The following is a 115343-nucleotide window of genomic DNA, read 5'->3' as shown; positions in this document are numbered from 1 at the left end:
GGCTTATCCTTCCGTGATGCGGCAACCGGGAAAATCCTTTGGGGTGTTTATGCCGGCAAGGATGTAGGCCGGGGCATGGCTGCTGATATTGACCCGCGTTATCCGGGACAGGAAGTGTGGGCGAACGGTTCTCTTTACACAGCGAAAGGGATCAAAATCGGAAGCAGGGTTCCGTCCTCGACCAACTTCGGCATTTGGTGGGACGGCGACTTGCTGCGGGAACAGCTGGACAGCAACCGAATCGATAAGTGGGATTATCAAAGCAGCGCATCAAAAAATGTGCTGACTGCATCAGGCGCAGCCTCCAACAATGGCACAAAAGCAACACCGGCGCTGCAGGCTGATCTGCTCGGGGACTGGCGTGAGGAAGTTGTGTGGCGAACGGAGGACAGCAGTGCGCTGCGCATTTACACGACGACCATTCAGACTGAGCACAGGCTGTACACGCTGATGCACGATCCTGTGTACCGGCTTGGCATCGCCTGGCAAAATGTTGCGTATAACCAGCCTCCGCACACAAGCTTCTTTTTAGGGGACGGCATGGCGGAACAGTCAAAACCGAATATGTATACGCCTTAACAGAAAGGGGGAAGGAACGGGCTGCGCACAGCCCGTTCCCATTAAAATGAAACCAAAAATGAGGCAGATGGAATACTTGACCAGAGGTTTAATTGCGGTCAAGACAGAGCAGGGCGTGTTTGTCAGCTGGCGTTTTCTCGGAACCGATCATGAGACGACGGCTTTTCACCTTTATCGGGACGGAAAGCGGATCACCCGCGAGCCGATCGCGGACAGCACGAATTTTCTTGATCAAAACGGGACGGTGGACGCTGTTTATCAGGTGGCGGCCGTCAATAAAGGACGGGAAGAAAAGCGCTCCAAAGAAGCTCCAGTCTGGATGGAAAATGTCCTAGAGGTTCCGCTTAACAAACCGGAAGGCGGTGTGACGCCGGACGGAAAGCCGTATACCTACAGCGCCAATGATGCCAGTGTCGGGGATGTGGACGGGGATGGAGAATATGAAATCATCTTGAAGTGGGACCCGTCCAATTCCAAAGACAACGCGCATGACGGATATACCGGGGACGTTCTCATAGATGCCTATAAACTGGACGGCACCTTTTTGTGGCGCATCGACCTCGGCAGAAACATTAGAGCGGGCGCGCATTATACCCAGTTTATGGTCTATGACCTGGACGGTGACGGAAAAGCAGAAATCGCCATGAAAACAGCCGACGGCACAATAGACGGGAAAGGACACATTATTGGCGATAAGCATGCCGATTTTAGGAACGAACAGGGAAGAATCCTGTCCGGTCCGGAATATTTGACGGTGTTTAAAGGAGAAACCGGTGAAGCGGTCACGACCGTGGAATATGAACCGCCCCGCGGCAAGCTGGAAGATTGGGGAGACGGGTACGGCAACCGGATGGACCGTTTTCTCGCCGGAATCGCTTATTTGGACGGGGAGCGGCCGAGCCTCGTGATGGCGCGCGGCTACTATACGAGAGCGGTGCTTGTAGCATACGATTTCAGAAACGGAAGGCTGAAAAAACGCTGGATATTTGACTCCAATCAGCCGGGCCATGAAGCGTACGCAGGGCAGGGGAACCACAGCTTGAGTGTGGCGGACGTTGACGGAGACGGGAAGGATGAAATCATTTACGGCGCCATGGCGGTTGATCATGACGGCACAGGCTTGTATACAACGGGGCTCGGACATGGAGACGCGATGCATGTAGGGGATCTGGATCCGTCCCGAAAAGGGCTTGAAGTGTTTCAGGTGCATGAGGATGCCTCGAAGCCGTACGGACTGTCGCTGCGTGATGCCGGAACCGGCGAGATTTTGTGGGGCGTTCATGCCGGGACAGATGTCGGCAGAGGCATGGCGGCCCATATTGATCCAAACTATAAAGGATCGCTTGTCTGGGGAATTGATCCGCCGGGCAATGACGGAATGTCATACGGCCTTTTTACCAGTAAAGGAGAGAAAATCAGCGACAAAGCACCCGCCTCAGCCAATTTCGCCATCTGGTGGGACGGCGACTTGGTCAGGGAATTGCTCGATCATGACTGGGATGGAACAGCCGGCAGGCCAAAGATTGAGAAATGGGATGCTGAAAACAGCTGCCTGAAGCCGATTTTTCAGCCGGAAGGCGTGCTGTCCAACAACGGGACAAAAGGAAACCCTGTTCTTCAGGCCAACCTGTTCGGCGATTGGCGGGAAGAAGTGATATGGAGAACGGAGGACAGCAGCGCGCTTTGCATCTATACAACGACACATCTCACCGGCCACCGGTTGTACACGCTCATGCATGACCCGGTTTACCGGCTCGGCATCGCCTGGCAGAATACCGCCTACAACCAGCCGCCGCACACGGGTTTTTATCTTGGAACGGAGATGAAAAAACCGCCGAAGCCCGCCCTGTACACAGCGGGAAGCAAAGCGGATGCGCCGCTATAGGAGGATACAAATCAAAGGCTGAACAGTACGGCAAGATGACTTAGTGAAGATCAGGAAGACCAATGTTCAGGCGCTGCAAACACCGGTTTTTTCAAGGGGAAAGCTGTTCGGATTAATGCCAGGATGAAACGAAAAAAAAAACGAGGGGGAATGAGGAATGGCAAATCATATTTATCTTGCCGGCGATTCGACGGTTCAAACGTATGGAGATAGCACAAATCAAGGGGGCTGGGGACAGTTTCTCGGCTCGCATCTGCCGGAGCATATTCAGGTGATCAACAGAGCGATCGGGGGAAGAAGCTCGAAAACATTTGTGGAAGAAGACAGGCTTCAGGCGATTCTGGATGTGATTGAGCCGGGTGACTGGCTGTTTGTGCAGATGGGCCATAATGACGCGTCGAAAAATAAGCCGGAGCGCTACACCGAGCCTTATACCACCTATAAACAATATTTAAAGCAGTATATCGCAGGCGCGCGGGAAAAAGGTGCCCATCCGCTTCTCATTACCCCTGTAGCCCGCTTTCATTACGAAAACGGCGTGTTTTTGAACGACTTTCCTGATTATTGCATTGCCATGAAGCAGACGGCTGCAGAGGAGGATGTCCAGCTCATTGATCTGATGGCCAAAAGCCTCGCTTTCTTTACCGAGAAGGGTGAGGAAAAGGTATACACCTATTTTATGGTATCGGAAGGAATAAACGATTACACGCACTTTACAAAAAAAGGCGCAAATGAAATGGCGAAACTTGTGGCAAAAGGCATAAAGGAGCTCGGCCTGCCATTGACAGAATCGATCATCAAAGAAGGGTGAAAAATGTGAGGGGAAAACTATATCACGGCGCTTGCTATTATCCGGAATTATGGGGTGAAGAGACGATTCAGCAGGACATTGACATTATGCGTGAAGCTGGCGTGAATGTTGTGCGGATCGGCGAATTTGCCTGGTCCGTCATGGAGCCGGAAGAAGGAAAAATTGACGTTGGTTTTTTCAAAGAGATCATCTCGCGGCTGTATGATAACGGCATCGAAACGATCATGTGCACGCCGACGCCTACACCGCCGATTTGGCTGTCGCACGGCCGGCCGGAGCGCATGCATGTAAACGAAAAAAGGGAGGTCATGGGGCACGGCTCCCGTCAGCATGCTTGTACGAACAACCCGTATTTCCGAAAAAAAGCCGCCATCATCACCACAAGCATCGCCAAGGAGCTTGGCGAGCTCCCGGGACTGATCGGCTGGCAGCTGGACAATGAGTTTAAATGCCATGTCGCAGCATGTATGTGTGAGACGTGCTTGCGCTTATGGCATGACTGGCTCAGAAACCGCTACGGCGTAATTGAGCGGTTAAACGAAGCGTGGGGAACCGATGTGTGGAGCGAAACGTACCAGACGTTTGAGCAAGTGCCGCAGCCGGGGCCGGCCCCGTTTCTGCATCACGCCTCCTTAAGCACAATGTATCAGCTGTTTTCGATGGAGATGATCGCTTTATTTGCGGATGAACAGGCCAAAATGATCCGCTGCTATTCGGATGCGCCGATCACGCATAACGGCTCTGTCATGTTCAGCGTGGACAATGAGCGGATCTTTCGGAATCTCGATTTTGCCTCCTATGATACGTACGCTTCGCAGGAAAATGCCTCCGCCTTTTTACTGAACTGTGATTTGTGGAGGAATTTGAAACAAGGTCGCCCGTTTTGGATTTTGGAAACAAGTCCGTCGTATGCCGCCTCGCTTGAAAGCTCCGCTTTTCCGCATGCCGACGGATATTTACAGGCCGAAGCCGTATCTTCCTATGCCTTAGGAAGCGAGGGTTTTTGCTATTGGCTGTGGCGCCAGCAGCGTTCAGGAAGCGAGATTTCACACGGTTCGGTTCTGAGTGCTTGGGGTGAACCGACCGTTGGCTACCAAAATGTGCTGGCGGTCGAGCGGGCAAGAAAGGAAATCGAATCAATCATTCTATCGACCGAACCTGTTCAAGCCGAGGCGGCGATGACATACTCCGACAGAGCAAAAGCCTTCATCAAAACAGAGCCACACCGGGGACTCCAGCACCGTTCGCTTGTGACGCACTTTTATGAACGCATCCTCCACAAGGGTATTCACCGTGACCTCATTCCGGAAGGCGTTCCGCTGGACGGCTACCGCCTGCTGTTTACGCCATTTGTGCCGTATCTGTCTTCCGAATTTATCAACAAAGCTTCGGCATTCGCTGAAGCGGGAGGCATCTGGATCGCCGGGCCGCTGACAGGCGGGCGCACAAGCGAGCATACGATTCATACGGATTGCGGGCTTGGAGAACTTGAGAAAACAGCCGGGATCAAAACGCTGTATACCTTTCCAATGAACGAGAACGTGAATACAGGAAAAGCGTTTGGCATCACTGCGCCGCTCGGGCTGTGGAGCGCGGTGTTTGATACAGAGAGCGGAAACACGCTTGGCACGGTTGAATCAGGACCGGGAGCAGGCCATGCGTTTCTGACAGAACAGAAACACGGCAAAGGGAAAATCGTCATGCTTGGATCGCTTCCATCCGGTCAAGAAGGGGATGCGATGCTGGAAGCGCTCGTCAGGCATTACGCGGCGGAAGCAGCCATCTCCGTTCGATCGGATGTGACACCCGGCACGATCGTTGCCCCGCGCAAAGGCGATCACGGCCTTGTGTGGATCATCGTCAATATGGATGGAAAAGGCGGAAGCGTGACATTGCCTGAAACGGGAACGGATCTGTTGACGAACCGTTCGGCGAAAGCGGGGAGGCTGGCGGTCGGACCGCATGAATACCGTGTGATTCAGTTTGACAATCACAGCTGATTCTTTGCATCGAATCAGCTTTTTTCTATGGAGGGAGAGAACTGATGAAAAAGATCAAATGGTTATCAAAACAGCCGAAGGTGACAAGCGGTGTAAGTTGGGGCGTGCCATGGAAAAAAGGAGAATTGAAAAAAGGTGACCCTCTGGCGCTTGTGAATGAAAAGGCGGAAAGCCACTTTGTGCAAAGCGAACCGTCAGCCTATTGGCCGGACGGGAGCATCAAGTGGACGAAGCACGCGGCGGTGTTCGGCGGACAGGAACATCAAAGCTTTACAGTGCAAATAGAAGAAGCCCCGCAGCCAATAGAAACCCTCAGCATCAATGAGTCAGAGCATGACATGCAAGTGGATACAGGAACGCTCGTCTGTACCATCCATAAAACAGGCTCCGATCTCATTCAATCATTGCAGATCAACGGAAAGCCGATCGCCGCAGGCGGGAGGCTCGTTGCCATAAGAGAAACGAGACGGGAGTCGGCGGCGGAAACGGTTCTTTTTCAGGAAACGTCTGTCAGCCTCATCAAACGTGCGGTGATTGAGAAGCAAGGCCCTGTCAAAGCGGTGATCAAAATAGAGGGTGTGCATATCCTTCAAAAAACAAATGAGGAATGGCTGCCGTTTGTGGTCAGATTGACGTTTTATGCCGGGCTTTCTGAGATCGGCATCGTGCACACGCAGCTGATTGACAGGAATGGCAAACAAGAATTCATTAATGGGCTCGGCATCGTGTTTGATCTTTTTCTGGAAGGGGAGCCGTACAACCGCCATTTCCGTTTTGCGGGAGAGAAAGGGATGTACAAAGAACCCGCCCAGCTGTTTGGCACACGTAAATTCAATGAACGGTATCCGCTTTATCAAAAGCAAATCAATGGCGAAACGCTGTCTCCAAGTGAAGAGCATAAAGAGTGGTTTGCTCACGGCACACAGAACGCGGTTTGGAATGATGTCAAAATCGTTCAGGATTCCAGCGATCATTACAGCCTGTCAAAACGGACCGGAAAAGACTATGCGTGGGTCGGCATGCTGCATGGCAGCCGGGCGAAGGGGCTCTTCTATGCGGGCGGCGAAAATGGCGGCATGGCTCTCGGCCTGCGGTATTTTTTTGAAAAATACCCGTCAGCACTGGAAATCAAAGGTCTCGCCAGCGGCCATCCAAAAATGACCGTCTGGCTTTGGCCCCCGGACGGAGAAGCGATGGATTTACGGCATTATACAGGAAACACCCATGTGGACAGCGCGTATGAAGGCTTTGATGAAATGCGTTCTGACCCGACCGGCATTGCCAACACAAATGAAATCAGCCTGTCGTGTTTTTCGCGCATGCCGTCTGAGGATGCCCTCAATGCGCTCGCTGACAAATGGCAGGCGCCGCCGCTGCTTGTATGCGAGCCGGACGTCTATTACGAGTCAAAAGCGCTAGGGGTTTGGAGTGTCATCGACACCTCCCATCCGCTCAAAAAAGAACTGGAAGAACAGCTCGACGCTGCCTTTCGATTTTACAAAAAGGAAGTAGAGCAGCGCAGGTGGTACGGGTTTTGGCATTATGGCGATGTCATGCATACGTATGATCCGATCCGGCATATGTGGCGCTATGATCTCGGCGGATACGCATGGCAAAACAATGAGCTCGTTCCGACCTTATGGCTGTGGCAGGCGTTTTTCCGCTCAGGCCGAGAGGACATCTTCCGCATGGCGGAAGCCATGACCCGCCACACGAGCGAAACGGACAGCTTTCACCTCGGTGAATACGCGGGTCTTGGCTCACGGCATAACGTTGTGCATTGGGGATGCGGCTGCAAGGAAGCGAGGATCAGCATGGCCGGACTTTATAAATTCTATTATTATTTGACAGGAGATGAGAGAACGGGAGATTTGTTGACAGAAGTGAAGGACGCCGATTACGCCCTCGTCAAAACCGATCCGATGCGCGCTTTTTACGAGAAAGGCAAGCATCCGACCCACGCCAGAACGGGACCTGACTGGGCGGCGTTTTGCTCGAACTGGCTGGCGGAATGGGAGCGAACCGGGAATCCAGATTATCTCAAGAAAATCCAAACGGGCATCAGCTGTCTGAAGCGGCTGCCGCTCCGCTTATTATCCGGCCCGACATTCGAATATGATCCGGCGACCTCAATGCTTCATCATATGGGCGACGGCATAGCGGGCGGATATCATATGATCATTGCCTTCGGCGCGCCGCAAGTGTGGATGGAGCTGGCTGAGCTTCTTGATGACCGGGAATGGGAGGAAATGCTGAATGAATTCGGTGAATTTTACACACTCAGTGATGAAGAAAAACGGAAACAAAGCGGCGGAGCGCTTCATGACGGGCATTTTCACTGGCCGATGTTCGCCGCTGCCATGACAGCCTATGCCGCGAGAAACAAACAGGATCAGAATCTCGCCGCCAAAGCGTGGAATCTTTTGCTTGATGATAAGCTGAGCCATACGCCGCTTCCGATCAAACCAGAGCGCATTGAGACATGGACGCAGCTGGAGGAGCTCCCGTGGGTGACTACCAACACCGTCTCTCAATGGTGTTTAAACGTCATAGCGGCGTTGGAACTGCTTGGAGATTCCCTTCCCGCAAAAAAAGATACATTCGGCAAAAAAGGATAACAGCCGGAATTTCATAGGAGAAATGATGCAAAAAATGAAGATTGCAAGTATTTATGTAAGCGCTTTATATTAAGAAGGGCAAAGGGGAACTGCAAAATGAAAAAAAGGGGGACTTACGCATCATGAAAAATAGAATGCGAAAAAAATGGCTGGCCTTGCCGCTCGCTGCCATGATGATCGCCGGATGCAGCCATTCGGAAACATCCAGTTCAGCAGGCGGTACGAAAGACACGATTAAAATCATGGCGCCGCTCTTATCACCGGAAAGCCCGAGTGAAAAGAGCCCTTCATTAAAAGCGCTCGAAAAATACACAGGCAAAGAGATTAAGGTCACATGGGTGCCTGATTCATCCTACAACGACAAGTTCAACATCGTCATGGCCTCCGGAGAGATGCCTCATGCGATTGTGATTAAAGATAAGTCAGCCGGCTTTATCAAGTCTGTCAAAGCAGGGGCATTTTGGGAGCTGTCTCCTTATATAAAAGACTACAAGAATTTAAGTCAGGCAGATGAAAAGATTTTGAAGAACAGCTCTGTGAACGGCGAGGTGTACGGAATCTACAGAACGAGGGACCTGATCAGAGCGTGTATGATCATCAGAACCGACTGGCTTGAAAATGTCGGTTTGGAAATGCCGGAAACGCTTGATGATTTCTATGAAGTGCTGAAAGCTTTTAAGGAAAAAGATCCTGACGGTAACGGCAAGGATGATACGTACGGTATGGTCGTCCCGAAATGGATGGGGCTCGGCAATGGAAGCCCGTGGGATGTTCTGCAAATCTGGTTCGGCGCACCGAACCGCTACGGCGTTGAAAATGGAAAGCTCATTCCTGATTTTACAACGAAGGAATATATGGAGGCGCTCAAGTTCTTTAAAAAGCTTTATGATGAGGGCTTGATCAATAAGGACTTTGCGGTCATGGATTCAGCGAAGTGGAATGATCCGGTTGTGAAAGGAAAAGCGGGTGTCATCGTTGATACAGGCTCCAGAGCGTCTCAAATCCAAAGCGCGATGGAGGAGGCGGATGAGTCGAACAAGGATGTGATTGACATCGTCGGCACGCTTGAGGGACCGAAAGGCAAGCGCACCTTCCCGACATCCGGCTATTCAGGGATGATCACGATACCAAAATCAAGCGTCAAAACCGAAAAAGAGCTGAAAGAGGTGCTGTCCTTCCTGGATAAAATGAATGATAAGGAAGCGCAGATTCTCACGAACAACGGAGTGGAAGGCCGCAATTATGAGCTCAAGGACGGCGTATTCACTTCGCTTGAAAAAAACAACAAATCCCTTCTTTATGAGCATGAAGGCTTGGCGCAGTTCAGCATGTCGATTCCGAAAAGCGAGTATTACATCGAAGACCAGAAAACAAAGCTCTTCCAGCATCGCAAGGACATCATCACCGAAGGAGAAAAAATAGCCGTCTTTAACCCGGCTGAGTCGCTTGTATCTGATGTCTATACCCAAAAAGGAGCCCAGCTTGACAACATCATTCTCGACGCGAGAACACAATTTATCATCGGAGAAATTGATGAAAAAGGGTTCGGGGATGCGGTGGAGCTTTGGAAAAAAAGCGGCGGCAATGAACTGATGAAGGACTTGAACAAATTGTATCAATCGACAAAATAAACCGATGCGCCTGCCGTTCGGCGGGAGCGCCGGTATCACGAAAGGAGAACAGATATGGAAACTGTGCCGAAGAAGGGAGATGCACCTGTTCTCACTGCTGGAAAAGGCATCAGCTGGATGGCTGCGTTCAAACGGGACAAATGGCTTTACCTTCTGCTTATTCCCGGCCTGCTTTATTTTTTGATATTCAAATACTTGCCGATGTGGGGTGTACTGATCGCATTTAAAGACTATTCGCCTTATCTCGGCTTCTGGAAAAGCGAATGGGTCGGCTTTGATTATTTCAAAGACTTTTTTATGAATCCGGATTTTTTTCGGCTGCTGCGCAATACTCTTATGCTGGCGAGTCTGGACCTTTTGTTTGCCTTTCCCGCGCCTCTCATTTTGGCCTTGCTTTTGAATGAGGTGAGGAAGGCCGTGTATAAAAGGTGCATCCAAACTTTTATTTACGTGCCCCATTTTGTGTCATGGACAATTGTGGTCAGCATCACCTTTGTTTTCTTTACTGTCGATACAGGTGTGATCAACAAATTGATCATGGGCCTGACAGGTGAGCAGATTTCCTTCTTATCGGATGCGGACTGGTTCCGGCCGATGATTGTGATGCAAAGCATCTGGAAGGAGACGGGCTGGGGTACGATTTTATTTCTGGCCGCGCTGGCGACAGTTGATCAGGAGCAGTATGAAGCCGCCATTATGGACGGAGCGGGCCGGTTCAGGAGAATGTGGCATATTACGCTGCCGGCGATCAGAAGCACCATTATCGTTCTGTTAATTTTAAGAATCGGCAGCTTTTTGAATCTCGGCTTTGAACAGGTATATCTGATGACGAACTCGCTCAACCGGAGCGTGGCTGACATTTTTGACACGTACGTGTACATGATGGGGATTACCCAAGGCGCGTACAGCTACAGCACGGCGGTCGGTTTGTTTAAATCGGTTGTCGGGATTATCTTGATTTTCGGCGCCAATTACATTGCGAAAAAGTTTGATCAGGAAGGATTGTTTTAGAGGAGGGAGAGGTATGGCTGACATTCACACGATGCACAACACAAAAGCCGGACGGGTGTTTGACGTCTGCAACTTTCTGTTTCTCGGCGGAGTCGGCGCGATTACCATTTTGCCGTTTTTGTATATTATCGCCGGTTCCTTTGCGACAGAAGCGGAACTCGCCCAGCGCAGCTTCTTTATTTTCCCGAAAACCTTTACGCTTGACGCTTACAAGTATGTGTTTTCGACACCGACATTCATCCGAAGCATGGGTGTATCTATCTTCATCACAGTGGTCGGAACAGCTGTGCAGCTGTTTTTCACCTTTACGATGGCGTATCCGTTGGCGAAGCGGCATGTGAAGGGGCGGAATCTGCTGTTAAATCTGGTCATTTTCTCTATGCTATTTTCCGGCGGCATGATTCCGACATACCTTGTCGTGAAATCACTTGGCCTTTTGGATACGTATTGGGCATTGATTTTGCCGATGGCGATTAATCCGTTCAACCTTATTATTATCAAAAACTTCTTTCAGCAGCTGCCGCGCGAGCTGGAGGAATCGGCAAAAATTGACGGCTGTTCAGAAATCGGCGTTTTCTGGCGGATCGCCCTGCCGCTGTCAAAGCCGGTCATTGCGACTTTTGCGCTGTTTTATGCGGTCGGGATTTGGAATGATTTCTTCCACGCCCTCTTATATATCAATGACAGTGCAAAATGGCCGCTGCAAATGGTGCTTCGCCAAGTCACAATCTTATCGGATTTAACGGCGACCAATGGCGATACGATGCAAAATACCGTCCCGCCGGAGCAGGGGATTAAACTCGCCGTCATTGTCATTGCGACACTTCCGATTTTGGCGGTCTACCCATTCTTACAAAAACACTTTGCAAAAGGAATACTGATTGGTTCGGTGAAAGGTTGAGAAAGGAAGTGTTTCCTATCAGTACGTTAGACCACATTAAAATCGCCTATATCGGCGGGGGGTCTCAAGGCTGGGCCAGAAGCCTGATGAGTGATCTGTCGATTGATGAACGGATGTCAGGCACGGTGGCGCTTTATGATCTTGATTTTGAAGCGGCTCAGAAAAACGAAATGATCGGCAATCACAGCGGAGACGGGAGATGGAGGTACGAAGCGGTTTCTACTTTGAAAAAGGCGTTATCGGGCGCGGATATCGTCATAATTTCGATTTTGCCGGGTTCACTGAATGCTATGGAAATCGATGTCCACTTGCCTGAGCGCTGCGGCATTGATCAGTCTGTCGGAGATACTGTCGGACCGGGCGGGATTATCAGAGGCTTGCGGGCTGTTCCGATGTTTGCGGAAATTGCCCGGGCAATAAGAGACTACGCGCCAGAATCATGGGTCATAAATTATACAAACCCAATGTCTGTCTGTACAAGAGTGCTGTATAAAGTGTTTCCCGGCATCAAAGCGATTGGTTGCTGCCACGAGGTATTTGGCACGCAAAAGCTGCTGGCGGAAATGGTCAAAGAAAGGCTCGGAGTAGAGGTGCTGCGGCGTGAAGATATCCGCGTCAATGTCCTGGGCATTAACCATTTCACATGGATCACGGAAGCCTCTTACCGCCATATTGACCTGCTGCCTGTATTCCATGAATTCAGCGCGCATTATGGGGAATCAGGATATGAGCTGGAGGGGGAAAGCTGGAGGGACAGCGTCTTTCGTTCGGCGCACCGTGTGGCGTTTGATTTATTTGATACGTATGGCGCCATCCCCGCTGCGGGTGACAGGCATCTGGCGGAATTTCTTCCCGGCCCTTACCTCAAACAGCCTGAGTCATGGAAATTTCATCTCACACCTGTATCATTCAGAAAACAAGACAGAGAGGAGAAACGAAAAGAAACAGAACGATTGATCGAGCAAAAACGGGGCGCTGCCGGGAAGGCCTCGGGAGAAGAAGGGGTGAACATCGTAGCGGCTCTTCTCGGATTGGGTGAACTTGTCACGAATGTAAATGCGCCGAACCAAGGCCAAGTTTCCAATCTGCCTTTACAAGCGATTGTCGAAACGAACGCCTTGATTACCCGCAACAGCGTCCAGCCGATTTTCTCTGGAGCGCTGCCAAAGGGTGTGGAAATGATTGCGACGAGGCACGTATCCAATCAGGAGGCAGTGGCGGAAGCTGGTTTAACAAGGAATCGCGCGCTTGCTTTCCAGGCCTTTCTCAATGATCCGCTTGTCACGATTGACTGCAGTGATGCAGAACAGCTTTTTGATGACATGCTGGCAAAGCACCAAATGATGTGAAAAACGGCAGCTGGCGAACGGGTTGATTTTTTTATCGAAATCAGCAGTTCCGGTTTAGAAAGATGGCACTTGACTATAATGGTAGTAGCTTTTAAGAAGTAGGTGCTATCAACAGTGGGAGATTATTTAGATGTAGCAATAGAATTAGTTTGCGGTCTCGGTATTTTATTTGTCATTTTGAAGTTTCTTGGGAAAACCCAATTCTCTCAACTCACCCCGTTTGACTTTATTTCCGCTTTAATTTTAGGGGAACTGGTCGGAAATGCCGTCTATGATCATGAAATCAAGATTAAAGAAATTATTTTTGCTTCACTCCTATGGGGCTTTCTTATCTTTTTAATTGAATTGATTACACAAAAACTAAAAGGAACCAGAAAGTTTCTGGAAGGCGAACCGAATATTGTGATTCATAAAGGAAAAGTGAAATACAAGATGCTGAAGAAAAACAAGCTCGATATTAACCAGCTGCAAAGCCTTCTGAGGCAGGAAGGCTGTTTTTCGATTCAGGAAGTGGAATATGCGATTCTGGAAACAAACGGAATGATCAGTGTACTCCCGAAAGCCGATTTCGGTAAACCGACCAGAAAAGATATGAACCTTCCGATAAAGGAAGTGTCTTTGCCGATTACGTTAATTCTTGATGGGGAGATTGTGTATGATAACCTGGCGGAAGCAGGCGTGGATGAACAATGGCTGAAGCAATCGCTGCAAAAGCAAGGAGTTGAAAAGGCTGAGGACGTCCTATACGCGGAGTGGCAAGCCGACCAGCCGCTATATGTCACCACATATAGAGAAGGCAGTTCGTCATGACCGTAAAAAAGAGCTTGCAGCTCGTGCAAGCTCTTTTCATTATTCATGAGTCCCTTGTTTAACAGCTCTTACATGATACATGCTCACTTCAGTGCTGATCAGATAATCAGGCTTTGGTTTGCCCTTGTTCGCTTTATGGCCGGCGATATGCGCATCGCTTTTTTCCCATTGCTTCCAGTGATCCTCAGATTCCCAGCGAATCATGACAACAACTTCCTCATCACCGCGGCGGACGTTTTTCTCAAGCACTGTTACATCAATTATACCTTCTTGTTTTTCAATGATTCCTTCAGCACTGAAACGTTCGATTACTTTGTCTGCATGGCCTTCTTTTACCGTCATTTTTCTCAACTGAACAAACATCTGTCTCTCTCCAATCATTCTCATATATGAATGATTGTAAATGAAATTCATTCTCAATGTCAAAGAAAGAGCACGGCCAATAGAACCACCGCCGCATTACTATTCTTTCAAGCCAATTTGCACATCGGGTGGTCCGCCGCCATATCGAAGCCAACCTTCTCCGCCAAAATTTGCTTCGCCTTCTGCGGTCTTCAACATATACAGTTGTTTGATCATAGGGAAACCTCTCATTTGAAAGATCGTTATACGATACCTGTTACTAGATGAACAACATAAAAAATCAGCCGGCAAAACCGGCTGATTTTTCGATTAATACGAGCAGCTTACAACATCTATCAAATTTGTGTCTAAGGCGAAATAAATCCAGCGCCGCCGGTAAGAATCCCAATAAAAGCCGCCGACGGATCTTCTGCCAAGGATAATCGGGTAGAACCAGAATGAGCTGCCATTTGTTAACCAAACATAGGTAAATCGGAAGAGGCATGGCTGAATGGCAACGGGCTCAACTAAATAAGTGCCTGCTTGAGCGCTCTGCGGCTTTTTCGGTTTCGCCGGCTTTTGTGAAGGCGGGGGACCCTGCGGCGCGCCGCCGATACCTGGCACAGCACCGCCGCCAATGCCGGGAACGGAGCCGCCGCCGATACCTGGCACAGCACCGCCGCCAATGCCGGGAACGGAGCCGCCGCCGATACCTGGCACAGCGCCGCCGCCAATGCCAGACCATGGATAGCCATCTGGATAACGGTATTCATATTCAAAAACAGGCCAAGGTTCATAAAAATGCCCGGCAAACATATAAGGATCAGTATAATACATGTGATAACGTCCTTTCTCATTGTAAACTGTACATCTGCAGTTTATGCATGCGGACTTAGATTGGTGCATTCGCCTATGGATAAAACTGGAGTGCGCTCTGGGAGCAGAATCATATCATTTTTCCCTAGTCCCATTCACAATTCCGATTTATACTTTTATAATAAAAGAGCTTCTACTATGAAAAAGGAGACAGACCGTGAATATCGATCAATTATTATATCAATATATCATAGACAACACTGCGGATATTACTGAGAAATGGTTCAGTTTACGATGTCAGCTGAAAGGTGAGCTATATTCCGCCGACAATTTAAGTGAAGAAATGAAAAAGCAGTTAACCGAGCAGCATACGTTTACCAACATCACAATCGCAAGCGCGTTTTTGGAGGATCAAACTGAGTTTCAAAAAAATCTGGCAAAATGGGCGCTAACCGTTGCGAAAAACAGGGTAGAGCAAGATGTTCAGGTGCATGAGGTCGTAGAAGCCATATCAAACTCTAGAGTCTCATTCTGGGGCGCAGTCGTTTCTTTTATAAAAGAGAATCGGGATATCGTCACAAATCAGGATGCCGACCGATGGAACCGGATTGTGAATCAGTCGTTTGATAAGCTGATTATTGAGTTTTCCGAGCAGTATCAAAAATTTATGCTGCTGAGGCTCACGTCTCAGCAGGAACTGATTTCTGAGCTGGGTTGTCCGGTGATTTCCATTGCAGATGGAATCGGGATATTGCCGCTTATCGGCTCCATTGATACAAAACGGGCACAGGTCATTTTAGAAACAGTGCCGGTCAGCTGTATCGAGAGAAAAATCACAAGCCTTGTTGTTGATCTTTCCGGTGTTCCGATTGTGGATACCATGGTGGCGCAGCAGCTGTACAACCTGTCAAAAACACTTTTCTTACTAGGCGTGAAAGCTGTATTTTCAGGGATTCGCCCGGATGTGGCCCAGACATCGATTCAATTGGGGCTTGATTTCAGTGAATACGAAACGTACGGCACACTGAAGCAGGCATTAGAAAACATGGGCGTCCGCTGTATTGTGGAGCAATTAGAAGAAAACAAATAGGAAGTTGTTCAGGCATATGATTGTCCGCCAACGGATGATCATATGCCTTTTGGATTTCCCAACCAACCTCAGTTTTGGCACCGTGACAGTTCTTGGTTTGCCAAAAGGTATTGAATAGAAAATCATCGTTTGTCGCTGAAAAGGAAAGAAGGGAGTCTTGGCGTAAAGGCGTTTGGTTTCTTTAAATTTTCCTTAAAACACATACATATTTCATCCAATTTTTATATAATAGACCTTTAAGATCATTTTTTAGGAGGATTTTTGACATGCAAGCTACAGTTCACGAGAGTAAACAATCGATCATGCAACGCATTTTGACAGTCTTTGTCTTCACATTGCTGATCGCGACTGTCGGCCTTTTTATCGGCCAATTTGTTCCTGCCTCTTTGATGCTGCCGCTTTCTATTCTTGAAGTGGGAATGATTATTCTGGCCTTCTGGATGCGCAGAAGAAAAGCGGTTGGGTATGCGTTTGTATATACATTCGCGTTTGTTTCCGGCATCACCTTATTTCCGATCGTCAGCCACTACGCTTCCATCGCCGGCGCCTATGTCGTGCTTGAAGCCTTTGGTTCTACATTTGTCATTTTTGCTGTTCTAGGCACAATCGGCGCGAAAATGAAGAAGGATTTATCCTTCCTGTCGTCATTTCTGCTAGTTGCCGTGCTCGCACTTGTAGCGGTCGGCATTTTCAACATTTTCAGTCCGTTAAACTCAGCGGCGATGATGGCGTATTCCGTGATCGGAACCATCGTCTTTTCCCTTTACATTTTGTATGATTTGAACCAAATTAAACACCGCCATATTACGGAAGACTTAATTCCCGTTATGGCTTTATCGCTGTACCTTGACTTTATCAACTTGTTCATCAACCTGCTTCGCTTCTTCGGCATTTTGAGCAGTGATGATTAATCAGAGAGCGCCTGTCATTGATTGGCGCTTTTCGTCATACATAAAAAGGCAGGTGATGTTGTGATGAAAAAACAAATGGGCGCTTATGTCTCCTTGGCAGCAGCCATGGCGATCGTCGGCAGCTCTGTCGTCGTCGGCAAGCTGATGGTCGAGCGCATTCCGGTCTTTCTATCCTCGGGACTGCGTTTTTTGCTGGCTGCTATTGTATTGCTGACACTGCTGTTTTGCATTGAAAAAGGGTTCCCGGCTTTGACGAAAAAAGATGTGCTTGTATTACTGGTGCAATCATTCACAGGCGTGTTTTTGTTCAGTATTTGCCTGCTGTATGGGGTTCAATATACGACTGGAACGGAAAGCGGCATTTTGACAAGCACAACACCGATGGTAATCGGTATTTTATCCTTTTTCCTGCTGAGAGAAAAAATTGAGAAAAAGACGCTGATCGGCATTTTGCTGGCGGTTTGCGGCGTAATGGCGATTAATCTGTTTGGAGCGGGGAGCCAAGACGGGACGCCGCACGCCTTATTCGGGAACATGCTGATCATTGCTGCAGTCATTGGCGAAGCGTTGTTTACATTGATGGCCAAGCTGCTTTCTCCACATATTTCGGCATTGGCGATTTCAACCTTCGTATCGCTCTTCGGCTTCCTGTTTTTTCTCCCGTTTGCTTTGTTTGAGGCCTCTTCATTTGATTTCAGCGTGCCGACTGTTTTGGATTGGTCGTATGTGCTGTATTACGCGCTTTTTGTCACTGTTTTGGCGTTTTACTTATGGTATAGCGGGGTGACGAAAGTGCCGGCTGGGGTGTCTGGCATTTTCACATCCGTTCTTCCGGTTTCCGCTGTCATTTTATCAGGTGTGATATTGAAGGAGCCGTTTGAGCTTGTGCATTTGATCGGCATTGCATGTGTCATCGGCGGCATATTTGTTACGGTTATAAAGAAAAAACAGCCGGATACGTATCCGGCTGCAGAAGAAAAGACGCTGTAGCCTGTCCTGTCCGGACGGGTTTTTTAGTCTTTAAACACGCCAGTTTTTCAAAAAGATCGCGGAAGAGTTGATTGGGGAGTGCTCTGCGGTGTTGAGGGAAGGGTATTAAATAGGAAAAGTCCAGAGTTGAATTCTGGACTTTTTATTCTTGCTCTGTTTTATTCCGTATCCGCTCAATCACCTCATGCAGCCCCTCAGGCTTATAAAACTCCACCGGCGAACTGCCCTTCTCAAACGAAATCGTCTCGGCTTCAATCAGCGCGACATAGCGCCCGTTCACTTTTGCGAGATGAATCGACTCGCCAAAATCAGCTAGCAATCCCTTAATCTCGGTATCTCCGACTTTCATTTTCAGCTGGGCTTCCGGGGTGTGCTCGATGATTTGGGCGGAGGCTTCGATGACCTGATGGGTGTCGAGGCGCTCTTGGATTTCGCGTTTCTCGCTTGCTTCCCAAATTTCGATGTCTTGTTCAAATTGCTTCAGCTCTTCGCTGTTGTCTTCAAATGTCTCGTAGACGTGCTCCTGCACCATGTTCATGACCTGGTTTTTCATGATTTCCGGCATCGATTCGCCGTACTCGACGAATTTGAGAAAGTCCTCGAAATAGCGGGCGTGCGAGGATTGGTGGATTTTCAGCTCGCCTTCCTCGATCATTCCTTCCTCAGGCATGTACGGGTATTGGATGCTTTTCATGTTTTTTGTCGTAATCGCCATTTCGACTTTTTTAATGAGAGAAGACGCGTCTGAAATGCGGGCGACTTTCGGCTCGAAATCACATTTCATAATAAAGACAAACGACTCGTCGAAGTATTTTCTCGGAACGGCCGAAGCCACAAGGAACACGCCGCCGCGGATCGCGCTCGTGTCGAGGTACGTGCGGACGAACTGCTCGCTCAGCTCGTTAAAGTCTTCTTTTGTTTCCGCCAGGCGCGCCCGGTTGAACATGTTGTAGTTCGGGTTGGAATCAAGCTCGTGGCCGGGTTCGACGATAAAATGGCCGATTTTCGTCGGCACCTGTTCAGACTGCGGATGGCGGTCGGCTTTCCGTTTGACGATTTTTTTCAGTTCTCCGTCTAGAAAGTCCTTCAGCTCGCTTTCTTCAAATTCACCCGTATCAAGGGTTTGGAAGTGCTTGAACTGCTTGTTGGCCTGCTCATCCTTGCCTTCCACCTGTATGACATAAAAGGATAAAAATCGAATTTCAAAATCCATAAATGAACTCACCTTATTTGCGTATTGTACAGCTTCTCAAGTATAGAAAAAACAATGTTCATACGTCAATCTGAGGAATGGAATAATCATCACCATGAAAGGGAAATGTAGTCAAATAGAAGGCATTTCATACGGAAAGGAATGGTTCGATGAAGGAAACAAGCCCGATTCCTCAGCCGAAGACGTTTGGGCCGCTTGGCAACCTGCCTTTAATTGATAAAGACAAACCGACGATTTCGCTGATCAAACTGGCGGAAGAGCAGGGGCCGATTTTTCAAATCCATACACCTGCGGGCACGACCATTGTGGTGTCCGGCCATGAATTGGTGAAAGAAGTTTGTGATGAAGAGCGATTTGATAAAAGCATTGAAGGCGCCTTGGAGAAGGTTCGCGCGTTTTCGGGTGACGGATTGTTTACAAGCTGGACGCATGAGCCTAACTGGAGAAAAGCGCACAACATTCTGATGCCGACGTTCAGCCAGCGGGCAATGAAGGATTATCATGAAAAAATGGTCGATATCGCTGTTCAGCTCATCCAAAAGTGGGCCAGGCTCAATCCGAATGAAGCAGTCGATGTGCCAGGGGATATGACCCGTTTGACGCTTGACACGATTGGGCTGTGCGGGTTTAACTATCGTTTTAACAGCTACTACAGAGAGACGCCCCATCCGTTTATCAACAGCATGACGCGCGCGCTTGATGAAGCGATGCACCAGATGCAGCGGCTTGATTTTCAAGATAAGCTCATGGTGAGGACAAAGCGACAATTTCATCATGATATTCAAACGATGTTTTCGTTAGTCGACAGCATTATTGCGGAGCGCAAGGCGGATGGGGATCAAGATGAAAAAGATTTGCTCGCCCGCATGCTGAAGGTGGAGGATCCTGAGACCGGAGAAAAGCTTGACGATGAAAATATCCGTTTTCAAATCATTACGTTTTTAATTGCAGGGCACGAAACAACAAGTGGCCTGCTATCCTTTGCGATCTACTTTTTATTGAATCATCCCGACAAACTGAAAAAGGCGTATGAAGAGGTCGACCGGGTGCTGACGGATGCAGCGCCGACCTACAAACAAGTGCTTGAGCTGAAATACATCCGGATGATTTTAAATGAATCCTTGCGTTTATGGCCGACAGCCCCGGCTTTCAGCCTTTATCCAAAGGAAGACACAGTCATTGGCGGAAAGTACCCGATTACGACGAAAGATAGAATTTCTGTGCTGATTCCGCAGCTTCACCGAGATCGAGACGCTTGGGGAGAGGATGCCGAGGAATTCCGTCCAGAACGGTTCGAACAGCAGGACCAAGTGCCACATCATGCGTACAAACCGTTCGGAAATGGACAGCGGGCCTGTATCGGTATGCAGTTTGCCCTTCATGAAGCCACACTTGTGCTGGGCATGATATTAAAATATTTCACGTTGATTGATCATGAGAATTATGAGCTTGATATCAAGCAAACCTTGACACTCAAGCCGGGCGATTTTCGTATCAGGGTTCAAACACGGAACCAGGAAGCCATTCATGCCGACGTCCCGGCAGCTGACAAGGCGGCGTCTGATGAGCAAGAAGAGAAAGTGGAAGCAAAGGGCGCATCGGTCATCGGTCTCAACAACCGGCCGCTTCTCGTTCTGTATGGCTCTGATACCGGCACCGCGGAAGGCGTCGCCCGGGAGCTTGCCGATACAGCCGGTCTTCACGGCGTAAGAACTGAAGTTGCGCCTCTGAACGACCAGATTGGAAAGCTGCCGAAAGATGGAGCGGTAGTCATTGTGACCTCTTCCTATAACGGAAAACCCCCAAGCAATGCGGGGCAGTTTGTGCAATGGATTCAAGAGATCAAACCGGATGAGCTTGAGGGCGTTCGTTACGCGGTATTTGGCTGCGGTGATCATAACTGGGCGAGCACGTATCAGGACGTGCCGAGATTCATCGATGAGCAGCTTGCGGAGAAAGGCGCGACTCGGTTTTCTGCACGCGGAGAAGGTGATGTAAGCGGTGATTTTGAAGGGCAGCTTGACGAGTGGAAAAAAAGCATGTGGGCGGACGCCATCAAAGCATTCGGACTGGAGCTCAATGAAAACGCCGATAAGGAACGAAGCACGCTGAGCCTCCAGTTTGTCAGAGAGCTTGGAGAGTCCCCGCTGGCCCGATCGTACGAAGCGGTTCACGCATCCATCGCCGAAAATCGTGAACTCCAGTCCGTGGACAGCGATCGTAGCACTCGCCATATCGAAATCGCATTGCCGCCGGAGGTTGAATATCGTGAGGGGGATCATCTTGGCGTATTGCCGAGGAACAGCCAAACCAATGTCAGCCGGATTCTTCACCGCTTCGGTCTGAAGGGAACCGACCAAGTGACACTGTCGGCAAGCGGGCGCAGTGCGGGGCATTTGCCTTTAGGCCGACCTGTCAGCCTGCAAGACCTTCTTAGTTACAGCGTCGAGGTGCAGGAAGCCGCCACTAGGGCGCAAATCCGGGAGCTGGCGGCATTTACAGTCTGTCCGCCTCATAAACGCGAATTGGAAGAACTGGCGGCAGAGGGTGTCTACCAGGAACACATATTGAAAAAACGGATTTCCATGCTAGATCTGCTTGAACAATATGAAGCGTGCGACATGCCGTTTGAACGATTTTTAGAGCTTTTACGGCCATTAAAACCAAGATATTACTCGATTTCTAGCTCGCCAAGGGTAAATCCGGAGCAAGCATCCATTACAGTCGGTGTTGTGCGCGGTCCTGCATGGAGCGGCCTTGGCGAGTACAGGGGCGTGGCTTCAAATGACTTAGCTGAGCGCCATACGGGTGATGATGTCGTGATGTTTATCCGCACACCGGAATCCCGGTTTCAGCTTCCGGAAGACCTGGAAACTCCGATCATTATGGTCGGTCCGGGCACAGGGGTAGCGCCATTCCGCGGTTTTCTCCAAGCGCGCGCAGCTTTAAAGCGAGAGGGAAAAACGCTCGGCGAAGCTCATCTCTATTTTGGATGCAGGAACGATCATGATTTTATTTACCGGGATGAGCTTGAGCAGTTTGAAAAAGACGGAATCGCCACTGTCCACACAGCCTTTTCCAGAAAAGAAGGCATGCCGAAAACGTATGTTCAGCATCTCATGGCTAATCATGCAGAAACATTAATTTCAATTCTTGATCGCGGAGGCAGGCTCTACGTGTGCGGCGACGGCAGCAAAATGGCCCCAGATGTGGAGGCCGCACTGCAAAAAGCGTATCAGGCTGTTCATGGCACCGGCGAACAAGAAGCGCAAAACTGGCTGAAACATCTGCAGGATACGGGCGCGTATGCTAAAGATGTCTGGTCAGGGATATAGATCACGAAGACTGGAGACATCCAGTCTTTTTTTGCCCTTGCAAAAAAATTGCGATCACGCTACAATCACCACAGCCCGTCTAAAGGGCGGGCTGTCCATAAGACCTATTTTTCGTTTTTGCTAGTTTATGTTATTCTTATACTCGGTATCTATTTTTTTAAAAAAAGGCACACATGAAAAAAGAAGTCTTTTTTATTTCCGAGAAAAAATGTGAAACGAAACGAAGGCTTCGTGCGTCCAATGGTTGGTCTGAAATAGGTGCAATAAAAATGGTATGGTGCAAAACATAAATATTCCGGGCTTACCGCGGTGTATTTATTTTGTTGTGTGATGCCTTGATTTTGTTTGGAAAGAAGGAATTGGAAGACAGGATAAAGAGCATGTAAATATGAATAAAGACTTAAAGTGTTTAAGAAAGTAGAGGTTGCTATGAAGAAACTTTTCTCTTACAAACTTAGCTTTTTTGTGCTGGCTGTTATACTGTTTTGGGCAAAAACGTATTTATCCTACAAGGCAGAGTTTAACCTAGGGGTAAAAGGCACAACCCAGGAGATCCTCCTGGTATTTAACCCGTTCTCAAGCGCTGTCTTCTTTTTAGGACTGGCTTTGCTTGCGAAAGGGCGCAAATCAGCCATTATCATGCTGATAATCGATTTTGTGATGACATTTGTGTTATACGCGAATATTTTATTCTATCGTTTCTTTGACGATTTCTTGACGTTCCCGAACATTAAACAGTCCGGCAACGTCGGAAACATGGGAGACGGGATTTTCAGCATCATGGCCGCTCATGATATTTTCTATTTCTTAGATATTATGATTTTGATTGCGGTATTGATCTGGAGACCTGAATTAAAAGAATACAAAATGAAAAAACGCTTTGCGTCTTTGGTGATCCTTTCCGGGGTCGCACTGTTTTTCATCAACCTGCACTATGCGGAAAAAGACCGACCGCAGCTGCTGACAAGAACGTTTGACCGCAATTATATCGTGAAATATTTAGGTCTTTACAATTACACCATTTATGACGGTGTGCAGACGGCTCAAACGGAATCGCAAAGAGCCTACGCGAGCAGCGATGATTTAACAAGTGTCGAGAATTACACGACGTCTCATTATGCGAAACCGAATGCCGAGTACTTCGGTTCTGCCAAAGGCAAAAACATCATTAAGATTCACCTGGAAAGCTTCCAGACATTCCTGATTGATTATAAGCTGAACGGTGAAGAGGTGACGCCTTTCTTAAATAAACTCGCACACGGCGCAGAAGATATGATGTATTTTGATAACTTTTTCCATCAGACCGGCCAGGGAAAAACATCCGATGCCGAGCTGACAATGGACAACTCCATCTTCGGCCTTCCTGAAGGCTCCGCGTTTGTGACGAAGGGCGAAAACACATACCAGTCGCTTCCGGCGATTTTAGACCAGAAGGAAGGCTACACAAGCGCTGTTATGCATGGTGACTACAAATCATTCTGGAACCGTGACCAGGTTTATAAACATATTGGATATGACGAGTTCTTCGACGCAAGCAGTTATGACATGTCTGAAGAAAACCTCGTGAATATGGGACTCAAGGATAAGCCGTTCTTTACAGAATCGATTCCTAAACTTGAATCTCTTAAACAGCCGTTTTACGCGCATTTGATTACGTTGACACACCATTATCCGTTTAACCTGGATGAAAAAGATGCAACCATTAAGAAAGCGACAACGGGTGATAAAACAGTTGATAATTACTTCCAGACAGCCCGTTACCTTGACGAGTCGCTTGAGCAATTCTTCAAGGAACTGAAGGAAGCCGGCCTTTATGACAATTCAGTCATTATGCTTTACGGTGACCACAACGGTATTTCTGAAAACCATAACCGCGCGATGAAAGAGATTCTCGGAAAAGAAATTACAGATTACCAAAACGCGCAGAACCAGCGCGTGCCTCTGATGATCCGCGTGCCTGGCAAAAAAGGCGGAGTGAACCATACGTATGGCGGCGAAATTGACGTTATGCCGACACTTCTGCACTTGCAAGGTATTGATTCGCAGAAATATATCAACTTCGGCACTGATTTATTGTCTAAAGACCACGATGATACAGTGGCGTTCAGAAACGGCGACTTCGTGACGCCGAAGTACACATCAGTCGACAATATCATTTACGATACGAAGACAGGTGAAAAACTGGAAGCGAATGAAGAAACGAAGAATCTGAAAACAAGAGTGAGCCAGCAGCTGAGTCTCTCAGACAGTGTCCTGTACAAAGACTTGCTGAGATTCCACAAACTGAGTGATTTCAAAGCCGTTGATCCCTCTGACTATCATTACGGCAAGGAAAAAGAAATCAAATAAAACGTGAAAAAGAGCCTTGAGCGGGCACATTGCCTTCGCTCAAGGCTCTTTTTTTGGTTACATAACCAACTTGAAAAAATAGATTCCATTCGGTCACCAAGGCCGGCTTTCTCTCATATCATTACAGTAGAATTTGAAACCGGTATTGAAGTGGACAAATTATCGGGGAAACGCCTTGGTAGATTGTAAAGATTACCAGGTTTCGAACTCAATATTCATAGAGATGAGGGGTAGAGATGAAAGCGGTCATTCTCTGCGGCGGAAAAGGAACGAGAATGAGTGAAATCACGAACGACATTCCTAAACCGCTCGCCATGATAGGCGGCAAACCGATTCTATGGCATATTATGAAAATCTATCAGTACTACGGAGTAAACGAGTTTATTCTGCTTTTGGGCTATAAAGGAGAAAAAATCAAAGAATACTTTCTCGATTATGAATGGAAGCACAACAGCCTGACTCTCGACAGCTCTACGGGAGAGGTGCAGATGCTGGGGCAGCCTGAAACGTGGAAAATTACGTTTTTGGAGACAGGGGAAGACACGCTGACAGCCGGAAGAATTTTGCAGGCAAAAGACTATATCGGCGATGAAACGTTTCTGCTCACCTATGGGGACGGGCTGGCCAATATCAATCTTTTCCATCTCATCAGCTATCATCAGGCAAAAGGTGCTGCCGCGACTGTCACTGGCATTGACAAAGTCTCGCAGTTCGGCACCTTGACGGTTGAAGACGGCATGGCGAAAACATTTTCTGAGAAAACATCGAGTGACGGAATCATCAACGGCGGATTCTTTGTTCTCAGTCCCAAGGTTTTCGATTATTTGCCGAAGGACGGGAACATGATGTTCGAAGATGAACCGCTGAAGAACCTTGCCAAAGATGGAGAACTTGCCGTGTACCGCCATTACGGATTTTGGACGGCCATCGATACGTATAAAAATCTCTTAGAAGTCAACAAACTGTGGGATCAAGGACAACAAGTATGGAAGGTATGGTGAACTGATTTGAGTTTCTGGAAAAATAAAAACGTATTTGTCACGGGGTGTACAGGTCTTTTAGGAAGCTATTTGGTGAAAGAACTGATCGAACAGGGCGCCAACGTGACGGGGCTTGTCAGAGATCATGTGCCGCAATCCAATCTTTATCAGGGAGAACATATCAAGAAAATGAACATCGTGCGGGGCTCTCTTGAAGACTTGCCTGTGATTGAACGCGCGCTTGGCGAGTATGAAATTGACACAGTCTTTCACCTCGCCGCACAAGCGATTGTCGGCGTGGCAAACCGCAACCCGATTTCCACCTTTGAAGCGAATATCCTCGGTACGTGGAATGTTCTTGAAGCCTGCCGGAAGCACCCATTAATCAAGCGGGTCATTGTCGCTTCAAGTGATAAAGCTTACGGCGACCAAGAGAACCTTCCGTACGATGAAAATATGCCGCTGCAAGGCAAACATCCGTACGACGTCTCGAAAAGCTGCGCAGATCTGATCAGCCACACGTATTATCACACATACGGGGTTCCGGTCTGCATCACGCGCTGCGGAAACCTGTACGGCGGCGGGGATTTGAACTTCAACCGCATCATTCCGCAAACGATTCAGCTTGTGCTGAACGGGGAAGCGCCGGAAATCCGCAGCGACGGCACATTTGTCCGCGACTACTTTTATATCGAAGATGCCGTTCAGGCTTATTTGCTTCTGGCAGAAAAAATGGAAGAAAACAATCTTGCCGGAGAGGCCTTTAACTTCAGCAATGAGATTCAGCTGACCGTACTTGAACTGGTCGAAAAAATATTGAAGAAAATGAGCAGCAGCCTGAAGCCAAAGGTGCTGAATCAGGGAAGCAATGAAATCAAACATCAATATTTATCCGCGGAAAAAGCGAGAAAACTGCTGCATTGGACACCGGCCTACACCATTGATGAGGGACTTGAAAAAACGATTGAGTGGTATATGGAATTCTTCAAAAAGTAATATGAAACGAGGTGAACATGACTGTGACCAGCGCATATTGCACCGTTTTATCAAAAGGGAGATTATATCAGGCAGTCGCCTTATTTAAGTCGTTGGAGCAAGTTGATCCAAACAGCCCTATATTTACATTATGCATGGATGAAGATACGCACCGTGTCTTACAGAAACTGAAGATGAAGCAGCTGAACCTTGTGCCGGTGGCCGCGCTCGAAAATGAACGGCTTCTGAAGCTCAAGGAAACAAGAGATCAAAGCGAGTACTGCTGGACGATGAAGCCGATCTTCCTGCAAGCTGTGCTGAACAGCAATCCCGAGCTGGAGCGTGTGACGTATATTGACGGGGATCTCTTTTTCTATGCCGATCCATCGCCGATTTTTGAAAACCAGCCGGACTGCTCGGTGCTGCTTTCACGGGGTGATATCGTCATCCCTTCCTTCGAAAAAGAGCAGATTGTCATGCTGCAGCGCCTTTTAGGCAGATATAACTCCGGCTTTATCAGCTTCAAGCGTGATGATGACGGCACGGACTGCTTGGAATGGTGGAAGGAACGCTGTCTTGAGGAGTGTAAAAATGCCCCGGGTGAAGGGAAATTCGGTGATCAAGGCTATTTGGATTATATGTCTGGGCTGTTTTCGAACGTATGTGACATCACGACACCCGGTGTCAACGTCGGCCACTGGAACTACGGGCAGCATACGTTTTCCTGGGAGGATGGACGGATCGTGCTGGAGGATGGCAGCCCGCTGATTTTTTACCATTTCAGCGGATACCGAATCGTCAGCATCAATGAAATCAAACAGATTCATGAAACAACACGCACAGATCTGCCGTTTGTGCATGAGCTGTATCAAGAAACACTGCCGCATATCATTCAGCACATCAACACGTTAGACCCTGAATTTGACGGTTTTGCTTCAAAAGATGATAACAAATAAATGATTAAATACAGGAAGTGAAAATGAAGTGAAAGCAAGCGTTATTATTCCTGCATATAATTCAAAGGAGCGTCTCTATAACAGCCTTCTGTCATTAAACCAGCAGGAGTGCGATGAAGAATTTGAAGTCATTGTAGCAGACAATGGCTCTGAGGACGGGACGCTCCCAATGCTTGAGACATTTCAAGCAGATTTTCCGCTGATCTTTACACGGATTAAAGAAAACAGGGGCATTGCGTACGGACGAAATCAAGCGCTTCGCAATGCCAGAGGTGATATCCTGATTTTTCATGACAGCGATATGCTTGCGGCAAAAGACCTTGTGGCAAAGCATATTAAAGCCCATGAGAACGAAGAGAATCTTGTGGTGTGCGGTTTGTTTTGGAAACGGATCTACAGTTTTTATTATGAACGCTTTGAAGATGAACATAAAGAACAGCTCGCAAAGCTCGTAGACGAAATGCCGAAGAAAGACAAACAAAAGCTGCTGAAAGAAGAGGACATCAAAAACGGAAGCTTTCTGGACAAAAGCTTCGACCTTGATACCGACTTTATTGACGTGCTCAAGCGGATTTTAGATGAGTACGGCGATGACCTGAAAGGCTACCATATGCCATGGCGCTTTTTTATCACGAATAATTCCTCTGTCAAACGCAAGCATGTGACTGACCTCGGTTTATTTGATGAAGGCATTGTACGGTACGGGTTTGAGGATTATGACCTCGGAATCAGGCTTCATCAGGCCGGACTGTCGTTCAGGCTGCATCGCGATATTGTCAGTGTTCATCAAGAGCACCCGAGCAATTGTAAGTCGGTAGACGATATTCGGGCAAATATTGCCTACATGTGCGATAAATACAACAACATCCGCTCCTTAGACGTTCATCTCGCTTTTAACGGGCCGTTCCCGCCTGACATGACGAACGGCATCATGGCTGATATTCAAAAGCTTTTGGAAGCTCGCAAATACGACATGCTGCTGAATCTGTTTCTTGAGCTGCTTCATGTTGTCAAAGAACGCAACATTGACCCGGATTGGCAAAAGAAAGCCCCTAGGGTGATGGCGAAAAACTTTGATTTACAAACTGTCCGCAAGCTTCTGCCAAAAGCAAAGAAAAAGCTTGGCGTAAATGATTTCGCCAACGCGCTGTATGCGCTTGTCAACGATTTGCTGCACGTGGATCTTAGATAATTGGATGTGGTATGGTGAGTACATTTCATTTTTCAACAATAGTGTCAAGGACGCATATCTTTAAGCTCATGCCGATGATTCATTCGCTCCATGAGCATTGCGATGATTTTCATTTGTATGTGCTGTGTGTCGATCAAAAAGCGTATGAGTTGCTTCAGCACGTGCCATGGGAGCATGTGACCTTTGTGCAGCTGCATGAAATGGAAGACCCGGAGCTGCTGAAAGCGAAAAGCAATCGAACGTTTCACGAATATTGCTGGACATTAAAACCCGCTTTTTTGTTCCATGTTATGAGTAAATGGAATGATGCGGAATACTTTGCCCATATGGATACCGATCTGTTTTTCTTTTCTGATCCGGCATGTATTTTTGCCGAAAACCCAGCGGCTTCTCTATATTTGACTGATCACCGGAACTCGCCGCGGTTCCTGTCCTACTATGAGCGGACCGGCCGCTTTAACACAGGCTTTGTCGGTGCCGCGAATACGAAAGAAGCATATGAAGCGGTGTGGCAGTGGAGACAGGACTGCATTGAATTTTGTACAGTAGAAATGAATACGGAACGAAAGACATACGGTGACCAAAGGTATGTGGAGAAGTGGCCGTCGCAGTATAAGGATGTGCATGTTGTCAAATCAATCGGGGCCAATACAGCGCTTTGGAATATCGAAAACTATAAGGTCGGACAAAAGGAAGGCCGCGTGTATGTCGATGAAACGCCGCTGGTGTTCTATCATTTCTCCGGGTTTACATTGGTGACGGAAAAAGAGTTTAATCTTTGCTGGTATTATCGGATTGAAGACGAAGCGGCAATTGAAATGATTTATATGCCGTATGTGTTAAACCTGAAAAGATGGATTGACGAAATACAGGCTGCGTTCCCGGACTTTGCGGACGGTTTTATTCCAAAGCACGCGGTGCCGGATACTCATTTTGTACAGCTCGATTAAAAAATCCCTGCCGCATGGCAGGGATTTTTCAGCGTGTCGACAAACCCTCGCATTCGTTGTCAGTCCTGCGCGTTGGTGCTCACTTATGCCACTCTCTCAGTTTCTGATCGCTCGGCAATAAGAAGGCAAGGATGCCGAGGACAGGTAGAAAGGCGGTGGCAATCATCGTCGGGGTCAGTCCCGCGGCGTCAATCAGAGCGCCCAGCGCTACAGCGCCAATCGCGCCCATCCCGAAGGCGAGCCCGACAGTCAAACCGGACATTGTGCCGATTTTTCCGGGAACTAGCTCCTGTGCGTAGACAACCGTTACTGAAAAGCTCGACATCAGCACTAAGCCGATCAATGCGAGCACGCCATAGGCGAGCACAGGTCCTGCAAATGGAAGAAAAATCGCCAGCGGCGCCGAGCACAGAAGCGAACAGAGGATCACGAAGCGTTTTCCGAAACGATCTGCGAGCGGGCCGCCGACAAACGTGCCGATAGCGCCGAACAGCAAAAAGACAAAAATATAACTCTGCGCCTGCTGGATGCTTACGTGATATGTCTCTATTGCGTAAAACGTGTAAAAGTTGCCGATCGCACTCGTATACCAAGAACGCGCAAAAATTAAAAATATAATCATGATAAGAGCAGAAATAACAGACTTGGTAATGGCCGTGTTTTCAGCTGTTTTCTTTTGTTTGCCGGACTTCTGGGGAAGGCTTCCGAGACGTGCGGCGTACCATTTCGCAATATAAAGCAGAAACATAACAGCAAGCGCGGCGACAAGCGTGAACCAAACGGCGCCGAATTGCCCGAGCGGCACAAGGATCAGCGCGGTGATCAGAGGTGCCATTGCCTGGCCCGAGTTTCCGCCTACCTGATAGATCGATTGGGCGAGCCCGCGTTTTGTGCCGGCGGCCATATACGCCACACGGGAGCCTTCCGGATGGAAAATGGCCGAGCCTAATCCGATGAAAAACACACAGCATAAGATCGTTATGAATGAGGGGGCAAATGCAAGGCCCAAAATGCCGAGCATGCTGGCGGTCAGGCCGATTGGCAGCGCGTAAGGCAGCGGCTGTTTATCGGTATACCAGCCGACGACAGGCTGCATCACAGATGACACCATGTTTAATGTGAAAGCGATGATGCCGAGCTGTGTAAACGTCAGGCTCATGGAACGTTCCAAAATAGGGAACATGGCCGGAATCACGGCTTGCAGCGAATCGTTGAGCATATGGCAGATTCCAATGATCACCAAAATCGGATACACCGTGGTGCCTGGTTTTTGAACGTTTTTTTCTTTTAACGGGGCGGCGATAGCCAATTGAGTCTCCTCCTTACATATATAACCAAAGCATACCACCATATTATTCATAAGGTGAAGAATTTATCAAGAGGTAAAAAGACTCTTCTAAAAAGAAAAACATCAGCCTAATGAGCAGCTGACGTTATTTTTGATATTCAAAATGTGATACAGCTCTTCAAGCTTACGAATCTCATAAGTTGGCACTGTTTCTGACTTATTCGGCTTCATGTCAGGGTTAACCCAGCAAGTATCAAGCCCGGCGAGCTGTCCGCCTTTGATATCGGCAGTCAGCGAATCACCGATAATTAATGCGTGTTCTGCTGAAAATGAGGGAATCCGTTCAAACACGTAATCGAAATATTCCTTCATTGGCTTTTGGTAGCCTGTGTCTTCAGATACGAAAATATCTTTAAAAAACGGAAATAATTCTGAATCACGGAGGCGCTTGTACTGCGTCTTAGACACGCCGTTTGTCACGATATACAAATCAAACTGATGCTGCAGGTTTGAGATGAGATCAAAGGCGCCGTCAACAAGCTGATGCCCTTCTTCAAGAAAGCTGCGGTATTTTTGCTCAAGCAAGGCGCCGTCCGCCTCATAACCGTATTCCTTGAACAAAGCGGCAAAACGGGTGTTCACGACTTCATCCCGTGTCATTTTTCCTTCTTCAAAGGCTCTCCAGAGACCTTGATTGATTGTTTTATACTGCGTCTTCATTTCATCTGTTAAAGGAATGTTCTGATCTTCAAACAGCAAACGCAGCGCTAATGCTTCTGCCGCTCTAAAATCAAGGATGGTATCATCTACATCAAATAATAAAGTGCGGTATTGTTTCATCGGTTTGTCTCCCTTTCTGCATATGTCCTTCAAAGTATAGCACATAAAAAAAGGAAAAAGCCGGCTGGTGAGGCACCGCCGGCTGAAAAGAGATTATTTGTTTAATAAGCTGTGTTTTCTCGAATACAGGAAATAAACCAGCGTTCCAATTGCGATCCAGATGGCAAATGAAAGCCATGTGACGCCGGGAAGGCTGTACATGAACCAAAGGCAGATGCCTGCGCTGATAATCGGCACAACCGGAACGAACGGCACCCTGAAGGACGCTTTAATTTCCGGATGTTTTTTTCTTAATACGATAACAGCGATGGAAATGACCGTAAACGCGGCCAGCGTTCCCATGTTCACCAGATGAGCCAGCGTTCCGAGGTTGATAAAGCCGGCGATTCCCGCCGCAACGATACCTGTCAGCCATGTGTTGCGGAACGGGGTTTTAAACGACGGATGAACCTTTGCGAACAATCCAGGCAGAAGGCCGTCTCTGCTCATGGCAAATGTCAAGCGGACCTGAGCGTACAGCAAAGCGAGCATAACCGTCGTAATCCCGATAATGGCACCGACAGAAATAATTCCTGCAACAGCATCTTGGCCGACGAATTTAAGCGCAAAGGACACCGGATCTCCGACATCCAATTTGGTATAAGGCATCATGCCTGTCAGCACAAGCGATACCGTGATGTATAGAACCGTACAGACGGCAAGAGCTGAAATAATGCCGACGGGCATGTTTTTTTGCGGGTTTTTCACTTCCTCTGAAGCGTTAGAAACCGCGTCAAATCCGAGATACGCGAAGAATACAGTTGCCGCGCTGACAATGACGCCTTTCATCCCGAACGGCATAAAAGGAGACCAGTTATCCGGTTTGACATAACCGATGCCGACAATAATGAACAATAAAATGATCCCGATTTTCATCAGCACGATGACGTTGTTAAACCGTGTGCTTTCTTTGACGCCCCGGCTGACAATCGCAGTGATGATGAGAATGATCACTGCGGCCGGAAGATTAAACACGGCGCCCGGCGTGCTCCCTGGCGCCCCTGCCAATGCGGCCGGAATATGAAGGTTGAAGCCGGCAAGCAGTGATTGAAAGTATGAAGACCAGCCGGTGGCAACAGCCGACAGCGCAATGACATATTCAAGCATGAGATCCCATCCGATCAAAAAGGCAAGCAGCTCTCCGAGTGTCACGTAGGAGTATGAGTACACGCTTCCCGAAATCGGAATCGAAGACGAAAATTCAGCATAGCAGAAGGCAGCGAGCGCGCAGGCGAGCCCCGCTAAAATAAACGATATGATGAGGGCGGGACCTGCGCCGGTCGCGGCCACTGTTCCTGTTATGACAAAAATCCCTGTACCGATGACACAACCGATACCGAGCAAGGTTAAATCAAATGCGCTTAACGTACGAGCAAGGCTTTTTGACTTGCTCTGCTCACTCAATGTTACGAGCGTTTTTTTTCTAAATAATGAACTCATCAAAAGTTCCTCCTGAAAAATTCAAAATATTCTAATCATTATAGCCAATTCTTGTTGTATTATATTGTCGAAATTTGGTGCAGTCAATAAAATATTTTTCCACTTTAGATGATAGAAGCAAAAAAGCGTTGGTGTATCACAGGATAGTAATTTTTACTAATTAGATATTCAATTTTATGCAGGCTGAACCGATAGAAACAATAGATTCGCCCATATTTTGACTTGCGGTTAAAAAGGAGATGCTGACCATGTTTCAATATGAAGAGTTGAATAAACAGTTTATCGGCGGGAAATGGCAGGAAGGCAGCAGCCCAAATGTATTGGAAAACAAAAATCCTTATACTCAAAAAACATTCACAGCCTTCAAAAAAGCGACTGCTGACGATGTAGATGAAGCGTATCGGGCAGCGGCGCTGGCGAAGAAAAAATGGGATGCGGTGAATCCGTTCGAGAAAAGAACCATTTTAGAAAAAGCCGTCACATATATTGAAGAGAACGAAGAAGCCATCATTTATTTAATTATGGAAGAGCTTGGCGGAACAAGGCTTAAAGCGGCCTTTGAAATCGGGCTTGTCAAAAACATCATGAAAGAAGCGGCAACGTTCCCTGTCCGTATGGAAGGGAAAATTCTTCCGTCAACAATAGACGGCAAGGAAAATAGATTATATCGCGTGCCGGCAGGTGTTGTCGGCGTCATCAGTCCATTTAACTTCCCATTCTTTTTATCTATGAAATCAGTGGCGCCCGCACTCGGAGCCGGCAATGGCGTCGTGTTAAAGCCGCATGAGGAAACTCCGATTTGCGGCGGTACGCTGATTGCAAAAATCTTTGAGAACGCGGGAATTCCAGAGGGGCTGCTGAATGTCGTTGTCACCGACATTGCAGAAATCGGAGACAGCTTTGTCGAACACCCCGTGCCGCGTATCATCTCATTTACAGGTTCTACGAAAGTCGGCAGCTACATCGGCCAGCTTGCGATGAAGCATTTTAAAAAGCCGCTTCTTGAACTCGGCGGCAACAGCGCCTTCATCGTGCTTGAGGATGCTGATATTGAATATGCGGTCAATGCGGCGGTGTTCAGCCGATTTACACACCAAGGACAGATTTGCATGTCAGCCAACCGGGTGCTTGTTCATTCTTCTATTTATGACAAGTTCCTAGAGCTGTATCAGGCAAAAGTGGAATCGCTGAAAGTCGGCGATCCGATGGACCCTGACACGATTATCGGACCATTAATCAACAGCAGACAGACGGACGGGCTGATGAAATCTGTGGAGCAAGCGATTGAAGAAGGCGCTGTTCCAGTGAAACTGGGCGGATTTAACGGGACGATCGTGGAGCCAACGATCTTAAAAGACGTGAAACCGTTCATGAGCATCGCCAAGGAAGAGCTGTTCGGACCTGTCGTCTCCTTTATGAAGTTTGCTTCAGAAGATGAGGCGGTGGATATCGCAAACGAAACCCCGTTTGGCTTGAGCGGTGCTGTACATACATCAAATCTTGAGCGCGGCGTGGCTTTTGCGAAGCGAGTTGAAACAGGCATGATTCATGTCAATGACACGACCATCAATGATGAACCGAATGTGGCCTTCGGCGGTGAAAAGCAATCCGGTCTCGGCCGTTTGAACGGAGAATGGAGCCTTGAAGAATTTACGACACTGAAATGGATCTCGGTCCAGCACGAAAAACGCAGCTTCCCTTATTAAGAAAAGGAGTGAATGGAATTGAGCATAAGAACGGAAAAAGAAACCGCAGACCTTCTGGACGCGTTTGTCAAAGTAGCCCCATATTTAAACAGCCTGATACAGGATGATATCACAATCGGCATTTACGATACGGAAAAACTGCTCGTGAATATACCGGCCAAAACCTTTTCTCTAAACGTAAAAGCTGGTGATCCGCTGCAGGAAGGGGATATTATCACAGACGCCATCCGCAGCAATCAGAAGAAGACGAGCATGGTTCCGAAAGAATTGTTCGGATTTCCATTGATCGCACGCGCCATCCCGCTCCACGACGAAAATGGAAGAGTGATTGGGGGCGTCGGCCTCGGAACGAGCCTTGAGGAGTCGTCTAAGCTGCATGATGTGGCGGAAAGCTTATCAGCCATTGTTGAACAAACAGCCGCAGCGATTTCCGATATTTCTGATTCAATCAACGGATTTTCATCTCAAATGACGGGGATTTCCTCCCAGGCGAAAAAGGTCAGCGAAAGCGCGGGTGAAATCGCCGATATTTCAGTAACCGTGAAAGGCATCTCTGACCAAAGCAATCTGCTCGGCTTAAACGCCGCGATCGAAGCGGCGAGAGCGGGCGAGTACGGAAAAGGCTTCTCTGTCGTCGCAGATGAAATCAGAAAGCTTGCAACGCATTCGAAAGAAAATGTCGGCCAGATTGACCAGATCACGAAAAAAATCCACAGCCTGCTGAAAGGGCTGGAGGAATCCATTGAGTCGATTAATCAGCATACAGATGGACAAGCCGCTGCCGTTGAACAAATTTCCGCCACGATGCAGGAGATTTCAGGAAGCGCGCAGCATCTCGCAAAAATGGCAGAAAACGCGCTTGAGGAAGAATAAGAGACCGGGGACAAACGTCCCCGGTCTTTTTCTATCCTGCATTTCCATGAAATTTGTCTGACGTTTTACTAGTTTTATTCCAGCGGCTGATTTAAAATGTACACATGAACTTACGTGAGGATTGATAGGAATCATGAGTATATTAAAAGCGGAAAATCTGTATAAAACATACGGAGATAAAACATTATTTGACCATATCTCCTTTCATATTGAAGAGAATGAGAGAATCGGATTGATCGGACCGAACGGAACAGGAAAATCAACGCTGCTGAAAGTGATCGCCGGCTTGGAATCTATCGAAGAGGGAGACATCACGAAATCCGGCAGCGTGCACGTCGAATTTCTTCATCAAGACCCGGAGCTGCCTGCGGGACAAACTGTGCTGGAGCATATCTATTCCGGTGAATCGGCTGTGATGAAAACCTTGCGTGAATATGAAAAAGCGCTGTATGAACTGGGCGAAGATCCGGAAAATGAACAGCGCCAGAAGCACCTGCTGGCGGCGCAGGCAAAAATGGACGCGAACAACGCGTGGGATGCGAACACCCTGGCGAAAACCGTATTGTCTAAGCTGGGCGTCAACGACGTAACAAAGCCGGTCAACGAGCTTTCAGGCGGTCAGAAAAAACGGGTGGCCATTGCCAAAAACTTAATTCAGCCCGCTGATCTGCTCATTTTAGACGAGCCGACGAACCATTTGGATAATGAAACAATTGAGTGGCTTGAAGGATATTTAAGTCAATATCCCGGCTCTGTTATGCTGGTGACGCACGACAGGTATTTCTTAAATCGTGTCACGAACCGCATTTATGAGCTCGAACGAGGCAGCCTCTACACGTACAAAGGCAACTATGAAGTGTTTTTAGAAAAACGCGCGGAACGGGAAGCGCAGGCTGAGCAAAAGGAAACGAAGCGCCAAAACCTGCTGCGCCGCGAACTGGCTTGGCTGAGACGGGGAGCGAAAGCCCGTTCCACAAAACAAAAGGCAAGAATTGACCGAGTGGAGGCGCTTAAGGAGCAGAAAGGCACTCAGTCATCGGGCTCACTCGACTTTGCGATTGGCTCCCATCGTCTTGGCAAACAGGTCATTGAAGCGGAGAATGTGATGATCGCTTATGACGGCCGCAAGCTTGTCGACCGCTTTCATGAACTGGTCATACCGGGTGAACGGATTGGGATTATCGGGCCGAACGGCATCGGAAAAACAACGCTGTTAAACACCCTTGCCGGCCGGCATACTCCTGACAGCGGCCATATTACGATCGGACAGACGGTCAGAATCGGCTACTATACGCAGGATCATAGTGAAATGAAAGGCGAGATAAAGGTCATTGAATATATAAAAGCAACGGCGGAAATCGTCAAAACAGCGGAAGGTGATATCATTACAGCTGAACAAATGCTCGAGCGTTTCCTCTTTCCGCGTTCGATGCAGCAGACGTATATCCGCAAGCTGTCCGGCGGAGAAAAACGCCGTTTATACTTGCTTCAGGTTCTCATGCAGGAGCCGAATGTCCTGTTTCTCGATGAGCCGACGAACGATTTGGATACTGAAACATTAAGCGTTCTGGAGGATTATATTGACCAGTTCCCCGGTGTCGTCATCACTGTATCCCATGATCGCTACTTCCTTGACCGTGTCGTCGATCGTTTGATTGTGTTTGAAGGAAATGGCGTCATTTCCCGCTTCCAAGGCTCCTACAGCGATTATATGGAGGAGTCAAAAACGAAAAAAACAGCTGAAAAACCGGCTGCTGAAGCAAAACCTGCTGAAGCCGAGCCGAAGAAAAAACGAAAAAAGCTTTCTTACAAAGATCAGCTTGAATGGGACGGCATCGAAGATAAAATTGCCCGGCTAGAAGAAAAGCATGAGCAGCTCGAAGTTGACATCGCCGCAGCAGGCAGCGATTTTGGAAAAATCCAAGAGCTGATGGCCGAGCAGGCAAAAACAGCGGAAGAGCTTGAGGCTGCCATGGACCGGTGGACAGAATTGTCCCTCATGATAGAAGAGCTGGAAAGCTGAAAAAAGTGCGGCCCGCAGGTGCCGCGCTTTTTTCACATAATGTACAAAAACGAACCGGCCAGCTTATGATAGGATGGAATTGTGTGTCAGCGGCACACGGAAAACCAACGGAGATGATAAAGTATGACATGGACGATCGTGATGTTAATCCTCATGAGTCTGGTAAAAATCGTATTAACCTGTCTGCCAACAGGCGTCATGGAGTGGCTGCTCAGCAAATTCGCGGTGCACGCCAAGCTGAGTGACGAAAATGCTGTTCTCTCTCTAGATGGAAAACGTCTCGAAGATGAAGAGAAACAGAAAGTGATTGATCAATTTAACGAAGCTGTCTTTTTGGAGAAATATTATATTTACCCAGGTGACGAAGAGCGTTATTTATATCCGGAAAACGGCGGCACGCCGCTGGTGATAGATACGAAAAAAGGCAAAAAAGATGTGAAACTGTTTGTATACAGCTATGACGACCATATCGACGTCGTCAAACAATACAAGAAGAAAGTCATTGCGTATCAATTGCTTTCTGAAAGCCTTCAAAAGCAGTCTCTGTCAGTGACAGGAAGTTTAGCTTAAATAGGAAGGTGAAGAACGAGTGCTTTGTGCCACTCGTTTTTTTATTGTATTTCAAACCTTTACGTTTACGTTAAGGTTCAAAAGGTGTATAATGGTAATAGAAACGGCGAAGGGGGATTTACCTTGGAATGGATGAAGATTGATCAAGTAGCCAAAAGAAGCGGGCTGACTAAGCGTACCATCCGATTTTATGAAGAAATCGGCTTGATTCCCGCGCCGAAACGGACAGACGGCGGCGTAAGGCTTTATTCAGAGGATGATATGGAGGAGCTTGAAAAAGTCATCAGCACAAAAGAGGTGCTCGGGTTTTCTCTTCAGGAGCTTCAGCATTTCATGGAAACCAGCCGCCAGTTAGAGTTAAACAAAGAGGGGTATTTGTTGTCACTGGATCCTAAGGAACGGAAAGAAAAACTGGAGGAAATTCAGGAAAGCCTGAATCACCAGCTGGATTTGATTGATGAGAAAATCCGTACATTCCAAAGCTTTAAAGAACGCCTGCAAGGCATGAAAAATAAAGCGGAACGTGCCATTCAATCAATCGAATGAAAAATTTTCCAAACGCTATTTTGTAGCGTTTCTTTTAATGGAATAAAAATGGAGGTCAAGTCAAATGGATAAGACAACACAAGTGAATCAGAAGCCGGGCTTGCTCAGTCAGCCGAAAGCGGTATGGGCTGTCGCGTTTGCCTGTGTGATTTCCTTTATGGGAATCGGGCTGGTCGATCCAATTCTTCCGGCAATTGCCGCACAATTACATGCTTCACCTAGTGAAGTATCACTCTTGTTTACAAGTTATTTGCTTGTAACTGGATTTATGATGTTTTTCTCAGGAGCCATTTCCAGCCGCATTGGCGCGAAATGGACATTAATTCTCGGACTTATTTTTATTATTGTGTTTGCGGGGCTTGGCGGCGGCTCAAGCTCAATTGCACAGCTAGTCGGCTATCGCGGCGGCTGGGGATTAGGAAACGCATTGTTTATTTCAACAGCGCTTGCGGTTATTGTCGGTGTGTCTGTCGGGGGCAGCGCTCAAGCGATTATTTTGTATGAGGCGGCGCTCGGTCTCGGGATTTCAGTCGGACCGCTTGCAGGCGGAGAACTCGGAAGCATCTCATGGCGCGCACCGTTCTTCGGCGTATCTGTCCTGATGTTTATTGCGTTAATCGCGATTTCTTTGATGCTGCCGAAATTGCCGAAACCGGCGAAACGAGTCGGTATGTTTGATGCGATGAAGGCGCTCAAATATAAAGGCCTGCTGACGATGGCGGTATCTGCGTTCTTATACAACTTTGGATTTTTTATTTTGCTTGCTTATTCTCCGTTCGTGCTGGATTTAGATGAACACGGTCTCGGATATGTCTTTTTTGGATGGGGACTGCTGTTAGCCATTACATCAGTCTTTACGGCGCCAATCTTGCATAAAGCGCTGGGCACAGTGCGTTCGCTTGTCGTTCTCTTTATCGCCTTTGCAGTCATTCTCATGATCATGGGGATCTGGACAGACCATCAGACTTTGATTATTACATGTATCGTTGTCGCCGGTGCTGTCCTCGGTATGGTGAATACGATCATGACAACCGCTGTGATGGGTTCTGCGCCGGTTGAACGTTCAATCGCGTCTTCAGCCTACAGCTCAGTCCGCTTCATCGGCGGCGCGCTCGCTCCGTGGATTGCGGGAATGCTGTCAGAACACTTCACCGCAAGCACACCGTATACGGTAGGCGGAGTTGTCGTTTTTGTCGGCATGCTTGTCCTTCTCATGGGACGTAAACATCTTGCCGGAGTTAAGGCGGGACATTAAAACGAAAGACACTGCTCGTGAGGCAGTGTCTTTTTTTAATCGTGGAATCTTCCCATTACAACCGTATTGTAGTAGTTTCCGTCAGAAAGCAATTTCTCCTTTTTTAAGATTCCTTCTGCTTCAAATCCGTATTTTTTATAAAGTGAAATGGCTCTCTCGTTTGTTTCCAGGACATTCAGTGAGATTTTTTTCATTCCGATGGTATCCGCCCAAGAGAGGGTCTGCTGTAAAAGATGCTTCCCGATGCCATAGCCCCAAAATTCTTTTAACACGCATACTCCGAACTCCGCTTTATGAGAGGATCGCTTTAAATCAGTTCCCTCACATCTGGAAAACCCCGCGAGCCTTTCCTGCAATTCAGCCACTAAAAATAAGTTTCTCTTTTTCTCAGTATCTTCCTTTATCCGTTGTTCAAAATCCGGTTCATCTATAAAATCCTCGCCCTTCTCTCGATCCATGTATTCCGTTTCACCATCAATCTTCAGCCTTAAGGCAGACAGCTTTTGTGCGTCTTCTACACGAGCTGATCGAATAGTATACTGAAGCCCATTTACATTGAATTCTTTTTTTCGATGATCATGTTATACCCCTTTACTGTCAGTATGTGTTATTCGTTATAATGGCATCATAATCGAAATGGTGCAGGAAAGGATAGCCTTTATGACACAATTTTACTATTTAACGGCTAAAACGCCTTTAGAAACCGGTTTTTTCAGGCAGCAAGAACGGCATTCGCGGAAAGGGCATCCGCTTCGGTCAGGCATAGGCGCGGCGGGGATTTATTTTGAAGAAGCTGAGAATGTATCCGTTCATTTACGATTGCCATATCAGGTGATGGTTCATGCTGAAGAGGGGACGTTTGCCATGGATAAGACACAGCCTGACGAATATGATCAGAAGTGTTTACAGGCATTGTATCAATACATACACAGCGTCATGAAAAACAGCTTTTCTGTCGAGTGGTTCACCGCATGGGCTGACGAGGAAGACTTTGAGCTATCGGCGAAAAGAGAGCTGACACTTAACGAATTCACATCGCCATTACAGCTCATTTTAAAAGAAAGAGAGCTTTTGAGAATCGTTCAGAAAAAATGGCAGTAAAAAACCCGCCCTTCAGCAGGCGGGTTTTCTACAATTTAAAGCACTTTCGTCGTCCAAGACTCGCAGTTCCACGTTTCTGTCGCGATATCCATATAAAACTCTGGTTCGTGGGAAATGAGCAGAATCGAGCCTTTGTATTCTTTGAGCGCGCGCTTGAGCTCTTCCTTCGCGTCGACATCCAAGTGGTTTGTCGGCTCATCGAGCACCAGCAGGTTTGTTTCTGAATTGATCAGCTTGCACAATCTGACTTTCGCTTTTTCGCCCCCGCTTAATACGGATACGCGGCTTTCGATATGTTTTGTCGTCAGTCCGCATTTGGCCAGAGCGGCTCGGATTTCGTACTGCGTGTAAGAAGGGAATTCGCTCCATACCTCTTCGATGCACGTATTGTTGTTTGATTCCTTGACCTCTTGCTCGAAATAGCCAGTAAAAAGGTGCTCGCCGCGTTCAACCGAGCCTTCAAGCGGCTGGATTTCGCCAAGCAGGCTTTTCAGCAAGGTCGTTTTTCCGATCCCGTTCGCGCCGTAAAGGGCGATTTTTTGGCCGCGCTCCATGCGGAGATTGAGCGGGCGTGACAGCGGGGAATCGTAACCGATCACCAGATCCTTCGTTTCAAAAATCAGCTTGCCTGACGTTCTTGCCGGCTTGAAGTGGAATTCCGGTTTTGGCTTTTCTGCCGCAAGCTCGATCATATCCATCTTATCGAGTTTCTTTTGGCGGGACATCGCCATGTTTCTCGTGCTGACACGGGCTTTGTTGCGGGCAACGAAATCCTTCAGCTCGGCGACTTCTTGCTGCTGCTTTTTGTAGGCTGCTTCAAGCTGCTGTTTCTTCACCTCGTAGACTTCCATAAACTGATGGTAGTCACCGACATAGCGTGTGAGCTCTTGATTTTCAACATGATAAATCAGGTTGATGACGCTGTTTAAGAACGGAATGTCATGGGAAATCAGGATAAACGCGTTCTCGTATTCCTGCAGGTAGCGTTTCAGCCACTCAATATGCTGCTCATCAAGATAGTTGGTCGGCTCATCGAGAAGCAGAATTTCCGGTTTTTCAAGGAGAAGCTTGGCGAGAAGAACCTTGGTGCGCTGTCCGCCGCTCAAATCGGTGACATCACGCTCCAATCCGATATCGCTCAAACCGAGTCCCCGGGCGATTTCTTCCACCTTAGAATCAATGACATAAAAATCATTATTCGTCAGCGCGTCTTGAATCACGCCGACTTCTTCAAGCAGCTTATCGAGTTCATCGGGATCAGCTTCGCCCATTTTGTTGTAAATCTCGTTCATTTCCTCTTCCATCGCAAATAAATAATGGAACGCGTCTTTTAGGACATCACGAATGGATTTTCCTTTTTCCAGCACGGTATGCTGATCCAGATAGCCGACACGGACATTTTTTGACCATTCGACTTTTCCCTCATCAGGTTCAAGCTTTCCGGTAATAATATTCATGAAGGTGGATTTTCCTTCACCGTTTGCGCCGATCAGCCCGACGTGCTCGCCTTTTAACAGGCGGAAGGAGACGTTATTAAAAATGGCCCGGTCACCGAAGCCGTGACTTAAATCCTTTACAGATAAAATACTCATATTTACACCTCTATCATTTATCAAACACGCACAATCGGCGTGTATTATTCACCCTTATGATTATAAAGGAGGAATCGGAATGTTGAAAGGTATAGGAAAGAAAAAGAAAAATTGCGTTCTGGGCGAGCTTTTGAGATACTATGGAATAGATTTCACGAATTGAGGAGAACAAAAATGACGCAAACTTGGCCATTTTTACATAATGCACAATCATTTATACAAGAGAATTGGAATGCTTCCGGCTTTCAAAAGCCAACTCCTGTTCAGGAAAAGGCGGCTCAGCTGATTATGGACGGAAAGGATGTCATCGCGGAATCGCCGACAGGCACAGGCAAGACGCTGGCGTACGCGCTTCCGGTCATGGAGCGGATCAAACCAGATCAGAAGCATCCGCAGACAGTGATCTTAGCGCCTTCGCGTGAGCTGGTGATGCAGATCTTTCAGGTGATTCAGGATTGGAAAGCGGGCTCAGAGCTGCGCGCGGCTTCCTTAATCGGCGGGGCGAATGTGAAGAAGCAGGTCGAAAAGCTGAAGAAACATCCGCATATCATTGTCGGCACGCCAGGCAGGGTGTTTGAACTGATTAAAGCGAAGAAATTAAAGATGCATGAAGTGAAAACGATCGTGCTTGATGAAACGGATCAACTTATCCTGCCGGAGCATCGCGAAACGATCAAGCAAATTATTAAAACGACATTAAGAGATCGGCAGCTTCTATGTTTTTCTGCCACGCTCAAACAGGAAACAGAGGACGTGCTCCGCGAATTGGCGCATGATCCTGAGGTGTTGAAGGTGCAGCGAAGCAAGGCGGAAGCTGGGAAAGTGAAACATCAATATCTGATTTGCGACCAGCGTGACAAAGTGAAGCTGCTGCAAAAGCTGTCAAGACTTCAGGGCATGCAGGCGCTCGTGTTTGTAAGAGATATCGGCAACCTGAGTGTGTATGCGGAAAAGCTGGAGTATCACCATGTCGATCTCGGCGTGCTGCACAGTGAAGCGAAAAAAATGGAGCGTGCGAAAATCATTGCCGCATTCGAAGACGGGGAATTCCCGCTCTTATTGGCGACTGACATTGCCGCACGCGGCTTGGACATTGAAAACCTGCCGTACGTGATTCATGCCGATATTCCTGACGAAGACGGCTACGTTCACAGATCAGGCCGAACAGGCCGGGCTGGGAAAGAAGGGAACGTACTGAGCCTCGTCACAAAACTGGAAGAGTCAAAGCTGAAGAAAATGGCGAAGAAGCTTGGTGTGGAGCTGAGTGAAGCTGTGTATGCAGGCGGAAAACTGAAAACGAAATAAAAAGGAGGGCGAAAAGCCCTTCTTTTTTGTTGTAAAATAATAGAAAAGGTTATGCGCGGGGGTGGGGAGATGGCTTCAATAGACAGATTTCAAATAGTGAAGGAGCCTGAGCTGAAAATCATTGAACACTGGTTCCGAAATGAGGATACCAGGCGGAGAATGGATGGGATGTTGCCATTAGATGTGTGGTATGCACGAGTGAATGAAGATGAAAACGATTCTGTCATCATGGCATATGACGGGCAGCTGCCGGCGGGAATGGTCGTTATGGAGTTCGTGGAGCAGCGGGCGTATATTGGATTGATCGTCAATCCTTTGTACCGGCTTCAAGGGTATGGAAAACAGATATTGCAAAACCTGCGTAATCATCCTGATTTGACGAGAGTACGGGAATGGGCCGCATGCATTGAAGAAGACAATCAAATTAGTGTGGCTTGCTTTCAAGCAGCGGGATTTACGTTGGAAGACACTGAACCTGATGAAGATGGCTTTCTCACTTTGATTCTTCGTAGCTGACCTCATACAAAAACAAAAGGAGGGCGAAAAGCCCTCCTTGTTTTCATTATCATATCAGCTCGGATCACTGACTTTGATCAGCTGTTTTCCTTTATTTTCGCCTTTAAACAAGCCGAGAAACGCGTCAGGAATGTTTTCGAAGCCTTCTGTGATGGTTTCCTCGTAATGAAGCTTTCCATCCTTCAGCCATTCGGCCAGCTGTTTTGCTCCTTCAGGAAAACGGTCGGAGTAGTCGCCTACGATAAACCCTTGCATCAGCGACTTCGTTTTGATCAGCTTCGATTGGACGCGGGGGCCCATGTCATCCGCTTCGCTTTCCGCATTATAGGAAGAAATGGCACCGCACACCGGAATGCGGGCAAATTCATTGAGCAGGTTCATGACCGCATCTGAAATCGGCCCGCCGACATTGTCAAAGTATACGTCGACACCGTCAGGACAAGCGTTTTCAAGTGCTTTTTGAATATCATCAGCTGTTTTGTAATTGATGGCTTCGTCAAACTGCAGCTCCTGTTTTAAATAGGCGATTTTTTCATCAGAGCCCGCGATGCCGACAACTCGCGCGCCTTTGATTTTGGCAATTTGTCCAACCGTTGAACCGACGGCTCCCGCAGCCCCGGAGACAACCACGGTTTCGCCTTCTTTCGGGCGCCCGATGTCCAGCAGTCCAAAATATGCCGTCAAGCCGGTCATTCCTAAAATGCCGAGATAGGCCGAAGCGGGAGCGAGGCTTGTATCAATTTTTCGCAAGGCAGACTCGCTTACAGCGGAAAATTCCTGCCAGCTGAGGTTTCCGATGGCGATATCGCCTTTTTTCAGATGCTCACCGTCTGACACGACTTCAGCGATCACCCCGCCAGAGAGCGGTTCATCCAAGGCGAAGGGCTCAACATATGACTTCGTATCCTGCATACGGCCGCGCATATAAGGGTCAACGGATACATAAAGCGTTTTGACAAGCACTTCCCCTTGTTTCGGCTCGGGGACCGGAATGGTTTCAAATCGAAAGTCTTCATGAACGGGAACACCTTGCGGACGTTTTGCTAATTGAATTTGTTGCTGAGATGCTGTCATTTTCATCCTCCTATCACTTGATTGACACCAATGTAACATGGAGAGGAGGAGAAATACAAAAGGTAAGGCATACAAAAAAGGTTATAGAGGAACTTATGCTTTCGACAAGCTTTTTTTGTTTTAAAAGTTCTTTTTAGTCATTTATCATTATTAGAGAACAGAAAAAGAGCTTCTGCACACCTAGCTAAGGTTGGCTAGTGTGTATGTGGATTCACCTTCATATTCTTGCAAGCATCTGCGATGGGGAGCTTAGCCGTTCACATTTTGCTTTCCCATCAATCTGCAATAGCAAAGCCTATGCAATTGTTTTACATCTGCAAAGCTTCGCTCAATTTTTTCTCTTTTATGCTGAGTTTTTCTGAAACAGACAATCGATTGTAATCGACCATTTTCTTTTGGTCAACTAAGTAATGTTTACTTATTAATAAAACACGCAAAAAAGTAAACGAACACATATTAATTAAATTTAGATGTTTATTAAAAGCTTATATGTTTATTTACCTTTTTCTTAAATTGTAATTGAGAAAACCCATATATTGCGGACACCAATAAAAGAATACCTGCTGAAACATAAACTAAACGAACCCCAAGGAAATCTGAAATAGCCCCTATAGCCAGAATTGAAAACATAAAAATGAACTGTACTAAAGAAGCCCTTGCAGACATTATATTAATTCGAGTTTGCTCGGTTGTTATGTTCTGAATAAATGTTTCTTGTGTTAGATCCCTTAAGATAAAAGCTGGCCCCATAAAGAGAACCAATAATAGTGCTAAGTATGGGTTATTTATAAAGCCGTATATTAAAGTTAAACTTCCATACGAGAAAGCACCAATTAACATAAAATTAATTAACTTACCTTGAAACCTCCCCGACAGTTTATATATTATAAATCCCCCTATCATTGAACCTAAATAGTATGCTCCATTAATAAATCCCCACCATGATTCACCTTTATGCAACACTTCGTTAACGAAAGCTAAAGAGACAGACCCTATCCAAATCATTCCTGCCCATGACTCAATTAAATCCATAATAATAATTGTTCTAAGTTTCTTTTGGCTAAATAAATACCGCCAACCACTTACTATACTCTTATTAGGAGAATTTTTTTCACGTATGACAGAATTAGCGTGGCCGTGTGGTAGACAAAATATAAGAGAAATAAGAGATGTAAACAACAAAGAGATAGTAAGTGTAATGGTATATCCCTCACCTAAAAATGCAATTATGAGACCACCTAAAGACCAGCCTACAAATTGAAAAGTTTGATCCACTGTAGATAATAATCCATTTGCCTTTACTCTTTTATCAGGAGAGATTATTTCCCCTATAATTGCACTTTTTAAAGGTGAGAACCATCCATTAAAAAAGGAAATACAGCTAATAATAATAAAGACTAAAATGAGTGTTTGATTAGAGTAAGTTCTTAATAAAGAATAGAACAAACATATTAACAACAGCATTTGTATCAATTGAGAAATAATTATTGTAAGATGCAGTTTTAATCGAATTGTTATTAATGGTAATATAGCACTTCCAAAAATACGAAAAATAATACTTATTAATGTCACCATAGAGGCGATGGTTGTTGAATTGGTCATTTTAAACAAAAACGAAATCACTACCATAGTATATAGAGAAAAACCCAAATTTGTTGTGGTCTGGCTAAATAAAATAGAATAATAACCTTTACTCATATGTATCCTCCCTTGAAATAACTTTTTCGAAAAAGAGCCTAAACATATTTAAACACCTTAAAATAACAAATGTAAAGAAAAAATTTCCTTGTAAACTATTTACTTTTATCCAATATATTGTTATTATCTATTTAAGTTCTCTGACTATTCCAACAATAATTAGAGAACTACATATCTTAATAAGGGGGGAAAACCATGAAAAAATTAAGAAAAAACTGGAGAAATTCGATTGTTAGCCCGGTTCTTTATACTAATGCAAAATGGTAGACACTCAGGGAATAGCATTTAAATGCTATTCCTTATTTAAATAAACAAATCGGGAGGTTATCGTAAATTGACTCTATTAATGCAAGATCATAAATCAATTTACAATAAAGATATAGAAATATTAATTGAAGTTGAAGAACTTATCATTTCTGTTCCAGAAAATAAAAAAAATGATTTTAAGAGTTTAATCAATAATAGAATTATGCCTCTACTAAATAAAATTCAACACCCTGTAGCAGCTGAAAATGTGTTCGGTATGTGTATTGCTTATCCGAATACTTACGTAAGGTATAGATTAATTGATTTCGTTGAAAAATGGGTACCTTATTTCTCTGCTGTAGAAACTATAATAAATCTAACACAGGACCCGGATGATTTAGTTTCTTTTAAAGCAATGGATGTCTGTGCAAATCATAAAATTGAAGAATCGGTAGCATATTTGTCTTCAATCATTGATGATGTCCGAGAAAGTATAAGTTACCCTAAAAAACCTGTGGGATTAGGGGCGCAAAAAGTATTAAGTACATTATTAGATATATTCGGTGTTGAAAAATATGAAGAACTAGTAATGCTTAAAAATTATTTTGATCAAAATGGTATCCTTCCTAATAACTTTGACTTTGAAGAAAAAATTCCGCAAAGTCTAATAGAAGAATTCGAAAAAACAGAAGAAGAAGGGATGATTTTAATTCCAGGCGGCTTTTTCGAATTCGGCTTAAATGAAAATGAAATTCCTGACAAAACATTTGATTGGAGAGATGCTGTTCCTAGACAAAAAGTATGGTTACCTCCATTTTTTATTGATAAGTATCCTGTTACAAATAAAGATTATGATATCTTTACCGAGTTCATAGAGGAAAATGGGCATATATTCTGTCATCCTAGTGAACCGCAAAATAAACAACATAGAAGAAATACATATTGGGATGATAGGTATTTAGATAATCATCCCGTTACAGGTATCGATTTTTATGATGCATTTGCTTACGCAAGATATAAGGGAAAAGAATTGCCAACAGAGTTTCAATGGGAAAAAGCTGCTCGAGGCGAAAAAGGTAATACCTGGCCTTGGGGAGATAAATTTGATCCTGCAAAGGTTCAATATGCTGGAAGTCTTTATAATGAACCCATTACTTCTTTAAAATCCTGGAGAGAAAATTTATTAAAGGCTTATACAGATACAGAATTAAATCATTTAACAAGTAATATTTTTGAACAAAATAATGAAAGTTCCTATGGAGTATGCGGTATGATCGGAGGAACATGGGAATGGACTAGAAGTGAACTTAAAACAAAGAGAGTTTTCCATCCTATCTTTAAGAATGTACCATTTAATAGTGTTAACTCATTTGCGGTTCTAAAAGGAGGATCATTCTTCTCTCACCCAGGCTTAATGTTCCCTTCCTATAGAGCAAAAGATATTCCTTTCTGTCGACACAATGAAATGGGAATTAGATGCGTAAAGAATATTCCAGTATATAAAATTAGAGAATCAATTAATGGGCCCATTACTAATAAAGCCATTTATTAATGACTTTAGGTTAGAGACTTTGACAAAAGTTTACTAAGATACAACTTTAACAAGTTGGTCAAAAAGAACAAATTTAACTTTATGTTAAGAATATCTCGTGATGAGAAGAATAACATGTTTTTTAAGTTTATCATCAATTAAATGTGAGATTGAAATATTATAAGGGAAAATGGAGGCTGTCAAGTTTCTCGACAGCCCCAGAGAAATCCCTCTCCTTTCATTTCGCCCGTAATTTCGGGCACAGCCCCGTCGGCAGGCACATGGGCTTCTGGTCGATCGGGCTTCTCATGATGCAGCATTCCAAGCCGAAGACTTCACGGAAAAACGGCTGGGTAAACACATCTTCCGGAGTGCCGGCATTGTATATTTTTCCGTCCAGCACACTGATCAGATAGTCCGCATATTGAGCGGCCTGGTTTAAATCATGGAGTACCATCACAACGGTGCGGCCGTGATCGCGGTTTAGCTTTTTCAGCAGTTCAAGCACTTCAATCTGGTGTGAAATGTCTAAATACGTGGTCGGTTCATCAAGCAAAAGTAAATCAGTGCCTTGAGCAAGCGCCATGGAAATCCATGCTCTTTGTCTTTGGCCGCCTGAGAGGGCATCCAGTGTCCGTTCTTTCAGCTCAATCATTCCCGTTGCTTTCAGCGCCCACTCTACCATATCGTGATCCTCTTGGGTGTGCTTGGATAATAGCTTTTTATGAGGATGTCTGCCAAAATAGCATAATTCCTCCACTGTCAATCCTTCAGGCGCCTGAGGCGATTGAGGAAGAATGGCCAGCTTTTTGGCGACTTCTTTTGACGGCTGGCGGTGTATATCTTTTCCTTCCAATAGGACCGTACCGCTTTTTGGAGCCATCAGCCTGGCGAGCGATTTGAGGATTGTTGATTTCCCGCAGCCATTGGCACCGATAAGCGCAGTGATTTTTCCTTCTTCTATCTTTAAGTCGACTCCGTCAATAATTACCGTGCTGTCATATGAAAGAGTGAGCTGGTCTGCAGCCAGTTTTCCCATGGTATCCTCTCCCTACTGTTTCCTCGCTTCGAATTTCAATAAATATAAGAAATAAGGCGCGCCGATCACGGCTGTTAATATTCCGGCAGGTATTTCAACCGGAGGCATGATGCTGCGCCCTAACGTATCTGCAATTAATAAGATAATAGCACCAATCAATGCCGATGCAGGCAGTAAATATTTAGCTTTTTCTCCGGTAAGCCGTCTGGCGATATGCGGGGCAAGCAAGCCGATAAAACCGATTGAGCCGACGACGGCTACACAGCTTCCCGCCAGTGCAACCGCGGTGAAAATCAGAATGAACCGCAGCCGGTTTGCGTTTTCGCCGAGACCCTGAGCAAGCTCATCACCGAGTGACATAAGATCCAGTTTCGGTATGAGAATGCAGATGATCGGCAAAAGAATCAATAGCCATGGCGCAAGCAGCTTGACTTCTTCCCAATTTCTTCCCCAGAGGCTGCCTGTCAGCCAAATGAGTGCAGCATTCACGTCGCCCGGAAACTTGACCATCATATATTGCATCCCGGCATGGCAGACCGCGCCTAATGCGATGCCTGATAAAGCCAATGAAGAGGGCTGAATGCCTTTTTTTCGGGCGATCATTAACAATAGTACAGCAATAATGGCTGCTCCGGCAAATGCAGAGAACGGAAGCACGTACACCGGCGATTCAGGAAACATTAGAATCACTGCCATCGCCGCGAGTCCGGACCCCTTTGAAATGCCGACAACGTCAGGGGAAGCGAGCGGATTGCGGATGACGCCCTGCAAAATCACTCCGGCCGCGGCCAGTCCGGCACCGGCCAAAATCGCTAAGAGTATCCGTGGAAGGCGGTATTGCTGGATGATGAATTCAAAGGATTGATCCATGCCAAGCAAATTCGTCACCACTGCATCCGGGGAAATGTATAATGCACCGAAGCCGATGCTGATGATAGACAGAACGATCAGAAGCACGGCCAATATGAGTATCGCCAGCAAGGGGCGTTTTTGCTTTCTGGTTGTTTTCTTCATTTCAGATTTCGCCCTTTCCTTGCCAAATATAAGAAGAATGGTGTTCCGATAATCGCGGTGACAATGCCGACCGGTGATTCATAAGGAAAGGCGATCCATCTGGCCAGAACATCTGCGTACACCAGCAAAATAGCACCGAACAGCGCTGAAAACGGAAGCACATATTGATAATGTTCTCCGATTAGCTTGCGGACAATATGCGGAACGAGCAGTCCGACAAAGCCGATCGGCCCGGCGACGGCTACGGAAGCGCCGGAAAGAATTAAAATGACAAAACTAATCAGAATCCGGATGCCGTTCATATTTTGCCCAAGCCCTTTTGCCGTTTCGTCACCGAGACCGAGAACAGAAATAGAACCGGAAAACATGAGGGCCAGCCCGATGCCGATGACAGAAAACGGAGCGATGGTCATGACGTCCTGCCAATTGCTGCCGTCTATCGCGCCTGTCATCCAGTACAGAACATCCTCTCCCGACTCATTTAAAATAATGATGGCCTGTGTCATGGAGGAGAGGAACAAATGCACCGCCATTCCTGACAGCGCCAGCTTGACAGGTGTCATTCCGCCGGATGAGGCAATCGTATACACAATCGCGCCTCCTGCGGCCGCACCCGCAAAAGCGAATACAACGGAGGAATAGGGCGATGCCGGCAGAATGACGAGAGCGGCAACAACAAAAAGAGACGCACCCGCATTTACACCGAAAATTTGAGGCGAAGCCAAAGGGTTTCTGGTCATGGCCTGCATCAGCGCCCCTGCTACGGCCAGGCTGGCGCCGACGAAAACGCCGATTAATGTGCGGGGAAGGCGAAGAGTAGAGATGATGAGCTGTTCCTTTGAACCGTCCCATACAAAAAGGTATTTCAATGAATCTATGATGCTGATATCTGAGGCTCCTACTGAAAGATTCAGCCCAAGCCCGAATATCAAAATGATTAGTGCGATGAGGAACATCATCAGTCTTGATGATGAACGCCGTTTGGCTGAATGATACAACAGTCTCACTTCCTTACTGCGTCTAGTTGCAAAAACGAAGAAGCAAGGATATCCCCTCGCTTCTCATTGTCCTACTTATTATACACTTTTTTAAGCACGTCTTTGGCGCTTGTTTCACTAGACTTGATGCCTCTGAATCTTGTCCAAGTGTCACGGTCCGCATCATAGACTTGTCCGTTTTTCACCGCTTTGAGATTTTTCCAGAGCGGATTCGTTTTCCATTCATCTACAATGGTCTTGCCTTCATTGGCTGAAATGAACAAAATATCCGGGTCGATTTTGCTTAGTTGCTCGAGGCTGACCTCTTGATAGGCGTTATCCGATTTGACAGCGTGTGTAAAACCGAGCATTTTAAAGATTTCTCCGTCATAAGATGATGACGTATGAAGCTGGAATGAATCTGCTCTTGCAACCCCGAGGACGATGCTGCGGTCTTCATCTTTCGGAAGTTCCGCTTTTAGATTGTTGATGACTTTGTTGTGCTCGGCAAGCTTTTCTTTTCCTTCATCTTCTTTATTTAAGGCTTTAGCAATGGTTGTAAAGCTGTCGATCGTTTCGTCATATGTCGCTTCCCGGCTCTTTAATTCTATCGTCGGGGCGATTTGTTTCAGCTGTTTATAAATGTTTTTATGGCGCTCAGCGTCAGCGATGATTAAATCAGGCTCCAAGGAACTGATGACCTCCAGATTCGGTTCGCTGCGTGTGCCTACAGATGTATAATCAATTGAGCTGCCGACAAGCTTTTTAATCATATCTTTTTTGTTGTCATCGGCGATGCCAGCCGGCGTAATGCCGAGATTGTATACAGCATCCAAGAATGAAAGCTCAAGGACAACCACTCGTTTAGGTGTGCCGCTTACTGGTGTTTTTCCTTCTTCGTGCTGGATCACTCTGGATTCCTTAGACTTGCTTTCGCTGCTTCCGCTGTTATTCTGGCTGGATGAACAGCCCGATACAATGAAGCAGGCGATTAATAAAACACTCATGATGGCAATCAACTTGTTAGAATAGGTGCGCATGTCATTCTTCCTTTTTTTAGATTTAGTAATGAGAATCATTATCATATGTAAACACTATAATAGCATGACTCATCATGTCAATATTTTTTAAATAAAGAAAGATGCGGGCTTACTGCTTTTTCATGAAAGCATCATCAGACACAAATAAATGGTATACAGCATTGCCGTGTCTGCGGGATAAAAACGCATTGGCATTGGCTTTAGAGGTTTCAAGCATGTCAGCGTTGGCATATGGAAGGAGAGCGCCGAGATAGCCGGTTAATTTCTTTTCTATTTCTTCTGAGAGTGCGAATTCAATGTCGCCAATATTCATGATAATCGAGAAAACAAAGTCGATATTGATTTCAAATTTTTCCTCAGCAAAGACCGCCAGCTCGTGAATTCCGGGTGAACAGCCGGTCCGCTGATGGAAAATCTGTTTGACTAAATCACTCACAATCCATGCATTGTATTGCTGTTCTGGTGAAAAGTATTGCATTAGACATACCTCCTGCTTGTACGGATAAAGACAGCCATTCATGATCGTTTGCTCCGTGCAGCGGTTTCTCTTTGATTTTGACTTTTCTGAAAATATACGTCGTTCCTATCACTTTACCATGGGCGCAAAATAAATGGCTACTACCATTCTTCCTGTTTTTCTCCTCAATGTTCTGGAATCTGTTTTATCAATATGCGAACGGGTATAAAAGAAACATAGAAAACATGAAGGAGGAATGTTGAAATGAAACCAGTTGTAAAAGAGTATACAAACGACGAACAGCTTATGAAGGATGTGGAAGAATTACAGCAAATGGGTGTCGCGAAAGAGGATGTATATGTCTTAGCTCACGACGATGACAGAACGGAACGGCTGGCAGACAACACGAATGCCAACACGATCGGAGCCAAAGAAACGGGTCTCAAGCACGCGGTAGGAAACATGTTTAATAAAAAAGGAGACGAGCTCCGCAATCAAATTCATGAAATCGGCTTTTCTGAAGATGAGGCCGCTCAATTCGAAAAACGTTTAGATGAAGGGAAAGTGCTTCTTTTTGTGACAGATAATGAAAAAGTGAAATCCTGGGCTTAAAGCAGGGATATAACCCAAAAGGCAAACTTTGGCCTTTTGGGTTTTTTGCGGTCTTTGCGGTGTATGGTTTGCAGAATGCCGCAATAAGATAGCGGAACATTTTCGGTTCTGCATGCCCCTCAATTTGCTATTATAATCTTTGTGAGAAATTGGAATATAATCTCACAAAATAGAAATTGGGGGTTCATAGAGAATGAAAAAAGTGATGTTAGCTACGGCCCTATTCTTAGGGTTGACTCCAGCTGGCGCGAACGCGGCGGATTTAGGCCATCAGACGTTAGGGTCAAATGATGGCTGGGGCGCGTACTCGACCGGCACGACAGGCGGATCAAAAGCATCGTCCTCGAACGTGTATACCGTCAGCAACAGAAACCAACTTGTCTCTGCATTAGGCAAGAAAACGGATACGACGCCTAAAATCATTTACATCAAGGGTACGATTAACATGAATGTTGATGACAATCTGAAGCCGCTTGACGCAGATGATTATGCTGACCCAGAGTACGATTTGAACAAATATTTAAAAGCTTATGATCCAAGCACATGGGGCAAAAAAGAGCCTTCCGGCACACAGGAAGAAGCCAGAGAACGTTCTCAAAAAAACCAAAAAGCAAGAGTGATGGTTGACATTCCTGCGAATACAACGATTGTCGGTTCAGGGACAAATGCCAAAATCGTGGGCGGAAACTTCCAAATCAAGAGTGATAATGTCATCATCCGCAACATCGAATTCCAGGATGCTTATGACTATTTTCCGCAATGGGACCCGACTGACGGTAGCTCAGGAAACTGGAACTCACAATATGACAACATCACAATAAACGGCGGCACGCATATATGGATTGACCATTGCACATTTAATGACGGATCCCGTCCTGACAGTACATCACCAAAGTATTATGGAAGAGAATATCAGCATCATGACGGCCAAACAGATGCTTCTAACGGCGCCAACTATATCACGATGTCTTACAACTATTATCACGATCATGATAAAAGCTCCATTTTCGGATCAAGCGACAGCAAAACCTCCGATGATGGCAAATTAAAAATTACGCTTCACCATAACCGCTACAAAAATATCGTTCAGCGCGCACCGAGAGTCCGCTTCGGGCAAGTGCACGTATACAACAACTATTATGAAGGCAGCAAAAGCTCATCCGGATATGCTTTCAGTTATGCATGGGGAATCGGCAAGTCATCTAAAATCTATGCTCAAAACAATGTCATTGACGTACCGGGACTGTCAGCTGAGAAAACAATCAGCGTGTTTAAGGGTGGAACGGTTTTATATGACTCAGGCACATTGCTGAATGGCACGCGGATCAGCGCATCAGCTGCAAACGGGCTGAGCTCTTCTGTCGGCTGGACACCATCTCTCCACGGCACAATCGATGATTCCGCGAATGTGAAATCGAATGTTATATCTCAAGCGGGCGCGGGTAAAGTAAATTAAGAAATGAAAAACACAAAGGGCAGCTCACCTTTGTGTTTTTTTAATTAATTAAATTATTTATTAATTTAGTTAAGGAGTAGAATGGGAAAGGGGATTAGAAAACAAGTATATAGGAGGAGATCTATTTATGGCTTCAGAAAAAGACGCAGGAAAACAGTCAGCAGTAAAACTTGTACCATTGCTTATTACTGTCGCTGTGGGATTGATCATCTGGTTTATTCCCGCTCCGTCCGGACTTGAACCTAAAGCTTGGCATTTGTTTGCGATCTTTGTCGCGACAATTATCGGCTTTATCTCCAAGCCCTTGCCAATGGGTGCAATTGCCATTTTTGCATTGGCGGTTACTGCACTAACTGGAACACTATCAATTGAGGATACATTAAGCGGATTCGGGAATAAGACCATCTGGCTGATCGTCATCGCATTCTTTATTTCCCGGGGATTTATCAAAACCGGACTCGGTGCGAGAATTTCGTATGTATTCGTTCAGAAATTCGGAAAAAAAACCCTTGGGCTTTCTTATTCACTGCTGTTCAGTGATTTAATACTTTCACCTGCTATTCCAAGTAATACGGCGCGTGCAGGAGGCATTATCTTTCCTATTATCAGATCATTGTCCGAAACATTCGGATCAAGCCCGGCAAATGGAACAGAGAGAAAAATCGGCGCCTTCTTATTAAAAACCGGTTTTCAGGGAAACCTGATCACATCTGCCATGTTCTTAACGGCGATGGCAGCGAACCCGCTGATTGCCAAGCTGGCCCATGATGTCGCAGGGGTGGACTTAACATGGACAAGCTGGGCAATCGCCGCGATTGTGCCGGGGCTTGTAAGCTTAATCATCACACCGCTTGTGATTTATAAGCTGTATCCGCCGGAAATCAAAGAAACACCGGATGCGGCGAAAATCGCCACAGAAAAACTAAAAGAAATGGGACCGTTCAAAAAGTCAGAGCTTTCTATGGTGATCGTGTTTCTTTTGGTGCTTGTGCTGTGGATTTTTGGCGGCAAATTTAAAATCGACGCAACCACCACCGCATTGATCGGTTTGGCTGTTCTCTTATTATCACAGGTTCTGACGTGGGATGATATCAAAAAAGAACAGGGCGCTTGGGATACGCTCACTTGGTTTGCGGCGCTAGTGATGCTGGCCAACTTCCTGAATGAGTTAGGCATGGTGTCTTGGTTCAGTAACGCCATGAAATCATCCGTATCAGGATTCTCTTGGATTGTGGCCTTCTTAATCTTAATTATTGTATATTTCTATTCACACTACTTCTTTGCAAGCGCGACAGCCCATATTAGCGCGATGTATTCAGCATTTTTGGCTGTGATCGTGGCAGCGGGCGCACCGCCGCTTTTAGCAGCGCTAAGCCTCGCATTCTTCAGCAACCTGTTCGGGTCAACGACTCACTACGGCGCTGGAGCCGCCCCGGTTTTCTTCGGAGCAGGCTATGTTTCGCAAAGCAAATGGTGGTCCATCGGATTTATTCTTTCGATCGTCCATATTATCGTATGGCTTGTGATCGGAGGATTATGGTGGAAAGTACTGGGGATATGGTAGAAAGAAAAAGGCAGACGCGGTCTGCCTTTTTTTATATTCACTCCATTCAACGAATCTACATTCCTCCAATATTTTGCCCTTTTCAAGATAATGGATTTTGAAAAATAAGAAAATTACCTATGAAAAATGGTATGATCTAGGTAGAAAGGACGGCTGGTGCTGTGGTGAAAAAGCGGTTCCATTTTTCTCTGCAAACAAAAATAATGGGGCTGATTGCGGCTCTGCTGGTTTTTGTCATTGGTGTGCTGACCATTACGTTAGCCGTTCAGCATACACAGGAAGAACGAAGACAGGCTGAGCAGCTTGCGGTTCAGACGGCGAGAACCATTTCCTATATGCCGCCGGCTAAAGAGCTTATTGAGAGAAAAGGCGGACATGCGGCAGAGGCGCAAGAGGTCATTGAACAAATGAAAGAACAGACTGGCGCTTATGCTATTTATATTTTGGATGAAAAAGGAGGCATTCGGAGCGCCTCGGGCAAAAACGGCCAAAAGAAGCTGGAGCGCAGCAGAGAAATTTTGTTTGGCGGCTCACACGTTTCTGAAACAAAAGCGGATGAACGGCGGGTGATCAGAGGGAGCGCCCCGATTATGAAAGAACAGAAGGGATACAGCCAAGTGATCGGCAGCGTATCTGTTGATTTTCTGCAAACGGAGACAGAGCAAAGCATCAAAAAACATTTGAGAAATTTGAGTGTGATCGCTGTGCTTGTGCTGCTGCTTGGATTTGCCGGTGCCGCCGCGCTGGCGAAAAGCATCAGGAAGGATACGCTTGGTCTTGAGCCGCATGAGATCGCGTCTCTTTATCGGGAGAGGAATGCAATGCTTTTCGCGATTCGAGAAGGGGTTATTGCTACCAATCGGGAAGGCGTCGTCACGATGATGAACGTGTCGGCTGCTGAGATGCTGAAGCTTCCCGAGCCTGTGATCCATCTTCCTATTGATGATGTCATGCCGGGCGCCGGGCTGAAGAATGTGCTTGAGCAAGGAGAGATGCTGCCGAACCAGGAGGTAAGTGTCAACGATCAAGTCTTTATTATCAATACGAAAGTGATGACTCAAGGCGGGCAGGCGTATGGGATTGTCGTCAGTTTCCGGGAGAAAACAGAGCTGAAAAAACTGATCGACAAACTGACAGAGGTTCGCAAATATTCAGAGGATCTTAGGGCGCAGACCCATGAATTTTCAAATAAGCTTTACGCGATCTTAGGGCTGCTTGAGCTTGGGGAGTATGATGAAGCCGTTGATCTGATTAAAGAAGAATACGCGATACAAAATGAACAGCATGATATTTTATTCAAGAACATCGATTCACAGCAGGTACAGGCGATTTTGCTGGGGAAAATGGGCAAAGCTTCGGAAAAAAAGGTCAAGCTGGCTATCGATGATAACAGCTCGCTCGCGCCTCTTCCTGCACATATCGGCTTGTCCCATCTCATTACGATTATCGGGAACCTAATTGATAACGCTTTCGAAGCTGTAGCCGATCAAAGCGTGAAGGAGGTATTGTTTTTCATCACGGATATAGGGCATGACATTGTCATCGAAGTATCGGACACAGGGCCCGGTGTGCCGCCCGATAAGATGGAAGCTGTGTTTCAAAGAGGCTTTTCTTCAAAGGGGATGAAGAGAGGCTACGGTCTGGCCAATGTCAAAGACTCAGTGCATGAATTGGGCGGCTGGATTGAACTGGCGAATCAAAAAACTGGCGGTGCGGTATTCACTGTATTTATACCGAAGGAGAAACAAAGGGGGAATCCATTTGATTCACATCGCGATTGCGGAGGATGATTTTCGGGTTGCGCAAATCCATGAGAGATTGATTGAACAGCTTGATGGATTCAAGGTTATCGGCAAGGCGGCAAACGCCAAAGAAACAATGGCGCTTTTGGAGAAACAAAGGGCTGATTTGCTTCTGCTGGATATTTATATGCCGGACGAGCTTGGGACCACATTGATACCTGAGATACGAAGGCGTTTTCCCGAAGTGGATATTATGATTATCACAGCAGCAACAGAAACCCGGCATTTACAAGAAGCGCTCCGGGCCGGGATAGCCCACTATTTGATCAAACCCGTAACGGCTGACAAGTTCAGACAGGTGCTGCTTCAGTATAAAGAAAAAAGGAAGCTACTTTTGTCTCAGCCGGAGGTCAGCCAATCTTTAATCGATCATATATTCGGGAACGGTGTGAAGACATCTTTGCCGGCAGAGGATTTGCCGACAGGCATTAATTCGATTACACTGCGAAAAATTAAGGAAGCGCTTCGGAATGCGTCAGAAGGATTGACAGCGGAAGAGCTTGGGGAAAAAATGGGGGCGTCACGAACGACTGCCCGCCGCTATGCAGAGTACCTTGTGTCAAAGGAAGAAGCAAGAGCCGAGCTTGAGTACGGGATTATCGGCAGGCCGGAGAGAAAATATTATTTGGCGGCGGATTAGATATGAAAAAATGTATGATTCTATTGATTGCGCTATTGCTTTTTATGCAGGGTGACATCCGGCAGGCGGCTGCGCCGCGCCTGCCGGACGGGCCGGTTGAAATTGTCGTCCCCGCCGAGCCTTCTGGCGGCTGGGATGTCACAGCGCAGGCGATCCAATCCGTTCTGCGGCAGAAGCAGATCGTAAAGGGTGAAGTTCATATCGTCTATAAACCGGGCGGCGGGGGAGATAAAGGCTGGAAGTATGTCAACAAAAGCAGTAAACAGACCATCAGCATGACGTCCAGTTTAATCCTGAGCAATGATCTTCTCGGGCAGAGCAAATTAAAAACGGGCGATTTTACCCCGCTTGCCATTCTTTCTAAGGAATGGCATACGGTTGCTTTGCCAAAAGGATCGGCGATAGCAAACGGCAAGGATTTGCTGAATAAGATTAAGATGAATCCCGGTAAGGTAAAAATCGGCTTTGCGCCGGGGTTTGGCAATGATGATCAGCTTTCGTTCGTCAGAGCGGCAGATATGTACGGCATTGACCCTTTTAATATTCAATTTTTGCAGTATGAAAGCAGTGAACAGCTCATTCAGGCGCTGATCAGACATGAGATAGAAGCGGCTTCAATGACACTTTCTGAAGCGAAACCATATGAGCGGCACGGAGATATCACGTTAGCTGCTGTAACGTCTGATAAAAGACTTTCCGGTTTCCCGGACGTACCGACGTGGAAGGAGCAGGGGATCCCGTTTGTGTTTTCTCATTGGAGAGGGATTTTGGGCCCGAAAAACATGTCGGAGGAAGAGATTTCTTACTGGGATCAAGCGCTAAAGAAGGTCACATCTTCGCCCGAGTGGAAGCGGAAAATAAACGAACAGGACTGGGAAAGCTTTTATTTGAACAGCAGGGAAACGAAACGGTTTCTTGAACAGCAATCCGCTTTTTATCAAAGCATTATGACAGGAAATTAAGATCCCGGCATGTCCGGGATTTTTTTCGTGTCGAAAAAACCTCGCATTCATTGTCAAGTCTGCGCGTCGGTGCTCACCAGTTATGAAAGGAACAGCGGCTAATCGCTCGGGCGTCCTGCATAAACGCCACCGTCATCACATCCTGTGAAAGTCTGCTCCAATGCTCGCCTTTCCTAGACTTCAAAGGGTATCAATCACGCTATCTTTTTATGTGCCCAGAAATGATCAAAAAGAACATAACGGTTTTTAAAATTTAAAAATACAAAAAAAACAAATTATTTACTTGTGATTGGTTTTCCCATACGATGGCAAAAAGGCAAGCAAAAAGGGGAGTAAGGGAGAAAAAAATGTAAGCGGATTCATTTAAGGGGGAATGGATGTGTTAGCAATCTTAGGCTTTCTCATGATGCTCGTATTTATGGCATTGATCATGACAAAACGGCTCTCTGTACTGACAGCGTTAGTTTTGACGCCGATTGTGTTTGCGCTCATCGCCGGATTTGGATTTACTGAAGTCGGGGACATGATGATTTCTGGGATTCAGCAGGTAGCGCCGACTGCGGTCATGATAATGTTTGCGATTTTATATTTTGGAATTATGATTGATACAGGACTGTTTGATCCTGTGGTTGGGAAAATCTTAAGCATGGTCAAAGGCGACCCGTTAAAAATTGTTGTCGGGACCGCGGTTCTCACGATGCTCGTCGCCTTGGACGGGGATGGCTCGACCACTTATATGATTACGACAAGCGCGATGCTTCCGCTCTATCTGCTGCTTGGCATCCGGCCGATTATCCTGGCGGGCATCGCGGGTGTCGGCATGGGGATCATGAACACGATTCCGTGGGGAGGCGCGACGCCGCGGGCGGCGAGTGCGCTGGGGGTTGATCCGGCTGAGCTAACAGGGCCGATGATTCCTGTCATCGCAAGCGGGATGCTTTGTATGGTTGCGGTTGCGTATGTGCTTGGAAAAGCAGAACGAAAACGCCTTGGCGTCATTGAACTGAAACAGCCGGCCAATGCCAATGAACCGGCAGCTGCGGTTGAAGATGAGTGGAAGCGGCCGAAGCTATGGTGGTTCAATTTATTGTTAACGCTTTCTTTGATAGGATGTTTAGTATCGGGTAAAGTCAGTTTAACCGTACTGTTTGTTATTGCGTTCTGCATCGCACTGATTGTGAATTATCCAAACCTTGAGCACCAGAGACAGCGCATTTCGGCGCATTCCACCAACGTGCTTGCGATTGGCTCGATGATTTTTGCTGCGGGGGTTTTTACAGGGATTTTGACAGGCACCAAAATGGTTGATGAAATGGCGATTTCGCTCGTGTCTATGATTCCAGAACAAATGGGCGGGCTGATCCCGGCGATTGTGGCCTTAACAAGCGGCATTTTCACATTCCTGATGCCGAATGATGCGTATTTCTACGGGGTGCTGCCGATTTTATCAGAAACGGCCGTCGCATACGGTGTGGATAAAGTGGAAATTGCCAGAGCTTCTATCATCGGCCAGCCCATTCATATGCTGAGCCCGCTTGTCCCGTCCACTCATTTGCTTGTCGGACTTGTCGGGGTTTCTATTGACGATCATCAAAAATTCGCATTGAAGTGGGCGGTTCTCGCAGTCATCGTCATGACGGCTGTTGCTCTATTGATAGGCACCATCTCTATTTCCGTATGATAATTCAGGCGTAATGACATACACTAACGGCATCAACATACCGGAGGTGTCTTCATGAGTGATCCTTATATGCCGCTGACTTCAGTCAGAAGCGGAACGGGGTTTGAAGCGGCAAAAGGAGTGCACGGCTTAACTGTGCAAATTGCGAATGTTTATTTTATTCAGCTGCCTTCTGAACCTCACTCATTTGTTTTAATTGATGCCGGCATGCCTCAATCAGCCGACATGATAGTCAATGAAGCTAAACAACGATTTGGCGATGATTTTCAGCTCAAGGCGATTATCCTTACACACGGGCACTTTGATCATATCGGGGCAATCGAAGAGCTTCTTGAGCATTGGGATGTTCCTGTTCATGTCCATTCTCGGGAAATGCCTTATGTAACAGGTAAAGAGGATTATCCTCAGGCTCGTCCTGACAGCAAAAGCGGGCTGGTTGCCAAGCTGTCGCCGCTGTTTCCGCGGCACTCTATCGATATTTCGTCACAAGTGCAGGCACTGCCGGAAGACGGCTCTGTTCCGTTTCTTGAGGAGTGGGTGTGGATCGCGACCCCGGGACACACGCCAGGGCATATTTCGTTGTTCCGCGAGGACGGGCGTGTGCTTGTGGCAGGCGATGCTGTCATAACAGTGGAACAGGAGAAAATGGCTGACGTCTTGATTCAAAAACAGGAGCTTCATGGGCCGCCGGCTTATTTTACGCCTGATACAGAGACGGCAGCAGAATCCATTCAGAAGCTTGCCGGCCTTGAACCGGAAGCGCTGCTGACCGGGCACGGCATACCGATGACCGGCAAAAACTTTCGCAGCGACTTAACTGAATTGGCAAATCGCCTATCGTCTCTTTGACACCCGCACACGCGGGTGTTTTTATTGTTTTTCCAAGAAGATGCAGGGAAACCATTTGTCTTCCCGCTTAAAAACGATACAATGAGAAGCATGAATGCGATTTGAAGGAGAGAGTTTGTTGAAAGAAAAAGAAATACTCTGGAACGAAGCGAAAGCGTTTATTGCAGCATGCTATCAGGAATTGGGGAAGGAAGAGGAAGTGAAAGACCGTCTCGATAGCATAAAAAGTGAAATTGACCGGACTGGGAGCTATACACATACGAAGGAAGAGCTTGCGCACGGAGCGAAAATGGCTTGGAGAAACAGCAATCGCTGCATCGGCAGATTGTTCTGGAATTCTCTGAATGTCATAGACAGGCGTGACGTCCGTACGAAGGAGGATGTGCGGGACGCCCTTTTTCATCACATTGAAACCGCCACAAATAACGGGAAAATCAGGCCGACCATTACGATTTTTCCTCCGGAAGAGAAGGGTGAAAAGCAAGTCGAGATTTGGAATCATCAGCTGATACGGTATGCTGGTTATGAGTCAGGCGGAGAAAGAATCGGCGACCCGGCTTCCCGTTCCCTTACCGCAGCCTGCGAGCAGCTTGGCTGGCGCGGAGAGCGAACCGATTTTGACTTGCTGCCGCTCATTTTTCGCATGAAAGGCGACGAACAGCCTGTCTGGTATGAACTGCCGCGTTCACTTGTCATCGAGGTTCCAATCACACATCCGGACATCGAAGCGTTTTCTGATCTGGGGCTGAAATGGTACGGCGTGCCAATTATTTCTGATATGAAGCTCGAGGTCGGAGGCATTCATTATAATGCCGCGCCGTTTAACGGCTGGTACATGGGCACGGAGATCGGAGCAAGAAACCTGGCAGATGAAAAGCGATACGACAAGCTCAAAAAAGTGGCGTCCGTTATCGGCATCGCCGCTGATTACAATGCTGATTTATGGAAGGATCAAGCGCTTGTTGAACTGAATAAAGCGGTGCTGCACTCGTATAAAAAGCAAGGTGTCAGCATCGTTGACCATCATACGGCAGCAAGCCAGTTTAAACGGTTTGAAGAACAGGAGGAAGAAGCGGGCAGAGAGCTGACGGGAGACTGGACGTGGCTGATTCCGCCGATTTCACCCGCTGCCACTCATATCTTCCACCGTTCCTATGATAACTCAATCGTTAAGCCGAATTACTTTTATCAGGATAAGCCCTACGAATAAACAATGGAAAATCGTTGATGGCCTTCTAGGCTGCTGGATTCAGTGACTGAGAGGTCGGTAACCTTTGAGAAAGGACTGCCTTTTTTTACAGCCTCAAGAAACGATTGTAACGTGTTTTCCGGGCCTTCCGCCAAAATCTCGACCCGGCCGTCATCACGGTTTTTGACCCAGCCTGCCAGTTTTCGCTTATCGGCTTCCATTTGAACAAAATAGCGAAAGCCCACACCTTGAACCCGGCCGTCTGCAACGATTCGATATTGAAGCATGGAAAAACCACCTTTTCTTTTTATGATAAACAATCATTTTACAACCTGTAAAGGGGATGTGTTCGTATGAAACCACCGCACTATTCAGTTCTTTCTCTTAATCTCGGGAAGCCGCAGACGCTTGAATATGACGGAAAGAAAATCGAAACCGGCATCATGAAGCAGCCGGCTGATTCCGCTGTCATGCTGTATCGGGAGAATTTTGATGGAGACGGACAGGCGGACCTCATCAATCATGGGGGACCTGATAAGGCGGTCTGTGTCTATCCGGCAGAGCACTATCCGTTTTGGGAAGAGTTCCTCTCAAAACCGCTGCCAAGCGCTGCGTTTGGTGAAAATTTGACCGTCAAGGGCCTGACCGAGGAGAACGTTTGCATCGGGGATGTGTACAAGCTTGATGAAGCTGTTGTCCAGGTCAGCCAGCCGCGCCAGCCTTGTGTAAAGCTGGCGAAAAAGTTTGGCGTAAAGGATATGGTGATGAAGGTTCAAGAAACCGGCTATACCGGATTTTATTTTCGTGTGCTGGAAGAGGGCAGGGTGTCTCCCGGCGCCAAACTTGAATTGCTGTCCAGAGGCCAGAAAGACATATCCGTTCAATTCGCAAACCGTATCAAATACCATGACGCGAAAAACCTCGCCGCCATTGAACGGATTTTAAGTGAAGACACACTGTCGGAAAGCTGGAGAGCGTCCTTTATGAAAAAAAGGGACAGGCTGCAGCCGGCTGAATAGAAAAAAAGCCGCGCATACAACGTGCGCGGCTTTACTATTCTTAAGATCAATTTTTCTTTGTTTCAAGCAGGTTGGCAAGAAAATAGGTTTTATAGCTTTGAAGCTTTCTTCCTTCATAGTGCGTGATCCCCTGCTTTTTTAATTCTGCCACATACCAGCCTTTACTGCCGTAATGCATGTCAGAAAACTCCTTTCCCTATCTCTCCCGCTGGAGAGGATTTTACCAAGCGATTGGCATTGTAACATCTATGGAAAGATGCTGAAAAGAGGTGCGGGAAAAACTGAGCCTTTTGCACTAGCTGTAAGAATCTTCTTCTGTATGTATATGCGGAGAAAAGGCTGAATATGATTTAATGGCCGGTCAGTTTGATGATGACAACGCCCAATGTCATAATGCTGAAAACAATGCCGATATATGTGAGCATCCCGTTTTTTTTCTTCACGCCATAAACGGTCATAATGATACCTTCAATGAAAAAAATGATGCCGAAAATAATAAACCACATGCAGATAAAGGCTCCTTTCGCAGACATAATAGTAGTGTAGCATATCTGGAAGAGCCGGGCTGTGACAATATCAAGAAAGCCGGGCAGCATATGCGCCCGGCTCTTGTTTTTTATTGCTTATCAACCAATTTGACCAGCAGTTGTGCCAAATGTTTTTTCTCGTCTTCATCCGCAACACTCCAAAGCTCTTGCAGGAGCATTTCTTCACTGTTGTGCGGCTCTTCATGCTTCGCGAGGTAGTCTCCCAGAATCGCGGCGCTTTTCACAAGCTTGCCGTCGTCCAATCCCAGCTTTTTGCCTCGGTTGACTTGTTTACTCAAGTAGTCTTTAAATTCCTCAAAGTCTTTTAAGATTTCTTCTTTTGTTATGCCATGCATGGCATTCATTTCGTTTTCAATTTGGATTTTTTCTGGATCTCTGTTCATTGCAATACCTCCTCCTGCGGGATAGTGATGTTTTACCTGCAATTGGAGGAGGTTAAACCTTCCGGCAGCCCGGAATGTGTTTTACAGTTTTGTCAGGATAATCGGCTCATCTTTTGTGATAACGATGGTGTGTTCAACTTGGGCAACCATGCTTTGATCAGGCGTCTTGAACGTCCAGCCGTCTCCGGCTTCAACAATCGTTTCCGCTTTCGTTGAAATAAACGGTTCAAGCGCGATAACTGTGCCGTTTTTGAAAAGCGCGTTATCAAACGGATCATAATAATTCATGATGTGGTTTGGCGCTTCATGCAGGCTTCTGCCGATTCCGTGGCCGGTCAGGGTTTTGATGACGGTAAAGCCTTTAGAGCGTGCTTCATGATAAACGGCTCTTCCGATTTGGTTTTGGCGCTTGCCTGCTTTGGCCTGCTGCAGCCCTTTTTGGAAAGCGTCTTCCGCGCATTGGCAAAGCTTATGAAGGCGTTCTTCTCCTTCGCCGAGCACAAATGAGATGCCTGTGTCGGAATAAAAACCGCCGAATTCAGCGGAGATGTCAATGTTCACAAGATCTCCCGCTTTTAAAATTTTAGAAGTGCTTGGTATGCCGTGAGCCACTTCATCATTTACGCTGATGCATGTCACACCCGGAAAATCGTATTCCTTCTCAGGAGCTGAAACAGCACCGTGCTCATCAAGAACCGCTTTTCCGATAAGGTCAAGGTCTTTTGTGCTCATGCCGGGCTCTGCTTTCCGTTTCATTTCTTCACGCGCCAGCGCTACGATTCTTCCGATTTTTTTCAGGCCTTCTAATTCTTGATCGTTTGTTACAATCATCTGTCATTCCCGCTTTCTTTTTAAATAATCTATTTTAAGCTTACCACAACTGCCTTAAAAATAGGAAACACACGGACCTGGGAAAAAAGAAACACCCCGAGAAAATTGGTATAGATCACTAGATATCCTATATGGTATATTTGAAAAAAAAGGGTATGAGGGGGATGGGTATGCTTTCATTTTTACAAAAACTCGGGAAGTCATTTATGCTTCCGATTGCGGTTCTTCCTGCGGTTGGAATTATCCTTGCGCTTGGCAGAGAGGATTTATTGAATATCCCGTTTGTCTATCAAGCGGGGGCGGCGATTTTTGATCATCTGCCGCTCATTTTCGCGATCGGAATTGCCATCGGCATTTCAAAGGACAGCAATGGGGCCGCGGGTTTATCAGGGGCGATTTCATATCTGATGCTGGACGCAGCGACAAAGACAATTGATAAAACAAACAACATGGCGGTGTTTGGGGGAATCATTGCCGGTTTAATTGCCGGTTACACCTATAACCGCTTCAAGGATACAAAGCTGCCTGAATATCTGGGATTCTTCAGCGGCAGGCGGCTTGTGCCGATTGTAACAGCCATTATTACGATTATTTTAGCCGGCATCTTCGGAACCGTCTGGCCGCCGATTCAATCAGGGATTAATACGTTTGGAGAATGGATGCTGGGGCTCGGCGGCATCGGGGCTGGCATATTCGGCCTGTTCAACAGGCTGTTAATACCGCTTGGTCTTCACCACGTGTTGAACAATATTTTCTGGTTCCAATTCGGAGAATATAACGGAGTGACGGGAGACCTGGCGCGCTTTTTCGCGAAAGATCCGACTGCGGGCACATATATGACCGGTTTCTTCCCAATCATGATGTTCGGTCTTCCGGCGGCGTGTCTGGCTATGGTTGTGACTGCAAAGCCGTCAAAACGGAAAGCAACGGCGGGAATGATGATCGGATTTGCCTTGACTGCGTTTATCACAGGGATTACGGAGCCGATTGAGTTTGCGTTTATGTTTTTGTCTCCGCTATTATACGCTGTTCACGCGGTCTTAACCGGGCTGTCTTTATTTATCGTCAACTTGCTCGGCATCCGCTCAGGCTTCTCTTTTTCAGCAGGAGCCATCGATTATGTGCTCAGCTACGGAATTGCAGAAAAGCCGCTGCTTCTGCTTCTGGTAGGCATATGCTATGCGGCTGTATACTTTATTGTGTTTTATGTGCTGATTAAGGCATTGAATTTAAAAACGCCGGGACGGGAAGATGATGATGTGGATGAAGTGCTGGATGAAAATACCGTTCAGGATGTGAATGAAAACATCATGCTCAAAGGGCTCGGCGGAAAAGAAAACCTTCAAACCATTGATCATTGCGCCACAAGGCTGCGGCTGACTGTGAAGAATACCGCTTTAGTGGATGAAGCGCTGCTAAAGAAAGCAGGCGCAAAAGGGGTTGTCAAATCAGGCGGACAATCGGTTCAAGTCATCATTGGCCCAAATGTGGAATTTGCGGCGGAGGAATTGAGAGCTGCGGTAAAATAAAAAAGCGGAGAGGGCATCCTCTCCGCTTCAGCGTGTCGACAAACCCTCGCATTCGTTGTCAGTCCTGCGCGTCGATGCTCACGTGAGAAAAGATCAGCGGCTAAAAGCTGATCGTCCTGCTCAAACGCCGCTGTCACCGCATCCTGCGGAAGTCTGCTTCGATGCTCGTCCTTCCTAGAATTCAAGGGTTTTCAATCACGCTGAAAAGATGACAAAATCCTAAAACTTAACCGTTTTAGGATTGTCAACAATATGAAGCGGAGAGGGCATCCTCTCCGCTTTTTCTTATTGATCTGCATCTTCCGTTGACGTTTGGGAAGAATCTTCGTCACGTTTTGTGTAATCATAATCAGAAGGGTTCACCTTCGTAAAACCTTTCGGCTCGTAGAAACGCAGCAGGTCTCCGTTTATGATTTTATCGGACATTTCAAGTTCCTTCTTGACGAGGGAGTCTTCTGACTTGTCGACTTCAGATTCCTCAAGCTCTTTTCCGGTTTTTGTATCGTAATACTTTCCGGATACTTTCGTGTACTTCGGTGAAACAAAGTCTCCGTTACGGAACGGAATCACTTCACGGTGTTCTTTAGATAAAATATCAGAACCGGACATCAGATAGTCTTTCGTATCCACTCCGAGCAAATGCAGAATGGTAGGAGCCACATCGACGTCTCCGGCATATTTATGAACTCTCTCGCCCTTCACGCCGGCAGCGTGGATAAAGAGCGGAACCCGTTGAAGCTGAGCGTTGTCATAATCGGTAATTTCATCTTTGTCAAGCACTTTGGCCATCGCTTTATTGTGGTTTTCAGAGATGCCGTAATGGTCTCCGTACATCACGATAATCGATTGGTCATATAGCCCGTCTTTTTTCAGGTCATTGAAAAATTGTTCAATAGACTGATCAAGGTAATGGGCTGACTGGAAGTAGTTGTTGACGACAGAGTCACCAAAGTCTCCAGCCGGGAAGTCTGTATCCCCCTCATCCATTCCGAATGGGAAGTGGTTAGACAGGGTAATAAACTTCGTATAGAACGGTTGCGGCAGGCTTTCTAACAGCGGCATTGATTCTTTAAAGAACGGTTTGTCTTTCATGCCGTAGTTTTTCGTGTTTTCTTCGTTCATGTCATAGTACGCAGAATCGAAGAACTTATCAATGCCTTCCGCTTTGTACATTTCGTTACGGTTCCAGAACGTCTGCGTGTTTCCGTGGAACGAAGCAGATGTGTAATCCTTAGACTTCAGAATCGCCGGAACGGATTGAAGCGTGTTTTGCGCTTTGTTTACGAAAACGGAACCTTGAGCCAGCGGGTACAGAGAGTTTTCCATCATAAATTCCGCATCGGATGTTTTACCCTGTCCCGTTTGGTGGAAAAAGTTATCAAAGTAGAACGTTTCGTTATCATGTGCCAGTTTATTTAAGAACGGTGTGACTTCTTTGCCGTCAATTTTATAGTCGATGATAAAGGACTGCAGAGATTCAAGTGAAACATAAATGACGTTTTTTCCTTCCGCTTTGCCGAAATACACGTTATTCGGCACGTCGTAATTGGCTTTCATGTAGTTTTCCACTTCCGTCACGTCGCTGGAATCGGCAAGCGCGCGCTGACTGTTGGACTTGATATTCTGGACAGCGTCATAAATCGTGAAATTGTATGTGCCTAAGTATTTCACCAGATAGTTTCGGTCGAATGATCTTGTCAGCAATTCAGGGCGGTCTGATTCCGCAACTGCCAGGTTGATGAGGAAAACAAGAATCGAAGACGCAAGAACGATTCGGAACGATTTTTTGCTCGACGTTTCTACAGGCTTGTTCACTTTGATCGCCAAGATGATCAGAATGATCGTATCGATAAAGTAAAAGACGTCAGCCGGGCTCATCAGCGAAAATGCGCTGTCGCCGAGTTGGCCGCCGTTTGTTTTAGCCTGCATAATGACCGGAATTGTAATAAAATCATTGAAAAATCTGTAGTACACAATGTTTGCGTACAGTAAAAAAGACATTAAAAAATGAATCACTATGATGGCTGTCTGCTGTAATTTTTTCTTGAACAAAAGTCCAAAGCCAAGAAAGAACAAGCTTGAGCTGAGAGGATTCACAAAAAGCAATATTTTTTGTATCGTGTTGTCTATTCCTAAGTTGAAATTCAGGACATAACCGACATACGTTTTGATCCATAATAGGACGACCGCGATTAAGAAGAAGGCCAGTCCTCTTTCTTTTATAAATGTTTTCATTGTTACACTCCTTTTTTCCGATCACAGTTCGAGCGAAACGATAGAAAAAACGAACGTATCAAATATAACACGAATCAGCAGATTAGAAAAGTGAAAATCGTCTGGTGGAAAAAGTGGCGAAAAACGCCGTCGAATCAATGTTTTTCTTTACATAGTGCCCTAATATAAAAAAGGTTTCTTTGTGGAAATGAAGGAATAAAATGGAATGGTGGCTGCTGTATGATAAAATAGAGGAAATGGCTGAAAAGAGGTGAAAGGATGGATTTTTCCCATATTGTGTCTGAAGATAAAATAAAGCGCGCCATCAAAGACGGAGAATTTGAAAACCTGCCGGGAATGGGAAAACCGCTGCCGAAGGATGACGCGGCACACTTGCCGGAATCGCTCCGCATGAGCTACCGTATGTTAAAAAATGCGGGGATGGCAGAGGACGAGGGCGCGCTCAAAAAAGAACTCATGACCATCGACCATTTAATCGCAAAGTGCCTTGACGAAAAAGAACGGGAACAATTAATCAGAAAAAAAACTGAAAAGCAGATGATGCTTGATAAGCTTGCCGGCAAAAAAGGCATGTTTTCGAAGCCAGCATCCGCTTTTTATAAGAATAAAGTATATGACCGGCTTGGACGAAACAGACCTTCTTCCAGCTGATTTGTCTTGTCTAAAAGGATGGTGATTGATAAAAGCCATCCTCTTTATGTTCCAATGGTCTCTGTCTAAGATGTTTATGTTTATCCGTCGTGGGGGAAATGACTCATAAACGAAAAAAGGGTGATGGGATGGAACGACTATTAGGATGGATAGAACGTATATCTGATTGGCTGTGGGGGCCGCCGCTAATCATCTTGCTGACGGGTACGGGATTGTATTTCACCATTTTGCTGAAATGTTTTCAATTTCGCTATCCTTTATATATTTTCAAGCAAACGATCGGCAGCGTAGGAAAGAAGCCGAAGGGAGAGGGCACAGTCACACCGCTTCAGGCATTGACGTCAGCCCTCAGCTCAACTATCGGTGCGGCGAATATTGTCGGTGTGCCTGCCGCTATTATGTTTGGCGGTCCCGGAGCGGTTTTTTGGATGTGGTTTATTGCCTTATTTGCCATGGCGATTAAGTTTTCTGAAAGTGTGCTTGCTGTTCATTACAGAGAAAAAAATGAGCAGGGGGAATTTGTCGGGGGACCGATGTATTACATAACAAAAGGGCTGCGCATGAAATGGCTCGGCGTATTTTTCTCTGTAGCGCTGATCGTGGAACTGATCCCGAGCATTATGGTTCAGGGGAATTCGGTTTCAGTTTCTCTTGCCCAAACATTTTCTTTCAATAAAATATACGCGGGAATCGGCATTGCGTTTTTGGTTGGATTAGTGGTGATAGGAGGGGTAAAGCGGATTGGAAAAGTAACAGAGTTCATCGTGCCTCTTATGGCAGGGGCATATGTTGGGGCCGGTCTCCTGATTTTTCTCACGAATCTTTCAGCGGTGCCGGCGTTTTTCTCTCTTATCTTTTCGAATGCGTTTACCTCAACTTCAGCAGTTGGAGGGTTCGCAGGTGCTGCGCTGGCTGAAACCGTTCGCTGGGGCTTTGCCCGCGGGCTGTATTCTAATGAAGCCGGAATGGGAACAGCGCCGATTGCACATGCGGCGGCCATGACTGATCATCCTGTGAGGCAAGGGTTCTGGTCTGTGATCGGCATTGTCATTGACACCTTGATCATCTGCACCACCACGGCTTTTATCGTCATTGCATCCGGTGTTTGGACAGGAGGAAATGCCTCAAATGACCCGGCAGCACTGACAACGGCTGCGTTTCAGCACTATTTCGGTTCCGGCGGAGGGTACTTCGTCTCGATTGCCCTTGTCTTCTTTGTGATATCAACCATTATGGTTGTTATTTTTTACGGCGTTAAGCAAGCTGAATTTCTGTTCGGGCGGTTGGCAGGACATGTGATCAAAATCGTTTATTTAGCGGCTATTATCATAGGGGCCGCAGGCGGAGCAAAAGCCATCTGGGGATTTCTGGACTTAGCATTAGTTTTTATTGTCGTTCCGAATGTGATTGCGCTCCTGTTATTGAGCAGAAAGGTAAAAGCGCTATATACCGAGTTTTTCACATCTGAACAGTACTACCTGAAAGACAGAGGAAAAACGAAACAGAATGCTGTTTATCAGACAAAAGAAACCAAAAACTCTTAGTGTTTTGCCCTCGCACCGGCCATCGATTTCGTTTTGACAAATAGATAAATGAGCAAAGGCAGCAAAATGGAAATGAACACATTGATGACCGGTTTGAATCTGTTAAAGGCGATCAGATGATTTGTGTTTTGGAAAAACCAAAAGCTGCACACTAAAGAAAACATGCCGGTCGGTGTGTACATAGCTTTTACCTCAATTGTTGAATGTAAGAAGGAAAGCCCGTATACCACCTGCGATTTTCACCATTAATGACGGGGATCCGCAAGGCAGCGATCTGAACGGTCTAAAAAATCAGTAATTCGGATCTGCCTGATCAATATAGGCCGGATCAAAAAAAGTAGATGTCAGGTTGGGACATCACCGCTAGCAATAAAGCCCCCAGCAGTATCGCGAAAATGGTGTGTTTCAGCGGGATGCTCCAGCTTGAGCAGAGAAGCGGAAGGATGATCAATTCCTCCATCGTCCCAAAGGCATCAAAACCTGATTGGAGGTTTTGGATCGGTCCTTCAAAGACCGGTGTTACATTTTGCAGCTCAATTTGTGCGGCAAGCGTAAACGGAAGGAACAAGGCCAAGGTGCCGAATGGAACTAAAAAGATCTGCGCTATTCTGGTCAACGTTTCTTTTCCTTCTCTGGCAATACAGATCGCTGCAAAAATAATGACGCCGCCAAGAACGGCCATGATGTTCGGGAGAAATAAAATATGAATCAGATTGATGAAAAAACGCATATCATGAGCGTTGATTAACAGGAAATACAAAGAAAACAGAAAAATGATAAATCGGCTTTCTAGAAGCTGGGCGGCGACGGTATCGGGTCTTTCTGTGTATTGCAGCTGGGGAAAAGCGAGTACGTATCGTCTTCGTTAAACTCTTCAATATTTCCGCTTTCTAACACGGCATCAATCTTGATGTTTTTGCTTCTTTTTTCACTTTGTCAATGACCTTTGGATCAGCAATCCCGTCAATATAGACCAAGGCAATGTACCGATTTTAAAAGAGATCATGTTTAGCTGAAGCGTTTTGACGCGAAAGTGCACAAGAGCGGTACTGACCCTGAGGCTTTCAGTGAAGCCCTCTCTTAATCCTCTGATGATCGATTCTGTGATCGGTTCCTCAATGCTTCTTCTTTGACCGCCTTTTATTTTTAAGATCAGGCATTTTGAATGCCAGTCTGCAAACAAAACCGCGTTTCCCTCAATGATGGATTCAGCCACTTTGCTTACACTCGTTTCTGTCGCTACGTTTGATATCGATAGACTGTTTTGCAGCGCTTTTTCGCGTTTATTCATAGAGGCTCACCCTGCTTTTTCAATGTCTTATTCAACAAATGCTTGTGACTTTTAGGGTAACCTTGTCTGTTTCAGATATTCTCAGTCTGGGATGAAAGCGCTATAAAAGTTGTTGACTACATGTATATACAAGTATACAATATAATTATAAGTTGTATAGACAAGTTATAAAAAACGGATACGGAGGGGTTGGCATGGGGGAACTGAACACATCGGCACGGCAGATTGTCGAAGCAGTCGGCGGCGCCGAAAATATTGCAGCGGCAACTCATTGTGTTACACGTTTGCGTTTTGCATTGATAGATGAAAGCAAAGTTGACCAAGAAGTGCTTGATCAAATTGACATTGTAAAGGGATCGTTTTCAACAAACGGGCAATTTCAGGTCGTGATCGGCCAAGGAACGGTCAACAAAGTATATGCAGAATTGATCAAGGAAACGGGGATTGGCGAGTCAACAAAGGACGAAGTGAAGAAGGCTTCAGAAAACAATATGAATCATTTGCAGCGGGCTGTGAAAACGCTTGCAGATATTTTCATTCCGATATTACCTGCGATTGTCACGGCGGGTCTCTTGATGGGGATCAATAACATTTTAACGGCGCAAGGCATTTTCTTCAGCACAAAATCGATTGTGCAGGTCTATCCGCAGTGGGCGGATCTTGCTAATATGATTAACCTGATTGCGGGAACGGCCTTTACGTTTCTGCCTGCGTTAATCGGCTGGTCAGCGGTCAAACGGTTCGGCGGCAACCCGCTGCTTGGCATTGTGCTCGGCGTGATGCTCGTGCATCCTGATTTGTTGAATGCGTGGGGATATGGCGCTGCAGAACAAAGCGGAAAGATTCCGGTATGGAATTTGTTTGGCCTTGAGGTGCAGAAAGTCGGCTATCAGGGACAGGTGCTCCCGATTTTGCTTGCTTCTTATATGCTGGCGAAAATCGAGGTGTTTTTAACAAAAAGGACACCTGAAGGCATACAGCTGCTCGTTGTAGCGCCGATTACGCTTCTCGTCACAGGTTTTGCCTCTTTTATCATCATCGGCCCGGTTACATTTGCGATCGGAAACGTGCTGACTTCAGGGCTTATCTCGGTGTTCGGCTCTTTTGCCGCAGTGGGCGGTTTGTTATATGGCGGTTTCTACTCGGCGCTCGTGATTACCGGCATGCATCACACGTTTCTTGCAGTCGACCTGCAGCTCATCGGCTCAAAGCTCGGCGGCACATTTTTATGGCCGATGCTGGCGCTTTCGAATATCGCACAGGGTTCGGCTGCGCTGGCTATGATGTTTATCGTGAAGGATGAGAAACAAAAAGGCCTTTCTCTCACATCAGGGATTTCTGCTTATCTCGGCATTACAGAACCTGCCATCTTCGGGGTGAATTTGCGATACAGATTCCCGTTTATCATTGCGATGGTCAGCTCCGGGATCGCCGGTATGTATATTTCTACTCAAGGGGTGCTGGCAAGCTCCGTCGGTGTCGGCGGCGTGCCGGGGATTTTCTCAATCATGAGCCAGTACTGGGGCGCGTTTGCAATCGGGATGGCCATTGTATTGATCGTGCCGTTTGCCGGAACATACGCGTATGCAAGATTCAAACATAAATAACGAATGGGAGCGGGACGTGTTTTAACGTTCCCTTTTCCCGTTTTTATTCTATAAAACGGTGGTGGAGACAGATGAAAACAGAACAAACACCATGGTGGAAAAAAGCTGTGGTCTATCAAATTTATCCGAAAAGCTTTAACGATACGACGGGGAACGGTGTCGGCGATCTGAACGGCATTATTGAAAAGCTTGATTACTTAAAAACACTTCAGGTGGATGTGCTTTGGCTGACGCCGGTTTATGATTCCCCGCAGCATGATAATGGGTACGATATTCGTGATTATTACTCGATTTATCCTGAATATGGGACGATGGAGGATTTTGAGCGGTTACTGTCCGCAGCGCATAAAAGGGGACTGAAAGTCGTCATGGATCTTGTCGTCAATCATACATCAACAGAGCACAAATGGTTTCAAGAGGCGATTTCGTCAAAAGACAGCCCGTACCGTGATTTTTATATATGGAAAACCCCGCAGGAAAACGGTTCTGTTCCGACAAACTGGAAATCGAAATTCGGCGGCTCGGCATGGGAGCTTGACGAAGCATCGGGCCAATACTATTTGCACCTGTTTGATGTGAAGCAGGCTGATTTGAATTGGGAAAATGAAGAGGTCAGAAAGCATATCTATGACATGATGCATTTTTGGTTTGAAAAGGGAATAGACGGTTTCAGGCTTGATGTCATTAACCTGATCTCTAAAGATCAGCGCTTTCCGAATGCGGAAGACGGCGGCGATGGCCGTTCCTTTTATACTGACGGACCGCGGGTGCACGAATTTCTGCATGAAATGAACGAAAAGGTGTTTTCGCATTACGACAGTATGACGGTTGGTGAGATGTCTTCAACGACCGTAGACCATTGTATCCGGTATACAAATCCCGCCAATAAAGAACTTGATATGACGTTCAGCTTCCATCATCTCAAGGTCGACTATCCAAACGGTGAAAAATGGGCCTTGGCGCCGTTTGACTTTTTGAAGCTGAAGAAGATCTTATCCGAGTGGCAGACGGGGATGCACGCTGGAGGGGGATGGAACGCTCTGTTCTGGTGCAATCACGATCAGCCGCGCGTGGTATCCAGATATGGAGATGACGGCGCGTACAGGGTGAAATCGGCGAAAATGCTCGCTGCCGCCATTCATATGATGCAGGGCACGCCTTATATTTATCAGGGCGAGGAGCTGGGAATGACGAATCCGAAGTTTACGGACATCAGCTCCTATCGGGATGTCGAATCACTGAACATGTATCACGCTTTTAAGGAAAAAGGGATGGCTGATCAAGAGATCACAGCGATTTTACAGGCGAAATCCCGAGACAACTCCAGAACGCCTGTCCAGTGGGATGATACGCCGAATGGCGGTTTTACAACGGGCGACCCATGGATACCGGTCGCCAGAAACTATCATGAAATCAATGTCGAAGCGGCGCTGAAGGATCAGAACTCAGTGTTCTATCATTATCAAAAACTGATCCAGATTCGAAAAACGTATGACATTGTGACAGAGGGGACGTATGAGTTAATCGCAAAGGATGATCCGAACATTTTTGCATATCTCAGACATGGCAACAATGAAAAGCTGCTCGTGATCAATAACTTTTACGGGATTGAGGCAGCCTTTACAATGCCGGACTCTTTAGCGCCTGGTGAGTGGAAGGCAGAGGTGCTGTTGAGCAACGATGATGTGAGGGAAGGACTGCAGAACATGACGCTCCGTCCGTATGAGTCCATTGTTTATCGTTTAACGAAACCGTGTTAAACTGAGCTGGGTGGTCCATAATGAAGGCGAATAAATTTATTGCAATTTATAAAGACATCGCACAGCAAATTGAAGGCGGCCGGTGGAAAGCGGAGGAGATTCTTCCGTCTGAACATGAGTTGACCGCACAGTACGGTACATCTAGAGAAACGGTCCGAAAGGCGCTTCACATGCTTGCGCAAAACGGCTATATCCAGAAAATCAGAGGGAAGGGCTCCGTCGTTCTCAACCGTGAAAAAATGCAGTTTCCCGTCTCGGGCCTTGTTAGTTTCAAGGAGCTCGCTCAAACGCTTGGCAAAGAAACGAATACAACTGTACACAAATTCGGGCTCAGGCCTCCGTCAGAGCTGATCCAAAAACAGCTCCGTGCTAACTCGGATGAGGACATCTGGGAAGTCATCAGGTCAAGAAAGATTGACGGAGAACATGTGATTTTGGACAAGGATTACTTTTTCAGAAAGCATGTGCCTCACCTAACGAAAGAAATTTGTGAGAACTCTATATATGAATATATAGAAGGAGAGCTCGGTCTTTCGATCAGTTATGCGCAAAAAGAAATTGTAGCCGAGCCGTGTACGGATGAGGACAGGGAGCTGCTTGATTTACGAGGTTATGACCATATGGTCGTGGTGAGAAACTACGTCTTTTTGGAGGATACGAGTCTCTTTCAATATACGGAAAGCAGACACCGCCTGGACAAATTCCGGTTTGTCGATTTTGCGCGGCGGGGAAAATGAGAAAGGCGCCTGCCTGCGGCAGCGCGCTTTTTTTGTTTGGTATCAAAATTGATACTATGCAACAAAAATGTGCGTACTTTTACTTTTTGCGATAACGGCTACAATAGAGTTGAGAGTAACCAAAGGAGAGGTGTTTTACATGGCAGATCTAAAGAAACAAATTCTGGATGCGTACCATTTCAGACATGCGACAAAGGAATTTGACCCGAATAAAAAAGTATCAGACAGCGATTTTGAATTTATTTTAGAAACAGGAAGACTGTCTCCGAGCTCACTCGGCCTTGAGCCTTGGAAATTCGTTGTCGTTCAAAATCCGGAATTTCGCGAGAAGCTTCGCGAATACACATGGGGCGCTCAAAAGCAACTTCCAACCGCAAGCCATTTCGTTCTGATTCTTGCGCGTGCAGCGAAGGATATCAAATACGATGCGGACTACATCAAACGTCATTTAAAAGAAGTGAAACAAATGCCTCAGGACGTTTGCGAAGGCTATCTCAGCAAAACGGAAGAGTTCCAGAAATACGATCTGCATTTGCTTGAAAGTGACAGAACATTGTTTGACTGGGCTTCAAAACAAACCTATATTGCGCTTGGCAACATGATGACTGCCGCTGCGCAAATCGGTGTTGATTCCTGCCCTGTGGAAGGCTTCCAATATGATCACATTCACCGTATTCTTGAAGAAGAAGGCCTTCTGGAAAACGGAAGCTTCGACATTTCTGTGATGGTGGCGTTCGGTTACCGCGTGAGAGACCCTCGCCCGAAAACAAGAGCGGCTGTTGAAGATGTTGTGAAGTGGGTGTAATAAAGAAAGCTGCTCGATGACGAGCAGCTCTTTTTTATGCTTGATTCGCTTTATTTTGTTTTCTCCTCTGATGCAAGTACAATGCCGTTCCGAGCGCGCTGATCAGAAATCCGGCCAAGAGGATCGAGTACATGGATGTGGCTGTGTCCGGAAGCAGGCCGCCAGCCGGGCCATCCGTACCTGATCCGTTTCCTCCTGACCCGTTTGTCGGGTCAGTGCCGGGAGGTGTATCATGTCCTCCGTTTCCGTCAGTCGGCTGTTTTCCGCCTGGTTTGTCAGAGCCTCCTCCATTGCTGCCGTCATCACCGCCTGTCGGCTGATCGGACGGGAATGCCGGCGGTTTGTTGTTCGCACCGGAATTTAAGATCGTGTATTCGCTGAAATGGGTTGTATATCCTGTCACGATATCATCGTCGACTGAACCCTTTTCAGTCTTTGTGAAAGTTTTCTTTTTCCGGTCAACGTGGTAAATAGCAGGGTTATGGGCTTCTTCAATATCAAACATGCGAAGCGAAAGCTGAACAGGTTCCTTGAATGATTTTATTTCTTTTCCTTTTTGTTTCACTGTAAAGTCATATACATCTGCAAGTGAAACATCCAACTCTCCCGTTGACTTGATGCCGATTGCAGTGTCTGCGGTTTTGAGGTTCGCCATTGGCAGCTTCATGCTGTACCAATAGTTGAATACCGTCAATGAAGGATCTGACTCTCTTTCTTTCAAAAGTTTGACCTGATCTTCTTTTACTTTAAGATTGATAGGCTTCTCGTGAGATCCTTCTGATGTTTCATAATAGACAAACGGCGTGTTGGCATTTTTGGCATAAATCGAAAATTTGTCTTCATCGAGTGTCCAGCTGCCATCCTTCTGTTTTGTCGGCAGGAATACTTCTTTGATTCGTCCTTCGATTTTAGGAGATACCTTGTTTCCTAGTTTTTTCAGCTGTTCAGTGAAAATCTCATAATCTACGTAACCAAGGTCCTCACCATGGGATGCTTTCGTAAAGACAGAGTATCCGTCTCCTCCGGCGCCGACAAAGTTATTCGTTGCCACGCGGTAGGTCTGATCGGAATCGAGATGAACCATGTCTCCGTTAGGTGATTCGAGTTTGACGTCAAGAACTCGGTGTCCGGGTTCCTTGTTTAATGTAAACGTATATTGGATTCCGGCCACCTGAGGGAAGGCGCCGCCTCCGTTTTCCACATTGCTCAATCCTTGTTCAAGGGCTTCTTTAATTTGTTTTCCGGTTAAGTCGGCCACGTAAAGCGTGTTGCCGAACGGCATGACGTTCAGCACCTCGCCGAGTGTGATATCGCCTTTGTCAATGCCGGCTCTGATGCCGCCGCCATTTGTGATCGCTATTCTGGCGCCAGCTGCTTCTTTCGCTTTTGCCAGCATGCCGTCCGCGATGAAGTTTCCGAGGTTCGTTTCCTTCGTGCGCACATGCTCACGCTGGCCGTCAAGCGCTACATCCGTGTAGCCGACTTTTTCCTTTTTGATGTCCTCTAATTCATGTTTGAACTGATCAAGCTCTTTTTTTGCCTCTGCGTTTTCTTCTGTATGTTCATCAATTGGCAGCACGCTCAGATTTGATTTGTCTGTTTGCACAACGCCGTTTTCATCAAACACGACATCGACGCGTCCCAAATATTCGCCGTATTCTTTTGCCTGCGCCACGATCGTCGGCTCTTCATTGTTCACGACTTCCATTTTGTCTACGAGGGTGTGGGTGTGTCCGCCGATGATCAAGTCAATGCCTTTTACTTTTTTGGCCAGCTCAAGATCACGGTTATGCCCGATATGGGTTAAAGCGATGATTTTATTTGCTTTTTCTTCTTCCTGAATCGTTTTGACAGTGTTTTGCGCTGTTTCAAACGCGTCATGAAATACGATGCTTTTGCCCGGGCTTGACGTAGTGGCTGTATCTTCCGTTGTCAGTCCGAATACAGCGACTTTCTCACCGTCAACATCTAACAGAATGTAAGGGTGGATGCCGGGCTCTTTCTTTTCACCTGCCGTAAAGGTTTGCGGCTTTTTGACATAGGAAGTCAGCTTAGGTTCGTTTGACACATCTACGTTTGCGCTGACGACCGGAAATTCAGGCGCTTCAAAGTGATAGCGGTTCGCCGGATCGACTGTTGCGCTGTTTCCGCTGAGAAAATCAGAAAGCACTGTCGGGCCTTTATCAAATTCATGGTTTCCAAAGGTCATGGCGTCATAGCCCATCATGTTCATCAATTTCAAATCGGCTAAACCGTTCCATTTTGTGAAATACAGATCGCCGGAAAACACATCTCCCGCATCAAGGAGAATGTTGCGGTCTGTTTCGTTTCGCACTTCGTTGATTTTCGTCATTCGTCTCGCCGCGTCATCGAGGTGGGCATGCGTATCATTGGTGTGCATGATAGTCAGATCCCACAGTCCGTCCTTAGGGGGCTCGGGATTTGAATCATCGTCGAATTGCAGCTTGTATACACCATAGCCTTCATTCGCAGATTCGCCTACATAAGCGACATCGTCTGCTTTATCCGCAAATGGCTTGGCCAAAAGTGAGGACTCAAACGTCAAATTCGTGCCGGAAACAGCCGCGATTGACCAATTGTTGTCCGCTTTTGGATTGACTGTTTTCTGTTCAATAATGTAATCCATCAGCACCTGCCTGTTTTCAACCGCGGAGCCGTGGACGATTTTATCGCTTGTCAGGTGAGGGAAACCGCCGCCTCCGGACGCACGATAATTATTGGTGACGACGAGAAATTCCTGGTTTGTGCTGATGGGCTTGCCTTCATAGGAAAGGTTGATGATCCGGGACGAGCCCGCGTTGATCACTTTTCCGTTCTCATCGTATTTCGCCGGTTTTGTGACATCGACCTGATATGTGACGCCGTCAATCACGTCAAAATTATAGGAGCGAAAATTCTCATTCAGTAAGGCTTGATCGCCGCCTTTTGACGGATCAATTTGATTGAATTGGCCTGCTGACATCTCAAGCCAGTCCTTGACCTCGCTTCCAGTCAGCTTGACGATCTGAACGGTATTATCGTAAAGATACAAGTCACCGACGTTTTTAATGGCGAGATCTCCGACCGGAATATTCGTATAGTAATTGGCTCCGTTTCTGCCGCCTGCTTTAAACGGCGCCCCAGCGGACAAAATCGGGAGGTCTTTGTACTCGGTATCCTTCATTTCCTTTTCCGCATACCATTTTTGCGCGTCTGTCACGATCTGAATGGAAGGGTCATCTTTGACCTGAGCGAAGAAGCTGTTAATATCGGCTTCTGTGTTGCCGACTGGTTTTCTAACATACTCCAGTGTGTTTTGATGCGTTTGCTTGATGGTGTTTGTGACGGTTTCATTTCCGGATGTGACGGTGCCTGCGATAGATTCAACACTGGCCTTCGAATCTGCTACCTTCCATGAGCCGTCCGTCTTTTTGAGTTTAAGGTCAATCATGCCCAAGTATTTGCCCCAGCTGCTTGGCATGACGACTGGAATGCCGTTGATTGTGCCTTTTTCAACATCGAATTGGGCAGCGCCTGCATACTCGGCGGAAGGGAAAAGTCCATGCTGATGGCCAGAGATGATCCCGTCAATGCCTTTTGTTTTGGTGGCTAGGTCAAATACAGCGTTTTCCGCGCCTGGCGATTGGGCTTGCTTTTCAATGCCGCTGTGGGCGAGGGCGATAATGACATCAGCGCCTTCCGCCTTCATTTTCGGGATCGTTTCATTGGCGGATTCTACGATATCCTGCACCTGCACCTGACCTTCGAGATGCTTTTTGTCCCATGTCATAATTTGCGGCGGAACGAAGCCTATGTAGCCGACCTTTATTTTTTGCTCATGGCCGTTTTCGTCAGTGACGGTTTTATCTGTAATGACATACGGCGTATACCGGTTTTCACCGCTTGTTGTTTTGACATTTGCATTTACAATCGGGAAATCGGCTCCTCTAATCGTGCCGTCGAGAAAGTCGAGCCCGTAGTTGAATTCATGATTGCCCAGTGTGCCGGCGTCATATTTCAGCGCATTCATGACACTGATAATCGGGTGGGTTTTCGCGCCGGAAATAATGTCGTCTTTTTCATACTTCACCGCGTATTCTCCAAGCGGATTCCCTTGAATCAAGTCTCCGTTATCCACAAGCAGGGTATTGGGGTTTTGCTGGTGGTGCTTTTGGATCAGCTGTGCCGTTCTTGCCAGCCCGAAATCCGTCGTTTCTTTGTCGCTGTAGTAATCGTAATCCATCATGTTGGCATGAATATCAGTCGTGGCCAAAATACTCAGTTGCACCTGAGGAGCCGCGCTTTCTTCTGCATGAATGGGTGGTGTTGGGAGGATTAGGCTAAGTATCATAATAGGGGGCAAAAGAATACGGAGAATGTTACCGACGTATGTTCGTCTTTTCTGTATTCTCACCAGTTCTCCACCTTTCAACGAAATTTGTGTTACAACTACTATTGTAAGAATATTTTGTAATCATTTGTAGGTATTTCTTTATGATTATTGTAAAAGGGAGAAAAATGAGTATTATGTAATATCGTCAAACGACAAATGCCGGGTATTTATGCTTATTGTTTGTCAGGTCTGCGAAAATGTTTATTTTAGTGTGGCTGGGGAAGAGTGTTTTATGTAGACAGATTAATCGGGAGGTTATGAAAAATGGGGAAAAAAATAGCAGTTGTTTTGACAGATTATTTTGAGGACAGCGAGTACACTGAACCTGCGAAAGCCTTTAAAGAAGCGGGACATGAACTGACTGTCATCGAAAATGAAAAAGGCAAAACAGTAAAAGGCAAGCAGGGGAACGCAGAAGTGACAGTGGACGCATCCATTGATGATGTAAACCCTTCAGACTTTGATGCGCTTTTAATTCCCGGAGGATTTTCACCAGACCAGCTTCGCGCTGATGACCGTTTCGTCCAATTTACAAAAGCGTTTATGACTGACAAAAAACCGGTATTCGCCATTTGCCACGGCCCGCAACTCTTAATCAACGCGAAAGCGCTCGATGGCCGAAAAGCGACAGGCTATACGTCCATTCGTGTTGACATGGAAAACGCGGGTGCCGACGTTGTGGACAAGGAAGTGGTTGTTTGCCAAGGGCAATTGGTCACTAGCCGTACACCGGATGATATTCCGGCATTTAATCGTGAATCGTTGGCATTGCTTGAGAAATAAGAAAAACGGACGCCTGCGGGGCGTCCGTTCAGCGTGTCGACAAACCCTTGCATTCGTTGTCAAGCCTGTGCGTTGGTGCTCACGAATTAGGACATTCGCTCCGCTCCAATGCTCGCCTTTCCTAGACTTCAAGGGTTTTCAACCACGCTGAAAAGATGACAAAATCCTAAAACTAAACTGTTTTAGGATTTTGTCAACAATCTGAACGGACGCCTGCGGGGCGTCCGTTTTCTGTTGATTACAGCTTGGCAGCTGCCGAAGCGCCCGTCAGTTTCTTGTATCTGTAATACAAGAAGGCGGCTGCAGCTGTTCCGATAACCGCAATACAGAAGTCGAACATAAAGATATGGGCGATGCCTCCCGCTTTTGCGATAAGCCCTGTGGCAATCGGCAGCAAAATCGACGCGAGGCTTGAAGCGGTCGCTACAATTCCGGTAACGGTTCCTTTTCGCTTCCAGAAAAGCTCTGTCATTAATGTAATGGTGATTTGAAACACACCCGCGGTTGAAAAGCCTAAGAAAAAGGCGGTGATGTCCAGCACAACCGGCACATGAACCGTCAGCATGACCGCAAGCGTACATAAAGTAATAACCGGATACAAGAGCGTAATCATGACTGGCTTTACCCATCTGTTCAGCAAAAGGGCTAATAATAAAACGGATGCCAGAGATCCAACACTATAATAGCTCAGCAATTGCACGGAAGCTGATTCAGCTAAACCGGCTGCTTTTTGCGCGTAGCTCGGAAGCCAGATTTGAGAAACCGTAAATAAAGCTGTTGATGTAAAACCGATCATAATCAGGGCGGTGCCTTCTTTCCGAAAAACGGGTTCAGACAAGAAAGCGGGAGCTTCCTGTTGGCCGCTATTATTTGGTTTTTTCTGTTTCTTAGGAAACGAAAGCGTTGATAAATAAACGATATTCAGTACATAGACGGCAGCCGGGAGATAAAAAGCAAATCCGTAAGACATGCGGTGGTTTGCTAAAAATGTGATCAAAAGCGGCAAAAGTGCGGCCCCCAGAGACATAAAGGCTTTGACCAGAACATTTGCCGAGCCGGGAGCAGCCGGGAAGAGCTCGGTCAGGGCCGGATATGTTCCGGCATCCATCGCTGAATTTGCGACTCCGGCTAATAAGGCGAACACAAACGCCAGTTCATAGCTCGGTGATAAAGGAATACCGACTAAAAAGACGGCCATGATTCCCGCGGAAGCGACAACAAGCGGTTTTCTGCCGATTTTATCTGATAACACGCCGGAAATGCCGTAGGTCAGCAGCTTGCCGAACCCGATAGCGGCAATGACATAACTAATGCCGGTCGGGTCGGTATTCCACTGTTTTGTTAAGGAGGACATATTGGATGCGAGAATAATGTTGACCATTCCCAGAAAGAAGTAGTTGATATACATTCCGGAGGCTGTTTTGATAGATGTCGTTTTCATGGCTTGTACTCCTTCAAATCTTATTCGAACATTTTCATTAATATTGATTTCTTCACCGGCTTTGATCAGGCCCAAGTCCTTATAACCTTCTTTTTAACCGCTCGGTGCTGCAATCATCCGATCGGCTGTGTTCGCCAATGATAAAAAAGACTCGCCGGGTTTCCGGCCAGTCTCAATTATTTACGAAGCGAGGCGAGTTCTTGAGCTATCGCCTGCATTTCACTAGGGCTGAATGATTCTTTTTTCATCACCATGCTGTGAAGGTACGTGAGGTCTTCTATCTTTTCATCACTGAAATCCTCCGCTTTGATCACGCCGACGTTCAGCATGTTCAGTTTTTGGGAAATCTCTTCAATCATTTGAGTCAATGTTTCTGTATTTGGGCTGGACAAATAGTTCCATCCTTTCTTTATGCGATATTCGGTATGTTTTATTCTAACAGAATTCAATCAGAAAAAAACCCTCTTCTAAGAGCAAACTTTTGATTTCAAAAAAGTGGAGTCATCAGTTGAAAAGAAAATGAACATCCTACTAAGATATTCATGAAGGTTTTTTTTTAGAGAAATATGGGCAAAGAATAGGGAGGTTGCACAACATGATAAGCGTGTTATTTGTTTGTTTAGGAAATATTTGCCGGTCTCCGATGGCAGAAGCGATTTTTCGGGACCTGGCAGCCAAAAAAGGATTAGAGGGGAAAATCAAGACAGACTCAGCAGGTATCGGCGGCTGGCACATCGGCAATCCGCCGCATGAAGGAACACAGGAGATCTTGCAGAGAGAAGGAATCAACTTTGAGGGCATGCTTGCACGTCAAGTCAGCGAACAGGATCTGGCCGATTTTGATTACATCATTGCGATGGACGCAGAAAATATCGGGAGCCTCAGAAGCATGGCGGGTTTTAAGAATACCTCGCATATCAAAAGGCTCTTGGACTATGTTGAAGATTCAGATCTTGCCGATGTTCCTGATCCTTACTACACAGGAAATTTTGAAGAGGTCTGCCAATTAATCAAGTCGGGCTGTGAGCAGCTGCTTGCATCCATTCAAAAAGAAAAACAATTGTGAGTGAAAGGAGAATTTGCATGAACAACGAACGTTTAATGCTGAAAGGTATTTTTCTCGGAGCTGCGGCAGGCGCGGCGTTATCGCTGCTCCATAAGCCGACAAGACAGGCATGCGGCATGAGATGGCTGACATGCAAGCATAAACTTTCACTGTACAAAAGCAATCCGGAGCTGTTGAAAAACACGGTCATCACAAAAATGGATGAAGCCAAAAAGCTGGCCCAATCCTTGTCAAATGAAGTCGGGTTTGTCAACCAGCAGGTGAAAGAGCTGAAGAAAACAACGCCGCAAGTGATGGAGCTTGTGCAAGAAACGAAAGAGCATTTTTCAAAAAAATGATCAAATATGCGAGGTGAGGCGACATGGATTTTTTGAAAGAGCTTTTCAGCAGATACACCCTTCATGAAGGGCCGAGCAAATCAGCGGAGCTGGCGTATTTTTTTCTTTTGTCATTGTTTCCGTTTTTGATTTTTATGCTGACGCTCACCGCGTATCTTCCGATTTCTACCGATGATGTTCTGGGAGTTGTCAAACAATATGCACCCGCCAGTGCGATGTCCCTCGTTGAATCCATTACACAACAAACCTTAAACAACCGAAATGGCGGTTTGCTGTCATTCGGGATTATCGCGGCTTTGTGGTCTGCGTCTAATGGAATGAACGCCATCGTCCGATCGCTAAACCACGCGTATGAAGTGGATGAAAACCGCTCTTTTATCATCGTTCGTCTAACCTCAATTTTTTTGACGATTGCCATGGTATTTACGATTTTAGTGGCCTTGCTTCTGCCGGTATTCGGCCGGCAGATCGGGGTGCTCGCTTCAGACTTCGTCGGCGCGTCGGATCTGTTTTTATCCGTTTGGGCAGCAGTGCGCTGGGGTGTCAGTCCGCTTGTGCTGCTGATCGTTTTTTCCGCACTGTATTTCATCGCGCCGAACAAAAAACTGTCCCTCCGGTTTGTCATGCCGGGTGCGGTGTTTGCGGCCTTTGGCTGGATCGTTGTCAGCACCCTGTTTTCATTTTACGTCAGCACGTTTGCGAACTTCAGCGCCACGTATGGGAGTATCGGGGGAATCATTGTCCTGATGATTTGGTTTTACTTGAGCGGCATTTTAATTATCTTAGGGGGAGAAATCAACGCTCTTTTACATAAACGTAAAAAGCTTCCTGATGAAAATCCCTATCTTTAGCGCACCCTATAAATGAACTTCAGTTCAAAAAGATATAGGGGGGCAACGTGATGAGCAAGCAAAAAGGCGGAAGCCATAACAAACAAAATTCGAAAAGCAAACCGAGCCATAAAACAAGCGGAAGCGCCAACGGGCAAAACGGCTATCATTAGCATCAAAGCCTCCTGACACCATGTCAGGAGGCTTTTTGATTAAGAAGATGAAGAATAGGTTTCGGCTGGCGACCAGCTTTTCGGTTTGCCCAGCACAAGAGCAAGCCAAACACCGCTAAGCGTGAGGGTAATAAAATAAAACAAGTTTGCGCTATCAAATGTCTGCATATACCAGCCGCCGGCAATCGGGCCGAGGATGCTGCCGAGGCTGAATGTAATGCCGCAAAGCAGGTTCCCCGCCGGCAGCAAGTGGGGCGGAAGAAGATCTGTCATATAGCTGATGCCAAGTGTAAAGGTTGAGCCGACTGCCATTCCCGCCATAAAAAAGCAGCATCCGATCACGTAAGGCAAAGGGAATACGCCGGCGATCAAAAAGCAAAGCGCCCCTGTCAGCAAAATCACAAGCAGGACATTCCGCCGCCCGTATTTATCGCTGAGGATGCCGAGCGGAAACTGAAAAATAATGCTTCCGATCGCAAATGCGGGCAGGATCAGCGCCACTGCGTCCACAGAGATCCCTAGCCGGAGCGCGTATACAGGAAAGCTTCCGTTTAGCGCCGTCTCCAGAAAGCCGTAACCGAATGTGGGCATAAAGGCAACCCATCCAAACAGGATCGCTTGATAAAACCGCCTGAAACTATTGTCTGATTTGGTTTCGTGAGGACTGGTTTGCGGGTATGCATTTTGTAGAAAGAAAACAAAAAGCCACGCAAACAGGCTGAAGCAGCCAGACACGATAAAAGGCAGCGCCGGGCTCAGCTTGACAAGCGGAACCATGAACGGACCCGCGGCAAAGCCAAGGCCGAAGGAAAGTCCGTAAACAGACAGGTTTCTTCCGCGATTATCTTTTGATGACATGGAAGTCACCCACGTTTGCGTAGAAAAGTGAAGCATGTGGTCGCCGATTCCGATAAACAGGCGAAGCAGGAACCAGATCCAAACCGACTGAAGCCATATAAATCCAAATAAGCTTAAAATGACAATGCTTCCGCCAATGACGATCAGCGGCTTAAATCCGAGCTTTCTAAGCGGCGCTTCCATAAACGGAGAAGCCAAAAGCACGCCGATGTACAGTCCCGTGGCGTGCAGGCCGTTGATAGCGGCCGATTCACCATTTGTTTCAAAGATGATCGAGATGACAGGCAGCAGCATGCCTTGCGAAAACCCGGAAATGGAAACGAGCAAGACAAGGATAAAGAAATGAAATCGTGACATTTTGTCTGTTCTCCTTATGTGGAATCTATGTTGATCGTACAATGTTTTCCAAAAGCGGGCAACCTGAAAAAAGCCTATATCACATGTGAACATGCGACCTCGTGTAAGCATGATGATTTTTGTGAAGAATAAAAATAAAACAAGTCATATAAAAGGAGCCAATTCACCATGAATCGTATTTTTTTTATTTTAGTGGCGGCGGGTGTTCCGCTTTCTGTAATCGGCAGTTTGATGCATTGGCCTTCTGTCATTCTCTTTGCCTTGTATTGCGTAACGATTATCGCGCTTGCAAGCTATATGGGAAGGGCGACAGAATCATTGTCCATCATCGCAGGCCCGCGGATCGGCGGTTTGTTGAACGCCACCTTTGGGAACGCGGTTGAGTTAATCATCTCTTTATTTGCACTAAAGGAGGGCCTGACCGGCATCGTGCTTGCCTCTTTAACCGGTTCAGTGCTGGGGAATTTACTGCTGGTGGCGGGGCTATCGTTTTTTGTCGGCGGTTTAAAATATAAGCGGCAGGAGTTTAATATCCATGATGCGCGCCATAACTCCGGTCTTTTGATTTTTGCCATTATTGTCGCTTTTGTGATTCCGGAGGTATTTTCCGTTGGCATGGGTAACGTGGGCAAGCTCAATTTAAGCATCGGCATCAGCATCATTTTGATGCTGTTATATGTGGCGGCTCTTTACTTTAAACTTGTCACACACCGCGGTGTTTATCAACCGAAGAACAATTCCGCCCAGCACGTGGAAGAGGAAGAGCCGGAATGGTCGGGCAAAATTGCCACAATTGTCTTGTTTGCGGCAACGATTGCTGTGGCATACATATCCGAAAACCTGGTGCACACGTTCCACTCGGTAGCTGAGCAGTTCGGCTGGAGCGAGCTGTTTATCGGGGTCATCATCGTGGCAATAGTCGGTAATGCCGCCGAGCACGCATCAGCCATTATCATGGCCTATAAAAATAAAATGGACGTTGCGGTTGAAATCGCAGTTGGTTCGACGCTGCAGATTGCTATGTTTGTTGCGCCGATTCTTGTGATTTGTTCCATCTTTTTCCCGGTAAGTATGCCGCTTGTGTTTACATTGCCAGAGCTCGTTGCGATGGTATCATCGGTTCTCTTGATGATCGCGATTTCGAATGACGGCGATTCCAACTGGTTTGAAGGAGCGACACTGCTTGCCGCCTATGTCATTATGGCGATCGGCTTTTTCCTTCTTTAACTTGAAAAAATGATGGATAACAACAAAGCGGGTTGAAAAGACTAAGGGAAAATGCCATAGAAAGAGTGATATGATGAAAAAGCTATTTCATTCCACACTTATTGTGCTGTTATTCTTTAGTTTTTTCGGCGTTCAGCCCATCTACGCGAAAAAGCAGTTTAAGGTTCCTGACTCTGTCGCAAGCATCTCGAAGGAAAACACGTATCCGAATGCTTCACAGGATCAGCCGATGCTTCAGCCGAGCAAGCTTGCAAAGGAATTGCTCGATCATTCTGATGTGAAGATTGAAAACCCGCACCTCATCAAAATGCTGAATGAATCCAACATATCCGGCACACCGCTTGCGGTCGGCTACCGGGCGACAATCTTTCTCGGGAAATGGGCGCTCGGCTATGAATCAAACGAAACAGTCGCAAATTGGGAATATAAAAAAATCAATACAAACCGTGCGGATAACCGCGGCGGAAAAGAAACGGCTGAAATGCACTATGCCCAGGAACAGCAATACAAAGTGAAGGGCGGCCTGACAGCTAAGGTTCCAAATGCTGAAGATGTCAAAAGCATGATGATGCTGAAAGCAATGAAGAAAACGAACCTTCCGCTGGCATTTGATACGGTCGTCGGAGCGGGTACAAAGCGGGATCAAATTTATAAAGTCGCTCCTAAGAAACTTGGTTATCTAAACGCATATGCGCCGGCTGTGAATGAAAAAGGAAAAGTGACTTACGGAGAAGTATACTTAGTGCTGAAAGGGAATAAACGAAAACTTGTCGTGAAAAATGTCACATCTCAGGGTATCGGTGCTTGGATTCCGGTTCAAGACCATGTCACATTTGGCTTTCAGCTTTCCTCGCAGCCGAGATAAATAAAAAACTGATTCCATTCAGGTGGAATCAGTTTTTTTGTTTATTGTGTTCTCTCGATTCTGACCGCTTCTTCAAGCATTTGCACATTGTTTTGGTACAGCTGGCGAACGAGAATCCGTCTGGCTGCAAGGCTGGCGCTGAAATAATCGTCATCTTTGACCATGCCTTTTACCGTAAATTCGACGCCGCGATTGATATGATTCAATGCGGTGATCCCGTGTATTTGAAAGGGTTCTGCCGGATTGCCGAATTCATTCAGCTTCAATGAATCCCGAAGCTCTTCATTCAGCGTGTCGCATGCCTCTTCTAATACACTGTACACGCGGTCCGGATCTTCCTTAAAGCTGATGACAAAGGATTCGGTAATCCGCATAAAATCAATATTATAGTTCTCTATCTGCCTGACTTCGCCGTTGCTGATGGTGAGCAGCTTCCCGCTCCATTCCCGGATTTGCAGCGAGCGAAGGCCGATTTCCTCAACAGTTCCGTTAAACAAATTGTTGACGGTGACATAATCGCCTTTGTGCAGCTGGCGTTCATAAATCAAAAACACACCTGCCAGCACATCCTTAATCAGTGATTGGGCGCCAAAACCGATGACGATACCTGCTACACCCGCCCCGGCTAAAATTTTGCCGAAATCATGCACAAATAAAGACATAACATAAAAGATAAAAGCGATTGTCGCTGTGTACTGGGTGACAGAACGGATAAGGCTTTCAATTGTTTTTTCTTTTCTTTCTTCAATGAAGTCCGTCCGTTTAAAAAATAGCTGGACCAGCCGGTTGATGATAAAAACACCGATCCACAGAATGACAGCAACGAGAAGAATATCGACGATTTTATTCTGGAAAATCTCTGTAAGTGTTTCTTCCATTCGCATCTAACTCCTGGCTTGACGTTTTGTGAAATCTGCATCCTGATAATAACTGTTTTTGACGAGAACATTCGGCCCGAGGCATCGGACATTCGGGCAGTGGCAATTCAGCTCTTTGGCAAGCTTGGTCTCTCTCCATTTTTCATAGGCGGAAGGGAGGCTGTCCGTCTGGATATTGCCAAGCGGCGGTGTATCGCCGAAATCTGTTACGATAATGTTTCCGTCGAAAATGTTCACATTCAGGCGGGAACGGCCGTCAGGGTCGTTTCTCACCGTGACGTTTTTCGCCGCGCGAAGCCGGTGAAGCAGCTTTTGATCCTCTTCGTCCGAACTGCAGGCATAAAACGGCAGTGTCCCGAACAGCATCCATGTATTTTCATCACGAATGTCCAGCAAACGGTGAATGGACTGTCTCATCTCTTTCAGGCTGAGAGATTCAAGAGCGCTTGCGAAATCGCTCGGGTACATCGGATGGACTTCGTGACGCTGACATTTCATATCTTCTGTGATTTGGCGGTGAATATGCTCAATATGCGGAAGTGTCCGTTTGTTCAGCATCGTTTCCGCAGAAACCATCACCCCGGCATCCACGAGCGTGCGGCTGTTTTCGATCATTTTTTCAAAATAACGCGCGCGCTGTTCGAAAGTCGGTTTTCTGTCCATCATGGCAAAGCCGATCTCTGCAAAATCTTCAACTGTACCCCAGTTATGCGAAATATGCAGGACATCAAGATACGGAATAATCCATTCGTATCGATCAATATCAAGGGTCAGGTTAGAATTGATCTGCGTCCGCACGCCCCGCTCATGGGCGTATTTTAATAACGGAACGACATATTCCTTTACTGATTTTAATGAAAGCATCGGCTCTCCGCCTGTAATGCTGATGGATCTCAGACGCGGAATTTCCTCCAGCCGTTTTAACAGAAGGTCTATTGGCAGAGCATTCGGGTCTTTAGGCTGCAATGTATAGCCTACAGCGCAATGCTCGCATCTCATATTGCACAGTGTCGTTGTTGTGAATTCAACGTTTGTCAGCAGCATGTCTCCATACTGTTCAACATCCATATAGGCTTCCCAAGGATCAAACTCGGGTGTGATCGGATGCAGCTTCGTGTTTTGTGTCATGACTATCTAACTCCTTTATAAATGGGGCATACTAATGCTGCCAACAGTTAATTTTAGACCTGATTTGTCAAGATCGCAAGTAGCGCAGCGATTGAAAAACGGCAAAAAATGAGCTACCATAATAAAAAATGAATGGAGGAACAGAATGGGAAACGCCGTAAACAATAAGGATCAGCAGCTTGATTATTTAAAGAACAGACTCGACATGTTTATGAACGTCGTTGATTCATTAGATCCTGAAGCAACTGACGTTGAAGATATAGACAGACTCATCAGCATGCTTGATGATCTGGAAGCGAAATACGAACGCTTTAAAAAAGACTGGGAATAAAACCGCGCGCACGCTGCGGTTTTTTATTTTGACATAAAGCGTCAGTATAAAACGAAGCGCCTTTCTGTAAAATATAAAAAAATGCAGAAGGAGCGCTGGCCATGAAGTGGATGTGTTCAATATGCTGTGCTGCCGTCTTGCTTGCCGGGGGAGCAGTACAGGCGAGAGCGGTGCCGAATGACCCGATTAACTGGGGCTTTAAACGAAGTGTCAATCATCAGCCGCCTGATGCCGGGGAGCAGCTGAACCGTTTAATTGAAAAATATGACGCCTTTTATTTAGGCAATACAAAGGAAAAAACGATTTACTTAACGTTTGATAACGGCTATGAAAATGGCTATACGCCCAAAGTGCTTGATGTCTTAAAAAAACACCGCGTAACAGGAACCTTTTTTGTCACAGGGCATTTCGTAAAGGACCAGCCTGAGCTGATTAAGCGCATGTCAGATGAAGGGCATATTATCGGCAACCATTCGTTTCACCATCCGGATCTGACGAAAAAAACAGCGGACCAGATTCAGGACGAACTCGATTCAGTCAACGAAGAGGTCTATAAAATTACGGGAAAGCAGGACAACCTGTATCTGCGTCCGCCGCGCGGCGTGTTTAGTGAATACGTGCTGAAAGAAACGAAACGCCTCGGCTATCAAACCATTTTCTGGTCGGTCGCTTTTGTTGATTGGAAAATCAAAAACCAAAAGGGGAAGAAATATGCCTACGAGCATATGATCAAGCAGGCGCACCCAGGAGCCATTTACCTGCTTCACACCGTATCGAAGGACAATGCCGAAGCACTGGATGATGCGATCACAGACCTGAAAAAACAAGGCTACACATTTAAAAGCATTGATGATTTGATGTTTGAGAAAGAAATGAAGCTGCCGTCCTTGTAACGAGAAAGCCTCTCCATGAACGGAGAGGCTCAGCGTGTCGACAAACCCTCGCATTCGTTGTCAGTCCTGCGCGTTGGTGCTTACTTGAGAAAAGATCAGCGGCTAAAAGCTGAGCGTCCTGCTCAAACGCCGCTGTCACCGCATCCTGCGGAAGTCTGCTCCAATGCTCGCCCTTCCTAGACTTCAAGGGTTTTCAATCACGCTGAAAAGATGACAAAGTCCTAAAACGAAAACCGTTTTAGGACTTTGTCTACAATCTGAAAGCCTCTCCATGAACGGAGAGGCTTTCTTCTTATTTGATACATTTAATGAGTGCGGCCCAATCCAGATCTCCAAAGCCTTTTTCAATCCCGCTTTCAAAATGGCTCTTGGCCAGCTCGGCTAGAGGGAGGTGTGCAGACACTTGTTCAGCGGCGGCAAGTGCCAGGTTGGTATCCTTCAGTCCTAAAGACATTTTGAAACCGGCAGGCTCAAATTTCTGCTCGGCCATGATGGTTCCGTAATTTTGATAGACAGGAGAGCCAAAGAGAGCGCTGGCGATTTCTAAAAATTGTTTTTGTTCTAAGCCGTACTTCTCCATCATTAAGAATGATTCAGATAACGCCTCCAGCATAGACACGAGCAAGAAATTGATGCTGATTTTGGCCGCGTTTGCCGTCTTGCTTTCTTCGCCAACGTCAAATACCTGCTGGCTCAGGCTGTCAAGCAGAGGCTTGGCGGTTTGCTTCGCTTCCGCCGGCCCGGCTGTTATGATGCGGAGCGCGGCTTTGGCGGCCGCATCCGGTCTTCCGAGTACTGGAGCGGCGAGGAAGGATTGTCCTTTTTCCGCATGAGCCGCTGCGAGCTTTTCAGAGGACTCGACACTGATTGTGCTCATTGAAATGTGGATGCCGTTCTTGGCTAATCCTTCAATCAGCCCGTCTTCTCCGAATGTCACGGCGCTGACAGAATCGTCATCTGAAAGCATCGTTATGACAATATCAGCGGACTCTGCCGCCTGTCGCGGCGTGTCAGCTGCCTGTGCACCTTCTGTTACAAATTCCTTCGTCTTTTGTTTCGTCCGATTATAAACAGTCAATTCATAGCCTTCCTGAAGCACGTTTCGGGCAATGGGCTGTCCCATATTGCCGAGTCCGATAACAGCAATTTTCAATCTGATCACTCCCTGAACATTTTTTCCATTATAAACAAATTGAACATCATATGCATGAAAAGCGGCTTGCCAATATAAAAAAGAACAGCTTTACGCTGTCCTCATTTAAATATGTTGAACCATCCTTTATGTACAAACCATATCAGCATCCCGATCACAAGCGCAGCCATCAGGCCCAGCACGGCGAAATATCCGTAATCCCAATGAAGCTCGGGCATGTAGTCGAAGTTCATCCCGTACACACCGGCAATAAAGGTGAGCGGGATGAAGATGGTCGACACGATCGTCAGTGTCATCATAATCGCATTCATCCGGTTTGTATTCAGTGTCACATAGCTGTCGCGCAAGTCGGACGTCATGTCACGGTTGGATTCCACAATCTCAGATAATTTTAACAAATGATCGTATATGTCGCTGAAATAGGCTTTCGTTTCCTGATGCTCTTTCACATGATCAAGGGTTAAAATCCGATAGAGCAAATCACGCATCGGAATAACCGTCCGTCTCAGATGCAAAAGATCCGTCCTAAGATCAAACACCTCGTTCATCAGCGTTCCATATGTTTTGTGAGGACGCCTTTCTTCAATCTCATTCAGCCTGTCTTCAATTTTGTACACGAGAGGAAAATATTCATCAACAAGCTGATCCATGATCATATAAGTGATATGCCCAGGCCCTTTTTTTAATATGTCCGGTGAAGCATACAAACGCTCCCGGACTTTGGCGATACCGGGCGTTTCGTGTAAATGAAAGGTGACGACAAATCTTTCGCCTTGAAAGATATCGACTTCCTCCGTCTCCAGCGTGTCCTTATTCAGCGCATGAATCACGTAAAAGCGATAGCCGTCATATTGGTCAAGCTTGGGGCGCTGCATATGCTGGAAGCAATCCTCAATGGCAAGCGGATGAAAATGAAAAAAATCTCTCAATAATGCCGTTTCCGTATCCTCCGGGCCGTATAAATCAACCCAGTACCACGCAATATCAGGCTGTTCCACTCGTTCGATCGGTATATTTTTCAGCAGCTTATGCTCTATTGTCATTGCGGTAATGTTGATCATAAACAACCCTCCACCTGCCATTATATCATGCGGCCTTTATGAGAAAAGTATACGGTGTTCTGCCTATTTCCAGCGGCGTGTTATACTGGACAAAAAACGGAAAAAGGGTGGATTGCATGTGGAAGGAAAACGTATCTGTCACGCCTCCGTACCATTTTGACCGCGTGTTGGACAGACTGTCTTTAGACCCTCTCAATGCGGCAGATAAAGAAGCGCGGGAAATACGCGTGCCGATCAGAAACCAAGGGGGAGACGTGTGCATTGTAAAGGTACAGGCGTTGGGCCATGCGGATGAGCCTGAGTTTCTCGTCAGCGGGGAAACGGATCAGGAAGAGATGATGAAGGAAATTAAGCGGATTTTTCAATGGGAACATGATCTGCAGCACGTTCTCGATCATTTTTCGAAAACGAGTCTGTCCGCCATTTTTGAAGAGCATGCAGGCACGCCGCTTGTACTGGACTACAGCGTGTACAACTGCATCATGAAATGCATCATCCACCAGCAGCTCAATCTTTCCTTCGCTTATACGTTAACAGAACGGTTTGTCCATGCGTTTGGCGAGCAGAAGGACGGCGTGTGGTGCTATCCAAAGCCGGAAACGATAGCGGATCTCGATTATCAGGATCTGCGCGATTTGCAATTCAGCATGAGGAAAGCGGAATACGCCATTGATACGTCAAGGATGATCGCTGAAGGCACACTCGACTTGTCGAAGCTGCCGGAGATGACAGATGAAGACATCATGAAGAAGCTGGTCAAAATCAGAGGCATCGGCCCGTGGACCGTGCAAAACGTCCTCATGTTTGGGCTTGGGCGCCCTAATTTGTTCCCGCTAGCCGATATTGGACTCCAAAATGCGATCAAACGCCATTTTCAGCTGGACGACAAACCGGCAAAGGATGTCATGCAGGCGATGAGCAAGGAGTGGGAGCCTTATTTAAGCTATGCGTCTTTGTATTTGTGGAGAAGTATTGAATGAAAAACGGCTGCCTTTTCGGCAGCCTCTGAGATTAATCAATCTTCACTGTCATGCTTTGGCCTGAATCAGCACTTTTAACAGGTGAAAACGTGATTTTTAATTGGTGAAGATCTTCCGCTTTTCCGCTGTATACCGCTCCTATCACACCTTCTTTTTCTGTATGCGGCGCAATCTGATGTTCATTGCCTTTTAGGATATTATTATCTGCAACGGTCAGCTTTTGTCCGTCATCTGTTTCAACAGATTCAATGCCGTTCCAATCCATTTGTGTGTCTCCGGTATTCTCGGCTTTATAAGTGATTTGAATGTATCGAAGCGGCTCAGACACTTTTTGGTCTGTCATTTTTTTAAAGAGTTTCAGCTGTAAAGGGCTGATATTGGTACGCGACAGCAATTTGACTTGATCGACAGTAATCGTTAAGGGTTTCATTACTGTTTGTTTCTGGACATCAGCAATTTTGTCTAATGTAACGATTTCTCCATTGTCCTCGGTGGATGTTTCACCGGGCTTGGAAAGAATTTTATGCTCGCTGTCTTGGCTTGAATCATCTGTTTCATTGTCTGTATCCAGCGGCTTATCGCTTTCTTGAATCAGATGATTGTCAAGATCGACAAATCGAATGGTTGGTTCGCTGCTGTCATAATAAGACGAATGCTTATACAATGCGCGAAGAAACTGATCAAAGACTATGGCCAAGAGACCGTTTTCCATCGATTTTCCGTCTGAGTTGTTGAAGGTGACAACAACCGTATTGTTTTTGATTTCCACTTTTTTAACCACTTTTTCTCCATCGGAATTGGCTTCTGTCATTTTCTCAAATGCGCCGTTTAAATCCTTTTTGGAAATATGGATTTTATCCCAATCTTCTTTGGTAATACTGTTAAAGTCTTTTTTTAGCAAATCCAGATTTTTGCTTTCGTCTTCTGCTGTTTTTTCTGTTTTCGCAGAAGTCGCGGTGCTGTCGTTTCCGCATCCTGCTGCGCTGAATAGTAACCCTAATGCGCAGGCAGCGGTTAGAAATTTCTTCATTTTATCCCTCTTTTATGTAATAGTCATCACTTGTATCGGCTGTCTTGCTAGATGATTGAGTAAAATTGGAAAAGTTTTTGGAAAATATGAAGGAATCTAGGCAAGCGTGTTATACTAGAAAGATGTGAAAAAAACATTTCACTTTCTGCGATTTTGCAGAAAGCTCTATATAGAAACGGAGAGAACAATGTGAACCAACAAAAAAAACAGGCGCCCGTTGAACTGAAAGTCGGACAAACCTTTCCCCTGACGATTAAGCGTCTTGGCATTAACGGAGAAGGCGTCGGCTACTTTAAGAAAAAAGTCGTCTTCGTGCCCGGCGCGCTTCCCGGTGAAGAGGTTGTCGTGCAGGCCACAAAGGTTCAGCCGAAGTTTTCCGAGGGCCGCGTGAAGAAGATCCGCAAGGCGTCGGAGCACCGCGTGGCACCGCCTTGCCCTGTATACGAAGAGTGCGGCGGCTGTCAGCTTCAGCACCTTGCATACAGCCAACAGCTTCGGGAAAAACGCGACATCGTCATTCAGTCTCTTGAACGCCATACGAAGTTTAAAGTAGAAAACATGGAAATCAAAGAAACGATCGGCATGGACAACCCGTGGAATTACCGCAACAAAAGCCAATTCCAGATCGGGCGCTCGCAAAGCGGGAGCATCATCGCCGGCTTATACGGCCTCGATTCTCATGACATCGTGCCGATCAAAGATTGCATCGTTCAGCATCCGGCAACCAACAAAACAACAGGCATCGTCCGCCGCATTTTAGAGGACTTCAATGTGTCTGTTTATAATGAACGGAAACGAAAAGGCGATGTTCGCACCATTGTGACGCGAGTCGGTTTTGAAACAGGCGAGGTGCAGGTCGTGCTTGTGACAGCAAAAGAAACGCTTCCGCACAAGGAAGAAATCGTCAAAGCGATCCAAAAGCGCCTGCCGGAGGTCAAATCCATTATCCAAAATGTAAACGGAGCGAAAACCTCTGTCATTTTCGGTGAGAAAACAAAACCGCTCGCCGGACATACAGTGATCCAAGAGGTGCTCGGCGATGTGTCATTTGAACTGAGCGCCCGCGCTTTCTTCCAGCTCAATCCGGAGCAAACCGTCAAGCTGTACGGCGAAGTGAAAAAAGCGGCGCAGCTGACCGGAAAAGAAAAAGTCGTTGACGCGTATTGCGGCGTCGGCACCATCGGCATGTGGGTAGCGGACGGAGCGAAGGAAGTCCGCGGCATGGACGTTATCAAGGAATCGATTGATGACGCCAAGAAAAACGCCAAAAAACACGGCATGGCAAATGCCACATACGTAACAGGAACAGCCGAGCACTGGCTCCCAAAATGGACGAAAGAAGGCTTCCGCCCGGACGTCGTCATCGTCGACCCGCCAAGAACCGGCTGTGACAGCACGTTCCTGGACACGATCAAAAAAGTCAAACCGAAACGATTTGTCTACGTTTCCTGCAATCCATCCACGCTTGCGAAAGATTTGCAGGCGCTCTCGAAGGACTATCGCGTGGAATATATTCAGCCTGTGGATATGTTTCCGCAGACGGCTCATGTGGAAGCCGTGGCGAAGCTTGTATTAAAATCGTCTAATTAAAAGAAACGATTCCTAATCAGATCTGGATTTCGGAGAGAACACTGCCGATTTCCGGGTCTTTTTCATGCGCCAGCGTCGCCCTGCTGTCTTTTATGTAACTAGGGCCAAAGAAACAATATGTGATAAGCCCCCAGTTATTGATAAGAATAATGTCAGAGCCATAGAGCAGAAACCCGAGTCATGTGCCTAACCCTGTGATCGTTGTACTTTATCGCTATTTATGTGTTATGAGTAAAGGTTTAAATGTTCAAAATTTACTATCGTTTGATAAGAAGCGCTTCAGCATGCTATAAGTGTAAAAGAACATTTTTGCTTCATTAAGTTTGGCCTGGTATCCATAATGAAAGGATTTGAATTTGTTATGATAGATAATTTCTGGCGTGAATTGCCACGACCATTTTTTGTACTGGCACCAATGGAAGATGTGACTGATGTTGTTTTTCGCCATGTCGTGAGTGAAGCAGGCAGACCTGATGTGTTCTTTACGGAGTTTACAAACTCGGAGAGCTATTGTCACCCAGATGGAAAGGATAGTGTACGAGGCCGTTTGACCTTTACTGAGGATGAACAGCCAATGGTGGCGCATATATGGGGAGATAAGCCTGAAAACTTCCGGCAAATGAGTATTGGCATGGCGGAATTAGGGTTTAAGGGTCTAGATATCAATATGGGCTGTCCTGTACCTAATGTGACGGGGAATGGAAAGGGAAGCGGCCTTATTTGCCGTCCTGAAGTTGCAGCAGAATTAATACAAGCAGCAAAAGCAGGAGGATTGCCTGTGAGTGTGAAGACAAGGCTTGGTTACACGGATGTGGACGAATGGCGCGACTGGCTGACACACGTACTGAAGCAAGACATTGCGAATCTTTCCATCCATCTGCGTACAAGAGCGGAAATGAGCAAAGTAGATGCGCATTGGGAACTGATTCCGGAAATTAAGAAACTTCGTGACGAGGTGGCACCAGATACACTTTTGACGATCAATGGTGACATACCTAACCGTGAAACGGGCTTGAAACTTGCTGAACAATACGGCGTTGACGGGATAATGATCGGACGCGGTATTTTTACAAATCCTTTTGCTTTTGAAAAAGAGCCGAAAGAGCATAGCAGTAAGGAATTGATTGATCTTTTGAGACTGCATTTGGATCTCCATGATGAATATTCAAAAACAGAAGCTCGAGCATATAAACCGCTTCCTCGCTTTTTCAAGATATATCTCCGTAGATTCCGCGGGGCAAGTGAATTAAGAAACCAATGTATGAACACAAAGTCAACAGACGAAGTGCGTGCATTGCTCGATGAATTTGAGAGAAAGTATCTTAATGGGACGGAGCAATAGCAGAAGAATCCCAATTCAAGGGTAAAGCGAAGTGGGACGTTAAACTGGTGGAAGCGGTATTGAACCCGATTATTCCTGCCAATTGTCATCATTTGAAAAATTTAATATGCGGGAAGACATTCTGCCGAGAAGCTGTTGAAGTATGATAAGAATCAAGATAGCAAGGATATTTGTCCTTGCTATCTTTTTTTATCGAAAAGGATCAGATAAAATACATGGTAATAACAGGAGATGGTGCGGATACAAAGAAGGGGGAGTTTATGATGAAAGAATTTCCTATAATTGAAACAAAAAGATTATTGTTAAGAGAAGTAAACGTTGAAGATGCCAAAGATATGCTAACATATCTTTCAGATCAAGATGTTGTTAAGCCGATGGGGTTAGACCCCTTTGAAACAACTAGTGATGTTTGGGAAGAGATTAGGTGGTATAAATCCATATATGAAAAAGGTACAGGTATCAGATGGGGCATTACACTTAAAGATTCTGGCATCGTCATAGGAAGCTGTGGATTTCTTAATAGACTTGCAAAACATTATCGAGCTGAAGTTGGGTATGAATTAAGCAAAGATTACTGGCGAAAAGGAATTGTCAGTGAAGCACTAGAGGCTGTTGTCAAATATGGATATAACCACTTGCAGCTGGAAAGAATTGAAGCTCTTATTGAACCTTCTAATATTTCATCGATAAAACTAGTGGAAAAACAAGGTTTTAGCAGAGAGGGCTTGCTGAGACATTATGAATTTGCTTGTGGTAAATTTGAAGATTTATATATGTATTCAATGATCAAAGAAGATTTTACCTCTGGTTTGGGAAAATGAATTTTAACTAATGCCTCTTTCACAATAATGGGAGGAACTAACTGCCCGGGATATGAAAAATGAAACAGGGGGAAGAGAAAAATGAAACGACTATGCATCATCCCCTGCGGCAAGAAAAAAATATGGGACATCTATCCGGATAACGGTCCAACAAGGGCGAAAGACGCTTATCTCAGCCCGTTCCATCAAGCGTGCGAGCGGTATGCAAAAGCGTTTTTTGACGAGTGGGTCATTTTGTCTGCAAAGCACGGATTCCTTCGCCCAGATGATATCGTACCCGAAAATTACGATGTGGCTTTTGGAACCGGTCATCCGGAGATCATGACAGCGGAGGAGCTGAGCCGCCAATTTCGCGAAAAGGGCTTTTTCGAAAAAGAAGAGGTCGTCATGCTCGGCGGGAAAAAATATCGCAGTGTCCTTAACGCCGTCATCAGTGAACACCAGCACATCAGCTGGCCGCTATCACCGTACAAAGGCATTGGCTACATGCTTCAGGCACTGAACAGAGCGGCTGAAGAAAAACATGAACTGTAAAAGTATATTTTCGGAAAAGAGTGTGAAAATGAAAAGAATTGTGTTCGGCTTCCTTGCCATTGCTGTATTTGGATGTGGCTTGTATATCTATCATGTTTTATTCGGTGATCCTTTTTCGAAAAATGCCGCAGAGCAAAAGCTCACATCATATGTGAAACAGACCTATCCTAAAAAAGAAATCAACATCACGAATGGGGTATATAGCGCTAAAACCACTGAATATGTGTTCCAAGCAAACATCCAATCTCATCGCTATCCAATGTGTACGAAGGGATTTCTCCATCCGAAAGTCACGTGCGATGGAATTGAAGAAGCGTATACCGAATCAGTAGCAAAACACTTAAATGAAGAAGCATCGAAGGAAATCAAAGCAGATCTGAAAAAAGAGGTGCCGCAAATCATAAAAGCTGACGCTGCTTTGATCATTGAAAACGGCCAGTTCACATTAGATACAAAATGGAACAAACAGCTGGCTGAAAAAGCGCCTATGAACATGGCGATTCAGTTAGACGCGAGCGGGTTATCAAAAACAGAAGCCGCAAAGATGGCGGAAACAGTAAGAAAAACACTTAATGAAAAGGGATATACATACTCAAACGGCACGGTAGACTGTATGCAGAAGGACGGGGACGGCGGTTTCGGATATGTCAAATATTCAATTGATTTTCTTCCGAAAACAGCCATTCAGCCAAACGATGCAGAGGAATTAGGGAGTTAAAAGATTTCCGAGGAAATAAATACGTCGATCATTGTCAAAGACTGGGTGATGCCCGGTCTTTTCAGCGTGTCGACAAACCCTCGCATTCGTTGTCAGGCCTGCGCGTCGGTGCTCACGAATGACGAAAGGAACGGCGGCTAAATGCTTAGGCGTCCTGCCTCAACACCGCCGTCATCACATCCTGTGAAAGTCTGCTCCGATGCTCGCCCTTCCTAGACTTCAAGGGTTTTCAATTACGCTGAAAAGATGACAAAGTCATAAAACAAAAACCGTTTTATGACTTTGTCAACAATCTGAAAGACCGGGATGCCCGGTCTTTTTTGCATGCCATAAAACGAGACAAATGGATCAGATCGAGACAAAATGAGACACCTGTCTCAAACTGTCTCTAGTGTAAAAATGAAAAGATTGATTTTACGGGCATCAAAGACTGGCACACTTCTTGCATTTATAAATGTGAACCCTAAATAGAAGGAGGCGCACAAAATGGAATTGTTAAAACGAGAAGGCTTGTCATTAACTGAGGAGAAAGCGCTGTGGATGTACCAAAAGATGCTGGAAATCAGGGGCTTTGAAGACAAAGTGCATGAACTGTTCGCACAGGGAGTGCTTCCCGGATTCGTCCATTTGTATGCCGGTGAAGAAGCGGTAGCGGTAGGCGTGTGCGCTCATTTAGATAATGGCGACAGCATTACAAGCACGCACAGGGGACATGGACATTGTATCGCCAAAGGCTGTGATCTGGACGGCATGATGGCGGAAATTTTCGGGAAAGCGACCGGACTGTGCAAAGGCAAGGGCGGTTCTATGCACATTGCCGATCTCGATAAAGGCATGTTAGGGGCAAATGGAATCGTCGGGGGCGGATTTACGCTCGCATGCGGATCAGCGCTCACCGCTAAATATAAACAGACTAATAATGTAAGCGTTTGCTTTTTCGGAGACGGAGCAAACAACCAAGGCACCTTCCATGAAGGGCTGAACTTAGCGGCAGTATGGAACCTTCCTGTCGTGTTTATCAATGAAAACAACGGCTACGGTGAAGCCACCCCATTTGAATACGCGTCGGCCTGTAATTCAATCGCTGATCGGGCGGCTGCCTATAATATGCCGGGGGTCACGGTGGACGGAAAAGATATTTTAGCAGTTTACCAGGCAGCTGAGGAAGCGATAGAAAGAGCAAGGAACGGCGGAGGCCCGTCTTTGATTGAATGTATGACCTACAGAAATTACGGCCATTTCGAAGGGGATGCCCAAACATATAAAACGAAGAATGAAAGAGCTGAGCACCTTGAAGAAAAGGATGCCATTCAAGGCTTTAAAAACTACCTTTTAAAAGAAACTGATGCCAATAAACTGTCAGACATTGAAGAGCGTGTCAATGAATCAATTGAAAAAGCCGTCTCGTTCAGCGAAGACAGTCCTTATCCAAAAGAGTCAGAACTGCTGACAGACGTCTACGTGTCATATGAAAAAGGGGGAATGTGAGATGGCGAGAGTCATAAGCATGTCAGACGCGATCAATGAAGCAATGAAGCTTGCGATGAGAAGAGACGAAAATGTGCTTTTGATCGGCGAGGATGTCGCCGGGGGAGCGGCGGTCGATCATTTGCAGGATGATGAAGCTTGGGGCGGTGTATTAGGGGTCACAAAGGGGCTCGTACAGGAATTCGGGCGCACAAGAGTGCTGGACACACCGATTTCTGAGGCGGGCTACATGGGTGCGGCTATGGCTGCGGCATCAACCGGGTTGAGACCGATTGCCGAGCTGATGTTTAATGATTTTATCGGCACGTGCTTTGACCAGGTCATCAACCAAGGCGCGAAATTCCGCTATATGTTCGGCGGAAAAGCGCAAGTACCGATTACCGTCCGCACCACATATGGAGCGGGGTTCCGGGCCGCTGCCCAGCATTCACAGACGCTGTATGGCCTTTTCACCAGCATTCCGGGACTGAAGACGGTTGTTCCGTCCAATCCGTATGACGCTAAAGGACTGCTGCTTGCAGCAATCGAAGACAATGATCCGGTGTTCTTTTTTGAAGACAAAACGTCCTACAACATGAAGGGCGAGGTGCCGGAAGATTATTATACAATCCCGCTCGGAAAGGCGGACATCAAACGCGAAGGCGGCGATATCACGCTGTTTGCGGTCGGCAAGCAGGTCAATACCGCACTTAGTGCGGCTGCACAGCTTTCAGAGAAAGGCATCGAAGCCGAGGTGCTTGATCCCCGCAGTCTGTCTCCTCTGGATGAGGAAGCGATTTTCACATCGTTGGAAAAAACAAACCGGCTGATCATCATTGACGAAGCCAATCCGCGCTGCAGCATTGCCACGGATATTGCTGCGATTGTCGCCGACAAGGGCTTTGATTTGCTTGATGCGCCGATTAAACGAATTACAGCGCCGCATACACCGGTGCCGTTTTCACCAGTGCTTGAAGATCAATATTTGCCGACAGCAGATCAAATTGTCAGCGTCACGCTAGAATTGCTTGGCGAGCCGGCAATGAATTAATGGGGGGGACACAAATGGCGGTAAAAGTAGTGATGCCAAAATTGGGAATGGCCATGAAACAAGGAGAAGTATCGATATGGAATAAAAAAGTAGGCGATCCGGTTGAAAAAGGAGAAAGCATTGCCAGCATTCAATCGGAGAAAATTGAAATGGATGTTGAGGCGCCTGAAAAAGGAACGCTGATCGATATCAAAGTAAAAGAGGGTGAAGAGGTTCCGCCCGGCACAGCGATCTGCTACATCGGGGACGCCAATGAATCGGTGCAGGAAGAGGCGAAAGCACCTGTTGCAGAAGATAACGAACCGCTAGCCGTCCAGCCCGAAAAACAAGAAAACAAACCCGTAGCCGCGAAAAAAGAACGAATCAAAATATCTCCAGTCGCCAGAAAAATAGCGGAAAAAGCGGGATTAGACCTGAAACAGCTGAAAGGCACAGGGCCAGGCGGGCGAATCGTAAAAGACGACGTAACAAAGGCGCTTGCTGAACAGAAAAAAGATCGGCCAGAGCCGGTTTCTGAGCAGAAGGCGCAAGAAACGCCGGTGACAGGCATGAGAAAAGTCATCGCGGCCCGAATGCAGGAAAGCCTGGCAAACAGCGCGCAGCTGACGATTACGATGAAAGCTGATATCACCCAATTGGCAGCCCTTCAAAAACAGCTTTCTCCATCAGCGGAAGAGAAGTACGGCACAAAGCTGACGATGACTCATTTTGTGTCAAAAGCCGCCGTTCTCGCTCTGCAAGCTCACCCTGTGCTGAACAGCTTTTACCAAAAAGAGCGCATCATCACACATCCTCATGTGCACCTCGGAATGGCTGTGGCGGTGGAAAATGGGTTAGTTGTGCCTGTGATCCGCCATGCTGAAAAGCAGTCGTTGATTCAACTGGCTCAATCCATCTCAGAACAAGCCGAAAAAGCACGCGAGGGACGGGCGGGAAGCAAAGAACTGCAAGGCTCAACCTTCTCCATTACAAACCTTGGCGCTTTCGGAATCGAGCATTTTACACCGATATTAAATCCGCCGGAAACAGGCATTCTCGGCATCGGAGCAAGCTATGACACGCCCGTGTATCAAGGGGAAGAGATTGTGAGAAGCACGATCCTGCCGCTTAGCCTGACATTTGATCACAGGGCTTGTGACGGTGCTCCTGCCGCTGCATTTCTGAAAGCCATTAAAACATATTTAGAAGAACCGGCAGCATTAATTTTATAGGAAAAGCAGGTGAAAACGACATGACACTAGCCATTATCGGCGGCGGACCTGCAGGCTATGCGGCTGCAGTCTCCGCGGCACAGCAAGGCAGAACCGTGCTGCTGATTGACAAAGGCCCGCTTGGGGGAACCTGCCTGAATGAAGGCTGCATCCCGACAAAGTCTTTATTAGAAAACGCAAACGTTCTTGATAAAATCAAGCATGCCGGCCACTTTGGAATCGAACTTCCGCCCGGTGCGATATCGGTTGATTGGAGCAAAATGCAGAACCGAAAACAACAGGTTGTCAGTCAGCTTGTCCAAGGCGTTCAATACTTGATGAAGAAAAATCAAATACAGGTTGTGAAGGGGACGGCCTCCTTTCTTTCTGACAGAAAGCTCTTGATCGAAAGAGAGAACGGAAAAGAAATCAGAGAGGCGGACCAAGTATTGATTGCATCGGGATCAGAGCCAATTGCGCTGCCATTCGCCCCGTTTGACGGCGAATGGATCATCGACAGCAAGGACGCGCTTTCTCTTTCTGAGATTCCGTCTTCACTTGTCATTGTCGGCGGCGGTGTTATCGGCTGCGAGTATGCCGGGCTGTTTGCCAGACTGGGATCGAAGGTGACCATCATTGAAACAGCCGCACAGCTGATCCCGGCTGAGGATGAAGATATTGCCCGTCTCTTTCAGGAGAAGCTCGAAAAAGACGGTGTTGAAGTGCATACTGCATCCAGATTAGAGCGGGTGGATCAAGCGGCCAAAACGGCAATATGGAAAAGCGGGCAGCGAGAGTTTAAAACGAAGGCCGATTATGTGCTGGTGGCGATCGGCAGAAAACCCCGTCTTGACGGATTGCAGCTGGAGCAGGCCGGAGTAGATTTTTCTCCAAAAGGCATTCCGGTGAACGGGCACATGCAGACGAACGTGCCTCATATTTATGCGTGCGGAGACGCAATTGGAGGCATTCAGCTGGCGCATGCGGCTTTCCATGAGGGCATCATCGCTGCTTCTCATGCTTCCGGCAGGGATGTCCAAATCAATGAGAAACATGTGCCCCGCTGCATTTACACATCACCGGAAATCGCGTGTATCGGAATGACAGAACAACAGGCAAGAAGCGAATACGGGGATGTGAAGATTGGTGAATTTCCTTTTTCCGCAAACGGCAAAGCGCTCATTAAACAGCAAGCGGAAGGAAAGGTCAAAATCGTGGCGGAACCTGAATTCGGGGAAATCGTCGGTGTCTCGATGATTGGTCCTGATGTCACCGAGCTCATCGGCCAGGCGGCTGCGATCATGAATGGTGAGATGACCGCTGATATGGCGGAGCATTTTATCGCCGCCCACCCGACACTGTCGGAAACATTGCACGAGGCGCTGTTAAGCACGATTGGGCTTGCAGTGCATGCGTAATACGGGAAAAAGCAGGCGCAGGGATACAAGGCGCCTGCTTTTTTATTGTTGAAAGCGCTTTATTTTTCCCCTACAATAGATGAAAACGGCGTGTAAGGGAGGAGCGATCAAGGAAATGAATTCGATCCCAAACGATTTGCAAACCTGGAAACGTTTTGTGAAAGACGGTGTGCTTGATGAAGCCCGGTTAAGAAAACCGATCGCCGAGTCATGGCATCGCTGCAAAAAAGCTGAGGTCAACCCATATTTAGAAAAAGGCCCAAAGGTTTTACAGCAAACGGAGCTGGATCAGCAGTCAAAAAAGCATTCATTTTTCCTGAAGACCGCACAGCCTTACCTCGAAAAACTGCTGCCTGCCATAAAAGAAATGGAAATGATGGCGCTGTTAATTGATTCAGAGGGTGTTGTTCAGGCACTCGACGGCCATCCCCGCGCGCTCTATGAAGCCAAACGCATCAACTTCGTCAAGGGCGCATGCTGGACGGAAACGGCTGTCGGAACAAATGCGATTGGCACGGCGCTCCACATGATTGAGCCGGTTGCGATACAAGGATCAGAACATTACTCCATCGCTTCCCATCACTGGAACTGTTCAGCCGCTCCGATTCACCATGAGGATGGCAGCCTTGCGGGTGTGATTGATATATCGTGTCCGGCGGCAGGCGCGCATCCCCACATGCTCGGTATAGCCACTGCGATCGCCTATGCCGCGGAACGGGAACTGGCGGCTAAAAGCCGCGAGAAAGAGCTGGAGCTGATCAGCCGTTTTGGAGATAGGGCTGCATCCCGTGTACCAATGGTCCTCTGCAATACCAAACAGCACATTATCAGCGCGAGCATGCCGATTCGAACCTTAATACCGGATTGGCAGGGCCGGCACCTGTATGAGTTAAAAGAACGAGGCTTGTCAATCGAAAAAGCAGTCACCATGGGAGATGGCGGCACGTGTTTTTATCTCTCGGAACAAAAGAAAAAACCGGCATTTCGTTTCAATGGAGTTATCGGGCAAAGCGGCCGATCGCAAGGAATGCTGAAGAACCTTGAACGAGCGGCTGCGGCGGATGCAACGGTCTGTCTGTCGGGCGAAACGGGTACGGGGAAGGAAGTCGCGGCCCGCGCGCTTCATGAAAACAGCGAGCGGCGGCACGGCCCATTTGTTGCTGTCAATTGCGGAGCGATCCCGTCTGACTTGATTGAAAGCGAGCTTTTCGGCTATGCGGATGGCGCTTTTACGGGAGCGAAACGAAACGGCTACAAAGGCGCCTTTCAAAAAGCGAATCATGGGACCTTATTTTTAGATGAGATCGGAGAAATCTCCCATTCGATGCAGGTTGCGCTTTTAAGGGTGCTTCAGGAACGCAAGATTACGCCGGTCGGCGGGGCGAAAGAAATTCCGGTTGATATCAGAGTCATTGCCGCCACACATTGTGATTTGCGCGAGCTTGCTGAAAGGGGGATAATCAGAGAGGACTTGTTTTACCGCCTTCATGTCTATCCAATCGAGCTTCCTCCTTTACGCGACCGCCCCGAGGATATTCCGGACCTCTTTCAGTACTACAAACAGAAAAATCATTGGCCTGGCGAACTTCCCCCTGCTTTTTTTGATGTGCTGAAGCAATGGAGGTGGCCGGGGAATATTCGCGAGCTGTTTAATGTGTTTGAACGTCTTTCTATCAGATTTCCGGACGGCCGGCTGAGGGATGAGCCGCTCACCGCTTTACTGGAAGCCGCAGGACTGCCGATCAGCCCGGCAGAAAAAAAGCCGGATGCGGCCGGCGAGCTGACCCTTCGTGAGCAAATCCAAAAAGATATGATGATCAAAGCGCTTGAATCCGCAAAAGGTAACGTCTCTCAAGCCGCCAAAATCAGCGGAATCCCCCGAAGCACTTTCTACAAACGGCTGAAAAAATTTAACTTGGCCGCTGAATCATAAAGCATACTTCTTTCAAGAAATGGAAACGTTATGTATGAAGGAGGGTGTTAGAATGAATATTCAAAGGGCGAAAGAAATTGTAGAATCTCCCGACATGAAGAAAGTAACATATAACGGCGTTCCTATTTACATTCAGCACGTGAATGAAGAAGACGGAACAGCGAGAATTTATCCGCTTGATGAACCGCAAGAGGAGCATGAAGTGCAGCTGACCAACTTAAAAGAGGATTAAACAAAAATGGCCCGCTCATAAGCAGGCCATTTTGTTATCCGCGCGGCGCGAATAAGATGACACAGACACCGATCAGGCAAATCGATGCGCCGATCCAGTCATACAGATCAGGTGTTTTCCGGTCGACAAGCCATCCCCACAGGACCGCAAGCACGATGAATACCCCGCCATAAGCGGCGTATACACGGCCGAAGGAAGGGAAGGACTGAAACGTCGGAAGAATGCCGTAGACAATCAGGATCAGCGCTCCGGCGATCCCGTAGCCGACTGGCTTTGCCTCTCTCAGCCACAGCCAAATCAAATACCCGCCGCCAATTTCGGCAAGCCCCGCCGCGAGAAATAAAAGAATGGTCATCAGCATCACGCGCACTCCTCAACTTGCTTTTCTCTTTCATTATAAAGGAGGAGTGCTGTTAAAGCTTCGGATGATCCTCAAATTCCTTCAAATACGCGTTTCTCTGAACCTCTGTAAACTGGCCGATCCAATTGCTTTTCGCCTCTTCATTCAGATGGGGAAGGATATAGCGTTCAACAGCTTCAAAAAACAGAGGGTGCGCGATAATGTTCCAGGTAGGGATGCGAACGGCTTTGCCATCTGTTTTCTCGATGATAATATCTTCAAAAAAGATCCCTTTCAAACTGTAATGATGCCGTCCCATATCAATCCGTTTGATCTCAGAAAAATGCACACTGCGTTTTCTCGAGAAAATCTCGCCATCAGGACCTGTCTTTACGCTGAAAATAATATTTCCCCGGCTTGTGAACTCCGGAAAAGCCATACAAAATGTGATCAATCCATAAACGATCGCCATTAATCCGGCGCCCAAATAAAGCAGGGCATACTTAGATTCAAATGTGAGTGCTTCAGACACCAGCCACACTCCCGCAATAAAGGCGCCCCCTGTGGCGAGGAACAGCCAAGCTCTTAGAAACATCATGCTTTTTACTTCAATCAATGTGCTGCTCCTAAAGCTTCGGATGATCCTCAAATTCCTTCAAATACGCGTTTCTCTGAACCTCTGTAAACTGGCCGATCCAATTGCTTTTCGCCTCTTCATTCAGATGGGGGAGGATATAGCGTTCAACCGCTTCAAAAAACAGAGGGTTCGGAATAATGTTCCAAGTGGGAATGCGAATAGTTTTCCGGTCAACAGTCTGAATCATTACATCTTCCTGAAAAAGCCCTTTTAGGCTAAATTTATGCCGGCTCATCTCAATTTTCTTTATATCGATAAATTTCACAGACACTTTGTCAGTGAACAACTCTCCATCTTTTCCTGTTTTGATGCAAAAGATGGTATTTCCCCGCGGGGTGAACGCCGGAAAGAAGATGATAAATAAATATAAACAAAACAAGGTGAACAGAAAGCCGGCAGGAATGGCTAAAAGGTAATATTTCGTTTGAAAGGTAATACCCATATAAAAGAGCCACAAACATGCTAATCCCATACCGGCAGATCCGACAAAAGCCCATATTCTTAGGAACATTCTGCTTTTGACTTCAACAATTTCTTGGTTTTTCAATGCTTTTCTCCTTTTGTCCATTCAGATTCTTATTCACTTTTTGAAATGATTTGATTTACAACATCCTTATGAGCAGGGAGGACAGAAAATTCATTCTGGGTGATGCCTGTAACAAGCCAAGTATGATGGGTCCCGGGCAGAACAAATGCCATGTCAGCTACTTCAGGAGCGTTATCTTTGTCATACGCCAGGCGCATCAGTGTATCCATTTTCCCTTTTCGTAAAGCCAGATCATTTACAAATCGGGTAACGTCCTCTTGGTGGTCATGTTTTTCAAGGAATTCTTTTAGGTATGAAGGGTTGTCCGAAGCGCCCTCCAAGAGTTTTTCAAATTCATTTGATGTCAATGACACAATCGAGTCTCTTTTATCCTCTGTATCTATTATACGTAAAAACTCATCGGTCTTATCAATTAGTCCTTCACTTGATTCCATTTTTGTGATGCGGTGGACTTGTTCGTCAAAAAGGAGTTCGTGAGAATAGGTACCGAACTTTGATACATGGCAGGAAACATTCAGTTCGGCGCCTTGTCCGTCAAATTTAGAAAGCTTCACTGTATAGTCAGCGTCGTTTAATACATGGATAAACGGACAATACTCGTCCTTCAGCCGATATTGATGATTCCGATATTCCGCCGCATCCTTAGCTAAGAGTGAACGGCATGCAGCTTCAAATAAAGCGCCCAGCTGTTCATCTTCTATCTCCGGAAAATAGGCTTGCTTCAAGGCCATGCCTTGTTCAAAAAAACCTTCACTGTAAAAACAAAATAAAAGCTCTTCTATGCTGATTGTAAACTGCTTCATTGATTATTCTCCTATCCAAATGAAAATTTCCCTTTAAGGAAATGGGTTGCGCCATGTATAAGCGAATCCGCTGTTTTCTTTGCTTTTTCCATTCCTTTTTTCGCGCTGTCTATCCCTTTATGTATCGTTTCATTCGCAGCATCTATGCCGTCATTCACGGATTTGACGACTTTGCCGGCTGATTCCAGCCCTTTCTTGGCTGTATCAACGACAGCATGGATCGGTTCTTTCAGCGTTAAGGCTGCTTTTTCGGCAAAACCGGCTGTATATTTGGCGATTTGTTCTCCGACGACTCCGCCAACATATGAACCGGCTGCCCCAAGAAGAACAGTACCCACAGGTCCTGCAAAGCTTCCGAGCGCACCGCCGATGACAGCACCAGCTGTCGCACCGCCGGCAACAAAAATCGTATTATTCACAGCATTCCCGACAGCCTTGGCGTTTTCACGCTTGAGAACGTCCGGTTTGTCTTGGTATTTCGCGTAATTTTCAGCAATTTTCAAGCCTGCTCCGAACGTTTCAGTCGCTCCGGTGATCAGTGTGGCGGTAATGGCATTTCCTTTTGCGAATTTCAAGCCTGTTTTTCCGACATCCTTCAAAGTCGAGCGTACGCCGGCTTCATTAAGAAATCCTCTTGTGTAGCTTCTGACACTGTTTGAAAAATCCACCGTATCCTGAGGGAAGTACTTTGTAAACTTTTTATGTACCAAATCTGAAAATGGCCGGTTTGTCTTTTTAAACAAATATTTAGGATTCAAAAGCACTCTGGCGGCTTTTTGATAACGTGACCTGTCGACGGCTCCGGAAATATCCAAGAGAAGCTTGGAATGACGGGCGGTATGTAAGCCGCTTGGCTGTTTTTCGAATTTCGTAAGCCCGAGCCCGTAGTATTTTCCCTGCGTCAGCATAAGAGCGGTTAAGCTTGTCATTGTCCCATATTTGTCATAAGCATGATAAAGCTTTCGTAACATATCATCCTGTTCAACAAATTTATCGCCCGTTTTCCTGATGAAAATGTCATTGTCACTCAGCTTGGTGACAAGCGCTTTTCCTGAACTCCACGCATCGCCGACTCCGGAAAAACAGCTGCTGTAGCGGGGATCGCATTGCAAAATCATCTGTCCCAGCTCCACATGCAGGTCCTTATATTTGTTTTCCATATCGGTTAATTCAGTGACAACATCATTTGCCAGCTGTTCGAGCTTATCCGGATCAACCGCAATGTTTCCTGACACACTGTTCACCCCCTGAGTTTATGTCTTTCCTCTCTGGCTTTACGTTCCATTTCTTCCATTCTGGCAATCTCTGCTTTTCGTTCTTCTATTTTGACGGCGGCTGCTTTAAGTTCTTGGCTTGTTTCAAGCAGTTCCAGTTCG

104 protein-coding genes and 3 pseudogenes (2 of these 107 only partly in view) are annotated in these 115343 nt (G+C 46.6%); 67 read left to right on the top strand and 40 right to left on the bottom strand.

The features are described from left to right. From rhgW to ACMX2I_RS18105, 10 genes are all read left to right on the top strand, one after another. On the top strand, positions 1–579 hold the 3' end of the coding sequence (gene rhgW / locus ACMX2I_RS18150) for a rhamnogalacturonan lyase (protein ID WP_414957832.1). 1284 nt of this gene lie to the left of the window's left edge; 579 of the gene's 1863 nt are visible here — the last part of the coding sequence; the start codon falls outside the window, past its left edge; its stop codon occupies positions 577–579. 46 nt (positions 580–625) lie between these two features. Beyond that, positions 626–2464, top strand: coding sequence for a rhamnogalacturonan lyase (locus ACMX2I_RS18145; RefSeq protein WP_414957830.1), 1839 nt, complete (start codon positions 626–628; stop codon positions 2462–2464). Between the two features lie 157 nt (positions 2465–2621). After that, positions 2622–3275 carry a rhamnogalacturonan acetylesterase gene (locus ACMX2I_RS18140; RefSeq protein WP_414957829.1) on the top strand — a complete coding sequence of 218 codons (654 nt, stop codon included), beginning with the start codon at positions 2622–2624 and terminating at the stop codon, positions 3273–3275. Positions 3276–3280: 5 nt separating this feature from the next. Then, on the top strand, positions 3281–5275 hold the full coding sequence (locus ACMX2I_RS18135; protein ID WP_414957827.1) for a beta-galactosidase: 1995 nt from the start codon (positions 3281–3283) through the stop codon (positions 5273–5275). A 44-nt stretch (positions 5276–5319) separates the two neighbouring features. Then, the gene (locus ACMX2I_RS18130; RefSeq protein ID WP_414957825.1) at positions 5320–7893 is read left to right on the top strand and encodes a hypothetical protein; all 2574 of its coding nucleotides are present in this window, start codon (positions 5320–5322) and stop codon (positions 7891–7893) included. Positions 7894–8015: 122 nt separating this feature from the next. After that, the gene (locus ACMX2I_RS18125) at positions 8016–9524 is read left to right on the top strand and encodes an extracellular solute-binding protein (RefSeq protein ID WP_414957823.1); all 1509 of its coding nucleotides are present in this window, start codon (positions 8016–8018) and stop codon (positions 9522–9524) included. Between the two features lie 54 nt (positions 9525–9578). Then, positions 9579–10535: an ABC transporter permease gene (locus ACMX2I_RS18120; RefSeq protein ID WP_333561833.1), complete on the top strand. Its 957-nt coding sequence runs from the start codon at positions 9579–9581 to the stop codon at positions 10533–10535. A gap of 13 nt (positions 10536–10548) precedes the next feature. Continuing rightward, positions 10549–11436 (top strand): carbohydrate ABC transporter permease, encoded by an 888-nt coding sequence (locus ACMX2I_RS18115; RefSeq protein WP_289346655.1) that lies wholly within the window; start codon positions 10549–10551, stop codon positions 11434–11436. A gap of 8 nt (positions 11437–11444) precedes the next feature. Continuing rightward, entirely contained in the window at positions 11445–12785 is a 1341-nt protein-coding gene (gene lplD / locus ACMX2I_RS18110) for an alpha-galacturonidase LplD (RefSeq protein ID WP_414957822.1), read from the top strand. A 114-nt stretch (positions 12786–12899) separates the two neighbouring features. Continuing rightward, positions 12900–13595: a DUF421 domain-containing protein gene (locus ACMX2I_RS18105; protein WP_333561835.1), complete on the top strand. Its 696-nt coding sequence runs from the start codon at positions 12900–12902 to the stop codon at positions 13593–13595. A 39-nt stretch (positions 13596–13634) separates the two neighbouring features. Here ACMX2I_RS18105 and hmoA read toward each other — a convergent pair whose 3' ends face one another. From hmoA to ACMX2I_RS18090, 3 genes and pseudogenes are all read right to left on the bottom strand, one after another. Further along, positions 13635–13958: a heme-degrading oxygenase HmoA gene (gene hmoA / locus ACMX2I_RS18100; protein WP_148963560.1), complete on the bottom strand. Its 324-nt coding sequence runs from the start codon at positions 13956–13958 to the stop codon at positions 13635–13637. Between the two features lie 122 nt (positions 13959–14080). Beyond that, positions 14081–14160, bottom strand: a pseudogene (locus tag ACMX2I_RS18095) (VOC family protein); the annotation flags it as partial. Positions 14161–14267: 107 nt separating this feature from the next. Next, positions 14268–14774, bottom strand: coding sequence for a hypothetical protein (locus tag ACMX2I_RS18090; RefSeq protein ID WP_414957820.1), 507 nt, complete (start codon positions 14772–14774; stop codon positions 14268–14270). 196 nt (positions 14775–14970) lie between these two features. Here ACMX2I_RS18090 and ACMX2I_RS18085 point away from each other — a divergent pair, with 196 nt between their 5' ends. The 3 genes from ACMX2I_RS18085 to ACMX2I_RS18075 all read left to right on the top strand — a co-directional run bounded on the left by ACMX2I_RS18085 (position 14971) and on the right by ACMX2I_RS18075 (position 17744). Next, positions 14971–15843, top strand: a complete 873-nt coding sequence (locus ACMX2I_RS18085) for an STAS domain-containing protein (RefSeq protein WP_148963562.1) — start codon at positions 14971–14973, stop codon at positions 15841–15843. 266 nt (positions 15844–16109) lie between these two features. After that, complete coding sequence (locus tag ACMX2I_RS18080) at positions 16110–16754, top strand: Bax inhibitor-1/YccA family protein (protein WP_414957818.1); 645 nt, start codon at positions 16110–16112, stop codon at positions 16752–16754. 63 nt (positions 16755–16817) lie between these two features. Further along, a complete protein-coding gene (locus tag ACMX2I_RS18075) occupies positions 16818–17744 on the top strand; it encodes a DMT family transporter (protein ID WP_414957816.1) in 927 nt (308 codons plus the stop codon). A gap of 142 nt (positions 17745–17886) precedes the next feature. On the opposite strand, the gene ACMX2I_RS18070 is transcribed toward ACMX2I_RS18075, so the two are convergent. Beyond that, positions 17887–18957 (bottom strand): DUF3900 domain-containing protein, encoded by a 1071-nt coding sequence (locus tag ACMX2I_RS18070; protein WP_414957814.1) that lies wholly within the window; start codon positions 18955–18957, stop codon positions 17887–17889. Positions 18958–19106: 149 nt separating this feature from the next. On the opposite strand from ACMX2I_RS18070, the gene cypD reads away from it, so the two are divergent. From cypD to ACMX2I_RS18035, 7 genes are all read left to right on the top strand, one after another. After that, positions 19107–22292, top strand: a complete 3186-nt coding sequence (gene cypD, locus ACMX2I_RS18065) for a bifunctional P-450/NADPH--P450 reductase (protein ID WP_414957813.1) — start codon at positions 19107–19109, stop codon at positions 22290–22292. Between the two features lie 429 nt (positions 22293–22721). Beyond that, positions 22722–24641, top strand: a complete 1920-nt coding sequence (gene ltaS1, locus ACMX2I_RS18060; protein ID WP_087992506.1) for a lipoteichoic acid synthase LtaS1 — start codon at positions 22722–22724, stop codon at positions 24639–24641. A 236-nt stretch (positions 24642–24877) separates the two neighbouring features. Next, entirely contained in the window at positions 24878–25642 is a 765-nt protein-coding gene (locus ACMX2I_RS18055) for a glucose-1-phosphate cytidylyltransferase (RefSeq protein WP_414957811.1), read from the top strand. A gap of 6 nt (positions 25643–25648) precedes the next feature. After that, positions 25649–26617: a GDP-mannose 4,6-dehydratase gene (locus ACMX2I_RS18050; RefSeq protein WP_414957809.1), complete on the top strand. Its 969-nt coding sequence runs from the start codon at positions 25649–25651 to the stop codon at positions 26615–26617. A 23-nt stretch (positions 26618–26640) separates the two neighbouring features. Further along, positions 26641–27552 (top strand): putative nucleotide-diphospho-sugar transferase, encoded by a 912-nt coding sequence (locus ACMX2I_RS18045; protein WP_333561853.1) that lies wholly within the window; start codon positions 26641–26643, stop codon positions 27550–27552. A gap of 28 nt (positions 27553–27580) precedes the next feature. Further along, positions 27581–28744, top strand: a complete 1164-nt coding sequence (locus tag ACMX2I_RS18040; RefSeq protein ID WP_414957807.1) for a glycosyltransferase family 2 protein — start codon at positions 27581–27583, stop codon at positions 28742–28744. Positions 28745–28758: 14 nt separating this feature from the next. Further along, positions 28759–29694 (top strand): hypothetical protein, encoded by a 936-nt coding sequence (locus ACMX2I_RS18035; protein ID WP_414957805.1) that lies wholly within the window; start codon positions 28759–28761, stop codon positions 29692–29694. Positions 29695–29773: 79 nt separating this feature from the next. On the opposite strand, the gene ACMX2I_RS18030 is transcribed toward ACMX2I_RS18035, so the two are convergent. The 3 genes from ACMX2I_RS18030 to ACMX2I_RS18020 form a co-directional block, all read right to left on the bottom strand. Next, entirely contained in the window at positions 29774–31003 is a 1230-nt protein-coding gene (locus ACMX2I_RS18030; RefSeq protein ID WP_414957803.1) for an MFS transporter, read from the bottom strand. 102 nt (positions 31004–31105) lie between these two features. Then, complete coding sequence (locus tag ACMX2I_RS18025; RefSeq protein WP_414957801.1) at positions 31106–31822, bottom strand: YjjG family noncanonical pyrimidine nucleotidase; 717 nt, start codon at positions 31820–31822, stop codon at positions 31106–31108. 93 nt (positions 31823–31915) lie between these two features. Then, positions 31916–33301, bottom strand: coding sequence for an amino acid permease (locus ACMX2I_RS18020; protein WP_414957799.1), 1386 nt, complete (start codon positions 33299–33301; stop codon positions 31916–31918). A 248-nt stretch (positions 33302–33549) separates the two neighbouring features. Here ACMX2I_RS18020 and yfmT point away from each other — a divergent pair, with 248 nt between their 5' ends. From yfmT to ACMX2I_RS17990, 6 genes and pseudogenes are all read left to right on the top strand, one after another. Continuing rightward, positions 33550–35007, top strand: coding sequence for a benzaldehyde dehydrogenase (yfmT, locus tag ACMX2I_RS18015; protein WP_289346671.1), 1458 nt, complete (start codon positions 33550–33552; stop codon positions 35005–35007). Between the two features lie 507 nt (positions 35008–35514). Beyond that, a pseudogene (locus tag ACMX2I_RS18010) lies at positions 35515–35880 on the top strand (methyl-accepting chemotaxis protein); the annotation flags it as partial. Between the two features lie 133 nt (positions 35881–36013). Next, positions 36014–37903: an ABC-F family ATP-binding cassette domain-containing protein gene (locus tag ACMX2I_RS18005; protein WP_414957797.1), complete on the top strand. Its 1890-nt coding sequence runs from the start codon at positions 36014–36016 to the stop codon at positions 37901–37903. A gap of 123 nt (positions 37904–38026) precedes the next feature. Then, positions 38027–38473: a YfmQ family protein gene (locus ACMX2I_RS18000; RefSeq protein ID WP_414957795.1), complete on the top strand. Its 447-nt coding sequence runs from the start codon at positions 38027–38029 to the stop codon at positions 38471–38473. A 123-nt stretch (positions 38474–38596) separates the two neighbouring features. Further along, positions 38597–39019 (top strand): MerR family transcriptional regulator, encoded by a 423-nt coding sequence (locus tag ACMX2I_RS17995; protein ID WP_010330336.1) that lies wholly within the window; start codon positions 38597–38599, stop codon positions 39017–39019. Positions 39020–39083: 64 nt separating this feature from the next. Beyond that, positions 39084–40274, top strand: a complete 1191-nt coding sequence (locus ACMX2I_RS17990) for an MFS transporter (protein ID WP_414957793.1) — start codon at positions 39084–39086, stop codon at positions 40272–40274. A gap of 35 nt (positions 40275–40309) precedes the next feature. Here the strand turns inward: ACMX2I_RS17990 and ACMX2I_RS17985 are convergent, their stop codons facing one another. Continuing rightward, on the bottom strand, positions 40310–40807 hold the full coding sequence (locus tag ACMX2I_RS17985) for a GNAT family N-acetyltransferase (protein ID WP_414958357.1): 498 nt from the start codon (positions 40805–40807) through the stop codon (positions 40310–40312). A 127-nt stretch (positions 40808–40934) separates the two neighbouring features. On the opposite strand from ACMX2I_RS17985, the gene ACMX2I_RS17980 reads away from it, so the two are divergent. After that, positions 40935–41375, top strand: coding sequence for a hypothetical protein (locus ACMX2I_RS17980; RefSeq protein ID WP_414957791.1), 441 nt, complete (start codon positions 40935–40937; stop codon positions 41373–41375). 35 nt (positions 41376–41410) lie between these two features. Here ACMX2I_RS17980 and ACMX2I_RS17975 read toward each other — a convergent pair whose 3' ends face one another. Continuing rightward, positions 41411–42967: an ABC-F family ATP-binding cassette domain-containing protein gene (locus ACMX2I_RS17975; RefSeq protein WP_414957790.1), complete on the bottom strand. Its 1557-nt coding sequence runs from the start codon at positions 42965–42967 to the stop codon at positions 41411–41413. A 174-nt stretch (positions 42968–43141) separates the two neighbouring features. On the opposite strand from ACMX2I_RS17975, the gene ACMX2I_RS17970 reads away from it, so the two are divergent. Next, positions 43142–44272 carry a DEAD/DEAH box helicase gene (locus ACMX2I_RS17970; RefSeq protein WP_414957788.1) on the top strand — a complete coding sequence of 377 codons (1131 nt, stop codon included), beginning with the start codon at positions 43142–43144 and terminating at the stop codon, positions 44270–44272. Positions 44273–44341: 69 nt separating this feature from the next. After that, a complete protein-coding gene (locus ACMX2I_RS17965) occupies positions 44342–44788 on the top strand; it encodes a GNAT family N-acetyltransferase (RefSeq protein WP_414957786.1) in 447 nt (148 codons plus the stop codon). A 54-nt stretch (positions 44789–44842) separates the two neighbouring features. Here ACMX2I_RS17965 and ACMX2I_RS17960 read toward each other — a convergent pair whose 3' ends face one another. After that, the gene (locus tag ACMX2I_RS17960) at positions 44843–45862 is read right to left on the bottom strand and encodes an NADP-dependent oxidoreductase (protein WP_414957784.1); all 1020 of its coding nucleotides are present in this window, start codon (positions 45860–45862) and stop codon (positions 44843–44845) included. A gap of 477 nt (positions 45863–46339) precedes the next feature. Continuing rightward, the gene (locus tag ACMX2I_RS17955) at positions 46340–47560 is read right to left on the bottom strand and encodes an MFS transporter (protein WP_414957783.1); all 1221 of its coding nucleotides are present in this window, start codon (positions 47558–47560) and stop codon (positions 46340–46342) included. Between the two features lie 334 nt (positions 47561–47894). Between ACMX2I_RS17955 and ACMX2I_RS17950 the strand changes: the two genes are divergently transcribed. Further along, positions 47895–49358, top strand: coding sequence for a formylglycine-generating enzyme family protein (locus tag ACMX2I_RS17950; protein WP_333562082.1), 1464 nt, complete (start codon positions 47895–47897; stop codon positions 49356–49358). A 217-nt stretch (positions 49359–49575) separates the two neighbouring features. On the opposite strand, the gene yfmF is transcribed toward ACMX2I_RS17950, so the two are convergent. From yfmF to ACMX2I_RS17925, 5 genes are all read right to left on the bottom strand, one after another. Further along, positions 49576–50376, bottom strand: coding sequence for a Fe(3+)-citrate ABC transporter ATP-binding protein YfmF (yfmF, locus tag ACMX2I_RS17945; protein ID WP_289346674.1), 801 nt, complete (start codon positions 50374–50376; stop codon positions 49576–49578). Positions 50377–50388: 12 nt separating this feature from the next. Continuing rightward, the gene (gene yfmE / locus ACMX2I_RS17940) at positions 50389–51390 is read right to left on the bottom strand and encodes a Fe(3+)-citrate ABC transporter permease YfmE (protein ID WP_414957780.1); all 1002 of its coding nucleotides are present in this window, start codon (positions 51388–51390) and stop codon (positions 50389–50391) included. Then, on the bottom strand, positions 51387–52388 hold the full coding sequence (gene fecD / locus ACMX2I_RS17935; protein ID WP_087992527.1) for a Fe(3+) dicitrate ABC transporter permease FecD: 1002 nt from the start codon (positions 52386–52388) through the stop codon (positions 51387–51389). The genes yfmE and fecD overlap by 4 nt, the downstream gene beginning before the upstream one ends. 71 nt (positions 52389–52459) lie before the next feature. After that, positions 52460–53407 carry a Fe(3+)-citrate ABC transporter substrate-binding protein YfmC gene (gene yfmC / locus ACMX2I_RS17930; RefSeq protein WP_414957779.1) on the bottom strand — a complete coding sequence of 316 codons (948 nt, stop codon included), beginning with the start codon at positions 53405–53407 and terminating at the stop codon, positions 52460–52462. Positions 53408–53516: 109 nt separating this feature from the next. Beyond that, positions 53517–53885, bottom strand: a complete 369-nt coding sequence (locus ACMX2I_RS17925; RefSeq protein ID WP_414957777.1) for a DUF3212 family protein — start codon at positions 53883–53885, stop codon at positions 53517–53519. 243 nt (positions 53886–54128) lie between these two features. Between ACMX2I_RS17925 and ACMX2I_RS17920 the strand changes: the two genes are divergently transcribed. The 9 genes from ACMX2I_RS17920 (at position 54129) to nosA (ending at position 64640) form a co-directional block, all read left to right on the top strand. Beyond that, a complete protein-coding gene (locus ACMX2I_RS17920; RefSeq protein WP_010330324.1) occupies positions 54129–54476 on the top strand; it encodes a general stress protein in 348 nt (115 codons plus the stop codon). Between the two features lie 193 nt (positions 54477–54669). Further along, positions 54670–55932 carry a pectate lyase gene (locus ACMX2I_RS17915; protein ID WP_414957775.1) on the top strand — a complete coding sequence of 421 codons (1263 nt, stop codon included), beginning with the start codon at positions 54670–54672 and terminating at the stop codon, positions 55930–55932. Positions 55933–56059: 127 nt separating this feature from the next. Further along, a complete protein-coding gene (locus tag ACMX2I_RS17910; protein ID WP_289346679.1) occupies positions 56060–57496 on the top strand; it encodes an anion permease in 1437 nt (478 codons plus the stop codon). 161 nt (positions 57497–57657) lie between these two features. After that, positions 57658–59286: an ATP-binding protein gene (locus ACMX2I_RS17905; protein ID WP_414957773.1), complete on the top strand. Its 1629-nt coding sequence runs from the start codon at positions 57658–57660 to the stop codon at positions 59284–59286. Next, positions 59258–59938 carry a response regulator gene (locus tag ACMX2I_RS17900; protein ID WP_215798052.1) on the top strand — a complete coding sequence of 227 codons (681 nt, stop codon included), beginning with the start codon at positions 59258–59260 and terminating at the stop codon, positions 59936–59938. Before ACMX2I_RS17905 ends, ACMX2I_RS17900 begins: the two co-directional genes overlap by 29 nt. A gap of 2 nt (positions 59939–59940) precedes the next feature. Next, a complete protein-coding gene (locus ACMX2I_RS17895) occupies positions 59941–60900 on the top strand; it encodes a tripartite tricarboxylate transporter substrate binding protein (RefSeq protein ID WP_414957772.1) in 960 nt (319 codons plus the stop codon). Between the two features lie 379 nt (positions 60901–61279). After that, a complete protein-coding gene (gene citM, locus ACMX2I_RS17890) occupies positions 61280–62581 on the top strand; it encodes a citrate transporter CitM (RefSeq protein ID WP_414957770.1) in 1302 nt (433 codons plus the stop codon). A 54-nt stretch (positions 62582–62635) separates the two neighbouring features. Continuing rightward, positions 62636–63430: an MBL fold metallo-hydrolase gene (locus ACMX2I_RS17885; protein WP_414957769.1), complete on the top strand. Its 795-nt coding sequence runs from the start codon at positions 62636–62638 to the stop codon at positions 63428–63430. Positions 63431–63548: 118 nt separating this feature from the next. Next, positions 63549–64640 carry a nitric oxide synthase gene (gene nosA, locus ACMX2I_RS17880; protein WP_414957767.1) on the top strand — a complete coding sequence of 364 codons (1092 nt, stop codon included), beginning with the start codon at positions 63549–63551 and terminating at the stop codon, positions 64638–64640. Here nosA and ACMX2I_RS17875 read toward each other — a convergent pair. Next, positions 64631–64906, bottom strand: coding sequence for an acylphosphatase (locus tag ACMX2I_RS17875; protein WP_087992538.1), 276 nt, complete (start codon positions 64904–64906; stop codon positions 64631–64633). The genes nosA and ACMX2I_RS17875 overlap by 10 nt on opposite strands. A gap of 66 nt (positions 64907–64972) precedes the next feature. On the opposite strand from ACMX2I_RS17875, the gene ACMX2I_RS17870 reads away from it, so the two are divergent. After that, positions 64973–65638, top strand: a complete 666-nt coding sequence (locus tag ACMX2I_RS17870; protein WP_414957765.1) for an MOSC domain-containing protein — start codon at positions 64973–64975, stop codon at positions 65636–65638. Positions 65639–65684: 46 nt separating this feature from the next. Here ACMX2I_RS17870 and ACMX2I_RS17865 read toward each other — a convergent pair whose 3' ends face one another. The 4 genes from ACMX2I_RS17865 to map form a co-directional block, all read right to left on the bottom strand. Next, on the bottom strand, positions 65685–65816 hold the full coding sequence (locus tag ACMX2I_RS17865) for a YflJ family protein (RefSeq protein WP_087992540.1): 132 nt from the start codon (positions 65814–65816) through the stop codon (positions 65685–65687). 172 nt (positions 65817–65988) lie between these two features. Next, positions 65989–66144, bottom strand: coding sequence for a hypothetical protein (locus ACMX2I_RS17860; protein WP_148963599.1), 156 nt, complete (start codon positions 66142–66144; stop codon positions 65989–65991). Between the two features lie 110 nt (positions 66145–66254). Continuing rightward, positions 66255–66569, bottom strand: a complete 315-nt coding sequence (locus ACMX2I_RS17855) for a DUF3243 domain-containing protein (protein WP_087992541.1) — start codon at positions 66567–66569, stop codon at positions 66255–66257. Positions 66570–66650: 81 nt separating this feature from the next. Beyond that, entirely contained in the window at positions 66651–67400 is a 750-nt protein-coding gene (gene map / locus ACMX2I_RS17850; RefSeq protein ID WP_087992542.1) for a type I methionyl aminopeptidase, read from the bottom strand. Positions 67401–67570: 170 nt separating this feature from the next. On the opposite strand from map, the gene nagE reads away from it, so the two are divergent. Further along, the gene (gene nagE / locus ACMX2I_RS17845; RefSeq protein WP_087992543.1) at positions 67571–68929 is read left to right on the top strand and encodes an N-acetylglucosamine-specific PTS transporter subunit IIBC; all 1359 of its coding nucleotides are present in this window, start codon (positions 67571–67573) and stop codon (positions 68927–68929) included. Positions 68930–69214: 285 nt separating this feature from the next. Here the strand turns inward: nagE and ltaS are convergent, their stop codons facing one another. After that, a complete protein-coding gene (ltaS, locus tag ACMX2I_RS17840) occupies positions 69215–71164 on the bottom strand; it encodes a lipoteichoic acid synthase (RefSeq protein ID WP_414957762.1) in 1950 nt (649 codons plus the stop codon). Between the two features lie 258 nt (positions 71165–71422). Between ltaS and ACMX2I_RS17835 the strand changes: the two genes are divergently transcribed. Continuing rightward, positions 71423–71815 carry a DUF1992 domain-containing protein gene (locus tag ACMX2I_RS17835; RefSeq protein WP_394716678.1) on the top strand — a complete coding sequence of 131 codons (393 nt, stop codon included), beginning with the start codon at positions 71423–71425 and terminating at the stop codon, positions 71813–71815. A 128-nt stretch (positions 71816–71943) separates the two neighbouring features. After that, entirely contained in the window at positions 71944–73359 is a 1416-nt protein-coding gene (locus ACMX2I_RS17830; protein WP_414957760.1) for an alanine/glycine:cation symporter family protein, read from the top strand. On the opposite strand, the gene ACMX2I_RS17825 is transcribed toward ACMX2I_RS17830, so the two are convergent. The 3 genes and pseudogenes from ACMX2I_RS17825 to ACMX2I_RS17815 form a co-directional block, all read right to left on the bottom strand. Then, the gene (locus ACMX2I_RS17825; protein WP_414957758.1) at positions 73356–73541 is read right to left on the bottom strand and encodes a hypothetical protein; all 186 of its coding nucleotides are present in this window, start codon (positions 73539–73541) and stop codon (positions 73356–73358) included. The genes ACMX2I_RS17830 and ACMX2I_RS17825 overlap by 4 nt on opposite strands. A 146-nt stretch (positions 73542–73687) precedes the next feature. After that, positions 73688–74089: a hypothetical protein gene (locus ACMX2I_RS17820; protein WP_414958356.1), complete on the bottom strand. Its 402-nt coding sequence runs from the start codon at positions 74087–74089 to the stop codon at positions 73688–73690. 15 nt (positions 74090–74104) lie between these two features. Beyond that, a pseudogene (locus ACMX2I_RS17815) lies at positions 74105–74638 on the bottom strand (spore germination protein); the annotation flags it as partial. A gap of 206 nt (positions 74639–74844) precedes the next feature. Here ACMX2I_RS17815 and treP point away from each other — a divergent pair. The 4 genes from treP (at position 74845) to ACMX2I_RS17795 (ending at position 79559) form a co-directional block, all read left to right on the top strand. Next, a complete protein-coding gene (gene treP / locus ACMX2I_RS17810) occupies positions 74845–76257 on the top strand; it encodes a PTS system trehalose-specific EIIBC component (RefSeq protein ID WP_414957756.1) in 1413 nt (470 codons plus the stop codon). A 71-nt stretch (positions 76258–76328) separates the two neighbouring features. Beyond that, on the top strand, positions 76329–78017 hold the full coding sequence (gene treC, locus ACMX2I_RS17805; RefSeq protein WP_414957755.1) for an alpha,alpha-phosphotrehalase: 1689 nt from the start codon (positions 76329–76331) through the stop codon (positions 78015–78017). 20 nt (positions 78018–78037) lie between these two features. Beyond that, positions 78038–78754: a trehalose operon repressor gene (treR, locus tag ACMX2I_RS17800; protein ID WP_414957754.1), complete on the top strand. Its 717-nt coding sequence runs from the start codon at positions 78038–78040 to the stop codon at positions 78752–78754. 139 nt (positions 78755–78893) lie between these two features. Further along, entirely contained in the window at positions 78894–79559 is a 666-nt protein-coding gene (locus ACMX2I_RS17795; protein WP_414957752.1) for an NAD(P)H-dependent oxidoreductase, read from the top strand. A 34-nt stretch (positions 79560–79593) separates the two neighbouring features. Here the strand turns inward: ACMX2I_RS17795 and ACMX2I_RS17790 are convergent, their stop codons facing one another. Next, complete coding sequence (locus ACMX2I_RS17790; RefSeq protein ID WP_414957750.1) at positions 79594–83973, bottom strand: multifunctional 2',3'-cyclic-nucleotide 2'-phosphodiesterase/3'-nucleotidase/5'-nucleotidase; 4380 nt, start codon at positions 83971–83973, stop codon at positions 79594–79596. Positions 83974–84216: 243 nt separating this feature from the next. Between ACMX2I_RS17790 and yfkM the strand changes: the two genes are divergently transcribed. Next, positions 84217–84735 (top strand): general stress protein 18, encoded by a 519-nt coding sequence (gene yfkM, locus ACMX2I_RS17785; RefSeq protein WP_087992552.1) that lies wholly within the window; start codon positions 84217–84219, stop codon positions 84733–84735. Between the two features lie 238 nt (positions 84736–84973). On the opposite strand, the gene ACMX2I_RS17780 is transcribed toward yfkM, so the two are convergent. Next, positions 84974–86176 carry an MFS transporter gene (locus ACMX2I_RS17780; RefSeq protein WP_414957748.1) on the bottom strand — a complete coding sequence of 401 codons (1203 nt, stop codon included), beginning with the start codon at positions 86174–86176 and terminating at the stop codon, positions 84974–84976. 176 nt (positions 86177–86352) lie between these two features. After that, entirely contained in the window at positions 86353–86568 is a 216-nt protein-coding gene (locus ACMX2I_RS17775) for a DUF1128 domain-containing protein (RefSeq protein WP_010330293.1), read from the bottom strand. A 203-nt stretch (positions 86569–86771) separates the two neighbouring features. Between ACMX2I_RS17775 and yfkJ the strand changes: the two genes are divergently transcribed. The 3 genes from yfkJ to ACMX2I_RS17760 are packed head-to-tail and all read left to right on the top strand — an operon-like array spanning position 86772 to position 88431. After that, on the top strand, positions 86772–87242 hold the full coding sequence (gene yfkJ, locus ACMX2I_RS17770) for a protein-tyrosine-phosphatase (protein ID WP_087992554.1): 471 nt from the start codon (positions 86772–86774) through the stop codon (positions 87240–87242). Between the two features lie 17 nt (positions 87243–87259). Further along, the gene (locus ACMX2I_RS17765; protein WP_010330291.1) at positions 87260–87580 is read left to right on the top strand and encodes a hypothetical protein; all 321 of its coding nucleotides are present in this window, start codon (positions 87260–87262) and stop codon (positions 87578–87580) included. A gap of 23 nt (positions 87581–87603) precedes the next feature. Next, entirely contained in the window at positions 87604–88431 is an 828-nt protein-coding gene (locus tag ACMX2I_RS17760; RefSeq protein ID WP_289346690.1) for a YihY family inner membrane protein, read from the top strand. Between the two features lie 191 nt (positions 88432–88622). Here the strand turns inward: ACMX2I_RS17760 and ACMX2I_RS17755 are convergent, their stop codons facing one another. Then, on the bottom strand, positions 88623–89798 hold the full coding sequence (locus ACMX2I_RS17755) for an MFS transporter (protein WP_414957745.1): 1176 nt from the start codon (positions 89796–89798) through the stop codon (positions 88623–88625). A 168-nt stretch (positions 89799–89966) separates the two neighbouring features. Between ACMX2I_RS17755 and cax the strand changes: the two genes are divergently transcribed. Both cax and ACMX2I_RS17745 read left to right on the top strand, forming a co-directional pair. Then, positions 89967–91025: a calcium/proton exchanger gene (gene cax, locus ACMX2I_RS17750; RefSeq protein ID WP_414957743.1), complete on the top strand. Its 1059-nt coding sequence runs from the start codon at positions 89967–89969 to the stop codon at positions 91023–91025. Between the two features lie 70 nt (positions 91026–91095). Beyond that, entirely contained in the window at positions 91096–91890 is a 795-nt protein-coding gene (locus ACMX2I_RS17745) for a YfkD family protein (RefSeq protein ID WP_414957741.1), read from the top strand. A gap of 41 nt (positions 91891–91931) precedes the next feature. On the opposite strand, the gene mscC is transcribed toward ACMX2I_RS17745, so the two are convergent. Together mscC and yfkAB are read right to left on the bottom strand one after the other, a co-directional pair. Continuing rightward, positions 91932–92774: a mechanosensitive ion channel protein MscC gene (gene mscC, locus ACMX2I_RS17740; RefSeq protein ID WP_414957740.1), complete on the bottom strand. Its 843-nt coding sequence runs from the start codon at positions 92772–92774 to the stop codon at positions 91932–91934. Next, positions 92775–93896: a radical SAM/CxCxxxxC motif protein YfkAB gene (gene yfkAB, locus ACMX2I_RS17735; RefSeq protein ID WP_414957738.1), complete on the bottom strand. Its 1122-nt coding sequence runs from the start codon at positions 93894–93896 to the stop codon at positions 92775–92777. It abuts the gene before it with no gap. A 145-nt stretch (positions 93897–94041) separates the two neighbouring features. On the opposite strand from yfkAB, the gene ACMX2I_RS17730 reads away from it, so the two are divergent. Together ACMX2I_RS17730 and pdaA are read left to right on the top strand one after the other, a co-directional pair. Beyond that, positions 94042–94227: an SE1561 family protein gene (locus tag ACMX2I_RS17730; RefSeq protein ID WP_087992562.1), complete on the top strand. Its 186-nt coding sequence runs from the start codon at positions 94042–94044 to the stop codon at positions 94225–94227. Between the two features lie 101 nt (positions 94228–94328). Then, entirely contained in the window at positions 94329–95120 is a 792-nt protein-coding gene (pdaA, locus tag ACMX2I_RS17725) for a delta-lactam-biosynthetic de-N-acetylase (protein ID WP_414957736.1), read from the top strand. Between the two features lie 292 nt (positions 95121–95412). Here pdaA and ACMX2I_RS17720 read toward each other — a convergent pair whose 3' ends face one another. Continuing rightward, entirely contained in the window at positions 95413–96273 is an 861-nt protein-coding gene (locus ACMX2I_RS17720) for an NAD(P)-dependent oxidoreductase (RefSeq protein ID WP_414957735.1), read from the bottom strand. Positions 96274–96374: 101 nt separating this feature from the next. Beyond that, positions 96375–97334, bottom strand: a complete 960-nt coding sequence (gene corA, locus ACMX2I_RS17715) for a magnesium/cobalt transporter CorA (protein WP_414957733.1) — start codon at positions 97332–97334, stop codon at positions 96375–96377. 116 nt (positions 97335–97450) lie between these two features. Here corA and ACMX2I_RS17710 point away from each other — a divergent pair, with 116 nt between their 5' ends. Beyond that, the gene (locus ACMX2I_RS17710; protein WP_414958355.1) at positions 97451–98314 is read left to right on the top strand and encodes a DNA-3-methyladenine glycosylase family protein; all 864 of its coding nucleotides are present in this window, start codon (positions 97451–97453) and stop codon (positions 98312–98314) included. 31 nt (positions 98315–98345) lie between these two features. Here ACMX2I_RS17710 and ACMX2I_RS17705 read toward each other — a convergent pair whose 3' ends face one another. Next, positions 98346–99344 carry a hypothetical protein gene (locus ACMX2I_RS17705; protein WP_414957731.1) on the bottom strand — a complete coding sequence of 333 codons (999 nt, stop codon included), beginning with the start codon at positions 99342–99344 and terminating at the stop codon, positions 98346–98348. A 189-nt stretch (positions 99345–99533) separates the two neighbouring features. Between ACMX2I_RS17705 and rlmD the strand changes: the two genes are divergently transcribed. The 11 genes from rlmD to ACMX2I_RS17650 all read left to right on the top strand — a co-directional run bounded on the left by rlmD (position 99534) and on the right by ACMX2I_RS17650 (position 111640). Beyond that, positions 99534–100934 carry a 23S rRNA (uracil(1939)-C(5))-methyltransferase RlmD gene (gene rlmD / locus ACMX2I_RS17700; protein WP_087992567.1) on the top strand — a complete coding sequence of 467 codons (1401 nt, stop codon included), beginning with the start codon at positions 99534–99536 and terminating at the stop codon, positions 100932–100934. Positions 100935–101295: 361 nt separating this feature from the next. Further along, a complete protein-coding gene (locus ACMX2I_RS17695) occupies positions 101296–102276 on the top strand; it encodes a tRNA dihydrouridine synthase (RefSeq protein ID WP_414958354.1) in 981 nt (326 codons plus the stop codon). Positions 102277–102539: 263 nt separating this feature from the next. After that, positions 102540–103097, top strand: coding sequence for a GNAT family N-acetyltransferase (locus ACMX2I_RS17690; RefSeq protein ID WP_414958353.1), 558 nt, complete (start codon positions 102540–102542; stop codon positions 103095–103097). An 81-nt stretch (positions 103098–103178) separates the two neighbouring features. Next, positions 103179–103631 (top strand): DUF6884 domain-containing protein, encoded by a 453-nt coding sequence (locus ACMX2I_RS17685; protein ID WP_414957730.1) that lies wholly within the window; start codon positions 103179–103181, stop codon positions 103629–103631. Between the two features lie 28 nt (positions 103632–103659). Then, complete coding sequence (locus tag ACMX2I_RS17680) at positions 103660–104349, top strand: hypothetical protein (protein WP_333516703.1); 690 nt, start codon at positions 103660–103662, stop codon at positions 104347–104349. 486 nt (positions 104350–104835) lie between these two features. Continuing rightward, positions 104836–105837, top strand: a complete 1002-nt coding sequence (gene acoA, locus ACMX2I_RS17675) for an acetoin:2,6-dichlorophenolindophenol oxidoreductase subunit alpha (protein WP_414957729.1) — start codon at positions 104836–104838, stop codon at positions 105835–105837. A 1-nt stretch (position 105838) separates the two neighbouring features. Continuing rightward, positions 105839–106867: an acetoin:2,6-dichlorophenolindophenol oxidoreductase subunit beta gene (acoB, locus tag ACMX2I_RS17670; RefSeq protein ID WP_414957727.1), complete on the top strand. Its 1029-nt coding sequence runs from the start codon at positions 105839–105841 to the stop codon at positions 106865–106867. 14 nt (positions 106868–106881) lie between these two features. Beyond that, on the top strand, positions 106882–108078 hold the full coding sequence (locus ACMX2I_RS17665) for a dihydrolipoamide acetyltransferase family protein (protein ID WP_414957726.1): 1197 nt from the start codon (positions 106882–106884) through the stop codon (positions 108076–108078). 20 nt (positions 108079–108098) lie between these two features. After that, positions 108099–109475 carry an acetoin dehydrogenase complex dihydrolipoyl dehydrogenase gene (gene acoL, locus ACMX2I_RS17660; protein WP_414957724.1) on the top strand — a complete coding sequence of 459 codons (1377 nt, stop codon included), beginning with the start codon at positions 108099–108101 and terminating at the stop codon, positions 109473–109475. Positions 109476–109590: 115 nt separating this feature from the next. Continuing rightward, positions 109591–111408, top strand: a complete 1818-nt coding sequence (locus ACMX2I_RS17655; protein ID WP_414957722.1) for a sigma-54-dependent Fis family transcriptional regulator — start codon at positions 109591–109593, stop codon at positions 111406–111408. Positions 111409–111460: 52 nt separating this feature from the next. Continuing rightward, positions 111461–111640, top strand: coding sequence for a small acid-soluble spore protein H (locus tag ACMX2I_RS17650; protein WP_087992576.1), 180 nt, complete (start codon positions 111461–111463; stop codon positions 111638–111640). A gap of 34 nt (positions 111641–111674) precedes the next feature. Here the strand turns inward: ACMX2I_RS17650 and ACMX2I_RS17645 are convergent, their stop codons facing one another. The 6 genes in view from ACMX2I_RS17645 to ACMX2I_RS17620 are tightly spaced (at most 49 nt apart) and all read right to left on the bottom strand, a layout consistent with a single transcriptional unit that may run on beyond the window. After that, the gene (locus tag ACMX2I_RS17645) at positions 111675–112004 is read right to left on the bottom strand and encodes a YnfA family protein (protein WP_414958352.1); all 330 of its coding nucleotides are present in this window, start codon (positions 112002–112004) and stop codon (positions 111675–111677) included. Between the two features lie 49 nt (positions 112005–112053). Next, positions 112054–112596, bottom strand: coding sequence for a YfjD family protein (locus ACMX2I_RS17640; RefSeq protein WP_414957720.1), 543 nt, complete (start codon positions 112594–112596; stop codon positions 112054–112056). 10 nt (positions 112597–112606) lie between these two features. Further along, the gene (locus tag ACMX2I_RS17635) at positions 112607–113164 is read right to left on the bottom strand and encodes a YfjD family protein (RefSeq protein WP_414957719.1); all 558 of its coding nucleotides are present in this window, start codon (positions 113162–113164) and stop codon (positions 112607–112609) included. A 29-nt stretch (positions 113165–113193) separates the two neighbouring features. Beyond that, a complete protein-coding gene (locus ACMX2I_RS17630) occupies positions 113194–113967 on the bottom strand; it encodes a hypothetical protein (protein ID WP_414957717.1) in 774 nt (257 codons plus the stop codon). 11 nt (positions 113968–113978) lie between these two features. Then, positions 113979–115202, bottom strand: coding sequence for a hypothetical protein (locus ACMX2I_RS17625; protein ID WP_414957715.1), 1224 nt, complete (start codon positions 115200–115202; stop codon positions 113979–113981). Positions 115203–115207: 5 nt separating this feature from the next. Then, positions 115208–115343, bottom strand: partial view of a WXG100 family type VII secretion target gene (locus ACMX2I_RS17620; protein ID WP_289346704.1) — the 3' end only. 179 nt of this gene lie beyond the right edge of the window; 136 of the gene's 315 nt are visible here — the last part of the coding sequence; the start codon falls outside the window, past its right edge; its stop codon occupies positions 115208–115210.

Source organism: Bacillus sp. SW14 (genome assembly GCF_047608225.1).
Classification (GTDB): Bacteria; Bacillota; Bacilli; order Bacillales; family Bacillaceae; genus Bacillus; species Bacillus subtilis_G.
Note: the sequence above shows the minus strand (reverse complement) of the source record. Positions and strands in the feature narration are given on the sequence as shown.

What these genes read in the sequence shown, in the direction of transcription:
- ACMX2I_RS18145 (WP_414957830.1), top strand. Translation starts at nt 626, where the DNA reads ATGAAACCAAAAATGAGGCAGATGGAATACTTGACCAGAGGTTTAATT.
- ACMX2I_RS18140 (WP_414957829.1), top strand. Translation starts at nt 2,622, where the DNA reads ATGGCAAATCATATTTATCTTGCCGGCGATTCGACGGTTCAAACGTAT.
- ACMX2I_RS18130 (WP_414957825.1), top strand. Translation starts at nt 5,320, where the DNA reads ATGAAAAAGATCAAATGGTTATCAAAACAGCCGAAGGTGACAAGCGGT.
- ACMX2I_RS18125 (WP_414957823.1), top strand. Translation starts at nt 8,016, where the DNA reads ATGAAAAATAGAATGCGAAAAAAATGGCTGGCCTTGCCGCTCGCTGCC.
- ACMX2I_RS18120 (WP_333561833.1), top strand. Translation starts at nt 9,579, where the DNA reads ATGGAAACTGTGCCGAAGAAGGGAGATGCACCTGTTCTCACTGCTGGA.
- ACMX2I_RS18115 (WP_289346655.1), top strand. Translation starts at nt 10,549, where the DNA reads ATGGCTGACATTCACACGATGCACAACACAAAAGCCGGACGGGTGTTT.
- hmoA (WP_148963560.1), bottom strand. Translation starts at nt 13,958, where the DNA reads ATGTTTGTTCAGTTGAGAAAAATGACGGTAAAAGAAGGCCATGCAGAC.
- ACMX2I_RS18090 (WP_414957820.1), bottom strand. Translation starts at nt 14,774, where the DNA reads ATGTATTATACTGATCCTTATATGTTTGCCGGGCATTTTTATGAACCT.
- ACMX2I_RS18080 (WP_414957818.1), top strand. Translation starts at nt 16,110, where the DNA reads ATGCAAGCTACAGTTCACGAGAGTAAACAATCGATCATGCAACGCATT.
- ACMX2I_RS18075 (WP_414957816.1), top strand. Translation starts at nt 16,818, where the DNA reads ATGAAAAAACAAATGGGCGCTTATGTCTCCTTGGCAGCAGCCATGGCG.
- ACMX2I_RS18070 (WP_414957814.1), bottom strand. Translation starts at nt 18,957, where the DNA reads ATGGATTTTGAAATTCGATTTTTATCCTTTTATGTCATACAGGTGGAA.
- cypD (WP_414957813.1), top strand. Translation starts at nt 19,107, where the DNA reads ATGAAGGAAACAAGCCCGATTCCTCAGCCGAAGACGTTTGGGCCGCTT.
- ltaS1 (WP_087992506.1), top strand. Translation starts at nt 22,722, where the DNA reads ATGAAGAAACTTTTCTCTTACAAACTTAGCTTTTTTGTGCTGGCTGTT.
- ACMX2I_RS18055 (WP_414957811.1), top strand. Translation starts at nt 24,878, where the DNA reads ATGAAAGCGGTCATTCTCTGCGGCGGAAAAGGAACGAGAATGAGTGAA.
- ACMX2I_RS18025 (WP_414957801.1), bottom strand. Translation starts at nt 31,822, where the DNA reads ATGAAACAATACCGCACTTTATTATTTGATGTAGATGATACCATCCTT.
- ACMX2I_RS18020 (WP_414957799.1), bottom strand. Translation starts at nt 33,301, where the DNA reads ATGAGTTCATTATTTAGAAAAAAAACGCTCGTAACATTGAGTGAGCAG.
- yfmT (WP_289346671.1), top strand. Translation starts at nt 33,550, where the DNA reads ATGTTTCAATATGAAGAGTTGAATAAACAGTTTATCGGCGGGAAATGG.
- ACMX2I_RS18005 (WP_414957797.1), top strand. Translation starts at nt 36,014, where the DNA reads ATGAGTATATTAAAAGCGGAAAATCTGTATAAAACATACGGAGATAAA.
- ACMX2I_RS18000 (WP_414957795.1), top strand. Translation starts at nt 38,027, where the DNA reads ATGACATGGACGATCGTGATGTTAATCCTCATGAGTCTGGTAAAAATC.
- ACMX2I_RS17990 (WP_414957793.1), top strand. Translation starts at nt 39,084, where the DNA reads ATGGATAAGACAACACAAGTGAATCAGAAGCCGGGCTTGCTCAGTCAG.
- ACMX2I_RS17980 (WP_414957791.1), top strand. Translation starts at nt 40,935, where the DNA reads ATGACACAATTTTACTATTTAACGGCTAAAACGCCTTTAGAAACCGGT.
- ACMX2I_RS17975 (WP_414957790.1), bottom strand. Translation starts at nt 42,967, where the DNA reads ATGAGTATTTTATCTGTAAAGGATTTAAGTCACGGCTTCGGTGACCGG.
- ACMX2I_RS17970 (WP_414957788.1), top strand. Translation starts at nt 43,142, where the DNA reads ATGACGCAAACTTGGCCATTTTTACATAATGCACAATCATTTATACAA.
- ACMX2I_RS17965 (WP_414957786.1), top strand. Translation starts at nt 44,342, where the DNA reads ATGGCTTCAATAGACAGATTTCAAATAGTGAAGGAGCCTGAGCTGAAA.
- ACMX2I_RS17960 (WP_414957784.1), bottom strand. Translation starts at nt 45,862, where the DNA reads ATGACAGCATCTCAGCAACAAATTCAATTAGCAAAACGTCCGCAAGGT.
- ACMX2I_RS17955 (WP_414957783.1), bottom strand. Translation starts at nt 47,560, where the DNA reads ATGAGTAAAGGTTATTATTCTATTTTATTTAGCCAGACCACAACAAAT.
- yfmF (WP_289346674.1), bottom strand. Translation starts at nt 50,376, where the DNA reads ATGGGAAAACTGGCTGCAGACCAGCTCACTCTTTCATATGACAGCACG.
- yfmE (WP_414957780.1), bottom strand. Translation starts at nt 51,390, where the DNA reads ATGAAGAAAACAACCAGAAAGCAAAAACGCCCCTTGCTGGCGATACTC.
- yfmC (WP_414957779.1), bottom strand. Translation starts at nt 53,407, where the DNA reads ATGCGCACCTATTCTAACAAGTTGATTGCCATCATGAGTGTTTTATTA.
- ACMX2I_RS17925 (WP_414957777.1), bottom strand. Translation starts at nt 53,885, where the DNA reads ATGCAATACTTTTCACCAGAACAGCAATACAATGCATGGATTGTGAGT.
- ACMX2I_RS17920 (WP_010330324.1), top strand. Translation starts at nt 54,129, where the DNA reads ATGAAACCAGTTGTAAAAGAGTATACAAACGACGAACAGCTTATGAAG.
- ACMX2I_RS17915 (WP_414957775.1), top strand. Translation starts at nt 54,670, where the DNA reads ATGAAAAAAGTGATGTTAGCTACGGCCCTATTCTTAGGGTTGACTCCA.
- ACMX2I_RS17910 (WP_289346679.1), top strand. Translation starts at nt 56,060, where the DNA reads ATGGCTTCAGAAAAAGACGCAGGAAAACAGTCAGCAGTAAAACTTGTA.
- ACMX2I_RS17895 (WP_414957772.1), top strand. Translation starts at nt 59,941, where the DNA reads ATGAAAAAATGTATGATTCTATTGATTGCGCTATTGCTTTTTATGCAG.
- ACMX2I_RS17885 (WP_414957769.1), top strand. Translation starts at nt 62,636, where the DNA reads ATGAGTGATCCTTATATGCCGCTGACTTCAGTCAGAAGCGGAACGGGG.
- ACMX2I_RS17875 (WP_087992538.1), bottom strand. Translation starts at nt 64,906, where the DNA reads ATGCTTCAATATCGAATCGTTGCAGACGGCCGGGTTCAAGGTGTGGGC.
- ACMX2I_RS17870 (WP_414957765.1), top strand. Translation starts at nt 64,973, where the DNA reads ATGAAACCACCGCACTATTCAGTTCTTTCTCTTAATCTCGGGAAGCCG.
- ACMX2I_RS17865 (WP_087992540.1), bottom strand. Translation starts at nt 65,816, where the DNA reads ATGCATTACGGCAGTAAAGGCTGGTATGTGGCAGAATTAAAAAAGCAG.
- ACMX2I_RS17860 (WP_148963599.1), bottom strand. Translation starts at nt 66,144, where the DNA reads ATGTGGTTTATTATTTTCGGCATCATTTTTTTCATTGAAGGTATCATT.
- ACMX2I_RS17855 (WP_087992541.1), bottom strand. Translation starts at nt 66,569, where the DNA reads ATGAACAGAGATCCAGAAAAAATCCAAATTGAAAACGAAATGAATGCC.
- map (WP_087992542.1), bottom strand. Translation starts at nt 67,400, where the DNA reads ATGATTGTAACAAACGATCAAGAATTAGAAGGCCTGAAAAAAATCGGA.
- nagE (WP_087992543.1), top strand. Translation starts at nt 67,571, where the DNA reads ATGCTTTCATTTTTACAAAAACTCGGGAAGTCATTTATGCTTCCGATT.
- ltaS (WP_414957762.1), bottom strand. Translation starts at nt 71,164, where the DNA reads ATGAAAACATTTATAAAAGAAAGAGGACTGGCCTTCTTCTTAATCGCG.
- ACMX2I_RS17835 (WP_394716678.1), top strand. Translation starts at nt 71,423, where the DNA reads ATGGATTTTTCCCATATTGTGTCTGAAGATAAAATAAAGCGCGCCATC.
- ACMX2I_RS17830 (WP_414957760.1), top strand. Translation starts at nt 71,944, where the DNA reads ATGGAACGACTATTAGGATGGATAGAACGTATATCTGATTGGCTGTGG.
- ACMX2I_RS17825 (WP_414957758.1), bottom strand. Translation starts at nt 73,541, where the DNA reads ATGTACACACCGACCGGCATGTTTTCTTTAGTGTGCAGCTTTTGGTTT.
- ACMX2I_RS17820 (WP_414958356.1), bottom strand. Translation starts at nt 74,089, where the DNA reads ATGCGTTTTTTCATCAATCTGATTCATATTTTATTTCTCCCGAACATC.
- treP (WP_414957756.1), top strand. Translation starts at nt 74,845, where the DNA reads ATGGGGGAACTGAACACATCGGCACGGCAGATTGTCGAAGCAGTCGGC.
- treC (WP_414957755.1), top strand. Translation starts at nt 76,329, where the DNA reads ATGAAAACAGAACAAACACCATGGTGGAAAAAAGCTGTGGTCTATCAA.
- treR (WP_414957754.1), top strand. Translation starts at nt 78,038, where the DNA reads ATGAAGGCGAATAAATTTATTGCAATTTATAAAGACATCGCACAGCAA.
- ACMX2I_RS17795 (WP_414957752.1), top strand. Translation starts at nt 78,894, where the DNA reads ATGGCAGATCTAAAGAAACAAATTCTGGATGCGTACCATTTCAGACAT.
- yfkM (WP_087992552.1), top strand. Translation starts at nt 84,217, where the DNA reads ATGGGGAAAAAAATAGCAGTTGTTTTGACAGATTATTTTGAGGACAGC.
- ACMX2I_RS17780 (WP_414957748.1), bottom strand. Translation starts at nt 86,176, where the DNA reads ATGAAAACGACATCTATCAAAACAGCCTCCGGAATGTATATCAACTAC.
- yfkJ (WP_087992554.1), top strand. Translation starts at nt 86,772, where the DNA reads ATGATAAGCGTGTTATTTGTTTGTTTAGGAAATATTTGCCGGTCTCCG.
- ACMX2I_RS17765 (WP_010330291.1), top strand. Translation starts at nt 87,260, where the DNA reads ATGAACAACGAACGTTTAATGCTGAAAGGTATTTTTCTCGGAGCTGCG.
- ACMX2I_RS17760 (WP_289346690.1), top strand. Translation starts at nt 87,604, where the DNA reads ATGGATTTTTTGAAAGAGCTTTTCAGCAGATACACCCTTCATGAAGGG.
- ACMX2I_RS17755 (WP_414957745.1), bottom strand. Translation starts at nt 89,798, where the DNA reads ATGTCACGATTTCATTTCTTTATCCTTGTCTTGCTCGTTTCCATTTCC.
- cax (WP_414957743.1), top strand. Translation starts at nt 89,967, where the DNA reads ATGAATCGTATTTTTTTTATTTTAGTGGCGGCGGGTGTTCCGCTTTCT.
- ACMX2I_RS17745 (WP_414957741.1), top strand. Translation starts at nt 91,096, where the DNA reads ATGATGAAAAAGCTATTTCATTCCACACTTATTGTGCTGTTATTCTTT.
- mscC (WP_414957740.1), bottom strand. Translation starts at nt 92,774, where the DNA reads ATGCGAATGGAAGAAACACTTACAGAGATTTTCCAGAATAAAATCGTC.
- yfkAB (WP_414957738.1), bottom strand. Translation starts at nt 93,896, where the DNA reads ATGACACAAAACACGAAGCTGCATCCGATCACACCCGAGTTTGATCCT.
- ACMX2I_RS17730 (WP_087992562.1), top strand. Translation starts at nt 94,042, where the DNA reads ATGGGAAACGCCGTAAACAATAAGGATCAGCAGCTTGATTATTTAAAG.
- pdaA (WP_414957736.1), top strand. Translation starts at nt 94,329, where the DNA reads ATGAAGTGGATGTGTTCAATATGCTGTGCTGCCGTCTTGCTTGCCGGG.
- corA (WP_414957733.1), bottom strand. Translation starts at nt 97,334, where the DNA reads ATGATCAACATTACCGCAATGACAATAGAGCATAAGCTGCTGAAAAAT.
- ACMX2I_RS17710 (WP_414958355.1), top strand. Translation starts at nt 97,451, where the DNA reads ATGTGGAAGGAAAACGTATCTGTCACGCCTCCGTACCATTTTGACCGC.
- ACMX2I_RS17705 (WP_414957731.1), bottom strand. Translation starts at nt 99,344, where the DNA reads ATGAAGAAATTTCTAACCGCTGCCTGCGCATTAGGGTTACTATTCAGC.
- ACMX2I_RS17695 (WP_414958354.1), top strand. Translation starts at nt 101,296, where the DNA reads ATGATAGATAATTTCTGGCGTGAATTGCCACGACCATTTTTTGTACTG.
- ACMX2I_RS17690 (WP_414958353.1), top strand. Translation starts at nt 102,540, where the DNA reads ATGAAAGAATTTCCTATAATTGAAACAAAAAGATTATTGTTAAGAGAA.
- ACMX2I_RS17685 (WP_414957730.1), top strand. Translation starts at nt 103,179, where the DNA reads ATGAAACGACTATGCATCATCCCCTGCGGCAAGAAAAAAATATGGGAC.
- ACMX2I_RS17680 (WP_333516703.1), top strand. Translation starts at nt 103,660, where the DNA reads ATGAAAAGAATTGTGTTCGGCTTCCTTGCCATTGCTGTATTTGGATGT.
- acoA (WP_414957729.1), top strand. Translation starts at nt 104,836, where the DNA reads ATGGAATTGTTAAAACGAGAAGGCTTGTCATTAACTGAGGAGAAAGCG.
- acoB (WP_414957727.1), top strand. Translation starts at nt 105,839, where the DNA reads ATGGCGAGAGTCATAAGCATGTCAGACGCGATCAATGAAGCAATGAAG.
- ACMX2I_RS17665 (WP_414957726.1), top strand. Translation starts at nt 106,882, where the DNA reads ATGGCGGTAAAAGTAGTGATGCCAAAATTGGGAATGGCCATGAAACAA.
- acoL (WP_414957724.1), top strand. Translation starts at nt 108,099, where the DNA reads ATGACACTAGCCATTATCGGCGGCGGACCTGCAGGCTATGCGGCTGCA.
- ACMX2I_RS17655 (WP_414957722.1), top strand. Translation starts at nt 109,591, where the DNA reads ATGAATTCGATCCCAAACGATTTGCAAACCTGGAAACGTTTTGTGAAA.
- ACMX2I_RS17650 (WP_087992576.1), top strand. Translation starts at nt 111,461, where the DNA reads ATGAATATTCAAAGGGCGAAAGAAATTGTAGAATCTCCCGACATGAAG.
- ACMX2I_RS17630 (WP_414957717.1), bottom strand. Translation starts at nt 113,967, where the DNA reads ATGAAGCAGTTTACAATCAGCATAGAAGAGCTTTTATTTTGTTTTTAC.